The following is a 110,089-nucleotide window of genomic DNA, read 5'->3' on the forward strand; positions in this document are numbered from 1 at the left end:
GCCGACCGTTGTCAGGATGCCTTGACAACCATGGGGCGTGTCAGGCTAACCTGACAACCATGACGGAGCAGAGCACGCCGGCCGAGCTGGCCGGGCAGATCACCAACAAGGACCCGGCCATCGGGCTGAGGGCGGTCGTGGCGCTGCGGCGGCTGTTGGAAGAACTTGAGCGGCTGCACGTGGACAGTGCCCGTGAACAAGGCTGGTCCTGGCAGGACATCGCCACTGCGCTCGCGGTCAGTCGCCAATCCGTGCACGAGAAGCACGCCAACCGCCGCAAGGCGCAGTACAAGGAGGCCTGACGTGTTCGAGAAGTTCACCGACCCCGCCAAGCGCGTGCTGGTGCTGGCCCAAGACGAGGCCATGGCCCAAGGACACGACTACATCGGCACGGAGCACGTGCTGGTCGGACTGGCCGACATGCCGGGCACCATCGCCGGCAGTGTGTTGCGGGACAGCGGGGTAACGGTCAAAGCGTTACGGGCCGAGATTGCTGACGTGCTGGTGGCCAGCGGAGTGCAGCCGGTCGGCGCGCAGGGTGCCACGGAGGCGCTGGCGGCGATCGGGATCGACGTGGAGGAGATCCGCCGCCGTGCCGACGAGACGTTCGGCCCCGGCAAGTTCCACTTCCCGCGGCCGCCGTTCACCCCGCGGGCCAAGAAGGCGTTGGAGCACACGCTCCGGCAGATGGCCGAGCTGCACAGCGACACGATCGGCCCGGAGCACCTGCTGCTCGGCATTCTCGCCGAAGCGGAGCGGCCGGACGAGGACCGTGACGGCGGCAGCGGTGCGGCGGTCGAAGGGGTCGGCGTGAAGGTGCTCCGCAACCTCGGCATTGACGTCGACGCGCTGCGACCGGCCGTGCTGGCGCGCATGACGGGGTGAACCGTTCGCGCCTCCCGTCCGTCGTGGTGGGCGGACAGGGAGGAGTGTTCCGGTGGGCGCAACCAAGACCAGGGACGCTGTGGCGGCGGCACGCGGAGTGGCCGACGGGCGGCGCAACCTGCTGCTCGTCGCGGCCGTGGTGGTGATCGCCGCCGCGATCATCGGCGGCGTGGTCGTCACGCACGCGATGGCCGACGAGCCACAGGCCGGCGGGGCCTATCCGACCGTCGTGCAGGCAGACGGCACGGTCGTGGCCGGCAGCGCCAATGCCAAGGCCACGCTGGACGTGTACGAGGACTTCCTCTGCCCGTACTGCAAGCACAACCTGGAAGACCCGTACGGCAAGGACATGGCCAAGGCCATCACGGCCGGCCAACTCCGGGTCAACTACCACGTGCTCGACCTGCTCGACAACGAGACCACGCCGGCCGGCTACTCGCTCCGGGCCGGCAACGCCGCCCTCGCGGCGGCCAAGGCCGGTCGGTTCGCCGAGTTCCACGCCGCGCTGTACGAGCAGCAGCCGACCGAGGGGCAGTCCGGCTACACCGACGACCAGCTGGTGGACATCGGCCGCAAAGCGGGCATCACCGGCCAGCAGTTCGCCGACGAGGTCAAGGCCGGCACCTTCGACGCCGAGGTGCACGGCCAGACCGACAAGGCCCGCGACTCGGTGAACTTCAAGGGCACGCCCACGGTCCTCAACGGCGACAACCAGGTCGACATCAGCAAGGCCGGCTGGCTGGGCCAGCTCACCGGCGCCTGATCCACTGCACGTGCACCGGCCGCCCCCACCATCCGGCCCGCACCAGCAAGATCAACGCGCCATTCCTCCACTCCGAGTGCTGGAAAGCCCCTTTCCAAACAAAAAAGCTTGACACGGCGAGGCTGCTTGTGGTGGCGGAATATGGCGTAGGGCCGGGCATTGCTGCCCGGCCCTGCGTCCGCTAACCGATCGCGGCGGCGTAGAGGAACCATGTCGAGTGCGGCAGCCACTGCTCCAGCCACCGCCAGTCGGTGTTGGGCCCGGTGAACGCCTCGCCCGGATCCCAGGCCAGGCCACGGCCGTCGTCGGACTTGCCGGTGATGCCGTTGACGATGCCGCCGGCCGAACGCAGCCAACGCCACGAGCCGACCTTCTGCCCGTCCGCGTACTCCAGGTACAGCGGCTGGTCGCGGCCGGTGCCCTCCAGCATGCACACGTCGAACGGGTTCACGCCGACGATCCAGTTGAGCTGGTCCTGCGCGTACGCCCGGAGATTCGCCGCGAACGACCCCGTATAGAAACCGGCGGCCAGCCGAGCGGCCGAGGCCATCGACGCCAGCCGGGCGTTTTCGCCCTGCCACCACGCGTCGTCGGTGCGCGGCGTGACGTTGTGCGGGAAGAAATAGCCGCTGTACCGCGTGCCCTTTCCGTCCTGCACCAGCTGCCGCGCGTAGCCGAACGGATTGGGCACCTCGCCGGTCACGTTCAGCTCGAACTGCATGGCCCGCCGCACCACGTCGAGCACCTTCGCCTTCTGGACATCAGTGGCGATGTCCAGGTACGTCAGCAGACTGACCACCGGCAGGCCGGCGTCGGACGGGTGGAAGAACGGGCGGTCGGCGTCGTCGGCCCGCCAGTAGTCGTGATATCCCTGCCACGACACGAGCCGCGCGCACAAACTCGCCGCACGTGCGTCGGCCACCGTCCGGTACGAGTCCTTCTTGGTGGCCTTGAACAACTCGGTCGCGGCCAGCAGCACGTTGAAGTCGTCGAGGATGTTCTCCTTGCCGTCATTCAGCAACGACACGTTGTTGACGACCAGATAGGCGAAAGCGTCTTCCGCGGCGGCAAGATAGTCGGCTGACGAGTAGTCGCCGGACACCGGATACGTGCTGGACCGCGCCAGCGCGGCGATGGCCAGCCCGCCGCCTTCACGGAAGTCGACCTGCCGGGTGCTCAGGCTGCGCTGGGTCGGGTCGGCGCCGAGGTCGTCGGCCTCGGGCTGGCTGACCGAGCTGTAGAACGAGCCGCCCTTGGGGTGCACGCGGGTCAGGTAGTCGGCCCCGAACAGCGCCTCGTCCTGGATCCAGCCCAGCACCCCGACCAGGTCGGTGTTGTTCCGCCGGGCCAGCTGGTCGTGGGTGGCGGCCAGCGCCCACGCGGTGAGCGGGATGGACAGCGTGTTGAAGTACGACAGGTTGGACAGCTGGGTGAAGTGCTTGCCCCAGTCGGCCGCCGCGTCGTACCAGCCGCCGCTGGCGTCGAAGGTGCCGCCGGACTTCAGCGGCAGCTTGCGGTCGGCCTTGTCGTACTGGCCGGAGCTGCGGGAGTCCTTGAAGTAGTGCACGAGGTGCGACATCGTGCGCCGCTCCAGCACGTTCGGCTCGATCCAGAACGGCTGCGAGCGGCCGCCGTCCACGGTGACCACGTACTGGCCGACGCGGGTGAACGAGGTCAGGTCGGCGACCCAGTAGTAGCCGGGCACGGCCGGCACCTGGTCGGCCAGCCAGTCCTTGACCGGCCCGATGTACTTCGCCAACCCGCCGGACACGGTCTTGCCGGTGGCGTTGTCGATCACCTGGTACGCCTTGGGTGCGGGCGATGCCTTGCCGGCGGCGATCACCACACGCTTGCTGGCCGTCGGCTCGTAGCCGACGTTGTTGGCCAACACCAAGGGTTTAGGGCCGGCGTCGAAGCCTGGCGACGGTAGGGCGGCCGAGCCGGCGACGGCGGCGGTGCCGAGGAGGAAGCGGCGGCGGGTGGGTGACTGCTCCGATGCGGACTCAGACATTATTAGTAAACCTCCTTAACAATTGGTCACCCTAGGTGTCGACCCGGTGACGGTCAAGGAAATGCCCACAGCGCGGGCTCAGCTGGTCCACAGCTCGGCGGCGCAGTGTGGAGCCATGAACGCTCGGGAGCAGGGGATTCGCAGCGCCGCCGTGATCACCGCGGCGCTCGCGCTGGTCGGCGTCGGCGGTGCGGTGGCGGTGGCCGCCGTGGTCAGCCACTCCGACCAGACCAAGACCACGTCGACCTCGGACAGCCAGCTGTCGACCGGCACGGAGCCGATGGCCAGAACGGGGGGATCGTGAAGGCCGAGGAATGGCCGGTCTGGGGCACCACGGCCCGGGTTGTCGTCACGGAGCCGTCGACGCTGCCGGCCGCGCGGGTGCTGATCGAGTCGATGCTGTCCGAAATCGACCTGGCATGCAGCCGTTTCCGCCCGGACTCGGAGCTGATGGCGGCCGGTCGCAGCAGCGGTCCCGTGCAGGTCAGCCCGCTGCTGGCGACGCTGGTGGAGGTGGCGCTGCGGGCGGCCGAGGACAGCGACGGGGCGGTGGATCCGACCGTGGGCAACGCGTTGTGCGCCCTCGGCTACGACCGTGATCTGTCCATAGTGGACGTAGATGGTCTCGCTGTCACCGTGAAGATTGCCGGTTGGCGCAGCGTCACGTTGTCCGGCAATACCTTGACGTTGCCGAAGGACACGGTGCTGGATCTCGGTGCGACGGCCAAGGCGTTCGCCGCCGACTGCTGCGCCCGGCTGGTGGCCGATGCGCTCGACACGGGCGTGCTGGTCAGCCTCGGCGGTGACATCGCCACCGCCGGACCTGCACCCCACGGCTGGCAGGTGCTGGTGCAGGACCGTGACGACGACCCGTCCTGCGTGGTGACGATGCCGGCCGGCAAGGCGATCGCGACGTCCAGCACCCGCAGTCGCCAGTGGCGGCGCGGCGATCGCCTGCTGCACCACATCCTCGACCCCGAACCTGTCAACCAGCGCCACGAATGTGGCGCTGCGTCACGGTTGTCGCCGACAACTGCACCGACGCCAACACGCTCACCACGGCCGCGCTGGTCAACGGCAATCAGGCGCTCACGATGCTCCGCGAGCACAACGTGCCGGCCCGGCTGGTCGCCGCCGACGGATCGGTCCGAACCCTGGGCGGCTGGCCGTGATCTGGTACATCGCCCGCGGCGCCGGCGTGATGGCGCTGGTCCTGCTCACGGTCTCGCTCACGCTGGGAATCGCCACCAGGCAAGGGAAACCCTGGCCGGGCTGCCGCGGTTCGCCATCGCCACCGTGCACCGCAACGCCAGCCTGATCGGGCTCGGCCTGGTCCTGGTGCACGTCCTGACCCTGCTGTTCGACTCCTACGCCGACCTCAACCCGATCGACCTGCTGGTCCCGTTCGTCGGCTCCTACCAGCCGTTCTGGCTCGGTCTCGGCACGCTGGCCTTCGACCTGCTGCTGATCGTGCTGGTCACCAGCCTGAACCGGGCCCGGCTCGGCCTGCGGACCTGGCGGGCCATCCACTGGGCCGCCTACGCGATCTGGCCGATCGCCCTCGCGCACGCCCTCGGCACCGGCACCGACGCCGCGCAGGTGTGGATGGGCGTGCTGGCCGTGGCCTGCACCACCACCGTTGCCACCGCCGTGACCTGGAGGTTCGTCACATGAGGCCCCTGCTCGACGCCGCCGCGCGGGACGAGGACGAGCACATCGCCCGCAACGGCCCGCTGCCCTGGCCGCGAACGCCCGGCGTGCTCATCGGGGCCCTGCAAGAAGCCGGGTTGACCGGTCGTGGCGGCGCGAACTTCCCGACCTGGCGCAAGCTGGCCCGCACCGCGGTCACCGACCGGCCGGTGGTCATCGCCAACGCCGCCGAGGGCGAACCGTTCAGCCGTAAGGACAAAGTGCTGCTCCAACAGTGCCGACACCTTGTGCTGGACGGCCTGCAACTGACCGCGGAAGCCGTCGGCGCGAGCCGGGTCTACCTCTACGGTGCCGTTGTCCCGCAACGGAAATCCGACCGCTACCCGCTCACGTGCCTAGCCGCGCCAGATGCCTTCACCGCCGGCGAATCATCGGCTGTCATGGCCGCCGTCAACGGACGCACACCGTTGCCGACCGGCGAAAGCCGCGACGACATGCTGGTGCAGAACGTCGAGACGCTGGCCCGCATCGCGCAGATCGCCCGCTACGGCCCGAGGTGGTTCCGCCGACACGACACGTTCCTGGCCACCGTTTCCGGTGCGGTGCAACGACCCGGCGTTTACGAGGTCGAGAAGAACGTGGCCGTGCAACGGCTTCTGGACCTGGCCGGTGCGGGCGAGACGAGGGCCGTGCTGGTCGGCGGCTACCACGGCACCTGGCTGACGCCGCGAGACGTGATCACGGATCCGGGCGCCGGTGTGGCGATTGCCTTGTCGGCCAACGAAAGCGGGCTGGCCAAGACCACGGAGATCGTCAACTACCTGGCGTCGCAGAGCACCCGGCGGTGTGGGCCCTGCCGCTTCGGCCTGCCGGCGCTGGCCGAAGCGCTGGCCGCACGCCGTATGGACCAGGTCTACCGGCTCGTCGGGCTGGTCGACGGCCGCGGCGCCTGCCATCACCCGGACGGCACGGCCCGGCTCGTCAGAAGCGCGCTGACCGCATTCGCGGGGGAGTACCGATGAATGAGCTGCACATCAACTGGATCGCCTGCGACGGCCGCGGATTGTGCGCGGAACTGCTGCCGGAATTGATCTCCACCGATCCCTGGGGCTATCCGCTGATCACCGATGCGACCGTCCCGGATCACCTCGAGGAACACGCGAGGCGGGCGGCACGGCTGTGCCCCCGCCTCGCGATCAGCCTGAAAGCCGTCAGTCCACCAGCACCGGCAGCTCGTCCACACCGTACACAATGGACACCTGCCGGTACGCCAGCTCCTCGGGGCTGACCGCCAGCCGCAGCCTCGGGAATCGGCGCACCAGCGCCGGATAGGCGATGCGCAGCTCCATCTTGGCCAGCTCGGCCCCGATGCAGCGGTGGATGCCGTGCCCGAAGGCCAGGTGCGAGGACGAGGTCGGCCGGTCCGGGTCGAAGTCCTCCATGTTCGGGCCGAGCACGGCGTCCCGGTTGGCCCCGGACAGCGAGCAGATCACCACGTCGCCGGCCTTGATCTCCTGGCCGCCCAGCACCATGTCCTTGCGGGCGAAGCGCGGGAACGCCACCTGCACCACGGTCAGCAGCCGCAGCAGCTCCTCGACGAAGGCGTTGATCGACTCGTCGTCGGTGCGCAGCCGCTCGAACGCCGCCGGGTCCTGGAGCAGCACGATGGTGCCCAGGGCCAGCATCGACGTGGTGGTCTCGAAACCGCCGGTCAGCAGGCCGTCGGCGATGCTGGCCAGCTCATCGTCGTCGATGGTGTCGCCGTGCTCCTTGATGATCTGGCCGAGCAGGTCGTCGCCCGGGTTCTTGCGCTGCTTGGCCACCACACCGCGCAGGTACACCAGCGACTCGGAGATCGCGCCGAGCGAGGCGCTGGCCCCGCCGAACAGGTCGAAGCGGGCCGCGCCGAGGCGCTGGAAGTCGTCGCGGTCCTCGTAGTCGACGCCGAGCAGCTCGCAGATGGTCAGGCACGGGATCGGCAGCGCGAAGGCCTGCATGAGGTCGACCGGGCCGTCCTCGGCCTCACGCTCGATGGTGTCCAGCGTGTCGGCCACGATGCGCTCGATGCGCGGCGTGAGCCGGCTCAGCCGGCGGATGGTGAATTCCGGCGTGAGCACCTTGCGCAGCTTTGTGTGCAGCGGCGGGTCGGAGAAACCGAGACCGCCCGGATTCTGCTCGGCGGTGATGCCGAAACTGCCGGTGAGATTGGCGAAGTCGTTGCTGAAGTTGTCGGCCGAGCCGAGCACGGCTCGGGACTCCTCGTAGCCGGTGACCAGCCAGGCCCGGAAGCCAAGGGGCAGCTTGAGCCGGGTGACCGGCTCGGACTCGCGCTGCCGGCGCATGTCGTCGACCGGGTGGACACCCTCGCGCTCGAGCGGCATGAGGGCGGAATCGGGAATGAAGGGGATACGCGACAGATCGAATCCGTCCTGCCCTGTCCTCGCCATCTGCCTGCGCACGATCCACGACGTAATGCGTGAGGTAATGCGCGAGCCGAGCTTCATCATGAATTCAAGATACCAGTCGGCTCCTGAGGGTCGTCCCAGCATTCGGCCAACCGACACGAGGTGGTCACCCGGCCGTCACGGCGGCCGGTGCCCGCGCGCGCTCTCGTGAGCGGTGCCGGGTCACTTGAAATCCGGGTAGTGCACGCTTCGGTTCACGCCTGGACCGTGTCGTTACCTGATCGCGTCCCGGTGGAAATTGTCGAGCACACCTCGGATCCACAGTGGATCTGCCGATCGGGTCAAGGGGCTTGAGCCGATCATGCTTCCCAACTAGCCTCTGCCCACTCGATCGGTCAAGGGGGTCGCATGAGTGGGCAGGAGCCGGGAAATCGGCCGCCCTGGTACGTGTTCGTGTTGGCAGCGCTGGGAATCGTTCTCGTGCTGTCCGCGATCATCGGCTTCGGGCCGCGCACGTCCAGTGCGCCGCTGCGGACCTCGGAACCGGTCCCGCAGCCGTATCGCGGGCCGGATCCGGTCACGTCGACGACGTTGCTGGGCGACGCCACCTCCGTGACGGTCACCACCACGACCAGCGCCGCCCCGGCGCGGGCCGTGGCTCCCGTCACGAAGCCGACGTCGACCACGACCACCGCGACCACCGTCACCACCACGTTTGTCCTTCCCCAACCGGGATATCCGACGTACTGCTGCAACGGCGGCGACTGGGGTGGCCATCATCACCGGTGACCGCGCCGCCGCCGATCCACGGATCGGCCGGGACCAAACGACTGCCGCGGAGAGGGGTCCGTGACGCCGCGGTGACGAGCTGCCGGCACGATCCCTTGCTCATGTCGGGTGTCGGCCGGCGGTGACGCCGAATACCGTCGACACGGATGGCCGGTGGCGTGGCAAGCGCTTGCCGGCGCGGTGCTTCGGCTCATCTGTCCGAGTCGTCGGACCCGTCCCGGCTCGACCTTGCCACTGGAGTGGTGACCGTTTCGCGGCCGCGGTGATCCCCGTGAACGTGGAGCGATGCGTGTCGGTTTTGTGCGGTCGTGGCGCATAGTTCACGCTCCGTCGCGAATCGACTTCATAACGTCTGTCGTCGGAGGTCCGCTGTGGACCGAACGGAAGTACGCTGCGCACGTGTCTTCGGTGGAGGGGCAGCCGGTTCCGGCTGACGAACAGGTGGTCGGCTCCGTGCTGCCCAGGGACCGAGACCTCGTCCGGTGGCTGGCGTCGGTCGGCGGCTGCTACCTCGCGGCCGCGCTGTTGCTGGTGCTGCTGGCCGGCGAGGACGCCTTGCGGGTGCTGGGATATGTCGTCGACGTGCCGATGGCCGTGCTGGCCGCCGCCGTCCTGATCCGGGTGGCCCGGTTACGCCAGTTGCAGCGGCGGACCCGGCTGCGGCCGGCCCTGCTGGCGCCCCAGCTGGCGGCCGGGATAGCGCTTGCCGGGATCCCCGATGTGCGAGTCCGCGTCGGCTCCCGCGCGGTCGGCCGCTCCTACCGCGCCGGCCGGCACGGGGTGGTGCTGCTCAATGACGGCATGCTCGACCGCATCCCGCTGGCCACCACTTTTGTCGTCGCGCACGAGCTCGCGCACCTCGCCCGGCACGACACCCTGCGGCAGACCGTCGTCGCCGTGTACCTGCTCACCATCTCGGCGCTGTCACTGTGGGTGTTGCCCTGGCCGGCGGCCGCCGTGATCGCGTGCATCGCGCTCACACTCGCCGTGACCTACACCTGGACGCGTGAACTCGACTGCGACCGGATCGCCTCCCGCTGCGCCGGGCAGCGCTCCGGCGTCGCCGCGATGGACGCCTTCACCAAGTGGCGTTCGCGCAACCCGCTGACGCGGCTGTGGGGCGCGTTCAGCCATCCGCCGTTGTCCTTGCGGCGCAACGCCGTGCTCGACCCCGAGCGGATGACCGGCTGGTTCGGCCCCAAGGACTGACCGATCTGCCCCATCGAGCCTGGCGGGGCCCGTGCGCCCCGGCGCAGTATCGAGACGCGGGCCGCCGTTGTTGTGGCGGGAGCAGCAACGGCGGCTCCTGATGGTCATACTCGGTGCATGTGGATGGTCTACGGCGCCAACGGCTACACCGGACGGCTCATCGCCCAGCTCGCCGGGCAGCGCGGCGAACGCCCCGTGCTGGCCGGGCGGTCGGCCGAGAAGCTCGAGCCGCTCGCCCGTGAGTTCGGGCTCGAGCACCGGGCCGTGCCCTTGGACGACCAGGACCGGCTGTGCGAGGCCCTCGGCGACGTCGATGCCGTCGTGCACTGCGCCGGGCCGTTCTCCGTGACCTCCGAGCCGATGGTCGACGCCTGCCTGGCCACCGGCACCCACTACGTCGACATCACCGGCGAGATCGACGTTTTCGAGCGGATCTTCGCCCGTGACGGCGAGGCTCAGCGTGCCGGTGTCGTCCTGCTGCCCGGCGCCGGCTTCGACGTCGTGCCCACCGACGGCGTCGCCGCCCTGCTCGCGCGGGAGCTCCCCGACGCCGTCGAGCTCGAGTTGGCCTTCCTGGCCGGTGGCGGCATGAGTCCCGGCACCATGAAGACCACCGTCGAGGGCATCACCACCGGTGGCCGCGCCCGGGTCGACGGCTCCTTGGTCACCGTTCCCGTCGGGCACCGCAGCCGGGTCGCCGAGTTCGCCTCACGTCCCCGTCGCGTCGGCTCCGTGCCGTGGGGCGATCTCAGCACCGCCTTCCGCTCCACCGGCATTCCCACCATCACCACCTACACCACGGTTCCCGAGTTCGCCGCCACCGCCCAGAGCCTGCTGGCCCCGATCCTCCGCAGCCCCGCCGCCCAGCAGTTCGCCCAGCGCCTCGCCGGCTTCATCCCCGGTCCCTCCGAGCGCACCCGCACCTCCAGCCGCTGCGAAGTCTGGGGCGCCGTCCGCAACGCCGCCGGCCGTCAGCTCTCCATGACCCTCACCGGCCCCAACCCGTACCTCCTCACTGCCGACTCCGCCCTCCGCGCCGCGCTGAAGCTCGTCGCCGGTGAAGCCAAGCCCGGCGCCCACACCCCTTCCACCGCCTTCGGCGCGGAGTTCGTGACAGAGTTGGACGGTGTCGAGCTCAGCCCCATCGGATAAGCCCGGAACCGCCATTGCCGTGATCCGCGGTGGGGAGGTCATCCACCAGGAGTGCTCGGGCTTCGCGGACCTCGAGTGGCGGCAACCCGTCGCGGCGGACACCGTGTTCCCGGTGGCGTCGATCACCAAGTCGTTCACGGCATTGGTCGTGCAGCACTTGATCGATCTCGACACCACGATCGGCGAATATCTGCCGGACTATCCGGTGCCGGGCCGGGACGTGACGATCCGGCAGCTGCTCAACCACACCTCGGGCCTTCCCGAACAGATGCTGATCCCCGAGTTCGAAGAGCGGCGCTTCCTGTCCCACACCAGCGACGAGGCCCTGGCCTTCTTCACCGGCCTGCCCCTCAATTTCACGCCCGGCTCGCGATACGCGTACAGCAACACCGGGTATTGGCTGCTGGGCCTGATCATCGAGGCCGTCACCGGCTCGCCCTACGGCGACGTCGTCGCCGAGCACGTGCTGCGGCCGGCGCCCTGCTCAGCACCCTCGACGACATGGTGCGGTACGACCGGTTTCTCAAGGGACACGAGTTCGACCTCGCCTCACGGTCCCCGGGGTCCTGACCTCGGGCCGAGCCACCAGGTACGGCTTTGGCTGGGTGCTCGGCGACTACCGGGGCGCCCGGTACGCGGCGCACTCCGGTGGCCTGGACGGGTTCTCCGACCTCTACGTCCGGTTCCCCGACGAGGACTTCAGCATCATCCTGCTCGGCAACCACAAGGGCCTTGCCATCTACCAGGTGGTGCTGGACCTGGCCGAGAAGTTCCTGGGTCGGCCGGCGCCGGTCGTGCCGCCGGCGGGGCCGATGCCACTCGAACTGGCCGGCGCCTACCGTGTCGACGACAGTGTCGCCGAGCTCACCGCCGAGGGCGACGGCCTCACGTTCACGTTCGGCCGCAAGGTTCGCCACCCGCTGCGTCGCCTGGACGAGACCACCCTCATCTGCGCGGACGACCCCGACGTCCGGCTACTTCTGCACGAGGACGGCGGCCTCACCGTCGACCAGCCGTTCTACACATTCACCGGCTACCGCTGACCCATCACAAGTGCGTGAAGGGGCTTTCCCGCACTCGGAGTGCGGGAAAGCCCCCTTCACGACGTGAGTTCTAGCGGGGTGCCAGCAGGGTGCTGGCTTCCTGGGCGGCGGAGCCGGCCTGGAGCAGGTGCTCCAGGTTGGCCGGCAGCTGCTCGCCGCGCTTGTGCACGGCGGTGGCGTACAGCCGGCCGGCACGGTAGGAGGAGCGGACCAGCGGCCCGGCCATCACGCCGGAGAAGCCGATCTTCTCGGCGTCGGCCGAGTGGGCCACGAACTCCTCGGGCTTGACCCAGCGCTCGATCGGGTGGTGGCGGACGCTGGGCCGCAGGTACTGGGTGATGGTGATGATCTCGCAGCCGGCCTCGTGCAGGTCGTGCAGCGCCTCGGTCACCTCCTCCGGCGTCTCGCCCATGCCCAGGATGAGGTTGGACTTGGTGACCAGCCCGGCCTCACGGGCCTTGGTGATCACCTCGAGGGACCGCTCGTAGCGGAACGCGGGCCGGATGCGCTTGAAGATGCGCGGCACGGTCTCGAGGTTGTGCGCGAGCACCTCGGGCCGGGACGAGAAGACCTCGGCCAGCTGGTCGGGCTCGGCGTTGAAGTCGGGGATCAGCAGCTCGACGCCGGTCCCGGGGTTCATGGCGTGGATCTGCCGCACGGTCTCGGCGTACAGCCAGGCCCCGCCGTCGGGCAGGTCGTCGCGGGCGACACCGGTCACCGTGGAGTAGCGCAGCCCCATCGCCTGCACGGACTCCGCCACCCGGCGCGGCTCCTCGCGGTCGAACTCGGCCGGCTTGCCGGTGTCGATCTGGCAGAAGTCGCAGCGCCGGGTGCACTGGTCGCCACCGATCAGGAAGGTGGCCTCCCGGTCTTCCCAGCACTCGTAGATGTTGGGACAGCCGGCTTCCTCGCACACGGTGTGCAGGCCCTCGCGGCGGACCAGCCCCTTGAGCTCCTGGTACTCGGGACCCATGCGGGCCCGGGTCTTGATCCAGGACGGCTTCTTCTCGATAGGGGTCTGGCTGTTGCGCACTTCGAGTCGCAGCAGCTTGCGGCCCTCGGGGACGACCTCTGTCACACGCTCACCTTACGCTTCGACCCCACGTGGCCGGGGTCACGCAGCGGCGGGCACCCGGCCACGCAGCAGCGCGGCGAAAGCGCCGCCGACCCGCTCGAGAACCTCGTTGGGCTCGGTGAACTCGGCCAGCCCCGCGGCCAGCGCGAGCATCCGGTGCTCACGGGCGACCGCGTCGGCCAGCACGCCGTTCGAGTTCTCGTCGAGCAAACGCCTGAGAGCGGGGTTGTCCGCGACGGCGCGGCGCCACGCGGCGGAGACGGCGTCGACCCGGTCGCGCTCGGTGTCCGACAGCGCCAGCCCGATGCGGGCGGTCAGCGCGCGGGTCCACTTGTGGTCCAGCGCGAGCAGCAGCTCGTCGGTGTCGGCGAACACGGCGGCAGCGTCGGGCACCTGGGTGAAGGCGGCCTCGATCGTGCCGGTGGTGGCCAGTACGGCGTCGATGACGTCCCGGCGACGGTAGTAGTCGTTCCAGCTCATCGTCGTACCTCCGGTCTTCGGCATACTCGCGGTATGTCCGACACGACGACCATACCACGGGTACGTACCGGCGGTATGTGGATACAGTTGTGAGCGTGGCGACAGCGCGGTCGAGACGACTCGAATACTCGGAATCCACCAGGGACGCCCTGGTGGACAGTGCTGTCGAGCTGTTCACCAAACGGGGCTACGCCGGCACCTCGCTCGACGAGGTGGCCAAGCGCGCCCGCGTCACGAAAGGCGCGCTCTACCACCACTTCAGCGGCAAGCAGGCGCTGTTCGAGGCGGCCTTCGACATCGTCGAGACGAAGGCGATGCGCCGCCTCGGCGAGATCGTCAGCGGCCCCGGCCACCCATGGGAGACCGCCATGGCCGGCCTGCGGGCCTACGTGCGGGTCTGCCTCGATCCGGCGTTCCAGCGCATCGTGGTGCACGAGGGTCCGGTGGTGATGGGGTGGGCCCGCTGGCGTGAAGCCGAGGAGCACTACAGCTTCGGTGTGATCCGCGCTTCGGTGCAGGCGCTGGTCGAGTCGGGCGAGATCGAGGAGATGCCGGTCGACGTCATGTCCCGGCTGCTCTACGGCGCGCTGTCGGCGGGCGCCAGCATGATCGCCGGCGCCGCCGACCCGCGCAAGGCCAGTGAGGAAGTGGCCTGGTCGATCACGAGGGTGGTCAGCGGACTGCGCCGACCGGCAGCAGCAGGTGCTGGCGCGCCGTCGGCGGAACCGGCCGATCGACTGTCACGGCGTCGTCGCCACTAGCCAGCAGCGCGGCCAACAGGGCGCCGGCCGCGGCATTGGACCGCTCCGGGTGCGCGAGCATGAGCTCCCACGCCGGCGTCTCGCCCTGCAACTCCACGAACCGCACCCCGGCCCGGCCGCGGGCCGTGGTCCGCGGCAGCACTGCTACCGCGAGCCCGGCCGCGACGACGTCCAGCATGGTCTGCACGTCGTCGGCGTGGAACGTGACCTTGCCACCGAACTCGTTGCCGCCGCCGGGGAACTCCACCAGCGTCTCGGCCCGGAGCTCGGCCAGGCCGACCGTGTTGCGTTGGGCGAACCGGTGGTCGGGCCCGCAGGCCACCACCGGCCGTTCCGGCCGTACCGGCGCGACGGTCACGCCGTCACCGCCGGCCAGGCGGTTCGCCGACGCCAGCACCAGGGCCAGGTCCAGCCGCCCGTCCCGGACCTGGTCGAGCAGCCGAGCCGAGGAATCGTGGCCGAGCACCACCTCCACATCGGGGTGGGCCCGGTGGAAGCGGCCCAGCGCGGCCATCAGGTGACCATGGTCGACAGCCCGGGACAGGCCGACGCTGACCCGGCCGCGCAGACCGCCCTGCACGGCGGCGACGGCCTCGCGGGCGGCGGTCACCGTGCTCAGCGCGCGGCGGGCCTCCACCAGCAGGGCCCGGCCGGCGTCGGTCATGCGGACCTGGCGCTTGTCCCGCACGAACAGCTGGGCGCCGAGCTCGCGCTCGAGCGTCTGGATCGATGCGGAAAGGCTGGACTGCGCGATGTGCAGTCTGCGTGCGGCCCTGGTGAAGTGGCACTCCTCCGCTACGGCGACAAAGTGCGTCAACTGGCGCAACTCCATGCTGATCACCCGGTTCTCGGCGGTATTTGGTTGGCAACAGCACGCGGCGTCACCGATGACCCTATGTCCGTGACGGGGGGCGCGGGCAACGTCTGACGGATTCATTAGTGCCGAACGGCCCAACTGGCGGCCGGTGGTTACGTTGTGCTGGTGGACTTTCGGATCTTCACCGAGCCCCAGCAAGGGGCGACCTATACCGACCTGCTCCGGGTGGCCCGCGCCGCCGAGGACGCCGGCTATGACGCCTTTTTCCGTTCCGACCACTATCTGAAGATGGGTTCGGCCGACGGCCTGCCCGGCCCGACCGACGCCTGGATCACGCTGGCCGGTCTGGCCCGCGAGACCTCCCGGCTGCGACTGGGCACGCTGATGAGCCCGATCACCTTCCGTCACCCGGGCCCGCTGGCCATCTCGGTCGCGCAGGTCGACCAGATGTCCGGCGGCCGGGTCGAGCTGGGCATCGGCAGCGGCTGGTTCGAGGCCGAGCACACCGCGTACGGGATCCCGTTCCCGGGCCTGGCCGAGCGCTTCGACCAGTACGAGGAGCAGGTGGAGATCATCGCCGGCCTCTGGGGCACGCCGGCCGGGCAGACCTACTCGTTCGCCGGCAAGCACTACCAGCTGACCGACTCGCCGGCGCTGCCCAAGCCCGTGCAGAGTCCGCGTCCGCCGATCCTGATCGGCGGCCACGGCGCCAGGCGGACGCCGCGGCTGGCCGCGAAGTTCGCCGACGAGTTCAACATCGGGTTTTCCTCGATCGCCGATTCGGCCGCCCAGTTCGACCGCGTCCGGGCCGCCTGCCAGGTCATCGGCCGTGACCCGGGTTCGATCACCATGTCGGTGGCGCATCCCGTGGTCGTCGGCCGTGACGACGCCGAGGTCGCGCGTCGTGCCGCCGCCATCGGCCGTGACGTCGAGGAGCTGAAGGTCAACGGCTTCTGCGGCACCCCGGCCGAGGTGGTGGACCGCGTCGGCGCCTGGCACGAGGGCACCGGCACCAACCGGATCTACCTCCAGGTGCTGGACCTGTCCGACCTGGCGCACCTCGATCTGTTCGCTGCCGAGGTCGCGGCCAAGTGGCCGAAGTGACCTCAGCCGGCGTGACCGTACTTCTGCTGCACGGGCTCGGCGGCGATCGTCGTGGCCTGCGGGAACTGGCCGATGCGCTCGACGGTGTCGACGTCATCGTGCCGGACCTGCCGGGCTACGGCGCGTCGCCGCCGTTGGCCGTGCCGCACACGTTGGAGAACTACGCCGCCGAGATCGAGCGCCTGCGCCTGTCCCTGGGCTTGGACCGTTTCGTGCTCGCCGGCCACTCCCTGGGCGCGTCCATCTCGCTCGTCTACGCAGCGCGCTACGGGGCCGCCCTCGACGGCTTGTGCCTGTTCAACCCGGTCTCGGAGGCCACGGGCCTGACCGCGTGGCTCGGCAAGCTCTACTACCGCATCGGCGCTTGGCTGCCCGAACGTGCGGCGCGCTTCTGGCTGTGCAGCAAACCTGCTGTCTACCTCGCCGACGCGTTCGTCATCGTCACCAAGGACAAGGCCCGGCGGCGGTGGATTCTCGACATGGATTACGAGAACTATCGCAACGCCAGCGTGCGGGCCATGACGGAAGCGTTCCTGAGCTACTTCGACACCAAGTTCGCCGACCTGGCCGCGCAGGTCACCGTGCCGACCGTGCTCGTGACCGGCACTCGCGACGGCATCGCCCCGGTCGACGCCGTAGCCGAGCTCGCGAACAGGCTCGGAGACGCGTCACTGGTCGTGGAACCAGGTGCTGGTCACCTGTACCCCGCCGAGGAACCGGCTCGCGCGGCGGCTCACCTGAGCCAATTTCTCCGCGAGTCCCGCGCTCCGGCACCCCGAACTACGGATTGATGCAGGTCAGCGAAGCTGTCCGGCGACATCGGACGCGGCGGTGAGCATCACCAGCAGCGGAATGACGGCCGTCGGCGGCACCTGGTAGCTGCCGCGGCTGTCCTGCTCCACGACCTTGGCCGCGACCAGCGACTTGAGGTGGTGGTAGAGCTGGCCGGTGGAGCGCAGCCCGGCGGCCTCCGACAGGGCCGGCGCGGGCTGCGCGCCATTGGCGATGAGGTGCCGGACGATCGCCGCACGCACCGGATGGCCCAGCGCGGCGAGCACGTCCACGCGCGGGCCGTCCGGCAGTTGCAGCGTCCCCGCCGCGCCGAACCGGATCTGCCACGACAACGGACCGCCGAACTCCACCTCGCCCTGATAGCCGACGATGCCGGCGGCCACGGGGTCGGGTACCGCGGCCTTGCCTTCGAGGGCGGCGACGCGGCGTTCGAGATCGGCGATCCGATCGTCGTAGTCAGACACGGTCGTCAAGCATGCACGACGTCACGCGCGACCCGCTGCCAGGTCACCGGGTCGCGCAGCATGCCAAGCACGACCTGGACGAAGTAGTCGACCTGGCCGTCGTGCAGGGTGAGGTAGTCGGCCAATGGCAGCCCCGTCGCCAGCACCGCGGTCGTGGCGATGGTGCCGTCCGCGCGGCGCAGCGAGAGGCCGAAGTTGAGCACGCCCGGCAGCTCTCCACCCTTGAAGCCGATACCCAGCTCGCCGGGCAGCAGTGCCCCGGCCAACAGCTGCTCCAGGTAGCGCCGCCCCGGGATGCGGCCGGTCGCGATGGATCGGTGCAGTGCGGCCACGTCCAGGGCGGTGCCGCGGTGTGTGGTCGGTGTCCAGGCCAACTGTGCTTGCGGGGTCGGCAGCTCGGCCAGCTTCGCCAGCGCCGCCTGCTTGAACGATGCGTCGGACAGGAACCGCGCGGACAGCTCTTCGCTGGTCCCTGGCCACCAGAGTCGGAGCATGTCGCCCAGCTCGGTCGCCATCTCGGCGTTCGGCCACCCACCGCATGCGGCGGTCCGGCGCAGCGCCGGCACACCGAGCAGATCGCGGAGGTAGTCGGCGGCCGCGTTGTCGCTCTCCATGATCGCGGCCTGTACCACCCAGTCCAGCGGCACCAACTGGTCGGGATCGGTGGCTCGGCGGCCGTCGTTCGGGATGTTCAGCCTGGTGAGCGCGGCCGGGTGCGCGCCGCCGTCCAGACCGGGCAGGTAGGGCGCCTCCCAGTCGCGGATCTTGATCTGGCGCTGCGGGCTGATGCCGCTGCCGGCGAACGTCGCCGCGTGGATCGCCTTGTACGCCGAGGCCATCGGCACCTGGTGATTGGGCCGCAGTGCCAACCGTCGTCCCCGGCCGTCGTCGGCGTACAGGCTGACGTGGTCACGGCGCTGCGCCAGCCACTGGACCCAGTCGGTGGTCGGCGCGTCGGCCATGGCCCGGGCCGGCGTGAGCAGCGGCACCGCCGCGACGGCCGCGGCACCGGCTAACAAGCTTCTCCTGGACAGCATGAAGCCCCCTCTTCCGTTTTTCCGTAGTTACGGAATATCAGAGAAGAGGGGGTGGCGTCAGCTGTTGGCTACGAAGACAGGGAGAAGGTCACGCCGGCGGCGGAAGGGGCGCTGCGCTGGATGTCGCGGACGGTCACCGGCAGCGTGCCATCGACGGCGGCCAGCACGGCCGCCTGGACCAGGGGCTGCACCTCGGCGACTGTGACGTCACGGCCCAGTTCGGCGCTCAGCGAGGTGACGCCGGCGTCGCGGATGCCGCACGGGATGATCTTGCCGAAGGCGCCGAGGTCGGCGTTGCAGTTGATCTCCAGGCCGTGCATGGTGACGCCGCGCTGCACCCGGATGCCGATGGCGGCGATCTTGCGCTCGGGGCGGTCGCCGTCGGCGGCCAGCCACACGCCGCTGCGGCCCTCGACCCGGCCGGTGGCCACGCCGAGCTGGTCGCACACGTGGATCAGGGCCTGCTCGATGCGCCGCACGTAGTCGACGACGTCGACCGGGTCGCTGAGCTTGACGATGGGGTAGCCGACCAGCTGGCCCGGGCCGTGCCACGTGATCTTGCCGCCGCGGTCGACGTCGATCACCGGGGTGCCGTCCTGCGGCCGGTCCTCGGGCTCGGTGCGCTTGCCGGCGGTGTAGACCGACGGGTGCTCCAGCAGCAGCAACGTGTCCGGACCGGTGCCGTCTGCGCGGGCGGCCAGCAGCTCCCGCTGGAGCTCCCAGGCCTCCGCGTAGTCGATGGTGCCCAGCGGCCGCACCTGCACGGGATCGGCCGTGGCGCGGCAGGAAATGGTCGTCACACAGCGACTTTACGCCCGCTGGCCCAGCACTTCCGGAAGGGCTGTGGCCAGCGTCTCGTGCTGGAACCGGAAGCCGTGTGTCAGCAGCGCCCTCGGCGTCGCACGCTGGCCGATCAGCACGCCTTCGTCGGCAAACTCGCCCAGCACGGCCCGCAGCGCGAAGCCCGGCACCGTCCACGGCGTCGGCCGGCCCATCGCCTCGCCCAGCGTCCTGGTCAGCTCGGCGTTGGTCAGCTGCTCCGGCGCGCACAGATTGACCGGGCCCGAGATGTCCTCGTGTTCCAGCACGAACCGGATCGCCGCCAGCTCGTCGTCCAGCGAGATCCACGGCCAGTACTGACTGCCGTCGCCCAGCTTGCCGCCCAGCATGAACTGCACCAACGGCTTCAGCTTGCCCAGCAGGCCGCCCGACTCGGCGAACACCAGGCCGGTGCGCAGCAACACCACCCGGGCCCCGGCGTCGGCCGCCGGCCGGGTCGCCGACTCCCACTCGTGCACCAGGTCGGCCAGGAACCCCTGGCCCTTCGGTCCCGACTCGTCGACCTCACGATCACCGGTGTCGCCGTAGTAGCCGACCGCCGATGCGTTCACCAGCACCGGGATCTTGTGCTCAGCCACCGCCGCTGCCAGCACTTCCGTCGGCTCCACCCGGGAGTCCAGCAGGGTCTGCTTGCGGGCCTGGCTCCAGCGCTTGTCGCCGATGCCCGCCCCGCACAGGTTGAGCACCGCGTCCACGCCGTCCAGCGTGCCGTCCTGGATCCGGCCGGCCGGCGGGTCCCAGCTGCGCTCGTCCCGCGCCGCCGCCGGACGGCGCACCAGGCGCAGCACCTCGTGTCCGGCGTGCCGCAGCACCGGGAGCAGGGCGGAACCGATCAAGCCGGACGACCCGGCGACCACGACGCGCATGCCCAGATCGTCCCTCGCGGACCGATCCGCCGCAGCACCGGGGGTATTCCCGAGACGGGGGCACGGGCAACGCGCCCCCCTTGATCAAGGGACCGATCCTGGCCTTGAACGTCAGGAAGGGCCCCTTACTGACGTTGAACGTCAGTAAGGGGCCCTTCCTGACACAAGGGCGGGGTGGATCAGAGGCCGAGGTCGGCCTCGAAGGCACCCTCTTCCAGGCGGTGCTTGATCGTGGTGAGGAAGCGGGCCGCGTCCGCGCCGTCGACGAGGCGGTGGTCGTAGGACAGGGCCAGGTACACCATGGACCGGATGGCGATGGTGTCGCCGCCGGCCTCGTCGGCCACCACGACCGGGCGCTTCACGACCGCGCCGGTGCCGAGCATGCCGACCTGCGGCTGGTTCAGGATCGGCGTGTCGAACAGGGCGCCACGGCTGCCGGTGTTGGTCAGCGTGAAGGTGCCGCCCGACAGCTCGTCCGGCTTGATCTTGTTGTTGCGGGTGCGCTCGGCAAGGTCGGCGATCTTGCGGGCGATGCCGGCGATGTTGAGGTCACCGGCGTTGTGGATCACCGGCACCATCAGGCCGCGCGGTGCGTCCACGGCGATGCCCAGGTGCTCGGCGCCGTGGTAGGTGACCTCCATCGTCTCGTCGTTGATGGAGGCGTTGACCTGCGGGTGCTGCTTGAGCGCCTCGACCGCCGCCTTGGCGAAGAACGGCAGGAACGACAGCTTCACGCCCTCGCGCGCCTCGAAGCCGCGCTTGGCCCGGTCGCGCAGCCGCGCGATACGGGTGATGTCGACCTCGATCACGGTGGTGAGCTGCGCGGAGATCTGCAGCGACTCCACCATGCGCTTGGCGATGGTCTGCCGGATCCGCGGCATCTTCTGCGTGGTGCCACGCAGCGCCTGGGCCTCGGGCGACGGCGCGGCCGACACGGCGGCCGGGGCCGACGGGGCGGCAGCAGCCGGGGCAGCGGCGGCCGGCGCCGGGGCGGGGGCCTTCTTGGCCTCCACGGCGGCGAGCACGTCCTGCTTGCGGATGCGGCCACCGACACCGGTGCCCTGCAACGAGTTCAGGTCGATGCCGTTCTCCGACGCCAGCTTGCGCACCAGCGGCGTCACGTACGGCGAGCCGTTCGCGTCGTCCGAGGAAGAAGCCTGCGCCTGAGGAGCCGGCGCGGCCGGAGCCGCCGGGGCGGGCGCGGGTGCGGCGGGCGCGGGAGCCTGGGCCACGGGGGCCGGTGCGGCCGGAGCCGGAGCCGGAGCCGGGGCCGCCGGAGCGGCAGGCGCGGGAGCGGGGGCGGGGGCAGCAGCCGGGGCCGCCGCGCCGTCACCGATCACGGCCAGCTTGCCGCCGACCTCGACGGTGGCGTCCTCGCCGGCCGAGATCTCCAGCAGCGTGCCGGCGACCGGCGACGGGATCTCGGTGTCGACCTTGTCGGTGGACACCTCCAGCAGCGGCTCGTCCACCTCGACCTTGTCGCCGACCTGCTTGAGCCAGCGGGTGACCGTGCCCTCGGTGACGCTCTCGCCGAGCGCCGGCATGGTGATCTCGGTGCCCTGGGCCGGACCGGCGGCCGGGGCCGGGGCCTCGGCCTGCGGCGCCGGGGCGGCGGCCGGGGCCTGCGCCTGGGCCGGCTCGGGCTCCGGCGCGGCGGCCGGCTGCTCCTGCGCCGGGGCGGGGGTCGACGGGGCCGACGCGCCGTTGCCGTCGCCGATCACGGCGAGCTCGGCGCCGACCTCGACGGTCTCGTCCTCCTTGACGACGATGCGCGTCAGCACACCGGCGGCCGGCGACGGGATCTCGGTGTCGACCTTGTCGGTGGAGACCTCCAGCAAGGGCTCGTCGACCTCGACCCGCTCACCCTCCTGCTTGAGCCAGCGGGTGACGGTGCCCTCCGTGACACTCTCGCCGAGTGCCGGCATCTGGACGGAGAAGGCCATGGGTTAGTGACTCCTCGTGCTCGTTGCTCGCGTGGCTGACTATGTGCCGACGGGTCAGCCGTGCACGTGCAGCGGCTTGCCGGCCAGGGCGAGGAACGCCTCGCCGAGGGCTTCTGTCTGGGTGGGGTGGGCGTGGATCAACGGGGCGATGTCCTCCGGGAACGCCTCCCAGTTGTAGATCAGCTGGGCCTCGCCGATCAGCTCGCCGACGCGCTCGCCGACGAGGGTGACGCCGACGACCGGGCCGTCCGGGGCCTTGACCAGCTTGACGCCGCCGCTGGTCTTGAGGATCTGGCTCTTGCCGTTGCCGGCGAGGCTGTAGACGTAGGTGGTGGCCGAGCCGTACTTCTCCTTGGCCGCGGCCTCGGTCAGGCCGACCGAGGCGACCTCGGGGTTGCAGTACGTCACGCGCGGGATGCCGGCCTCGTCGATGACCCGGGGGTTCTGCCCGGCGATGTCCTCGGCGACGAAGATGCCCTGCTGGAAACCGCGGTGGGCCAGCTGAAGGCCGGGCACGATGTCGCCGACCGCGTAGACGCCGGGCAGGTTGGTGCGCAGCCGCTCGTCGGTGATCACGAAGCCGCGCTCCATGCGGACGCCGGCCTCCTCGTAGCCGTGGCCCGCGGTGTTCGGGCCGCGGCCGACCGCGACCAGCAGCAGGTCGGCGTCCAGCACGTCGCCGTTCTCCAGGCTGACCGAGACGCCCGAGTCGTTCTGGGTGGCGCCGGTGAACTTCACGCCCGTCTTGAACTTGATGCCGCGCTTGCGGAAGGCGCGTTCCAGCTGCTTGGAGGCCCACTCGTCCTCGGCCGGCACCAGGCGCGGCAGGGCCTCGACGATGGTCACGTCGGCGCCGAAGGAGCTCCACACGCTGGCGAACTCGACGCCGATGACGCCGCCGCCGAGCACGACGACCTTCTCCGGGATCCAGTCCAGGTTCAGCGCCTGGTCGCTGGTGATGACCCGGCCGGTGATCTCGAGGCCGGGCAGGCTGCGGGCGTAGGAGCCGGTGGCCAGCACCACGTTCTTGCCGGTGTAGCGGTTGCCGTCGACGACCACCGTGTTCGGGCCCTGGAACGTGCCGGCGCCCTCGACCAGCGTGACCTTGTTGGCCTTGACCAGGCCCTGAAGGCCCTTGTAGAGGCCGCTGATCACGCCGTCCTTGTAGGAGTTCACGCCCGGCATGTCGATGCCCTCGAGCGAGCTCTTCACGCCGAACTTGTCACCCTCGCGGGCCGCGTCGGCGACCTCCGCCGCGTGCAGCAGGGCCTTGGTCGGGATGCAGCCGCGGTGCAGGCAGGTGCCCCCCAGCTTGTCCTTCTCGACCAGGATGACGGACAGGCCGAGCTCGGCCGCGCGGAAGGCGCAGGCGTAGCCGCCCGAGCCGCCGCCCAGGATCACAAGGTCGGCGGAGGTGTCGGTCACGGGATCTCCTCGACTGGCAACAGTGGCAATTCGTGGTCTGCGGGTCACTCGCGCGTGTACGCGCGCGTCAACTGTGGCCATCTTGTCACTTCGCCGTCGCGGCTGCCCTGACCGGGGGAGGGATCGAGCGGGTTTCACACCCTTCGACCACCGGTCCTGGCACGATTGAGGCAGACGTGCGATACGGGAGGAGGCGTCCGTGGGCTTGTTCGATCGTTTTCGCAGGACCAGGCGTCCGGGCGTGACCCGCGGTTCGACCTCGCACGACACCTCCCACCTGGAGTCCTGGACCGCTGGGCACCGGGGTGTGGAGGCGTTCGTGGAGCCGCGGACCACGGTGACGGAAACCACTGTGGTGTTGGTCGCTCATGACGGCGAGTGGACCCGTCGGCGCATCGACGGCGAGCAGGGCGCGTTCCGGCTCGGCCGCAAACTCGGCATCCCGGTGTACGAGGTCAGCAAGGTCGGTTACCCCAAGCGCATGCGCGAGTACACCGCGCGCCAGCGGGCCCGGTCGCGGCGTCAGACCACCGACTGAACCGTCACCGGGAAATTGACCGAGTTGGCGATGAAGCACAGGTGATGGGCTCGCTCGTGCAGCTCGGCCAGCTGGTCGTGACCACTGTGGACGGTCACCTCCGGCCGTAGCGTCACGTCGGTGAAGCGGCCGCCGCCGTCTTCCGCCATCGTGCCGGTCGCGCGGTCGCGGTAGTCCGTGACCACGATGCCCGCCTCCGCCGCCAGGTGCAGGAACCACAGCATGTGGCACTGGGACAGCGAGGCCACCAGCAGTTCCTCGGGGTTGTAGCGATCCCGGTCGCCGCGGAATGCCGGGTCCGCCGAGCCCGGCAGCACCGGCTTGCCTTCGACCGCGACCTCGTGCGCCCGCGAGTAGTCCCGGTAGCCCGTCGTCGCCCCGTGCCAGCTGACTTCCACCTCGTACCCGTGTGTCCGCATACGCCTTGTATACACGCAACCGGGGGTTGGTGGACACGTCTTTCCGGTAGATCAAATCGAGGGGGAGACGTTGAGTCAGTCGTTGTCGGCCGAGCGCGTCGAGGCCGAGCGGATCGTGCTGCGCAAGACGATCGAGGCGGACCGGGAGCGGCTCATCGAGCTGCGCACCGACCCCGAGGTCGGGGCTTACATCGGCGGTCACCAGGACCGTGCCGCCGTCGAGCGGCGCATCGCCGAGGTCGGCATGATCAAGCTGGGTGATGTCCCAGGCCTGTTCATCATCGCCGACCGGGACACGGATCTTTTCCTCGGCACCATGCAGCTCATGCCTCGGGCCGCCGACCGGCCCGGCCACCTCAGCGAGGCCGGGGAAGAGCTGGAGATCGGCTACCTGCTGCACCGCTCCGCTTGGGGCGCCGGCTACGCCTTCGAGGCCGCCACCGCCATCCTCCGCGCCGGCGCCGCCGAGCTTCCCGACCAGCCCGTCATCCTCGTCACCCAGTCCGCCAACACCCGCTCCCGCCGCCTCGCCGACCGCCTCGGCTTCCGGTTCGTGCGGACCTTCCACGCCTACGACGCCGAGCAGACCCTCTCCGCCGCCGACCTCCATTCCTTCAAACCCTGACGCCCCGCCCGGTAAGCCGGGCGGGGCGTCAGCCGAAGAAGCCTCAGTCGTTGGCGGCGATGTCCGCCAACACGGCGGCGATCGTCCGGACCGGAACGCCGGTGCCGCCCTTGGTCGTGTAGCCGAAAGCCCCGCCGGAGTTGTATGCCGGCCCGGCGACGTCGATGTGCGCCCACGGCAGCTCGGACGGCACGAAGTCGCGGAGGAACAGGGCCGCGGCGAGCATGCCGCCGAAGCGGTGGCCGGTGATGTTGGCCAGGTCGGCGAGCCGCGAGTCGAGGTCGGACCGCAGCTCCTCGGGCATGGGCATGGCCCAGCTGGCCTCGCCGACGGCGTTGGCGATCCCGGTGACCCGGTCGCGGAACTCGTCGGTGCCCATGACGCCGGCGGTCCGCTTGCCGAGGGCGACGAGCTGAGCACCGGTCAAGGTGGCGGTGTCGATGAGGTAGTCGGGGTTGTCCTCGCACGCCCGCACGATGGCGTCGGCCAGGATGAGCCGGCCCTCGGCGTCGGTGTTGAGCACCTCGACGGTCTTGCCGCCGTACATGGTCAGCACGTCACCGGGCCGGTAAGCGTCGCCGGACGGCATGTTCTCGGCCATCGGCACGGTGGCGACGACCTCGAGCGGGTACTTGAGCTTGGCGGCGAGCACGACGCTGGCGACGACCGCGGCCGCACCACCCATGTCGGAGCTCATCTCCTCCATGCCGCCGGCCGGCTTGATCGAGATGCCGCCGGTGTCGAAGGTGATGCCCTTGCCGACCAGAGCGATCTTCTTGCGCGCCTTGGGACCCTTGTACGACAGGCGAACCAGCCGCGGCTGCCGGGTGGAGCCGCCGCCGACGCCGAGGATGCCGCCGTAGCCGCCCTTGCGCAGTGCCTTCTCGTCGAGCACCTCGACCTCGATGCCGTTGGCCTCGGCCAGCGCGACGGCCCGCTCGGCGAACGACCCGGGGTACAGCACGTTGGGCGGCGTGTTGACGAGGTCACGGGTGATGGCGACGCACTCGGCGATGGCGGTGTGCGCCTTCAACGCCGCCTTGTGCTCCTTGACGGTGCCGTCGGCCGGCGTGGCGAACTCGATACGGGCCAGGGTGGCCTCGCCGGCCTCCGACTTGTACTCGGTGAAGGTGTACCCGCCGAGCAGCGTGCCCTCGACGGCCGCGCCGAGGTCCACAGCGGACAGCGTGCTCGCGGCCTTCTTGGCCTTGCCGAGCGCACGGGCCGAGGCGCCGGCGGCGCGGCGAACCTGCTCGGTGCCGTAGCCGGGCTTGCCGAGGCCGACGGCGATCAGCAGCGGGGCGGCCAGCTTGCCGCCGGTCGGCACCTTCACGACCTCCTCGGCCTTGCCGGTGGCGCCGAGCACGCCGAGCAGTTCCGGCAGCCCGCCGGAGAAAGCGGCGGCGACGGCGTCCGCACCGGGCGCCAGCTCCAGGCCGTCGGGGCCCTGGACGGTGCCGACGACGACAACGTCCACGGCCAGAGCGACCAGGTCGCTGTCGGTCAGTGCTAGCTTCGGCGCGGTCACTTTTGGCTCCTCGACTCCTGCTGCGGTGATGATGTGAAAACCGATGCTAACCACCCCATCGTGAGCGTCGCTAACTACCTCACCGCGAGCGTCATTCGACAGGTGGCTGCCGATCACGCGGCGCATCTGGGAAGGTGGGCAGCGTGACGAGCACGCTGCGCCGGCAGCTTCCGGCGGCCGACACCATCGCGCTCGGTGTCGGCGGGATGCTCGGCGCCGGCGTGTTCGCGGCTTTCGGCCCCGCGTCGGCCATCGCCGGCACGTACGCACTGATCGGCGTTGTGCTCGCGGCGCTGCTCGCGGCGTGCAGCGCCTTCTCCACGGCCGATCAGGCGCGGGCTTTTCCCGGCGACGGCGCCGGATACCGCTACACCGCGCAGTTGCTCGGGGCGTGGCCCGGTCGGATGGCCGGCAGTGCATCCATCGCCGGCCGGCTGGCCGCCGCGGCCGCGATCGCCGGTACGTTCGGCGCCTACGTCACGCCTCAGCGGCCATTGTTCGGCGCGCTGGGTGTCCTCGCCGTCGCGACCGCGCTGGACGTCGTCGGATTTCGGCTCAACCGCAAGCTGAACTGGGCGGTCGTGGCCATTGTGGCCGTCTCACTGGGACTGGTCGTCGCGACCTGCCTTTCCGTGCCGCCGCCCCCGATCACCAACGCCCCCGACGCCGATCAGCCCCTCGGGCTGCTGACCTCGGCCGGCATCCTGGTGTTCGCGTTCCTCGGCTTCGAGCGGATCACCGCGCCCGGCCCGGACGAGCCCAGCTTCACCGCCCGCCGGCTGCACCTGGCCATCCCGGTGTCCCTGGTGCTCGTGCTCGGCGGCTACCTCGTCGTCGGCTACGCCGCGTTCCGGCAGCTCGGGCCGACCCGCCTGGCCCTGTCGCCCGCGCCGCTGATCGACGCCGTGACCTCGGCCGACGGCCAGTGGATCGTGCCGTTGGTCACGGCCGGCGCCGCCGTCGCGACGGTCGCCGCGCTGCTCGGCGTGCTCTCCGGCGCCCGACGGACCGTGACGACGGTGGCCGGGTCCAACGACCTGCCCCACGCCTTCCGGGACGACCGCGTCGCCGGCTGGACCGGCGGTGCCGTCGCGGCGATCCTGGCCGTCGCGCTGACGCCGTCGGTGGCGATCGGCTTCGCCGCCTGCGCGATGCTGGCCTACTACGCCTTCACCAACGCCTCGGCCCGGATCCTGCTCAAGGAGGACCGGACCTGGCCGATGCGGACGGCCTGTTTCGGCCTGGGACTGTCCGTTCTGTACGGCATGACCATGCCACCCTTCCTCCTGGCGGCGACGATCGCGGTCGTGCTGCTCGGATCTGTCGGCATGTCTCTGTACCGTCGGACGGTGTGACGAACGTATCGGCGACCTGGGCCCCGGGAACGACCGCGCTGCTGCGCTTCCGCCGTCTCGACGGCACTCTCGGCCAGGTGCATCCGCTGAGCGTGCTGTCCGACGACGGGCGGGCGCTGGTCGGCTGGCTGCCCGCGGACACGCCGATCGTCGGCACCAGGGTGGTCGGCGGCCGCAGTCCCCGTGACGTGCCGATGGCCGAGCGGTTCACGCTGGCCCGGGAGCGCTTCCCGCACGTCTGGCACAGCTCGGCCAACCTGCGGCTGGTCGAGGAGGACCGCTGGTCGAGCACCTGGTGGTTCTTCAGCCGGGACTGGGAGTTCCAGGGCTGGTACGTGAACCTGGAGATCCCGATGGGCCGTACCGCGTCCACTGTGGACCGGGTGGACGGCGCGCTGGACGTGGCGATCGCGCCGGACCGCAGCTGGGAGTGGAAGGACGAGGACGAGGCCGACGAGTGCGTGCGGGTCGGCCGGCTGTCGGCCGGGCAGCTGGCCCAGCTGCGGGCCGAAGGGGAGCGGATGATCGCGTTGGCCGAGGCCGGCCGCTTCCCGTTCGACGGCACCTGGACCGACTTCCGCCCCGACCCGTCCTGGCCGCGGCCGACGCTGCCGGCCGGCGACTACTGATCGGCCGCTGGCCTGCGACTACTCTCCGGCACAAGGATCCCCGAAAGTTGGACGTCCGATCTTTGGGACTGCGATTTTCTGACCGGTGAGTAGGCGTTAACCTAAGGTCCATGACGCCAGGCACCCACTTCAGCCATGTCCCGCACCCGGCACCGGCGACCCCGGAGCGGGTAGCGCAGGTACTGGCTTCGCCGGGCTTCGGACAGCACTTCACCGACAACATGGTGACGATTCGCTGGAACTCGGAGCAGGGCTGGCACGACGCGACCGTGCAGCCCTACCAGTCGCTGGAGCTCGATCCGGCGGCGATGGTGCTGCACTACGGGCAGGCGATCTTCGAAGGGCTGAAGGTCTACCGCCAGCCCGACGGCTCGCTGAAGTCCTTCCGGCCGGAGGCCAACGCCGAGCGGTTCCGCTCGTCGGCCCGCCGGCTGGCCATGCCCGAGCTCCCGGACGACCTCTTCCTGGGGTCCATCCAGGAGCTGCTCGCGGTCGACGGCCGCTGGGTGCCCGAGCGGGCCGAGGAGTCGCTGTACCTGCGGCCCTTCATGATCTCCGTGGAGAAGGGCCTTGGCGTGCGCCCGGCCAAGGAGTACCTGTACGTGCTGATCGCCTCGCCGGCCGGCTCGTACTTCAGTGGCGGCCTCAAGCCGGTGAGCGTGTGGCTGTGCACCGAGTTCGTGCGGGCCGCCCCCGGCGGCACCGGCACGGCCAAGTGCGCCGGCAACTACGCGGCCTCCCTTCAGGCCCAGGCCCAGGCGGCCGAGCAGGGCTGCGACCAGGTCGTCTGGCTGGACGCCATGGAGCGGCACTGGGTCGAGGAGATGGGCGGCATGAACCTGTTCTTCGTGTTCGGCTCCGGGGCCGACGCGAAGGTGGTCACGCCGGAGCTGTCCGGCTCGCTGCTGCCCGGCATCACCCGTGACTCCATCCTCCAGGTCGCGGCCGATCTCGGCTACGCGGTCGAGGAGCGGCGGGTGTCCACCGAGGAGTGGGAGAAGAAGGTCGGGACCGGCGAGCTGACCGAGGTGTTCGCCTGCGGCACGGCCGCCGTGATCACGCCGGTCGGTCGGGCCAAGCACGCCCAGGGCGAGTTCCTGGTCAACGGCGGCAATGCCGGCGAGGTCTCGATGCGGCTGCGCGAGACGCTCACCGGCATCCAGCACGGCTCGGCCGCCGACACCCACGGCTGGATGCGCACCTTCGCCTGATCACACAAGGGAAAGCTCTCTAGATGCCCGTGAGATCCACCCGGATCTCACGGGCATTTCTTCCCCATAAGTAGTGACCGACCGGGCTCCCCCGCAGGCGCCCGGCGGTCCCCTCAGCCGTCGGCCACCGCGTGTCGAGCACGCATTGTCACCGTCTTCGACGATAGAGAGGTCGGCCGGGGGATTGCAATACTCTGCACACTATGTGCATTATATTGCACGTCGCGTAGGGTGATCCCGAACTGACTGGGGAGTGACGGATGGCCACTGACCACGGTGCCGCGTCCGGAGCCGACGGTGTGGACGATCGCCTGAACGTCACCCGATCGGCCGTGGGCGAGCGGCTGCGCTACATCCGGGAGCACCACCCGGAGGGCGCCTTGACGCGGGCCGAGCTGGCCGAGCGGTCGGGTGTCTCCATGCGCACCATCGCCGCGCTCGAGTCGGCCGAGGGCGCCAACGTGCAGGTGGACACCCTGGTCAAGCTGACCCACAGCCTGGGCATCCGCCGGGTCGCCTACCTGCTCGACCCCGAGGTGTTCACCCAGGTCAACCAGGAGCTGGCGCTGTCACGACAGCTCCGCGAGGCCCGCGACGCCGGCGTGGAGGCCGTCCTGCTGCGCAACTCCACCGGTGTCTCCGATGACGCCGCCAGCACCCTGAACAACCTGCTCGACGCCATCGTCGGCGCCGCGCGGCAGGCCAAGGGCAAGCTGCGGGGCGACACACCCGGTGATCCGTCGTGATGGTGGCGCGGTGGAGTCGTCGCCAGGTGTCCGGCTCGCTGCGCAAGCGCTGCTCGGCCGAGCTGGCGCAGCTGGACCTCAAGGCCGGTGCGGAGATCCAGGACGTGATCGACCAGGTCGGACGGCAGCGCGGCCGGCCGGTCCGGCTGGTGCCGTTCGACCTGCCGGTGGCCGCGCCCGAGGGTTTCCTGATCGCCACCAGCGACGAGGACTTCATCGTCTTCGAGCGCCGGGCCGTGCCGCTCTACCAGCGGCAGATCGTGCTGCACGAGGTCGCGCACCTGTTGTTCGCGCACGAGACCGAGACCGTGCTGGCCGAGGACGCCATCGCCATGATGATGCCCTCGCTGGACCCGGGGCTGGTCAAGCGCGTGCTCGGCCGTGAGCACACCAACAGCGTGGCCGAACAGGAGGCGGAACTGCTCGCCTCGATGATGGGACAGCGGATCAGCCCGTGGAGCCCGGACCGGTCGTGGGACGTGGTGCCGGAGGACCGTGAGCTGGTCGAACGCCTCGTGCGCGCACTGGGGCGCGCCGATCACCCTGGGACGAGATGAACGCCTACCTGTATCCGGCCTGCGCGATCGTGGTCGGCATCGTCACGCTGCTCAAACTGCCGTCGCTGTGGACCCGCCGGACTCCGACACACGTGGCGCTGTGGCTGGTGTTCGCCGGCACCACCGTGCTGTTCACCATTTCCTCGCCGACGGTGTGGCCTCGCGTGAGCGCGGCGATCGGCATCACCAACATCTCCGGGCTGATCACCCAGGGGCTGGTCATCGTGCTCGCGGCGCTCCAGCAGGTGTTGGTGCTGCTGTGGGTGCACGACAGCCCTACCGCGTGGCGCAAGCTCCGCGTGCGGCTGTCGCTGTTCGCCCTGGTGCTGGTGGCGATGTCCGTGTTGTTCTTCGTGAGCATGGCTCGCGGCGAGAACCCCAACGACTTCGCGCTGGCCAAGGCCGGACAGTTCCCGTACTACCTCACCGTTTACGTCGTGTCGTTCTGTGTCGCGCAGGGCAGCACGCTGCGGATCTGCCTCCAGTGCGCCCGCCGGGTCACCGATACCTGGCTGCGCCGCGGCTTGTTGCTGACCGCCGCGGGTTGTTCGGCCGACTTCGTCTACGCCGCCGGGCGGCTGGGCGACATCGTCGCCGCTGCCTTCGGATCCTCCGGGGTGGCTTGGGAGCCGGTCGTGCAGATCGCCGCCGTGACCAGTGCCGTGTTGCGGCCCATCGCGTGGACGATTCCTTCGTGGGGCCACCATTTGACCGACTTCTGGGCGTGGGTCGGCCGGTTGTTCGCGTTGCGCCTGTTGGCTCCTTTGCACGCTCGGATCGTCGCCGTCGTGCCGGAGGTTCGGCTGCCGCTGGAGCCCGGCACTCCGGCCGACACGCGTCTGTACCGGATGCTCATCGAGATCCGTGACGGTCAGCGGGCGTTACAACCGTGGATGAGTCCCGCCGTCTCCGAGGACGCCTCTTCCCGTTGCCAGGCCGCCGGTTTGAGTCCTGACGCGGCCGCCGCCGTCATCGAGGCCGCCCAACTCCGCGTCGCCGTCTCCGCGGTCGCCGCCGGGGCCGCCAAGCGGGATGCCGTCGTCGCCACCGTCGCCGAGCCGTCCGACCTCGCCGGCGAGTTGGCGCACCAGAAGGCCGTGGCTCGGGCCTTCCGCCGGTCGCCTATAGTCGACGTCGTGGCTCGGGAGGAGCAGAACCGTTCCGCGGAAAGGGAAATCGCGTGAGTGACCAGCCGGCGGCCCCGTTCGACGCCGCCTACTTCGCCGATCCTTACGCCTTCCACTCCCGCCTCCGCGACGCCGCTAGGGTGCACCACTTCATCACCCCCGACGGCTCTCCCGCGTGGGTCGTTCCCCGTGCCTCCGACGTCGCCGAGCTGTTCGGCGACGCCCGTCTTTCCTTGGACAAGGCCAATTCCCGTACCGGCTATGCCGGCTTCTCGCTGCCGCCCGAGCTCGACGCCAACATGATGAACATGGACGGCGCCGACCACCAGCGCCTGCGCCGCATCGTGTCCAAGTCCTTCACCGCGCGGCGCGTGGAGGAGATGGCTGCCGGCATTCGCGCCGTAGCTTCAGACCTCGCCGACCGTCTTTCCGGCGAGGCCGACCTCGTCGCCGACTACGCCGCCCCGCTCCCGCTCGCCGTCATCGGCGACCTGCTCGGCGTTCCCGCCGAGGACCGTGTCGCCTTCGCCGGGTGGACGTCCGCCATGTTCGCCCCGGCCCATCCCCGCGACGCCGCCAACGGCATCGTCGCCATGCAGAAGTTCCTGCTCGACCTCGTCGACTCCCGGCGCTCCGAGCCCGGCGACGACCTGCTGTCCGCGCTCATCCAGGCCCGTGACGAGCAGGACCGGATGAGCGAGAACGAGCTTGTCTCCCTGGCGTTCCTGCTTCTGCTGGCCGGTGTGGAGAACGTCGGGCACGTCATCGCCGCCGGTGTTCTCACGCTGCTCGAGCACCCTTCGGCCGTCGCCGACCCGTCCGACGTCGTCGAGGAGCTGCTGCGCCTCGCCGTCCCCGCCCACTTCGCCATCCGCCGCTTTGCCCTCGAGGACATCCGTATCGGCGACGTCACCATTCCCGCCGGCGACACCGTCCTGCTCGGCATGGCCTCCGCCAACCGCGACCCCTCGCGTTTCCCCGCCCCCGACGTCTTCGATCCCACCCGTGACCGCCAGCACTTCACCTTCGGCCACGGCGTCCACTACTGCCTCGGCGCCCCCTTGGCCCGCCTCGAGATCCGCATCGCCCTGGACGCCCTCTTCACACGCTTCCCCGACCTCCGCCTGGCCGTCCCCGCCGCCGACCTCCCGTGGCGCGCCTCTTTCCGCTCCCACGCCCTCAAGGCACTGCCCGTGGTCCTCACTTGACGCAGGGAACACTCCCGCCCTGCAAGGCATCCATCGGCCCGGCAGTGCTGCTCGACGTCGAAGTGCTGGACGACGAGGTCGGCGGCGCAGCGCTGGTCGAGGTTCCGGTGGTCGACGTCGGGGTGGTCAAGGCGGGCATGGAGAAGTCGGTGCCGACGACCACCCGCACAGCCCCGGCGGGGACGGTGGAGCCGGTCTCGACGTCGTCGATGCCGAGGAGGTCGGCGACGGCGTTGGCGGCGTCGGCGCCGCCGGGACCGTAATAGACGGTGCTGCGCGAGAGGAGGGACGGACCGGTGATGGGGCTGCCCTTGGTCGCGCCCTTGGCGGCGAGGACGGTCAACAGCTGGGCGGCGAGACCGGACTGCGTCCCGGAATTGACCACGTCGACCTTGGCGGCGGGCAGGGTGACGGGCGGCAGGGGAGTGGACTTGTCGCCGATGAGGTCGTGCACCATGGTCCGGATCTGGTTGAGGTCGACGAAGTTGACGTCGTCCTCGCCGACCTTGCCGAAGGACTTGATCGGCAACGTGACATAGGTGACACCGCCGCCGACGAGACCGGCGGACTGCTGGATGAAGCCCATGAGGTCGAAGCCGCTGTCGAAGACCAGGTCCTGTTTCGCGGCGTCGACGAGGGCGGACAAGGTGGTGGGGTCGGCGAGTGTGCCGGCGCTCTTGAGCTGGTGGGAGGCGGAGGCCAAGAAGGCCTGCTGACGGCGTTCGCGGTCGAGGTCGGTGAAGTTCAACTCGGGGTGCACGTAGTCACGGCGCTGCCGGACGAAAGCGAGCGCCTGGGCGGCGTTGAGCTGCTGCTCGCCCTTGACGAAATTGGCCCCGGAGAAGGAATCCTGGGTCGGCCCCTGCAAGCACACGGTGACGGTGCCGAGGGCCTTGGCCAGGTCGTAGAAGCCGATCAGGGTGACCTCGACGAAGTGGTCGATGGGAATCCCGCCGAGGAAAGCTCGCACGTCGTCGACGGTCTGCTTGCGACCGGCCTCACGGCCCTCGTGCTCCAACCGCGACCGGTCGGTCACGCCCTGCTTGACCAACTCCTGCTGCTTGGCGTCCTTGGCCAGCCCGTAACCCTCCTTGATCTTCTCCTTGGCGATGCCGTCGGGCGCGCCGACCAGCGCGGCGTAGTCGTCACGGGGAACGGAGATCAACGTGGCCTTGCTGCCGTCGTTGGGCACGTGCAACACCATCATCACGTTGGTGTTGTAGCCGCCCTTGCTGTCGTCGCCGGCATGCAGCTGGTCGTAGACGTCCTGCGGCAGCGCATTGCCGTTCTGGTCGAGCCTGCTGTCCAGACCCATGATCAGGATGTTGGTCGCGCCGTCCTTGGACTTCGGCTCGTCGCCGCTGAGTACGGACGAGGTGCTCAGGCCGGTGCTGAAGTCGTGGTAGAAGGTCCACACGTAGCCGGTCAGCCCCAGGACCAGCAAGGACACCATGCCCAACGCGGTGCGCCCGACGATCAGGGGCCATCGCTGCTTGCGAGCCATTCACGCACTCCACGCCAGTTCGGGGACAACACCTGTCCCTTGACGCCGAACGGCGGCGTGCGGTTGCAACTGTTAGAAGGCGCACACCACCAGCACGACGGTGGTGGCGAGTTCGCACGCGGCGCCGAGGACGTCGCCGGTGATGCCGCCGAAGCGACGGCGGGTGTGACGGATCAGCAGCAGCACCAGGCCCACGGCCAGCAACACACCGGCGGGACCGAGCCAAGGCCGGGCGGGGACGGCGAAAACGGAGCCGGCCAGCGCGACGACCGTCCACAAGAGAGGGACGGCAAGAACCTGAGTGCCGGCAACCAAAGCGCCGAGGCCCTCGGGCCGAGCCGCCGGTACGGAACGCAGGCAGCACCACGTGAAGGCGACCCGTCCGCAGAACACGGCCACCACCACGGCAACCCACGACTCGACGCCGAAGCACACGGCCTGAAGTCCAAGTCCGACAACAAGAACAACCACGGCGAACGGCCCGGCCCCGCCGGACTTCATGACCTCCAGGGCTCGCTCAGGCGGCCCGTAGCAGCCCAGACCGTCGGCGGTATCGGCCAGACCGTCGAGGTGCATGCCCCGGGTCAGCAAGGCCAACAACCCGACGGTCAACAAACCGGCCACCAGCGGGGAGCGCCCAGAACCACTGCGCCCCAAGACAAAGCGGCGGCCAACGCGCCCAACAGCACGCCGACGAGAGGAGTCAGCGAGATAGCACGGGCGGCGACTCGCCGGTCGACGGCGGACGGCCCGGGAACGGGCAGGACCGTCAGCCACGACACGGCGAGCCGAAGCCCGGACACAGTTACGACGGCGTGCTCGCGGTGTCCTCGGACCGGCCGGAAACACCGGCGTCGCCGAAGGTCGCCATGTCGGTGAGGATCCGCGCGGCCATGGTGATCAACGGCAGCGCGGCGGCCGCCCCGGATCCCTCGCCCAGCCGCATGTTGAGGTCGATGATCGGCGTCAAACCCAAGTGCCCCAACACAAACCCGTGGGCTGGCTCGACCGAGCGGTGGCCGGCGACCCACCAGTGCCGCGCCCCGGGTGCGAGGTCCTCGGCGACCATGGCGGCGGCCCCGACCACCAGACCGTCGAGCACCACCGGCGTGCGGCGAACGGCGGCCTGCGCGAGGAAACCGGCCATGGCGGCCAGGTCCGCACCGCCGACCGTACGGAGCAGGGCCAGCGGATCGCCGGTGACCTTGCGGGCCCGGCGCAGCGCGTCCCGGATCGCGGCGGTCTTGCGCATCCACGCGGCGTCGTCGATACCGGTGCCCCGGCCGACCACGGCCACCGGCTCCTCGCCGGTCAGCGCGGCCACGATCACCGCCGACGGCGTGGTGTTGCCGATGCCCATGTCGCCGGCGATCAGCAGATCCGCGCCGCCGTCGACCTCCTCGTCGGCGATGGCCCGACCGGCCTCGACGGCCCGGCGCGCCTCGTCCTCGGTGAGGGCGTCCTCACGGTCGATGGACCCGGACGACCGCCGGACCTTGTACCGGCTGACCTGCTCGGGCGTGTCGGCGTCGACCGCCATGTCCACCACGCGCACGGTCGCCCCGGCCACCGCGGACAGCACGTTGATCGCCGCGCCGCCGGTCATGAAGTTGGCCACCATCTGCCCGGTCACCTCGGGCGGGAAGGCCGACACGCCGTGACGCGCGACGCCGTGGTCGCCGGCGAACACCACGACCCGGGACCGGGTGAACGGCCGCGGCGGGCACTTGCCCTGGCACGAGGCGATCCACACACCGAGCTCCTCCAGCCGGCCCAGCGAGCCGGCCGGCTTGGTCAGCCGCTCGTGCCGGGCGGCCGCCTCGCGCCGTGCCTCCACGTCCGGCGGTTGGACGGCGGGGAACTCGATGCTCGTCACCAGAAGGTCCTTTCACTTCAGCCGGATAGGCAGCCCGGCGACGAGCAGCAGCACCTCGTCGCACACCTGGGCCAGCCCGGCGTTCAGGGAGCCCAGTTCGTCGCGGAACAGCCTGCCAGAGCGGGTCGCGGGCACGACGCCCAACCCGACCTCGGCCGACACCAGTACCAGCGGGTCCACGCGTCGTGACACCGCGTCGATCACAGCGTCACAGCGGGACCGGGCCAGATCGACGGGACCCTCCCACGCACCGGTGTCGTCCAGCACACCGGTCAGCCACGTGGCGAGGTCGTCGACCAACACCGTGCCCGGGACCGCAAGCGCCGCCGGCAGGTCGGAAGTCTCCAGCGTGGACCACTCCGGCGGCCGCCGGGCCACGTGCGCGGCGATGCGGGCCTGCCAGTCGGTGTCGGACGGATCGCGCCGGCCGGTCGCCACGTAGGTGACCGCCCCGGTCACCAGACCTTCGGCGTGGGCCGACTTGCCCGAGCGGGCGCCGCCGAGCACCAGAGTCCGTGACGTCACGGCCGGGACGTTACCTTCTGCCCATGGCGCTGCGATGGCACTACCAGGACGACGACGGCATCGACGTCACCGGCCCGGACCTGGCCTTTGACGACCAGGCCGCCGCCGAGGACTGGCTCAGCGCCACCTGGACCGATCTCGCCGAGATCGACATCACCCAGGTCACGCTGCTCGACGGCGACGAGGTCGTCTACGGCCCGATGAGCCTGAAGCCCTGAGACTCTTAGCCACTCACGTGGGGCGGCGGCTCACGGAGTCTGCGTCAGCATGGGGTTGGTGCGGACGTGGCCCTCGAGGACCTTGTCGATCTGCTCCATGACCGACGCGTCCAGCTTCACGCCGACGGCCTTGACGTTCTCGCGGACCTGCTCGGGACGGCTGGCGCCGATGATGGCCGAGGCCACGTTGGGGTTCTGCAGCACCCAGGCCACGGCCAGCTGAGCCAGGGAGAGGTCGACCGACTCGGCGATCGGCTTGAGCGCCTGCACCTTCTCCAGCAGCTCGTCGAGCAGGAACCGGGAGATGAAGCCCTTGCCCCGCTCGTCGGTGGCCCGCGAGCCCTCCGGCACCGGCTGGCCCGGCCGGTACTTGCCGGTGAGCACACCCTGCGCGATCGGCGAGAACACGATCTGGGAGATGCCCTCCCGCTCGCTGGTCGGCACGATCTGCGGCTCGATGACCCGGTGCAGCATGTTGTACTGCGGCTGGTTGGAGATGAACGGCACCTTCAGCTCGCGGGCGATGGCCGCGCCGCGGGTGAGCTGGTCGGCGGTCCACTCCGAGACGCCGATGTAGAGGGCCTTGCCCTGGCGCACGATGTCGGCGAAGGCCAGGAAGGTCTCCTCGAGCGGCACCGTCCGGTCGAACCGGTGCGCCTGGTAGACGTCGACGTAGTCGGTGCCGAGCCGGCGCAGCGAGCCGTTGATCGACTCGAGGATGTGCTTGCGGCCGAGGCCGTGGTCGTTGGGGCCGCCGGGGCCGGTCGGCCAGAAGACCTTGGTCAGGATCTCCAGGCTCTCGCGGCGCTGCCCCTTGAGGGCGTCGCCCAGCACCGACTCGGCCTTGGTGTTGGCGTACACGTCGGCGGTGTCGAAGGTGGTGATGCCGGCGTCGAGGGCGGCGTGCACGCACTCGACGGCCTGATCCTGCTCGATCTGGGAGCCGTGGGTGATCCAGTTGCCGTACGAGATCTCACTGACCGACAGGCCGCTGCGGCCGAGGCGACGAAACTCCATGGTCCGCAGCCTAACCCCGGTTAGTTAGAACAGCTAATGACCTGGAGCGGCTTCAGGCCTCGACGGTCTCGCCCGGACGGACCCGCGGCCGCGGCACCCGCAGCTTGCGGACCTGGCTGGCCCGGGTGAACGTGTACCAGATGATGCCGGCGGTGCGGACGTTCTCCTTGGGGAACTTGGTCCGCGCCATGCGGGTGGCCAGCCGGCCCAGCATGATCGCCTCGACCACCATGGCCAGCAGGAACACCAGACAGGCCAGCATGACGTACTCCTGCACCGGCAGCGTCGGCACCGCGATCTGCAGGAAGTACGAGGCCAGCACCAGGATGGCCAGCGGCATGAACAGGCCCATCAGGTTGCGCCGGGAGTCGATCACGTCCCGCACGAACGCCTTGACCGGGCCGCGGTCCTTGGGCATGAGGTAGCGCTCGTCGCCGGACATCATCTTCTCGCGGCGCTCGCGCTGCTCGGCGTTGCGCTCCTCGCGCGTCAGCTTGGGCTGGTTGGCCCGCACCTCGCGGGACCGCTTGTACGCCTCGCGCTGGGTGCGGGGCGGCGGGGGCACCGGACCACGGCGGCGGCCCTCGGCCTCGACCCGCTTCGGCGTCGCGCGGCCCTTGCGCGCGGTCTGGCCCTTGCCCAGCTCCGAGCCCGGATCGATGTCCACCGCCCCGTTCTCGGTTGCGGTGTCGTCGTCGGCTGAGTTGCGGCGCAAGAACCTCACGTCACCAGGGTAAGCCAGGACGCCAGAGGTAGTTTCAGCGCCATGCGCGTACTCGTCGCACCAGACTGCTTCGGCGGCACGCTCACCGCTCTCGAGGCGGCCGAGGCCGTCGCGACCGGCTGGCGCCGCACCGCGCCGGCCGACGAACTGCTGCTGCGTCCGCTGGCCGACGGCGGCCCGGGCTTTGTCGAGGTGCTGCACGGCGCCCTCGGCGGCGATATCCACGAAGTCCGCGTGACGGGACCGCTCGGTCAGACCGTGACGGCGCGATGGCTCGCGCACGACGGCACCGCGTACATCGAGTCGGCGCAGGCGTGCGGTCTGCACCTGACCGATCGCCGCGATCCCGAGCGCTCCACCACGTACGGCGTCGGCGAGCTCATCGCCGACGCCCGCAGGGCCGGGATGGCCAAAGCCGTCGTCGGGCTCGGGGGCTCCGGCACGACCGACGGCGGCGCGGGCATGATCCGGGCCCTCGGCGGGCACGTGACCGATGACACAGGGGCGCCGATCGGGCCCGGCGGGACGGATCTCACACGGGCCGACAAGGTCGTGCTGCCGGACGTCGGCATCGCCCTCGTCGCGGCGTCCGACGTCGAGAATCCGCTGCTCGGCCGGCACGGCGCGGCCCGCACGTTCGGCCCGCAGAAGGGGGCCGACGCCGACGCCGTCGAGCGGCTGGAGGCGGGCCTGACACGGTGGGCCGAGGTGCTCGGACCGGACGTCCGGGACCGGCCGGGAGCCGGTGCGGCCGGCGGTCTCGGGGCCGGTCTGTTGGCCGTCGGCGCCGCGTTCGAGTCGGGATCGGCCCTGGTCAGGACATTGACGCGGCTGGACGAGGCGTTGGACCAGGCCGACCTGGCGATCACCGGCGAAGGCAGCTTCGACTGGCAGTCGCTGCGCGGCAAGCTGATCACCGCGGTGGCCGCCGGCGCGGCCGAGCGAGGCATTGCGTGCCTGGTGCTGGCCGGGCAGGTCAGCGTCGGTCGACGGGAGGCCGGCGCAGTCGGCGTCGAGCAGTCGTACGCGGTGGCCGAGCACGCCGGCTCGGTGGCCGCCGCGATGGCCGACCCGGCCGGCACGCTGGCCGCGCTCGCGGCGGACGTCGCCGGCCAGTGGTCTCGGGCAAATGGGCGCTGACCTGTCCTACCATGGTGGGCAGGAATGAACGCCGACCCGTCTTGCGTTGGACGTTCCAGGACCGACATACGCAGGACGTCGAGGGAGAGCCATGACCGTCCAGGACACCGCCTCGCAGGGCGCGCAGGCCGAGGAGCAGACGACACACGGCGTCGAGCTCACCGCCACGGCCGCCAGCAAGGCCAAGGCGCTGCTCGACCAGGAGGGGCGCGATGACATGCACCTGCGCATCGCCGTCCAGCCCGGTGGCTGTGCGGGTCTGCGCTACCAGCTGTTCTTCGACGAGCGCAGCCTCGACGGCGACCTGCTCCGTGACTTCGGCGGCCTCAAGGTCGCGGTGGACCGGATGAGCGCGCCGTACCTCCAGGGCGCCACGATCGACTTCGTGGACACCATCGAGAAGCAGGGTTTCACCATCGACAACCCGAACGCGGGCGGCTCGTGCGCCTGCGGCGACTCGTTCCACTGAGCGAAGCCCGAACAGCGAGAAGGGCCGCCCCGGCATGCGGGGCGGCCCTTCTCGCTGTCAGTAGTCGTCCAGGCCGCTGACCTGCGCGGCGCACGCCTCGTCGACCCGCCACGGCGCGGCCTGGCGGGGAGTGGGCAGCGGACGGGTCAGCTGCCGCAGCGCGCCCGGGATGTCGGCGCAGTCGTCGATCAGCTGGTCCAGCGAAACGGGCTCAGGAGCGGTCACTTCACGACCGTAGTTCGAGGGACGCATGACCGGTATCCGTTACCAATCGGTAGTCTTTCGAACTCGGAGCATGTCCACCCGACCGGGTGGCCCACCAGTGAAGATCGGGGAGAAACACAGTGCCCGTCGCTGTCATCGGCAGTATCGCCGCCGACCATCTGATGCACTTTCCCGGCCGATTCACCGAGCAGTTGGTCGCCGAGCGGCTTGACCGCGTTTCGCTGAGCTTCCTCGTGGACGACCTGGTGGTCCGCCGGGGCGGGGTCGGCGCCAACATCGCCTTCGGCATGGGCGTGCTCGGTCAGCAGCCGATCCTGGGCGGCGCCGTCGGCAAGGACTTCGACGACTACCGCGCGTGGCTGGAGCGCCATGGCGTGGACTGCCGCTCGGTCTACGTGTCCGAGCTCAAGCACACCGCCCGGTTCATGTGCACCACCGACGACGACATGAACCAGATCGCCTCGTTCTACACCGGCGCGATGGCCGAGACCGGCATGGTCGAGATCGGCGCGCTGGCCGACCGGGTCGGCGGCGTCGACCTGGTGCTGCTCAGCCCGACCGACCCGGACGCGATGATCCAGCACGCCGACGAGTGCCGGCAGCGCGGCCTGGCCTTCGCCGTCGACCCGTCGCAGCAGCTGGCCCGCATGGACGGCGACCAGGTGCGCCGGTTCGTGGCCGGCGCCAAGTACCTGTTCAGCAACGACTACGAGTGGGGCCTCGTCCTGCAGAAGACCGGCTGGTCCGAGGCGGACGTGCTGGAGCAGGTGGAGATGCGCGTCACCACGCTGGGCGAGAAGGGCGTGGAGATCGTCGGCCGCGAGGTCGGCTCGCTCCAGGTGCCGGCCGTGCCCGAGCTGGCCAAGGTCGACCCCACCGGCGTCGGCGACGGCTTCCGCGCCGGCTTCCTCTCGGCCGTGTGCAGCGGCCTCGGCCTCGAGCGCGCCGCCCAGCTCGGCGCCCTGGTCGCCGTGCACGTGCTGGAGGTCAACGGCCCGCAGGAGTGGTCCTTCGACCGCACCACCGCCCTCGGCCGCTTCTCCGACGCCTTCGGCCCCGAGGCCGCCGCCGAGATCGCCGCCATCCTCCCCGCCTGACCCCGGCCCCGGCCCCAACGTTTGGAAAGGACCATTCCTCTACTCCGAGTAGAGGAATGGTCCTTTCCAAACATCTAAGCCTTGACAATTAGAGGCGGACGGGGTACTGGGGCTCGGGGATCTGGGGGCGGATGCGGCCCTCGGTGAAGATGCCGTGCCAGATCATGAACATCAGCAGCGCCCAGATGCGGCGGCTGTGGTCCATGCCGCCGGTCCGGTGCTCCTCGATCATGGCCAGCACCGCCTGCTTGTCGATCAGGTGGTCGGTCTGCGACTGGCGCACGATGTCCAGCGCCCAGGGGTGCATCTCCTCGCGCAGCCAGTGCCGGATCGGCACCGGGAAGCCCAGCTTGCGCCGGTTGATCACGTGCGCCGGGATGATGTCGGCGATGGCCCGCCGCAGCGCGTACTTGGTGGTCTCGCGGGTGATCTTCTGCTCCATCGGCACCTGCGAGGCGATCTTGAACACCTCGTGGTCCAGGAACGGCACCCGCAGCTCCAGCGAGTTGGCCATGGTCATCTTGTCGGCCTTGACCAGGATGTCGCCGCGCAGCCAGGTGAACAGGTCCACGTGCTGCATCCGGCTCACCGGGTCCCAGTCCACCGACTCGCGGTAGGGCTTGGCCGTGGCGTCGGCGTGCGTCACCGACGAGCTGTACGTCCGCAGCACGGACCGCAGCTGGTCGTCACGGAAGATGCGCGCGTTGCCGTAGTAGCGCTGCTCCAGCGTCAGCGCGCCGCGGCGCAGCAGGTCCTTGCCTCGCACACCCTCGGGGATACGGGTGGAGACCCGGCCCATAGCCTTGCGCAGCGCGCCGGGCACCTTCTCGAACGGCGCCAGCGACAGCGGCTCGCGGTAGATCGTGTAGCCGCCGAAAAGCTCGTCCGCGCCCTCACCGGACAGCACCACCTTGACGTGCTGGCGGGCCTCACGGGCGATGAACCACAGCGGCACCAGCGCCGGGTCGGCCACCGGGTCGTCCAGGTACCACGTGATCAGCGGCACGGCTTCCATCATCTCGGCCGCCGACACCGTCCGGACCACGTGCTTCACGCCGATCGCCGCCGCCGACTCGGCGGCCACGTCGACCTCGGAGAAGCCGGCCCGCTCGAAGCCCGTGGTGAACGCGATCAGGTCCGGGTTGTGCTCCTTGGCCAGCGCCGCGATCACCGTGGAGTCGATGCCGCCGGACAGGAACGAGCCGACCGTCACGTCCGCGCGCATGTGCTTGGCCACCGAGTCGCGCAGCGCGTCGGCGATGTCGGCGTAGAGCTTGGTGGTGTCGGCCGGGCCGTGCATCACGCGCGGGCGGAACTTCGGCGTGAAGTAGCGCTCGGTCACGATCTCGCCGCCGGGGACGAAGGTGAACGAGGTGCCGGACTCGATCCGCCGGATGTGCGTGTTCAGCGACTCCGGCTCGGGCACGTACTGCAGGATCAGGTAGTGCTGGAGTGCCCGCCGGTCCAGCTTGGGCTCGATGCCCAGCGTGTCGGCCAGCTGGAGGATGCTCTTCTTCTCGCTGGACATCGCGATGCCGCCGGGGCCGGCCGCGTAGTACAGCGGCTTGATGCCGAACGGGTCGCGGGCGCCGAAGATCTTGCGCTCGCTGCTGTCCCAGATCATGAACGCGAACATGCCGCGCAGCCGGGACACCGCCGCCGGGCCCCAGTAGTGGAACGCGGCGACGATCACCTCGCTGTCGCCGTCGGTGTGGAACTGGGCCCCGAACCGCTCGATCAGCTCGGCCCGCAGCTCGATGTAGTTGTAGATCTCGCCGTTGAAGGCCAGCGCGTAGCGGTTCTCCTGCCCGGGCGGGCCCCACAGCAGCGGCTGGTGGGAGTGCTCGAGGTCGATGATGGCCAGCCGGTTGAAGCCGAAGACGACCTCGCCGCCCTGCCAGGTGTTGACCTCGTCGGGGCCGCGGTGCCGCTGGCAGTGCAGGGCCCCGGCCAGCGCCGGCCGCGCCGCGGCGGCCGCGTTCTCAGTGGGACAGATCAGTCCAAGAAGACCGCACACGTCCTAACCGCACCTCTCATCGAAACAGGGCACTTCCACACCGGGGTCGCAGCCCAGTATGCCCATGACGGCCCATCGACCCGTGCACGGGCATCCGGGGCTCGCTCCGGTAGACGCGGCACCCCCGAGGCCCGTTGCCTGGGCCCGCCCGTCTGGATCACCCCCGAACGGTGACGCCCCGATGACTGGGTTAGGCTCCCGCATGACTGACGGCGGGGTGCCGTCACCGCTGCTGAGCAGCGGATGGCGTGGTCTCCACGTCAAGGCCCGTCACGAGGAGGCAGCGAGCAGTGCGCCTGATGGAGGGCTCCCGGAAAGCACGGGTGGCCAAACTCGCCGGGCTTGCCGGCCTGGTCGCGGTTGCCGCAAGCGGCTGTTCGACCGACGAGGTCCTGCGTTTCGGCTGGCCGGTCGGCATCACGCCGCAGGCCGACGCGATGCGCGACCTGTGGACCTGGTCCGTCGTCGCCGCGCTGGCGGTCGGCCTGGTCGTGGCGATCCTGATCCTGTGGCCGGTGGTGTTCCACCGCAAGCGGTCGGAGGAGCTGCCCAAGCAGTTGCAGTACAACCACCCGCTGGAGATCGTCTACACGGTCATCCCGGTGGTCATCGTCGCGGTGCTCTTCTACTTCACCGCCACGACCGAGAACTACGTCACGGACAAGAGCCACACCCCGGACGTCACGGTCGACGTGATCGGCTTCCAGTGGAACTGGGAGTTCAAGTACGAGAACACCAAGGGCGCGGACGGCAATCCGGTGTCCACGGTCGGCTCCAGCAGCGAGATCCCGATCCTGGTGCTGCCGACCAGCAAGTGGATCGAGTACAAGCTGCTGTCGACCGACGTCATCCACTCGTTCTGGGTGCCGGCCTTCAACTTCAAGCGCGACGTGTTCCCGGACCCGGACAAGAACAACCAGGACTCGTCCTTCCAGAACACCATCGACCAGACGGGCGCGTTCGTCGGCCACTGCGCCGAGCTCTGCGGCGCGTACCACTCGGCGATGAACTTCGAGGTCAGGGCGCTGCCCGACGACCTGTTCCAGCAGTACATCCAGCTGCGGGAAAAGGTGAACCCGAAGACGGGCAAGGGCTACACCACGTCCGAGGCGCTGTCCCAGCTGAACTGCGGTGACCTGTGCGCGCCACTGGCGACGACCACGCACCCGTTCAACACGGACCGCACCTCCCGGACCGGAAGCTGAGGAACCACCGATGAAGATTGAATCCCGGATCTTCGAGGTCGTCGCCGGCTTCTGCTTCATCATGGCCGTGGTCTACGGCCTGTGGGCCAAGGAGCCGGTCGGCATCGTCGCGCTCACCCTGACCGGCGGCCTGTGCCTGATCACCGGCACGTACTTCCGGTTCGTGGCCCGGCGCATCCCGGAGCGTCCCGAGGACGACACCGAGGCCGAGATCAGCGACGGCGCCGGCGAGCTGGGCTTCTTCAGCCCGGGCAGCTACTGGCCGTTCGCCATCGCCATCGCCGCCGCGATCGGCGCCCTGTCGCTGGCCTTCTTCCAGATCTGGATGCTGGTCATCACGGTCGTGCTGGTGCTGATCACCGTGGGCGGCCTGGTCTTCGAGTACCACACGAAGCCCAACCACGAGTGAGCTAGCTGAAGCTTCACTGAGCGAACGGCCCCGGGCATTCTGCCCGGGGCCGTTTTCGCGCACGATCTCCCTGTGCCGCAACTAGACGACAAGGCCGCCACCCGGCGACTGCTGGACCGCTTCGGCTTCGGTCCGCGCCCGGGCGAGCTGGAATCGTTGTCCCAGCAGGGTTTCGCGGCCGCGTGCGCGCAGGTGCTGGCTCAGCGCCCGGACGGCACGCCGCTGCCCGACCTCGGAGCCGAGCCGCCGCAGGCCGGTAAGAAGGCCAGCACGGCCGAGCGCAAGCAGCGACAGAAGACGTTGCGCGGCCAGCAGATCGCCGCCGCGCAGTGGTGGCTGGACCGCATGGCCGGCACCGCGTCGGCGCTGCCCGAGCGGCTGACCTGGTTCTGGCACGGGCATTTCGCCACCAGCGTGCAGAAGGTGCACAGCGCCCGCCTGATGCTGCACCAGAACCAGACGCTGCGCGGCCTGGGTGGCGGCGATTTCGGGGCGCTGGCCAAGGCGATGATCGTGGACCCGGCCATGCTGCTGTGGCTGGACGGCCAGCAGAACAAAGTGGGCGCGGCCAACGAGAACCTCGCTCGCGAGTTCATGGAGCTGTTCACGCTCGGCGTCGGCCATTACAGCGAAACCGATGTGCGGGAGGCGGCCCGCGCACTCACCGGCTGGATGGTGAACCGGGACGCCATGACGGCCGAACAAGTAGCGAAACGGCACGACTCCGGCAGCAAGACCGTGTTGGGAATCACGGGAAATCTCGATGCCGGCGGATTTGTCGACATCGTGCTGAATCGTCCGGACTCGCCGCGTTTCGTGGCGAGCCGGCTGTGGTTCCGGTTGGTGAGCGCGACTCCGCCGTCGGCGGACGCGCTGGGCCGACTGGTCGCCGGTTACGGTCCGCAGCGGTCCATCGGGGGGCTGCTGCGGGCCGTGCTCGCCGAACCGGCGTTCCGCGATCCGGCGACGACCCTGGTCAAACAGCCGGTGGAATGGGCCGTCGGCCTGATGCGGGCGCTGGCCGTGCAACCGTCGAAACTGCCGGTCACGCAGCTGGAAGCGGGCCTGCGGGGCCTGGGGCAGGTGCCGTTCGAGCCGCCCAGCGTCGGCGGCTGGCCGGCCGCCCAGTCCTGGCTGACGACCTCGGCCGGGCTGGCCCGGCTACACCTGGCCCAGCTGATCGCCGCCCACGCCGACGTGTCGCATATCACCTCCGGGGCGGCGGCCGGGCAGACGCTCGGCGTCGACACGTGGAGTCAGCGGAGCACGGCCGCGCTGGCCGACCTCAAGGGAGCGGAGCTGGTCGCGATGGCCGCCTGTACGCCGGAATACGTGGTGAGCCAGTGACAACGACAGGGAACAAGCGGCGGATTAGTCGACGTGGCTTCATCCTGGCCAGCGGTGTCGTCGGGGCGGGCGCACTCGCCGCCGGCGCGACGCAGGTCGACTGGACCGACCTCATCGCCGCCGCCACCCGTGACCCGCGCAGCGCGGACACCGGCGTGCTGGTGGTCTGCACCCTGTACGGCGGCAACGACGGCCTGAACACGGTGATCCCGGCCGCCGACCCGGCGTACCAGAAGGCCCGGCCGGATCTGGCCTACCAGCCGCACGAGGTGCTCGATCTCGGCGACGGCCTCGGCCTCAACCCGGGCATGAAGGGCCTCAAGAAGCTCTGGGACGACAAGCGGCTGGCCGTGGTGCGCGGCGTCGGCTATCCCAAGCCCGACCACAGCCATTTCCGGTCCATGGCCATCTGGCAGACGGCCTCGCCGGACAGCCCGCAGCCGACCGGCTGGCTCGGCCGCTGGCTGGACGTGACCGGCGACGACCCGCTGCGGGCAGTGTCGATCGAGCCCGTGCTGCCGCCGCTGATGGCCGGCCAGCGGGCGGCCGGCGCGACGCTGCCGGTGACCGGCCTGAAGCTGCCCAACGGCACCGTGGGCAAGGCGTTTTCCCTGCTGGGGCAACCGGAAGCGGGGGAGTCGCCGGACCGGGCGCGGGTCGCGCGGTCCATCGCCGACCTGCACACCACCGCCACCAAGCTCGGCCCGGCGGTGAAACCCAGCGGTGCCAACAAAGGCCAGCTCGCGGCCCAACTCGACGTTGTCGCCGGACTGGTCGAGGCAGGCGTGCCTACGCGGGCCTATTCCGTGTCGTTGGGCGGTTTCGACACCCACGCCGACGAGAAGGGCACGCAGCAGCGCCTGCTCACCGAGCTCGACGATGCCCTGTCCGCGTTCGTGGATCGCGTGCGGGGCAAGAAGGTTGTGGTGCTGGTCTACTCGGAGTTCGGCCGTCGTGTCGGCGCGAACGCCAGCGACGGCACCGATCACGGCACCGCCGGCCCGGTTTTCGTCATCGGCGACGGCGTCAACGGCGGCTTCTACGGCGAGCAGCCCAGCCTGACCGACCTCGACAACGGCGATCTCAAGGAGAGCACCGACTTCCGCGACGTCTACGCCACCATGCTGCGCGACGTGCTCGGCGAGGACCCAGGCAAAATCCTCGCCGGCCACGACACCACGGTCCCCGGCCTCCTCTGACCCCCGCGAGTCCCGCCCACAGTCACACCGAACTGCATGAAAACGATTCATGCAGTTCGGTGTGACGCTAAGCGGGACTCGCGGGGGTTAGGCGGGGACTAGCTTTGATGAGAGGGTGATCCAGCGGTCCAGCAGCGCCGCGCCGGCGCCGGAGTCGATGGCCTGGGCGGCAACGTCCTTGGCCGCCAGCATGTCGGCGTGCACGTCGTCGCTCAGGCCGTTGAACACGGCCACCGCGCCGGCGGCGTTGATCAGCACGGCATCCCGCACCGGACCAGGCCGGCCGGCCAGCAGATCCCGCACCACCTGGGCGTTGTACGACGCGTCGCCGCCGACCAGGTCGGCCGGCAGCGCCGGGGCGATGCCCAGCCGCGACGGGTCGATCGTGTCCTGCCGCACCGCCCCGTCCTGGGCGATCCAGGCCGATGTCGTGGTGGTCGTGGTGATCTCGTCCAGACCGTCGTTCCCGCGCACCAGCAGCACATGCGCCCCGCGCGAGGCGAACACGCCGGCCATCACGCCGGCCATCGCCTCCCGCGCGCAGCCGACCAGCCCGTACTTCGGCTGCGCCGGGTTGGACAGCGGCCCGAGGATGTTGAACGCCGTCGGGATGGCCAGCTCACGCCGCGGACCCGAGGTGAAGCGCAGCGCCGGGTGATAGGCCGGCGCGAAGCAGAATCCGATGCCGACCTCGGTCACGCACCGCTGCACGGCGTCCGGCGGCAGCTCGATGGCCACACCGAGCTCTTCGAGCACGTCACCGGTGCCGCACTTGGACGACGACGCCCGCGCCCCGTGCTTGACCACCGGCACCCCGGCGGCGGCCGTGACGATGGCCGTCATGGTCGAGATGTTCACGGTGTGGGCCTGGTCGCCACCGGTGCCGACGATGTCGATCGCCCGCCCGGCCACGTCCACCGTCCGCGCGTGCCGCAGCATGGAGTCGGCCATGCCCAGCACCTCGTCCGGCGTCTCGCCCTTGGCCCGCAGCGCCACCGCGAAACCGGCGATCTGCGCCGACGTGGCCGCACCGGTCATCACCTGGTCCATCGCCCAGCCGGTCTGCTCCGCCGTCAGGTCGTCCCCGGCGATCAGCGCGCCCAGCAGGTCGGGCCAGGTCAACGTGGTCATCTCGGCACGGGCGCGCCGGACCGCAGCACCTCTGCGACGGTCTCGGCCGCGGCCAGCGGGTCGAGCGGATGCACGATGACGGCGTCCGCCTGCGACCAGGTGGCCAGCCAGCGGTCGTCCTTGCGCCGCACGGCGATCACGATCGGCGGGCAGTTGGTGATCTCGTTCTTCAGCTGCCGGGACAGGCCCATGCCGCCGGTCGGCTGCGCCTCGCCGTCCAGGATGGCCAGGTCGATGGCGCCGCTGTCGACGTGGTAGAGCACGTCCGCCACGGTGCCGACCTCGACGTACTCCACGCGGCCCAGGTCCGGCGCCGGCCGACGGCCGACGGCGGTGGTGATCGCCTCGCGGACCTCCGGCCGGTGGCTGAAGACCAGGACCTTCCACGTCTGCGTGCTCATACCGTGATGCTATCTGTGTCACACCTTCAGGTCTGCAAGCAGTCCCACCCCAGGGCGTCGCCGCCCAGCCGCTGGGCCAGGCCGGCCATCCGGGACCGCTCCTGCGCGCAGCTCAAAGCGGTGATGACCTGGGCACGAAGGGCATGCAGCCGTACCGGATCGCCCTCTTCGACCACCCGCAGCTCCCAGCCGTCCTGGGCCAGCAGCTCGCGGGCCCGCTCCACCGAAGCCGCCGGCAGCACGAGGTGATGCCGCAGCACCGCCTTCTCGTCGGCCTTCAGACGGGGCGAACGGGCCAGCACGGCCGAGTCCGCCTCGGCCGGGTCGAACGCCTCGGCAACCACGTTCAAATCAGGGTTGTCCAGGTCGAACGGCAATTCCGGACGCCGTCCGAACAGTGTTCTCAATCGCTCGAACGCGCCCATCGCTGTCGATCTCCCGTTGCACCCCACCCGACCGGGCGGCCTGATCCACCGCAGGCAATAATGCGACCCGTGACAACGGCAGCTCCTCCCATCGCTCAGCGGGTCCACTCGCTGAATCGCCCGAACATGGTCAGCGTGGGCACCATCGTGTGGCTGTCCAGCGAGCTCATGTTCTTCGCCGGCCTCTTCGCGATGTACTTCACCGTGAAGGCTCAGAACACCGGCGTCTGGCCGCCCGAGCCCACGCACCTGGACAAGGCGTACGCGCTGCCGTTCACCATCATCCTGGTGCTCTCCTCGGTCACCTGTCAGTGGGGCGTCTTCGCCGCCGAGCGCGGCGACGTCTTCGGCCTGCGCCGCTGGTACGTGCTGACCTTCGTGATGGGCCTGATCTTCGTGCTGGGCCAGGCCAACGAGTACCGGATGCTGGTCGAGGAGGGGACCACCATCCCCAGCTCGGCCTTCGGCACGGTGTTCTTCCTTGCGACCGGTTTCCACGGGCTGCACGTGATCGGCGGCCTGATCGCCTTCATCTTCCTGCTCATCAGGACGAGGTTGAGCAAGTTCACGCCGGCCCAGGCGACCTCGGCGATCGTCGTGTCGTACTACTGGCACTTCGTCGACATCGTCTGGATCGGCCTGTTCGCCGTCATCTACCTCATTCCCTGACCCAGCCCCGAACTGACAGCAAGGGTTGCCCTCCATGACCACCACGCCACCCGCCGACGCGGCGGGTACGTCCGCCCCCGCGGGGAAGCGGGCCCGCTCGCGGTCCAAGCTCAAGCGGCGGGTCTCCGGCCTGCTGGCGCTCGGGATCGCGCTGCTGGGCGCGGGCGCGCTCTACGCCGTCGCGGTGCCCGCCCCGCAGGTCGCGCAGGCCTCGGACACCAACGCGCTCGTCGAGCAGGGCCGGCAGCTGTTCAACAACAGCTGCATCTCCTGCCACGGCCAGAACCTGCAGGGTGTCAAGGACCGCGGGCCCAGCCTGATCGGCGTCGGCTCGGCGGCGTCCTACTTCCAGCTCTCCACCGGCCGCATGCCGCTGTCCGGCGGGCAGACCGCCGAGGCGGCGCGCAAGCCCCGGCCTTCACGCCGCAGGAGATCGACGCGCTCGACGCGTTCATCCAGGCCAACGGCGGCGGCAAGGAGAAGCCGACGGAGTCCGACGCCCAGCTGATCGGCGGCGACCCTTCGCGCGGCGGTGAGCTGTTCCGGCTCAACTGCGCGGCCTGCCACACCTTCACCGGCCGCGGTGGCGCGCTGTCCTCCGGCAAGTACGCGCCCGAGCTGGACGGCGTGACGCCGAGCCAGATCTACACGGCCATGCTGACCGGCCCGGAGAACATGCCGGTGTACGGCGACCGGCAGCTCACGCCGGACGAGAAGAAGGACATCATCGGCTACATCAAGTCGGTGACCGACGGCAACAACAACCCCGGCGGCAACGCGCTCGGCGGGCTCGGCCCGATCTCTGAGGGCCTCATCGGGTGGATCGTGGGCATCGCCGCGCTGGTCGGCGTGACCCTCTGGATCGGAAGCAAGGCATGAGCGGCGACGAGCAGGAGAAGCTGCCCACCGAGGCAGAGCTGAACAGCATGACCCGCGACGAGCTGGTCACGCTGGGCACCAAGCTGGACGGCGTCGAGCTGATCAGCTACGAGGACCCGTGGCCGGTCAAGGGCACCAGGGCCGAGAAGCGGGCCGAGCGCCAGGTGGCGTACTGGTTCCTGCTGGCCGCGCTGGCCGGCATCGCCTTCATCGTGGCGTTCATTCTGTGGCCGTCCGAGTACAAGGCGCCGGACACCGACGGGTACTTCTGGTACAGCCTGTACACGCCGGTGATCGGCGTCACGCTGGGCCTGACCATCCTCGGCCTCGGCGTCGGCGTGTTGAACTACACCAAGAAGTTCATCCCGCACGAGCTGGCCGTGCAGGACCGCCACGACGGCGGCTCGCCCAAGATCGACCAGGAGACGGTGCTGGCCGAGCTGGCCGACGCCGGCAACCGCAGCACCATCACCCGCCGCTCGCTGGTCAAGCGGTCGGCGGGCGCGGCGGCCGGCGTGATGGGCCTCGGCCTTGTCGTGCTGCCGCTGGGCGGCATGCTGAAGAACCCGTTCGCCGACACCAACTCCAAGGACTCGCTCTGGCACACCGGCTGGCAGCCGAGCTTCAAGGGCGAGAAGGTGTACCTGCGCCGCAACACCGGCGACGCGTCCGAGGTCGTGCTGATCCGTCCCGAGGACCTGGACGCCGGCGGCTTCGAGACCGTGTTCCCGTTCCGCGAGTCGGAGCGCGGCAACGAGGAGGCGCTGTCCGCGGCGCTGCACCGGTCGGACAACCCGGTCATGCTCATCCGGCTGCGGCCGGACCAGAACGTGGTCAAGCGGGCCGGCCAGGAGAACTTCAACTTCGGTGACTTCTACGCGTACTCGAAGATCTGCACCCACCTCGGCTGCCCGACCTCGCTGTACGAGCAGCAGACCGGTCGTCTGCTGTGCCCGTGCCACCAGTCGCAGTTCGACGTGTTCGAGTACGCCAAGCCGGTCTTCGGCCCGGCCGCCCGTGCGCTGCCCCAGCTTCCGCTCGCGGTTGACGAGAGCGGATACTTGATTGCGCGGAGCGACTTCATCGAGCCCATCGGCCCCGCGTTCTGGGAGCGTGACTCATGAGCGGCATCACGACGCCGACCAAGCCGGCCAACACGGCGACACGCGTCGCGGGCGGCGCGGCGAAGTGGGCCGACGACCGGTACCACCTGGCCGCCGGCATGCGTCGCCAGCTGAACAAGGTCTTCCCGTCGCACTGGTCCTTCCTGCTCGGCGAGATCGCCCTGTACAGCTTTATCGTGCTGCTGCTGTCCGGCACGTACCTGGCGCTGTTCTTCGACCCCTCCATGCAGGAGGTCACCTACAACGGCGCGTTCGACAACCTGCGCGGCATCCAGATGTCGCGGGCCTTCGCCTCCACCCTGGACATCTCGTTCGAGGTCCGCGGCGGCCTGTTCGTGCGGCAGATCCACCACTGGGCGGCGCTGCTGTTCATGTCGGCGATCGTCGCCCACATGTTCCGGATCTTCTTCACCGGCGCGTTCCGGCGCCCGCGTGAGGTGAACTGGGTCATCGGCGTCGTGCTGTTCATGATCGGCTCGCTCGAGGGCTTCTTCGGCTACTCGCTGCCCGACGACCTGCTGTCCGGCACCGGCCTGCGCGTCATGTTCGGCCTGATCGAGTCGATCCCGGTGCTGGGCACCTGGGTGGACTGGCTGCTGTTCGGCGGCGAGTTCCCGGGCAACGTGATCCTGCCGCGTATCTACACGCTGCACATACTGCTGCTGCCCGGCGTGATCCTGGCGCTGATCGCCGTGCACCTCGGCCTGGTGTGGTACCAGAAGCACACCCAGTTCCCCGGCCCGCGCCGGACTGAGCGCAACGTTGTCGGCGTGCGCATCATGCCGGTGTTCGCGGCCAAGGGCGGCGGCTTCTTCGCCCTGGTCACCGCGGTCATCGCGCTGATGTCCGGCCTGTTCCAGATCAACCCCATCTGGAACTTCGGCCCGTACAACCCGGCCCAGGTCTCCGCCGGCTCGCAGCCCGACTGGTACATGGGCTGGACCGACGGCCTCGTCCGTCTGTGGCCGGCCTGGGAGGCGTACATCCACCTCGGTGGGTGGGCCAACTTCACCATCCCGGCGCCGTTCCTGCCGTTCATGCTGGGCCTGCCCCTGCTGACCGGCATCGCCGCGGTCTACCCGTTCCTGGAGCGGAAGCTGACCAAGGACACCGCCCACCACAACCTGCTGCAGCGGCCGCGGGACGTGCCGGTGCGGACCAGCCTGGGCATGATGGCCATCACGTTCTTCATGGTGTGCCTGCTGTCCGGTGGCAACGACATCATCGCCGACAAGTTCGACATCTCGTTGAACGCGACCACGTGGATCGGCCGTATCGGTCTGCTGGTGCTGCCGCCGCTGGTGTACTGGATCACGTACCGGATGTGCATCGGCCTGCAGCGGGCCGACCGTGAGGTGCTGGAGCACGGCATCGAGACCGGCATCATCAAGCGGCTGCCGCATGGTGAGTTCATCGAGCTGCACCAGCCGCTCGGCCCGGTCGACGACCACGGCCACCCGCACGAGCTGGCCTACCAGGGCGCTCCGGTGCCCAAGAAGATGAACAAGCTCGGCTCGGCCGGCGCGCCGGTGGCCGGTGGCTTCTGGGGTCCCGACCCCGCCGACGAGGTCACCGCCCTGGAGAGCGCCCGCAAGGAGGCGCACACCCGCTCCAACGTGGTGACCGGCGAGAGCCAGCTCAACCAGGACAAGGAGCTGGCGGGCAAGCCCCAGCAGCCCGACGCCTGATCTGTGTTCTGCCTGACGGCCCCGGTCTCCGACCGGGGGCCGTTTGTCATGCCTGGGCGGCGAGCGCGTCGCCGATGGGCGTGCGGTGGTAGAGCACTGAGCGGCCGGCGCGGACCCGGTCGAGCAGGCCGGCTTTGCGCAGCACCGTGAGGTGGTCGCCGACCGCGCCGACGGCCAGGCCGAGGCTGCGGGCCAGTTGGGTGGTGCTGGCCGGCGTGTCGAGGGCGTTGAGCAGCTGGGCCCGCGTCCGGCCCAGCAGGTCGGCCAGCGCACCGGGGTCGGGAACGGTCGTCTCCCACAGCGCGGCGACGCCCCGCGCCGGATAGACCAGGGCTTTGGGCCAGGGATCCTCGTGGTGCACGGCCACGCCCGGCCAGACGAAGACCGATGGCACGAACAGCAGGCCCTCGCCCCTGAGATCGATCGTGCGGTCGCCGGCCGAGCGCAGCACGTCGATGCCTTGGTCTCGCCAGCGGACCCGGGCGTGCAGGCCGTCCAGCGCGGCCAGCCAGCCGCCGCGACCCAGCAGACCGGCCCGGTGCACGACGTCGCGTTCGCAGATGGCGCGCAGTTGGAGCCAGTCCGCAGCCAGCAGCTCGTGCCAGGCCCGTTCCAGCGTGTCGGCGAGGCGTTGCACGACGTCCGGCCCGTCGAGCACGGCTTGGGCCGCGTCGTCGGTCTGTGGTTTCAGGCCGGCGATCTCGGCGCGGGCCTGGGGGAGCGGCGTGGCCCGGACGGCGGCGAGGTCGTCCTCGACGGTCTGGGCCAGGCCCTGCGGCGGCGGTGCCGTGAACGCCGCGCCTCGCCCCGGGGAGTGCAGGGCCATCGCCGCTCGGAACGCCGGATCTTGTCGCAGCCGTCGGTACGGCGGGGTGACGCGCGTCTGCCAGGGGCCGGGGAGGCGGTGCTGGGACAGGCCGGCGAGGCGGCGGAGCAGGCCGTCCAGTTCGAACAGTGGGGACAGCGCGAACCGGCTGCGCAGCAGGTCCTCGCCGCCGACCTCGAACCGGAGCATGGCCCGACCTTACGTCCCTGCACGTAACTTTGGCCCTGCGATGGTGGTTTTCCGCAGGCTGGCAGCCATGACCTATGCCGGCGTTCTGGCCCACACTCCGTACCGGGTGCTGTTCGCCACCCGCACCCTCGCCATCACCGCCGACACGCTGCGCATCGTCGCGTTGTCGGTGTTGGTGTTCGCCGTGACCGGTTCGACGTTGTTGGCCGCCGTGGCGTACGGGATCTCGTTCTTGCCCCAGTTGATCGGCGGCAGCCTGCTCGGCGCGGTCGCCGACCTTGTGCCGCCACGGCAGCTCATCGCCATCGGCTACGCCGTCGAGTTCCTCAGCGGCTTGTTGTTGGCGTTGGCCGACCTGCCCGTAGGACTCAGTTTGGCCCTCGTCGCCACCGTGTCGATGGTGACGCCCTTGGTCAACGGCGCTGCCGGCCGCGTCGTGGCCGACGTCCTCTCCGGCGAGAGTTACGTGCTCGGCCGGTCGTTGCTCAACCTGGCGTCGTCTTCCGCCCAGCTCGTCGGCATGGCCGGTGCCGGCGCCGCCGTCGCCGTGCTCGGTGCCCGGCACGCCATGCTCGTCAGCGCCGCCCTGCACCTTCTCGCCGCCGCCTGGGTCCGTCTCCGGCTCCCTGACCTGCGCGTTTCCGCCTCCGGCTTGGCGTCCGCCGTGCGCCGCAGCTGGTCCGGCAACCGCCAGCTGCTGCGGGATCGCACGATCCGCACCTTGATCTGGGCCCAGTGGCTGCCGCCCGCTTGCGTCACCGGTGCCGAGAGCCTGCTCGTGCCGTACGTCGCCGTCCGTGGCCTACCCGTCTCCGCCGGCGGCCTCCTGCTCGCCTGCCTCCCCGTCGGCATGATGATCGGCAGCATCCTCATCGGCCGCGTCGTCGGTCCTTCGTCCCGGCGACGTCTGCTCATGCCGTTGATGACCGCCGTCGGCCTACCCCTGATCGGCTTCTCGATCACCGGGCTACCCGTCGTCCTGTGCGGGGCCCTCTTGGCGCTCGCCGGCACCGGCTTCGCCTACGGCCTCGCCCTCCAGCAGCGTTTCCGCGACGTCGTGCCTTCTTCCGTCCGCGGCCAGGCCTTCAGCCTCTTGTCCACCGGCTTGATGACCGCCCAGGGCCTCAGCCCAGCGTTGGCCGGCGCTGTGGCCGGCATCCTCCCCGTCGCCCAGGTCATCGCCTTGTGCGGCGCGGTGTCCGTGGCATCAGCCCTGCTGTTCCGCCTCCGCGCCCCGGAGGTGATGGATGCCCCCGCGACAGCTCAGTCCAGGCCGACCGAGAAGGACTCCTCGGCGTCGCGGCGGGAGTAGGAGCGGAAGGCGATGTGGGTGTCGGTGTTGAGCACGCCGGGCACCTTGCTGATGCGGCCGGGCACGAGCTCGGCCAGGTCCTCGTGCTTGGCCACCTTGACGTGCGCGATCAGGTCGACGTCGCCGGCGCAGGAGTAGACCTCCTGGACCCCGTCGATGTCGGCGATCGCCTGCGCGGCCTCCGGGATCGACTCGGCGGTGGCCTGGATCAACACGATCGCCGTGATCACGGTGGGACCTCCTGTAATGGTTCGACGTCCTGCCGATCGTAGGGCAAGGATGGGCTCGTGAACTGGACCGTCCGCGCCGCTGTCCCGTCCGATGCCGAAGAGCTGGTCCGACTGCGTGTGGTCATGTTCGAGGCCATGGGCCGCGACGTCACGCTCGGCGACTGGCAGCGCCCGGCCGCCGACATGTTCCGACGTGAGCTCGGCGGCACCGGACTGATCGCCACCGTGGTCGACGCACCGGGTGGGGGACTGGCGGCCTGTGCCGCGGCGTTCGTCCGCCCGGACATGCCCCGCCCAGGCGACACCGCCGAGGTGATGGGGCACGTGCACAACGTCTGCACGGACCCGGTCTGGCGGCGGCGAGGGCTGGCCCGGCTGGTCGTCACTGCCCTGGTCGAGCAGCTGGATGCGCTGGGCGTGACCAAATCCGACCTGCACGCCAGCGAGGACGGCCGCTCCCTCTACGAGAGCCTCGGCTACAAGCCGCGTCACGGCGGCGTGGAGATGGTGCGGCGGCTCAGTTGACGCCGGCGTAGACGGCACGGCCGGCGGCGGCGCGGTCCACCCAGGCCCGCCAACCGGCGGCGGACTTGGCGGGCTCGGACCACGGCGTGTCGCAGTAGACCAAGCGCGTGCCGGGGCGGTTGAGCCAGCGCAGCACGACACCGGTCTCCTCGGCGGGCGCGCCGCGAAGCGGGCCGTCGCCAGGGATGACGGTCTCGGCGGCGGCGACGAGGGAATCGACGACCGGCATCGGTCGCACGCCTCGGCGGGCCACGCCGGCCGAAGCGAGACGCCCGTGGCGCACGACCGAGAACTCCCAGCCGCCGTTGCCGTCCGGACGGGCGGCGACGAGCTCGGGCAGCGCGGCCAAGGCGGCCAACCGCTGGCTGCGGTCGACGGCCCGGACCAGGTCGGCCAGGCGGTCGCGGCGGACGGCGGCCTCCTCGAAGCGTTCGGCGAGGGCCAGCTCCTCCAGCTGCGCAGCCAGCCGGTCGAACGGGTCGAGGGCGCGGCCGGCGATGAGGTCCCGGACGGCCGCCGGGGCGTAGGCGTAGTCGGCGACGTCCTGACGGCCGGCGCATGGCGCGCGGCAGCGGCCAAGCTCGGCTAACGCGCACGGCGTGGCCCGTGCGCCTTGCGCCGGGATGCGCAGGCTGCACGTGCGCAGACCGGTGGCGTCACTTAACGCGGTCGCGGCGGTCTCGGCCGACTGCCGTGACCGAAAGGGGCCCAACGCGCCGTCGCGTGTGCGGCGCACGATGGACAGGCGCGGGAACGCCTCGTCGGTGAGCGTGACCCACCAGCCGCCCTGCTGGTTGCGGGACTTCCGGTTGTACTGCGGCTTGTGCGCGGTCAGCAGCCGCAGCTCGCGCACCTCGGCCTCCAACGAATGCGCGCACACCACGGAGTCCACGCGCACCGCCAGCGCCACCATCTCCTTGATGCGGCCCCGGCTCTCGCTGCTCGTGAAGTACTGGCGCACGCGCCGGCGCAGGTCTGACGCCGTGCCGACGTACAGCACCTCCTCCGACGGCCCGCGGAACAGGTACACGCCCGGCTCCGACGGCAGGTGCGCGGCCAGGGTGCGCTTGCGGCGCTGCGCGGGCGTGACATCGGGCAGGTAGTCGAACAGCTCCTCCAGCGACTGCACGCCCATCGGCCCCACGCGCTCCAGTAGGCCGTGCAGCACGTCCACGGTCGCACGGGCGTCGTCCAGCGCACGGTGGTTCGGCGTCGTCGACGTGCTGAACAGCTCGGCCAGCGCCGACAGGCGGCAGCTGGGCGCCTCGTCACGGGTCAGCACGCGGCGGGCCAGGCGCACCGTGCACAGCACCGCCGGCTTCGGCCACGCGTAGCCGTGCTGCGTGCAGGCGGCCTTGAGGAAGCCTGTGTCGAACGGCGCGTTGTGCGCCACCACCACCGCCCCCGCCGCGAACTCGAGGAACGCCGGCAGCACCTCGTCGATCGGCGGCGCGGTGTACACCATGGCCTCGGTGATGCCGGTCAGCCGCACGATCTCCGGCGGGATGCCCCGGCCCGGGTTGACCAGCGTGGCGAACTCGCCCAGCACCACCCCGCCACGCACCTTCACCGCCCCGATCTCGGTGATCGCGTCCTCGCCCGGCCGGCCGCCCGTGGTCTCCAGGTCCACCACCACGAACGTGGTCTCCCGCAACGGCGTGCCCAGCTCGTCGAACGTCAGCTGGCCGAGGTCATCAGCAGTGGTGGTCATGGTGATCGGGATCGTGCCAGCACCCCCTGACAGTTTTGATCGCCATCGAGGATCGGAACGGACCGTTCCTCCACTCCGAGTAGAGGAACGGCGCTTTCCGAAACTTCGGGCCCGCCAGGCCGCCCGAGTGTGGGAAGGGGGCCTTCCTCCACTCCGAGTGCAGGAAGGCCCCCTTCCCACACTCGGCGGGCTGCGCTAACTGGGTGACCTGCGTGATCTTTGCCGTGGCAACCTGGCGATGTGGGTCGGTTCCCCGTCAGCCGTTGGCGGCGGCACGCACTAGCCTGTGGGGGTGTCCGCGTCAGCCGAAGCCGATGAGCCGGGTCAGGGGCCCGAGCTGTCCGCCGTGGACGGTGGCGATGATCAGTCCACTGTGGACTGGTCGGCGCTGCCCGACCCGGTGCGGTCCCGGCTGGCCGAGATCAGCGCGGACGCGGTCGGCGTGCTGGCCCGGGTGGACATCCCGCAGCAGGTCAAGGCGGTGGCCCGGTTCGCGCCGGCCAAGCGGGCCCGGCTGGGCGCATCGGCGCTGATCGCGGGCCTGCGGGACGTGCATGCCTTCCGCACGGCGGTGGTGGAGTGGTGCCGCGAGCACCGGCCCGCGGCCCTGGACAGCACCTCGCCGGATCCGGTGGCGGCGGCGGCCGCGTCGGTGCTGCTGGGCGAGCCGACGGCGGTGCACTTCGTGGAACTCGTCACGCGCCGGGTCGGCGAGGCGCACCTACGGGCCGAGCGGGACGCGGCGGTGCTCAAGGCGCAGCGGGCGGACGCGGAGCTCAAGCGCGTGCGGGAAGAGCTGGACGCGAACCAGGGCGCGGAGGCGAAGGTCCTCCAGGAGCGGGACGCGGAGCTGGAGCGACTGCGTAAACGGCTCAGAGAACAAGGCGTGAAGCTGCGCGAGGCCCGCGACCGCGCGGACAACGCGATGGCCGAGGCGGACAAGGTCCGCAACGAGGCGTTGGCCGAGGTCAAGGCGCTGAGCGCGGAGCGGGACCGCGAGCGCGAGCGGGCCGAGACGGAGCGGTCCAAGGCCCGGCGCGCGGAGAACGACGCGGAGATCGCCCGCCAGTCGGCCCGCGAGGCCCGTCAGGCCGACGAGGTCCGGCTGGCGCTGCTGGTCGACACGCTGGACGGCGCGGTCACCGGCCTGCGCCGCGAGCTGGCCATCGGCGGCGGCCAGGGCCCGCGCCCGGCCGACATGGTGCGCGGCGCGACGGCGGCGCAGGGCACGGTCGGCCGTGTGGAGGACCCGGCGGCGCTGGACCGCCTGCTGGCCCTGCCGGCGGTGCACATGGTCGTGGACGGCTACAACGTGACCAAGACGGGCTATCCGGAGCTGCCGCTGTCCGACCAGCGCGACCGCCTGGTGCACCAGATGGCCGTGCTCGCGGCCCGAACCGGGGCCGAGGTCACGGTGGTCTTCGACGGCGCGGGCGTGGTGGCGGTGCCCTCGGCGGCCCCGCGCGGCGTGCGTGTCCTGTTCTCCGACCCGGGCGTGCTCGCCGACGACGTGATCAGGGCGTTGGTGACCGCGGAGCCCGAAGGTCGTCCTGTGGTTGTTGTCACGTCGGATCGCGCGGTGGCCGACTCCGTGCGCCGCCGCGGCGCGCACCCGGTGCCGTCGGCCGTCCTGCTGGCCCGATTGGTCCGGGTGTGAAGAGTTAACCCCGCTCGACCTGCCGATTCGCTGAACGGTCGGCCGAACGGGCCGAACGGGATTCACGCCTGGTCAACGTGGACGCCCACGGTATCGACTGTGATGCTCCGAACGAGTGAGCACGACCGTTCAACCGCCGCCACGGTCACCGCGGGTGGACGACCCGGCCCCCGTTTCGTAACCTACCCGAGACCTCGCGGCGACCAGCTGGCTGGCGTGGCCGGCGACGCGGGGTCACCGTCTGTTTCGACCTTGTCGGGGGGTCGGGCGCCCGACGGGCTCTACCTCGAAGGAGACACCACCCTCGTGGCGTCGAATCGACTCAAGTACGCAGTGCGCAGTGCCATCGCCGCCTCGGCGGTGATCAGTGTGGTCGCCCTCAACCCGGGCTCCGCCGTCGCCGACCCGCCCAAGAACCGGGACGACGCGAAGGCGCAGCTGGACGCGGCCAGCCAGGTCGCGGAGAAGGCCCAGGAAGCCTGGATGGCGGCCAAGGACGACCTGGCGGCCAAGCAGGCCGAGGTGGCCAAGGCGACCGCCGACATCCAGACGTACACCCAGCAGGCCGCGGACGCGAAGACCAAGGAGTCCCAGTACCAGGGGCAGGTCGACCAGCTGGCCTCCGCCGCGTACAGCGGCGTGCAGTTCACCCAGCTCTCCGCGCTGCTGACCGGCAAGTCCGCGCAGGACTTCCTCGACCAGTCCAGCGAGCTCCAGTTCCTGGCCCAGCAGAACGCCATCGTGATGGACGGTTACGACAACGCCATCAAGACGGCCAACAGCGCCAAGGCCAAGACCGAGGACGCGAAGAAGCGCTCCCAGGCGGCGGCCGACGCGGCCCAGGCGATCCTGGCCGACCTGGACAAGAAGAAGCAGGACGCGGACCAGGCCAAGAACAACGCCCAGGCCGCGTACAACCAGCTGGACGCGGCGGCCAAGGGCCTGCTGGCCGGGGCCGGCGACACCGGCGTGTTCCTCGGCCCGCCCGGCGCGGCCGGCACGGCCATGAACGCGGCGGTCGGCGAGCGCGGCGTGCCCTACGTGTGGGGCGGCACCACGCCGGCCGGCTTCGACTGCTCCGGCCTGACCCAGTGGGCCTACCACCAGGCCGGCGTGAACATCCCGCGCTCGGCGGCCGCGCAGTTCACCGTCGGCCGGGCCGTCTCGCTGGACAGCCTCATCCCCGGCGACCTGATCTTCTACGGCTCCAGCGCCTCCAACATCCACCACGTCTCCATGTACGTGGGCGCGGGCAAGGTGGTGCACGCGCCGACCGAGGGCGAGGTCGTGAAGATCGTGCCGATCGGCAACTCCGGTTCGGACATCTTCGGCGCCAAGCGCATCGTCGGCTGATAAGCGACGAGCTGGGACAACCACCGCGAGGCCGGCACCCCCTAGGGGTGCCGGCCTCGCGCGTTCACCCCATCGGTACCCTGCTTGCCGTGGTGGCCAACAGACTCAAACATGCTGTGCGTGGTGCGGTGGCCCTCTCGGCCGTGACGGTGGCGGTGAGCCTCAACCCGGCCGCGGCCAACGCCGATCCCACGCCGCCGGCGAACGAGCAGGACGCCCAGAAGCAGGTCGAGCAGCAGACGGCGCAGGCCGACCAGATCGGGCAGCAGTACCTCGCGGCCAAGGACGACCTCGCGGCCAAGCAGGCCGACGTGGCCAATGCGACCGCCGACATCGACAAGTACGGCAAGCAGCTGACCGACGCCCAGGCCAAGGAAGAGCAGTTCCGCGGCCAGGTCGACCAGGTTGCGGCGGCCGCCTTCGACGGTGCCCAGTTCACTCAGCTCTCGGCCCTGCTGACCGGCAAGTCCGCGCAGGACTTCCTGGACCAGTCCAGCGCGCTCCAGCTGCTGGCCCAGCAGAACTCCTCCGTGCTCGACACGTACGAGGGCGCGGTCAAGTCGGCGTCCGACGCCAAGACCAAGGCGGCCGCGGCCCAGAAGAAGGCCAAGGACGCGGCCGACGCGGCCCAGAAGATCCTGGACGACCTCCAGAACAAGAAGGACGCCGCGACCAAGGCCCTCAACGACGCCAAGGCCGCCGTGGCCAAGCTGTCCGCCGCCGCCAAGCAGTCGCTGGGCGCGGCCGGCAACATGGGCACCTTCATCGGCCCGGCCGGCGCGGCCGGCACCGCCATGCAGGCGGCGCTGAGCCAGCGCGGCGTGATGTACCAGTGGGGCGGCGAGACGCCGGGTCCGGGTGGCGGCTTTGACTGCTCCGGCCTGATGCAGTGGGCCTGGGGCCAGGCCGGCATCAGCCTCCCGCGTTCGGCGGCCGCCCAGTACGGCCCGGGCAAGTCGGTGGCCAAGGGCGACTTGCAGGCCGGCGACGTGGTGTTCTTCGGGAGCACGGCGTCGAACATCTACCACGTGGGCATGATGGTCAGCTCGACGGAGTTCGTGCACGCCCCGACGCAGGGCCAGCCGGTGAAGGTTCAGCCGCTGTCGGTCATGTCGGACTACTTCGGTGCCAAGCGATACGTGGGCTGAGGTCTAGCATCGGGCTCCATGACCGGAGCGGCCCGGTTCAGGGCTTGGCTGGTCGCGGCGATCGCCGCGACGCTGCTCGGTGGTGTGGTGCTGCTCGTTGGGCAGCCCGCCACTGGGCCGCTGCCCACTGCCCCGCTCAAGGGCGGTCCGGCGGGCCAGGGTGCGCCGCTGGCCCAGACCGGCGACGCCGCCGTGACGGCTCTGCTGCGCAGCCGTGCATCGGCCATCCTGCACCGGGACCGCGACGCCTTCCTGGCCGAGATCGATCCGAGGGCGACGCCGCAGTTCCGTGACGCCCAGGAGGCGATGTTCGACAACCTCGCCGACGTGCCGCTGTCGGTCTGGTCCTACGACCTCGACCCGGCCGACGTGGTGACCGTGCCCAAGGGCTCGTTCCCGGCCGAGGAGCTGTGGGCGCCCGAGGTGCAGCTCAACTACGCGCTGGCCGGCGTGGACCACGATCCGACGAGCAAGCCGATGGGGTACCTGTTCTCGCGGCACGGCACCCAGTGGTTCCTGGCCTCGGACACGCTGACCTCGCGCAACACCTGGCGCGGGCCATGGGATTTCGGCCCCGTGGCGGCGACGAGGGTCAAGTCCGGGCTGGTGCTGGCCCATCCCGACAACGCCGAGCTGGCCAAGCGGATCGCCGGCGAACTGGATGCGGACGTCAAGGCCGTGAGCGCGGTGTGGGACCAGCCGTGGTCGCGCGAAGTCGCGGTGCTGGTGCCGTCTTCCGACGACGAGATGAAGGCGTTCGTCGGCCCCGAATTCGCGGTCGACGCCATCGCCGCGGTGGCCGTCGCCGACCGCGTGGACAACGGCCGCCACACGGCCATCGGGCAGCGGGTCGTGCTCAATCCGGGCAACGCCGAGCAGATGCCGCCGTCGTCGTTGACGGTCGTGTTGCGGCACGAGATGACCCACATCGCCGCCCGCGGCTACACCGTGGACGGTACGGCGATGTGGATGCTGGAGGGCTTCGCCAACTACGTCGGTTACCGCAACAGCGGCATTCCCATGGACGCCGCCGCGGCCGACGTCGCCGACCTGGAGCGCAACGGCAAGCCGCCGACCGACCTGCCGGCCAACGCCGACTTCGCGGCCGGCGGCGACAAGATCAACCTGGCCTACGACGAGGCGTGGACGCTGACCTCGTTCATCGCCGACACCTTCGGCCAGCACGCCCTGGTCACGCTGTACCTGCGGATCGCCGGCGGCAGCCTGACCGCCGACGTCGGCCAGCAGCTGCACGACGTGCTCGGTCTGGACAAGGCGGGCCTGGTCGCCGGCTGGCAGGACTACCTGCGGCGGAAGTTCTGATCTTCCACAGGTCGGCCGGGTAGCGTTGTCGGGTGCGCAGGACGTTGCTGGTGACGAACGACTTCCCGCCGCGCCCCGGCGGTATCCAGTACTACCTGCACGCGCTGGCCACCGCGCTGGGCGGCGACCTGGTGGTCTACGCCCCGGCGTGGCCGGGTGCCGAGGCGTTCGACGCCCGGCAGCCGTTCCCCGTGGTGCGTCACCCCGAGTCGTTGCTACTGCCCACCCCGGATGCCCAGCGCCGTCTGACCGCCGTGGCCCGGGGCGAGCGCTGCGATGCCGTGTGGTTCGGCGCCGCCGCGCCGCTAGCGTTGCTAGGTCCGCATCTGCCGGTCGATCGCATCGTCGCCAGCTCGCACGGCCATGAGGTCGGCTGGGCCATGCTGCCCGCCGCTCGGCAGGCCTTGCGGCGCATCGGCGACACCGCCGACGTCGTCACCTTCGTCAGCCGCTTCACGCGCTCTCGTGTCGCCCCCGCCTTCGGCCCTCGGGCCGCTTTGGAGCATCTGCCGGCGGGCGTCGACATCAACGTCTTCAAGCCCGACACCGCCGCCCGTGAGTTCATCCGCGCCCGGCACGGCCTCTCCGACCGTCCAGTGATCGTGTGCGTCTCGCGGCTCGTCCGCAGGAAGGGCCAGGACGACTTGATCCGGGCCATGCCGCGCATCCGTGAGCGCGTCCCCGACGCCATGCTGCTGCTCGTCGGCGACGGCCCCGACGGCGGCCGCCTCAGCACCCTCGCCGACGCCGTCGGCCGCAGCGTCGTCTTCGTCGGCGAGGTCCACGCCGAGGAATTGCCCGCCTACTACGCCGCCGGCGACGTCTTCGCCATGCCTTGCCGCACCTTGGCCCGCGGCCTCGACGTCGAGGGCCTCGGCCTGGTGTTCTTGGAGGCCGCCGCCGCCGGCCTCCCCGTCATCGCCGGCAACGCCGGCGGCGCACCCGAGACCGTCCGCGAGGGCATCACCGGCCACGCCGTCTCCCGCGGCGACCTGGCCTCGACCTTGTCCGACCTGCTGCTCAACCGGGATTTGGCAATGAAGATGGGCGCTGCCGGGCGCGAATGGATGGCGAGTTCGTGGCGTTGGGACGACCGCGCCACCAAGCTCTCCGCCCTCATCGACGGCCGTCGTCCCCCAACTCCCTGACGCTGGGCCGAATGCCGCGACAGCGATACGTGAGCGGCGTGCTGAAGGCTGGAGCGAGTGCCGGTCTGGGGGAAGGACCGGGACCTACGAAACCCTGGGGGTCGGATGGCCCGCGAGCACGACTCGCGGGCCACCCGTCACATTTCCAGCCCTCTTTTGTCACATGCGCTCCGCACTTGCCGCTGGAAGGCAAGTGCGGAGCGCATGTGACAGTTCGGCGGGCTACTTCGCGTAGATCAGCGCGATGTCCTCGGCGTAGGTCTTGGCGACCACGTTGCGCCGCAGCTTGAGGCTCGGCGTCATCTCGCCGCCGGCCTCGGTGAAGTCCACCGGCAGGATCCGGTACTTGCGGATCGACTCGGCCTTGGACACCGCCTTGTTGGCCTCGTCGACCGCGGCCTGGATCTCGGCGTTGAGCTGCGGGTCGTCGATCATGCTGGCCACCGTGACGCCGGCCGGCTTGTGGTTGTTGGCCAGCCAGGACGGGAAGAACTCAGGGTCGATGGTGATCAGCACGCCGATGAACGGCTGCTTGTCGCCGACCACCATGCACTGGCTGATCAGCGGGTGCACCCGCAGCCGGTCCTCCAGCACCGCCGGCGAGACGTTCTTGCCGCCGGCCGTGACGATGATCTCCTTCTTGCGGCCGGTGATCCGCAGGAAGCCCTCGTCGTCGAGCTGGCCGATGTCGCCGGTGTGGAACCAGCCGTCGGTCAGCGCCTGCCCGGTGGCCTCCGGGTTGTTCCAGTAGCCGCGGAACACGATCGAGCCCTTGATCAGGATCTCGCCGTCGTCGGCGATCCGCACCGCGGTGCCGGCGACCGGCCGCCCGACCGTGCCGACCTTGAACGCCGCCCGCACGTTCACGCAGGCCGCGGCGCTGGTCTCGGTCAGGCCGTAGCCCTCCAGCACCGGCACGCCGATGCCGCGGAAGAAGTGCGCCAGCCGCTCACCCAGCGGCGCGCCACCGGACACCGCCGCGTCGCAGCGGCCGCCCAGCGCCGCCCGCAGGCGGCTGTAGACGAGCCGGTCGAACACCGCGTGCTTGAGCTTCAGACCCAGGCCCACGCTGCCCTTGTCCAGGGCTTCGCTGTAGGCCACCGCGGTCTGCTCGGCGGCGTCGAAGATGCGGCCCTTGCCCTCGGAGTGGGCCTTCTGCTTGGCGGTGTTGTAGACCTTCTCGAACACGCGCGGCACGGCCAGCACGAAGTCCGGGCGGAACGAGGCCAGGTCCGGCACCAGGTTGCGGACGTCCGGGGTGTGGCCCAGCGTGACGCGGGCGTACACCGAGCACAGCGCGATCACCCGGGCCAGCACGTGGGCCAGCGGCAGGAACAGCAGCACCGAGTGACCCGGCTGCATCAGCTCCGGGAACGCCGCCATCGCGCCGCGGACCTCGGACAACAGGTTGTTGTGCGTGAGCTCGCAGCCCTTGGGGCGGCCCGTGGTGCCCGAGGTGTAGATCAGGGTGGCCGTGTCCGACGCCCGCACGCCCTTGCGGGCCGCACGCAGCTGGTCGTCGGTGATGTCGCGGCCCTTCGCGGTCAGTTCCTCCACCGCGTCGTGACCTGAGTCACTGTCGATCTGCCAGACGTTGCCCAGCTGGGGGAGCCGCCCGGCCACGCCGTCCAGCGCCGCGCGGTGGGCCGTGGTCTCCACGATGGCCGCCTTGGCGGCCGAATCGGACAGAATCCACTCCACCTGATCGGCCGAGGACGTCTCGTAGATCGGCACCGAGACCAGGCCGGCCGCCCAGATCGCGAAGTCCAGCAGCGTCCACTCGTAGCGGGTCTTGGACATCAGGCCGACCCGGTCTCCCGGCTGAAGGCCGGCCGCGACCAGGCCTTTCGCCACCGCGGACACCTCGTCGGCGAACTGCCGCGTGGTCACGTCCACCCAGGTGCCGTCGACCCGGCGCCGGAGCCCGATCGCCGTGGCGAAGCGCTCGGCGTTCGCCTGCACCATGTCGGTGAGGTTCTCGTCGTCGGCCACCGCGGCGGTGGCGGGAACGCTGAACTCGCGCACGTCAACCTCCGGAACTTCGTTGTTACTCGCGAGGAACTTAGCGCGCCGTTTGGTCTCGACACCAGGCCGGTGGCACGCTGCCGGCCATGCCCGCGGTTGACGTAGTCGACGAGACCTTCCTCGTCGTGCCCCCGGCGGCGCTCGCCGCCGTCTTCTCCGACCGCTCCAACTGGTCGCGTTTCTGGCCTGACCTGCGGCTTTCAGTTTACGTCGACCGTGGCGACGCCGGCATCCGCTGGACCGTGCAGGGCGCGCTCACCGGCACCATGGAGGTCTGGCTCGAGCCCATGCTCGACGGCACCCTGCTGCACTACTTCCTCCGCGCCGACCCGCCAACCCCGTACAAGCGGCTGAAGGACCGCCTTGCCGCCATCCGCACCAGGCAGGTCGCCGCCAAGGCCATCGCCATTGACCTCAAGCTGGAGCTGGAAGGCGGCCGCCCACCCGGCGTCGCCCCCTGACGCACTCGCCGCACCCACGGCCCGCCACACCCACGGCCCGCCACACCCACGGCCCGCCACACCCAAGGGGGCCACCGCCTCGGGCCAATTCTATCGCCGCATGGCCCTGGTCGATCTTGGTCGATGGTCGCCTGTGGATGGACACCGAGTTGTGCACATTGCGGCACAGGGGCTTGACAGCGGGGCCAGGCCGTAGGGTTGGGGCGTGCGGGTTCACGTGGTGTCGGACGTCCATGGCAATGCCGAGGCCCTGGCCCGGGCCTGCGTCGGCGCGGATGCCCTGATCGTGCTGGGCGACCTGCTGGACTTCGTGGACTACCACGACCACGGCTCGGGGATCATGGGCGCGGTCTTCGGGGCGGAGAAGGTGGCGGAGTTCGCCAAGTATCGGCGCGGGCCGCGTACGCCGGAGTCGATCGCGTTCGTCCGGGGCATGTGGGCGCAGCTGGGCTCGGACGCGGCGGCGGTGGTCCGTGAGGCGATCCGCGACCAGTACAAGAACCTGTTCGCGGCGATGACCGTCCCGACCTACGCGACGCCGGGCAACGTGGACGCGCCTGATCTGTGGCGGGAGTTCGCCAGCGACGGCGTCCACATCCTGGACGGTCAGACGGCGGACATCGGCGGCCTGAAGGCGGCGTTCATCGGCGGGGCGCTGCTGCCGGACGACGCGGTGCTGCGCAACAACGGGGTCTGGCGTCCCTATCTGCGCTACGAGCGGGAGTTCGCGGCGGCGGTGGAGGGCCTGCCGGACGACATCGACCTGCTCTGCACGCACGTCCCACCGGCCCGGCCGGAGCTGACCTACGACGTGGTGGCCCGCCGCCCGGAGCTGGGATCGACGAGTCTGCTGGGCCTGATCCACCGCGTGCGGCCCCGCTGGTCGATGTTCGGTCACGTGCACCAGCCGCTGGCCCGGCGCATGCGGGTGGGTCGCACGGAGTGCGTGAACGTCGGCCACTTCCAGCGGACGGGCACGCCGTACGTGCTGCGGTTCTGAGTGCGGGTAACCTGCGCGCATGGCCGACGAGTCCACCCAGTCCATCGTGATCGACGCCGAGCCGGCGCGGATCATGGATGTGATCGCGGATTTCGCCGCGTACCCGGAATGGGCCAACGCGATGAAGACCACCGAGGTGCTGTCCACCGGCGCCGACGGTCGCGCCGAGCAGGTGCGCTTCCAGCTGGACCAGGGCGTGATCAAGGACGAGTACACGCTCGAGTACAAGTGGGCGGCCAACTCGGTCAGCTGGCACCTGGTCAAGGGGCAGATGCAGAAGTCGCAGCGCGGCAGCTACGTGCTGGAGCCGGGCGGCGGCGGCACCAAGGTGACCTACACGCTGTCGGTCGAGCTGGGCATCCCCATGATCGGCATGCTGCGCCGCAAGGCCGAGAAGGTGGTCATGGACACCGCCCTCAAGGAGCTCAAGCGCCGCGTCGAGGGCCTGAGCTGACCGTGCGGGTCCTGCTGTTCACCGGCAAGGGCGGGGTCGGCAAGACCACCCTTGCCGCGGCCACGGCCGCCGCGACGGTGGCGGCCGGCCGCAAGGCGCTGGTGGTGTCCACCGACCCGGCGCACTCGCTGGCCGACGCCTTCGGGCACGAGCTGGGCCCGCGTCCGTCCGAACTGGACACGGGCCTGTTCGGCGCGCAGATCGACACCCGGCGGCTGGTCGACGGCGCGTGGGAGGAGATGCGTGGCCACCTGCGCACCCTGCTGTCCGGCGCGGGCATCGACGAGCTGGCGGCCGAGGAGCTGACGGCGCTGCCGGGCGTCGAGGAGCTGCTGGCGCTGGCCGAGGTGCACCGCCTGGCCACCACCGGCCCGTGGGACGCGGTGATCGTCGACTGTGGACCGACGGCCGAGACGCTGCGCCTGCTGGCGCTGCCGGAGGCGGTCGGCAACTACCTGGAGCGCCTGTTCCCGACGCACCGCCGCGTGGTGCGCGGCCTGCTCGCGGGGGTCGCGGGCAGCGCGGCGCCGGCCCGTTGGGACGCGGCGGCGGATGCGATCGGACGGCTCGCGGAGCACCTGGAGGCGGTGCGCTCGCTGCTCGTGGACCAGGAGCGGACCAGTGTCCGACTGGTGCTCACGCCGGAACGTGTCGTCGCCGCCGAGACCCGCCGCACGCTGACAGCCCTTGCGCTGCAAGGGATTCGCGTTGACGGCCTGGTGGCCAACCGACTCCTGCCCGACGCCGGCACGAGCAAGGGCGCGGCGGCGAACTGGCTTCGCACGCGCCGGACCGAACAGGAAACCGTGCTGGCGGAGCTGCGTGCGGCCGAGATTCCGGTGCAGACGGTCGGCTACCGGGCGTGCGAGCCGGTGGGCGTGCCGGCGCTGCTCGAACTGGCCGGCGAGCTCTACCCCGACGGCGACCCGCTGGCCGTGTCGACGGCCTCGACGGAGCCGCTGCTGTCGGTCAGTGCTTCGGAGACGGGCTACCGCCTGCGGGTGTCGTTCCCGCTGGACGTCGACGCCGACCTGGACCTGGCCCGCGTCGACGACGAGCTGGCCATCACGGTCGACGGCCGGCGGCGGCTGGTCGCGCTGCCGGCGGCGCTGCGCCGCTGCGAGGTGACCGGGGCCGAGATCGTCACCGGTGGGCTGCTCGTGGACTTCGAGCCCGATCCAAGGCTGTGGATGCGATGAGCCAGGACCGCATCGCCGAGGAGCTCCGCCTGCTGATCGACGCGCTGGCGGAGAAGGCCGAGCCGTGGCTCCAGCGCATCGTCGCCGACAGCGCCGACCACGAGCCGACGACCTGCGACTGGTGCCCGGTGTGCGCCGTCGCGGCCGTGCTCAAGGGCGAACGTTCCGAGCTGGCCGCCCGCGCCGCCGAGCACGCCGCCGGCCTGCTCACCGTGCTGCGCATGGCTGTGCAGCAGGAGCGCAGCGCGCCGCCGCGCGCCGAGGAGCCGGCGGCGGCGCCGCGCGTGCAGAAGATCACCGTCCGACGGCCCGGGCAGGACCCTTGCTGACCGTCGGCATCGACGTCGGCGGGACCAGTGTTCGGGCAGGCGTCGTGGATCCGCAGGGCGCCGTGCTCGACACGACGCGCGCGCCGACGCCCAGCGGCGGCGCGCCGCTCGAGGACGCGATCGCCTGCGCCGTCGAGGAACTGCGCGCACGGCACACCGTCTCCGCCGTAGGCCTGGCCGTCGCCGGCTTCGTCACTGAGGACCGCATGTCCGTGCGGTTCGCGCCGCACCTGGCCTGGCGCGACTCGCCCGTAGCCAAGGCCATGACGCAGCGCCTCGGGCTGCCCGTGGTGCTGGAGCACGACGCCAACGCCGCCGCGCTGGCCGAGCACCGCTTCGGCGCGGCGCGAGGGGCCAAGGTCGCCGTCATGGTCGCCCTCGGCACGGGCATCGGTGGCGCGCTGCTGATCGACGGCGAGGTTTTCCGTGGCGCCTACGGCGTCGCACCGGAACTCGGGCACCTGCGTGTCGTGCCGAACGGGCGGAAGTGCCCGTGTGGCAAGAAGGGCTGCTGGGAGCGCTACTGCAGCGGCACGGCTTTAAGCGCCACCGCCGTCGAGCTGATGGCCAAGCACCCCGGCGCGTCGACCGTGCTGGCCCGTGAGGCCGCCGGCGATCCGCAGCGGGTCACCGGCCGCAAGGTCTCCGGCGCCGCCCGCGACGGCGACCCCATCGCCCAGCGCGCCTTGGCCGAGTTGGCCAAGTGGCTGGGGGAGGGGCTCGCGCTGGTCGCCGACGTCTACGACCCCGAGGTCGTCGTGATCGGCGGCGGCGTGTCCGAGTCGGCCCCGCTGTTCCTGGACGACGCCCGCGAGCACTACGCCGCCATCGTCACCGGCTCCGGCTACCGGCCGCTGGCCCGTATCCGCACCGCCCAGCTCGGCGACGACGCCGGCATCGTCGGCGCCGCCACCCTGGCCCGCGAGCTCCTCAAGAAGCGCTGACTGCCCGAAAGCACCGGAAACCCCGGTGCTTTCAGCTAAACCTCCAGCTCTTTGACGCCAACCCAGATCGCTCGGCCCCGCCCCTGCTTCGCCCTGGGCGAGGCAGGGGTCACGAGGGGCCGAGCCGGCCTGCCGGAGGCAGGGCAATTCAACACAGCGCCGCCGGACTTGCGTTGCCGACGACGGCGGTCGCCGCGAGAGCGCCGACCGCGGCGGCTCCGCCACGGGCGAGCATCGAACGACGATCAATCATGGGGTGCTCCAGAAGTTGCCGGACCTGAATTCACAGCGTGATTCCAGTGTAGGGAGAAAACCTGTCCGGGAAACGAAATCGTGTATCCGGTGAGCGCAATGATTGTCGGCTCGGCGGGTGGTGGCCGACGGGGTGCGGTATCTGTGGCTGGTGAACTTGCCTGAACAATTCAACGGCGGTCGGGGTGTGACCCGTCGAACGGCGCTGGCACTGGCCGCCGGTGCGGGTTTGTCGGCCTGCGGCATTTCGGGAAATTCGGTCACGGCGAACGTGGACACCGATCCGAAGTCGATCGCGGCCGACGCCTATCTGTACGGGTTTCCGCTCGTGTTGATGGACGTCACCCGGGGCGCGGCGCTGGCCAACCAGCTCATCCGCAACACGTCGCCGGCGACCGCGCGGTCACGGGGGATCGTCGCGCCGCAGAACGACACGCTGTTCTCCTTGGCCTGGCTGGATCTGCACGCCGAACCGATGGTGTTCCAGATGCCGGCGGTGGACGGCAGGCGGTTCTGGCTGATCCAGGTGCTGGACGCGTGGATGAACACCGTGCACGACCCGAGCAGCGTGCGCCCGGCGGGACAGGCCACGCCGTTCACCTATGCCCTCACCGGTCCTGGCTGGTCCGGCCGGCTGCCCGACGGGCTCATCCCGCTGGCCATGCCCACCCCGACCGGGCTGATCGCCAATCGGATCCAGCTCGACGGAGCGGCCGACCTCGACGCCGTGCGGGCGCTCCAGGCGCAGGTCATGCTGACACCGCTGAGCTTCTGGACCGCCGGCACCACGGCCCCTGACGTCAAGGCACCACCGCCATCGGCCCCGCCGTTGGACCAGGTCAACGCCATGGACGGCCGCACGTTCTTCCGCCGGATGGCCACCCTGCTCGCCGCCACTCCCACCCCGCCGGCCGATGCCGACGCGCTGAAGCGGTTCGCCTCCATCGGCATTGCCGCCGATGCCGACGTCGACCAGCTCGACGCCGACGTCCTGAACGCGGCGGTCCATGACGGCCAGGCCCGCATCGCCGGCTACACCAATCCGAAGGCCAGGATCGACAACGGCTGGACGGTGGCGACCAACATCGGCGCCTACGGCACCGACTACGTGCTGCGGGCCAACACCGCGAAAATCGTGTTCGGTGCCAATCTGGCCAAGGACAGTCTCTACGCACTGATGACCGGTATTCGCGCCGGGGCGTCACGCCGCTACCGAATCCGATTCGCCGCCGGCCAGCTGCCGCCGGTCGACGCGTTCTGGTCCATCAGCGTTTATGGTCCCGACCAGTACTTCATCGCCAATCCGGCCAACGTGTACGCGGTCGGCCACGAAACGCCGGTCGTGCCCGGATCCGACGGCACGGTCGAGATAACGCTGCAAAGCGCCCACCCCGGTCCGGAAGTACCCGCCGGCAACTGGCTGCCGATTCCCGAGAACGGGACGTTCACCCTCGCGCTGCGCCTCTACGCGCCGAAGGCCGCCGCCCTCGACGGCACCTGGAAACCGCCCGCGCTGACCGTCAACGGGCAGAATTGAGCGTGTGTGACGGCGAGCAGCCGTATTTCTGCCGGTAGAGGGCCGCGAACCGGCCCTGATGGCTGAAGCCCCACGCCGCGGCGATCGTCTGCACCCGGTTGTCGGCGGGATCGGCCGCCAGCAGTGCTTCGTGCACGCGGCGAAGGCGCGTGGTGCGCAGGTAGGACATGGGCGTCAGACCGGTGTGCCGGACGAAACCCAACTGGAGCGCACGCACGCTGACATAGGCCCGGGCGGCCAGGTGGGCCACGGTCAGCGGCGCTTTCGGATCGGCCTCGATGATGTCGATCGCGATCCGGACGGCCTTGGGCAGCGCGGGCGCGGCGACCTGGTGCAGTTCCGCCGAGTGCTGATGGCTGGTCGCGAGCAGGAACCCGGTCAGCAGGCTCTCGACGTACGGCGCGGTGACCACGGGATGGCCGAACAGGCCGCCGTCGTGCGCGTGCTGGTTGGCCGCGGAAAGCAGCGCCGCCCACTGCTTTCCCGGCCCCGTCCCGACATCGAGGCTCGGCCGGAGCCGCAGGCCCGTCGCCACCGGCCGGCCCAGCATCGACTCGAGGGCGTTGTCCACGGCCGTCCGCGCCAGTTTCACGTACACCAGCCGGCAGTTCGCCGTCCATCGGCGCAGCGCGATGTCGCCTTCGGGGTGGTACACGGCGGCCAGCCCCGGCGTCGCCGTCACCTCGGCGTCGCGGTGGCTGGCCACGAAAGAACCGGTCAGCGGCAGATTGACCTGGTAGCCGTCCCGGAGTTCGTCGCAGGCGCCCCGGATGTCGGTGTCGACCACGCCTTCACCGACCACCGCCTGGCCGAGCTCGCTGAGCCGGAACGTGACGGTGGCCTGGTCGCCGCCGGCGATCTGGGCGTACTCGCCGCGCGAGAACGGGCCGGAGCAGTCGGCGGCCGACGCCTCCTCGACCGTGGTGCGGATCCAGCGGTTGGACACCATCGAGGTCAGAGCTGCGCGCCGTTGCCGTCGTCGGATCCCGGCGGCGGGCCGTGGCGCATGCGGAGCAGGAGCCAGCCGACGCCGCTGGTCAGGGCGATGATCGCCAACGGCGTGGCGACCTGCGCCTGGAGACCGATCACGCCGGGAATCGCCAGCAGCACCGCGCCGATCACGATCAGCACCACGGCCAGCACGGTCAGCGGGCGCGGACGGGGGAAGGGCGGCGGCTCGGGCGGGACGTAGTGCTCGGTGTCGGAGGCGGCGGCCCAGTCCCATTCCTTGTCGGGGTCCGCCAGCCGGCGGGCGGCGTGGCGGGAGCCGGCGCGGCCGCCGGGGGCTGCGGGTCCATCGGCCGGGTCTCCTCGGCCGCGCTGGTTTCCTGCCTGGTCGCCGGCTGGTCCTCCGGCCAGCGCACGCCCATGCCGTCCCGCTCAAGGCCCGCGACGATCTCGGCGAACGCCGCGTCGACGTCCTCCGGTCCATCGGTGTTGCCTCGCCCAGTCAAACCCGGCCTCCACCCGCGTGGTCACTCCATCCTCGCACGAGTGCGGGGGAAAGAGCCGTTCCGTCGATCACTATCTGCCCGGGTGGCCGAGCCGGGCGTTGCTCGTTGTGCCGAGCGGCCGCCGCTCCGTAGGCTGATCCGCTCAGGATCGGCATGAGGAGGCGCACGCCGCGGTGCTGTACTGGGTGATGAAGTACGTCCTGCTGGGCCCCATCCTCCGGCTGTTCTTCCGGCCGAGGATCGAGGGCCTTGAGAACGTGCCCGAGACGGGCGGTGCGCTGCTGGCCAGCAATCACCTCGCCGTGTCCGACTCGTTCTTCCTGCCGCTGATGGTGCCGCGCCGGATCACCTTCCCGGCCAAGAGCGACTACTTCACCCAGAAGGGGTTCAAGGGCGCGCTCAAGCGGCTGTTCTTCGAGGGCGTCGGCCAGGTGCCGATCGACCGCTCCGGCGCGGCGGCGGCCCAGGGCGCACTGGACACGCTGGTCCGGCTGCTCAAGGACGGCCAGCTGGTCGGCATCTATCCCGAGGGCACGCGCTCCCCGGACGGCCGCCTGTACAAGGGCAAGACCGGCATGGCCCGGGTGGCGCTGGAAGCGGGCGTGCCGATCATCCCGGTGGCCATGTTCGGCACCGACAAGGCCAATCCGATCGGCTCCAAGATGTGGTACCCGCACCCGATCCGCGTCAAGATCGGCAAGCCGCTGGACTTCTCCCGCTACGCGGGCCTGGACGGCGACCGCTTCATCGAGCGGTCCATCACCGACGAGGTGATGTACGACCTGATGGAGCTGTCCGGCCAGGAGTACGTGGACATCTACGCGGCCAAGCTCAAGGAGGCCAAGCCGGTCACCACGCCCACGCAGCGCGTGCCGGCCGACGCCGCGCCGGCCGACAAGGTGCCCAGCTGAGGCCCCTTCGGGCAAACCGCCTACGCTGCACGGCGTGCGGTTCTTCTACGACTGTGAGTTCATCGAGGACGGCCGGACCATCGACCTGGTGTCGATCGGTGTCGTCGACGAGGAAGGCCGCGAGTTCTACGCCGTGTCCACCGAGTTCGACCCGGACCGGGCCGGCCAGTGGGTCCGCCAGAACGTGCTGCCCAAGCTGCCGCCGCCGGCCAGCCCGGTGTGGATGAGCCGCGGCCGGATGCGCCAGGAGCTGCTGAACTTCGTCAGCCCCAACGGCGAGAGCGCGGAACTGTGGGCCTGGTTCGCGGCGTACGACCACGTGGCGCTGGCGCAGCTGTGGGGCGCGATGCCCGAGCTGCCCCGTGAACTGCCTCGTTTCACTCGCGACCTGCGGCAACGCTGGGACGACCTGGGCCGGCCCAAGCTGCCGCAGCCGCCGTCCGACGCCCACGACGCGCTGGCCGACGCGCGCCACAACCTGGCCCGGTGGAAGGCGATGGAGGCCGAGCGGCTGCGCCGCGGCAACACCGTGCGGTGACGACCCCACTGGAAGAATCGCGGGGGTGCCTTGCTGCACCGATACAGGGCATGACACGCTCTCGTAACACGCGGTCGCCAGTGACGCCGGCCACACCCACCCGAACTGTGAAAGAGGAAAGCAGATGCGCATCGGTGTGCTGACCGGCGGTGGTGACTGCCCGGGCCTGAACGCGGTGATCAGGGCCGTTGTCCGCAAGGGCATCGAGGCTCACGGCTGGGAGGTCATCGGCTTCCGCAACGGCTGGCGCGGCCCGATCGAGGGACTGACCAAGCAGTTGGGCCTCGACGAGGTCGAGGAGATCCTGACCCGCGGCGGCACCATTCTCGGTTCCTCGCGCACCAACCCCTACAAGGAGGAAGGTGGCGTCGAGAAGATCCGCGAGGTGCTGGCCCAGCACAAGGTCGACGCGCTGGTCGCGATCGGCGGCGAGGACACGCTGGGCGTGGCCAAGCGGCTGACCGACGACGGCATCCCGGTGGTCGGCGTGCCCAAGACGATCGACAACGACCTGGGCTCCACCGACTACACCTTCGGCTTCGACACCGCGGTGCACATCGCCACCGAGGCGCTGGACCGCCTGCGCACGACCGCCGAGTCGCACCACCGCGCGCTGGTCGTCGAGGTCATGGGCCGCCACGCCGGCTGGATCGCCCTGCACTCGGGCATCGCCGGCGGCGCCAACGTGATCCTGGTGCCGGAGCGGCAGTTCAACGTCGAGAAGGTCGTCGAGTGGACGCAGCGGCGCTTCGAGCGCCAGTACGCGCCGATCATCGTGGTGGCCGAGGGCGCGATGCCCGAGGGCGGCGCCGAGTCGCTGCACAACGGTGAGAAGGACGCCTTCGGTCACGTCCGTCTCGGCGGCATCGGCCAGTGGCTGGCCGAGGAGATTGCCGAGCGCACCGGCAAGGAGTCCCGCGCGGTCGTGCTCGGCCACGTGCAGCGCGGCGGCACCCCGACCGCCTACGACCGCGTCCTGGCCACCCGGTTCGGCCTGCACGCGGTGGACGCCATCCACGACGGCGACTTCGGCGTGATGGTGGCGCTCAAGGGCACCGACATCGTGCGGGTCAAGCTGTCCGAGGCGACGGCCGAGCTCAAGACGGTTCCGGAGGAGCGTTTGACCGAGGCAGAGGTCTTCTTCGGCTGAGGGCTTAATCCTCCTACAACTTAATTCGATTGCCCGGGTCGCGAGACCCGGGCATTCTTATACCCATGGCGAGCAACGGATTCTCCCGGGTGCTCGGCCGATGGGAGGCCTGCGCACCGTCCCGGTGACGCGGCCCTGGGTCGGTCGGGTCACGTGACGTGCATGGCAGGGCCGGCAACGAGGCCGGCCGCAGCGGTGACGGCCGCCGCCTCGGTGCTACTACGGTCCTGTCCCACGCGATCCGACCGATTCCCTTTTCCCACTATTCCCGCCTGTGGTCCAACGGACACGACACCGGTCTACGAAGCCGGTAATGCAGGTTCGATTCCTGCCGGGCGGACATGTGTCCATCTACAACGGAGGGAGGAACGACGATGATGATTCACACCCTGGGCATGCTGTTCCTTCCGGGAGAGCCCACTCCCAAGCCGTGGCCGGTCGGCAGGTGAACCTATAGGCGGTCCCGGAGTCTCGACTCCGGGACCGCGTTCGGGCACTCCTGCTCTAATGGAGGGGTGTCCACCCCCGCGGCCCAGCACCGCATCCTGGTCGTCGACGACGAGCACAACATCGTCAACCTGCTGACCACGGCGCTGAAGTTCGTCGGCTTCGACGTGGTCTCGGCGACCAACGGCCGGCAGGCGCTGGAGCAGGCCGTGGCCACCAGACCGGACGTCATCGTGCTCGACGTGATGCTGCCCGACCTGGACGGCTTCGGCGTGTGCACGCGGCTGCGGGAGGCCGGCATCGACGCGCCGGTGCTGTTCCTGACCGCGCGGGACGCCAGCGAGGACAAGGTGCACGGCCTGACCCTGGGCGGCGACGACTACGTGACCAAGCCGTTCGACCTGGACGAGCTGGTGGCGCGGGTGAACGTGCTGCTCAAGCGGGGCCGCACGGAGAAGGCGCCGAGCAACCGGCTGCGGGTCGGGCACGTCGAGCTGGACCAGGACACGCACGAGGTGTGGCGGGGCGGCGAGCTGGTGCGGCTGTCGGCCACCGAGTTCCAGCTGCTGCGCTATCTGATGACCAACGCCGGCCGGGTGCTGTCCCGGGCCCAGATCCTCGACCAGGTGTGGAACTACGACTTCCAGGGCGATTCCAGCATCGTCGAGACCTACGTCTACTACCTGCGGCGCAAGCTCGACGACCAGGACAACCCGCTGATCCACACCGTTCGCGGCGTCGGCTACCTGCTGCGGGCCTCCACCGTGCCGGCCGGGGGTCGGTGACCATGGTGCGCTGGCTGCGTCTGCGCTCGCTGCGCTCCCGACTGCTGGTCGGGGTGCTGGCGGTGACGGCGGCCGGCCTGCTCACGGCCGACGTGGTCGGCGTCTTCGCGTTGAGCAACTACCTCTACAAGCGCACCGACACGCAGGTGATGGACGCGCTGGCCACGTTCACGCCCAAGGTTCGGCCCAACGGCACGGTGCCGATCGGCCAGTCCAACGACGACCTGTGCGCGATCACCGTGCTCGATCCGCAGGGGCACGTGCTGCACCAGTACGGCGCGGGCAAGGGCCTGCCGATCCCGCCGCTGGACAGCGTGAAGTCCTTTGCCGGCCAGCGGTCCGTGGTCACGGTCAGCGGCGGCGAGGACTTCCGGATCATGGTCGGGACGCTGCCCGAGGGCCGCTACCTGATGGTGTCGCAGTCGCTGCGGCTGTCCGCCGCCACCATCTACCAGCTGGTGGCCATCGAGGCCGTGGTGACGGCGTTGGCGCTGGCCCTGGCGGCCGTGCTGGCCCTGCGGGTCAGCCGGTTCGTGATGCGGCCGCTCGACCGGATGACCGACACCGCCGAGCTGATCGCCGACGGCGAGATGTCGCACCGGGTCGACGTGGCCGACTCGCCGACCGAGGTGGCCCGGCTGGGCAACTCGCTCAACCAGATGCTGGGCCGGCTGGAGCACTCGTTCACGCAGCGGCAGTCGGCCGAGGACGGGCTGCGCCAGTTCGTCGCCGACGCCAGCCACGAACTGCGGACCCCGCTCACCTCGATCACCGGCTACGCCCAGCTGGTCCGGCACGGGGCGTTGAACGACCCGGACGCGCTGGCCGACGCGATGCGGCGGGTCGAGGACGAGGCGAGGCGGATGGCCGCCCTGGTCGACGAGCTGCTGCTGCTGGCCCGGCTGGACCAGGGCCGTCCGCTGGAGTCCAGCCCGGTGGACCTGGTCGCGCTGGCCGAGGCCGCCGTCGGCGACGCGCGGGCGGCCGACTGCGCGCGGACCGTGCGGCTGGTCGCCGACGACGGCTCGCACGTGGTCCGGGGCGACCGGGCCCGGCTGCACCAGGTGCTGGCCAACCTGCTGGCCAACGTGCGGACGCACACCCCGGCCGGCACGGCGTCCGAGGTGCGGATCAGCCGGCACGGCGAGCACGAGGTGATCGACGTGGTCGACGAGGGCCCGGGCATTTCGGCCGAGCAGCGGGACAAGGTGTTCGAGCGGTTCTACCGCGGCGACGCCTCCCGCAGCCGGTCGGCCGGGGCGCTGGCCGACGGCAGCGGGCTGGGGCTGAGCATCGTCGCCGCGATCGCCGCCGCGCACGGCGGTCACGCCGGCGTGCAGGCAAGTGACCACGGTGCGTGGTTGCGAGTCACGCTGCCGGCCACCGTGGCCGTCGATGCCCCCGATCCGGCTCTGACCAGGCAGGAAGTTCCCAGCGTCCTCTGAGCCGGCTTCAACATCTTTCCGATCCTGATGGGTTTCCCTTGTAGGTAGCGTGACTTGCGCCAGCCGCCGCAGGGGGAGCACCGCCATGTCCACCGAGTTGCCGACCAGCACCACCGGACGGGTCCGCCCGCTCCGGTTGCTGGCGGCGCTCACCCTCTCGCTGGCCGTGATCACGCTCAGCAACGCCGGGCTGTCGGTGATCGGCACCGCGGTGTTCTCCGCGCCCGACGACTTCTGCGCGTTCCTGCCGCACAACTCGGTGCCGATGACGCTGGAGTCGGTCACGCTGGCGACCATCGCGTGGGGGGCGCTCAGCCACTACGCCACGCGTCCCAAATGGTGGTTCTACCAGGGCACCCGGGTGTTCGTGCTGGTGTCCTGGGCGGCCGGCCTGCTGGCCCTGGCCACCTGGCGGTCAGTGCTGGGCGTGGTGACCCTTGACCTGATGGTGGTGGTCGGCGCGACCGTGACCTACCTGGCGTTGACCAGGATCGCGCCGACCGACTCGCCAGCGTGAGCTTCGGAGTCACTGCCTGAGCATTGCTGTCACTGCCGGAGCATTTCCGCGACGAGGAAGGCCAGCTCCAGCGACTGCTGCGTGTTCAGCCGCGGGTCGCAGGCCGTCTCGTAGCGGCCGGCCAGGTCGTCGTCGGAGATCTCCTGCGCGCCGCCGAGGCACTCGGTGACGTCCTCGCCGGTCAGCTCGATGTGGATGCCGCCCGGGTGCGTGCCCAGCTGGCGGTGCACCTCGAAGAAGCCCTGCACCTCGTCGACGATCCGGTCGAAGTGCCGGGTCTTGTAGCCGGTGGTGGACTCGTGGGTGTTGCCGTGCATCGGGTCGCACTGCCAGACCACCAGGTGGCCCGAGGCGGTGACCTTCTCCACGATGGCCGGCAGCACGTCGCGGACCTTGTGGTTGCCCATCCGGGAGATCAGCGTCAGCCGGCCCGGCACGTTGTGCGGGTCCAGCCGCTCCACGTACTCGACGGCCATCTCCGGCGTGGTGGTCGGGCCGATCTTCAGGCCGATCGGGTTGGCGATCAGCTCGGCGAAGGCCACGTGCGCGCCGTCCAGCTGACGGGTCCGCTCGCCGACCCACAGGAAGTGCGAGGACAGGTCGTACAGCTTGGTGTGCTCGCCCCGGTGGTCCAGGTCCAGCCGCAGCATCGCGCGCTCGTAGTCCATCAGCAGCGCCTCGTGGCTGGCGAAGATCTCCACCGTGTGCAGCGAGCTGTCCTGCACGCCGCAGGCCGCCATGAAGCGCAGGCCGCGGTCGATCTCGGCGGCCAGCGCCTCGTAGCGCTCGCCGGCGCGGGAGGTGCGGACGAAGTCCTTGTTCCAGTCGTGCACCTTGGTCAGGTCGGCCATGCCGGTCGCCGTGGACGCGCGCAGCAGGTTCATCGCCGCGCTGGCGTTGGCGTACGCGCGGATCATGCGGGACGGGTCCGGCACGCGGGCCTCGGGCGTCGCGACCAGCGAGTTCACGATGTCGCCGCGGTAGACCGGCAGGCCGAGCGAGTCCAGCCCCTGCGAGCGCGGCTTGGCGTACTGGCCGGCGATGCGCGCGACCTTCACCACCGGCAGGCTCGCGCCGTAGGTGAGCACCACGGCCATCTGGAGCAGGGTGCGGACGTTGGCGCGGATGTGCGGCTCGGTGTTGGAGGCGAAGGTCTCCGCGCAGTCACCGCCCTGGAGCAGGAAGGCCTCGCCGCGGGCCACCTCGGCCAGGCGGTCGCGCAGCAGGTCGACCTCGGCCGGCACGGTGATGGGGGGCACGCTCTCCAGCACGGTGCGGGCCATCTTGGTCTGTTCGGCATTCGGCCACTCGGGCTGCTGGGCGGCCGGCCGGGCCAGCGCCTCGTCGAGCTTGCGGCGCAGCGTCGGGGGCAGCGGGGGCAGCTCGGGCAGCGTGTCCACCGGGACGTCCACGGTCCAGTTCACGGCCTCCAGCGTAAGGGGTGACCCTCGGCGATCGGTCAGGATCCGCTGTTCTCGGTGGTGACCACGATGGGGTGTCGTCGGGAAGGATGTGGCGATGACCTCCGCACCTGTGACGGGCTTGAGCTCCCACGACGCGCTCGCCCTGCTCCGGACCGCCGTCGACAACGTGCGGCGCGACTATCCGGTGCACTGGACCCACGTGATCTCCGAGGAGTCGGAGCTCGTGCCCCAGCGCGTGCGGCATCCCGCGTTCGCCGGGTCGTTCGACTGGCACTCGTGCGTGCACCAGACCTGGCTCATCGTGCGGCTGCGGCGCTTACTGCCGTCACTGGGCATCGACGCCGGGCCCGTGTTGGATGATCTCCTCACCCCGGAGAACTGCCAGGTCGAGGCCGATTTCTTCGCGTCCTCCGCCGGGTCGCACTGGGAGCGTCCGTACGGCTGGGCGTGGCTGCTCACCCTCGACGCCGAGCTGCGGTCGGCGGCTCTGCCGTGGGCTTCCGCCCTGCGCCCGCTGGCTTCGGTGCTGCGGCGTCGTTGGCTGGAGTGGATCACCACTACGCGGCTGCCGCTGCGCGTCGGCACCCACCTGAACACGGCCTACGCCTGCGCCATGGTCCTCGACGCCGCTCGGGCCCTTGACGACACCGAGTTGGCTACTGCCTGTGTCGAAGCCGCCCGTCGGTGGTATTCGCGTGACGTTGCTTACGGGGCGTACGAGCCCGACGCCTACGACTTCCTGTCGCCGGCTCTGGTCGAGGCCGACCTCATGCGTCGGGTCTTGCCGGCCGACGAGTTCGTGGCGTGGTTCTCGGCCTTCCTGCCCGACATCGAGTCGCCCCGTTGGGCCACGCTCCGTGAGCCCATCGTGGTCGACGACCCGACCGATCCGTTCCAGTCCCACCTGGCCGGGTTGTCGTTGAGCCGCGCCTGGTGTTGGCGCTCCTTGGCCTCCGCGTTGCCCGCGCCCCTCTCGTCGCTCGCCTCCGCCGCCGCCGTCTCGCACCGGGAGGCCGGCTGGAGCTACGTCTTCGGCAACGGCTACGGCGCCGACCACTGGCTCGGGACGTTCGCTGCCTACCTGGACCTCGGGGCGTTGGACGCCGGTCCCGACCTTGCGGGCCGTTCGTGATCGTGGCCAAGGCCTTGTTGGCCAGCGGTCATGCCGCGCGGGCCGTCGACTGACATGAAGGAGGCTTTCGTTGCGCACAGTGGTAGTAGGTGACCATTTCATTCCCGCCGAGTACTACGTGGACGCGCTGCGGCGGGTGTGCGGACCGGACTTCGGCCCGGTGACGACGGTGCAGTGGGCCGGCGACAAGGCGGGGCAGCACGAGGCCCAGCAGCGGATGGAGTGGGAAGGCCCGGAGGCGGTGCCGGTGCCGGCGGAGATCGTGACGGCGGTGGCGGACGCGGAGGTGCTGGCGGTGCACTACGCGCCGGTGCCCAAGGCGGTGCTGCTGGCGGCGCCGAACCTGAAGGCGGTTGTGGTGGCCCGCGCCGGTCTGGAGAACGTGGACCGCTCGGCGGCCGCGGAACTCGGCGTCGAGGTGTTCGGCGTGGCCGGGCGCAACGCGAGCGCGGTGGCGGAGCTGACGATCGGCCTGATGCTGTCGGAGGCCCGGGACATTGCCCGCGCGGACGCGTCGGTGAAGGCGGGCGGCTGGCGGAAGGAATTTCCGTCGCCGGGCCGGGAAATCGGGTCGTCGACGGTCGGGCTGGTCGGCTTCGGGCACGTGGGCCGGCAGCTGGCGGGCAAGCTCAAGGGCTTCGGCCCGCGACTGCTCGTGCACGATCCCTTTGTCTACGACGAAGAACTGGAGGAGTTCGACGCGCAGCGGGCCGAGCTGCCGGAACTGTTCGCGGAGTCGGACTTCCTGAGCCTGCAAGCCCGTGTGACGCCGGAGAACGAGCGGTTCATCGGCGCGGAGCTGCTGGCGTTGATGAAGCCCACCGCGTATTTCGTGAACGTGGGACGCAGTCGGCTGGTCAACTACGACGACCTGTATCGGGTGTTGGCCGAGGGCCGTATTGCCGGCGCGGCGCTCGATGTCTACGACGAGGAGCCGCTGCCGGTGGATTCGCCGTGGCGCAAGCTGGACAACGTCACCTTGACCCCGCACTACGCCGGCGACACGCTCGACGCCAACCGAACCTCGGTCCGGCTCGTCGCCGAACGGATCGCGTCCCTGTGACGGGATTTCTGCTCGCCGTCGGCTCAACCCGTTGTCCCGCAGTGACTCCGCGGAAAGCTAGTGCGGCGGAGGCGTGTGGGCGAGGCTGAACGCTACGTCGGGACCGCAGCCGTATTCGCCGGGCTGGGTCTGCACGCGAGGCGGATACCACGCTTTTGCCTTGCCGTTCTCCCGAAGCCCGAGCAGGCAGTCGTGGTCGCCGCCGAGCACGGACACGCCGACATCGGTGCCGTGGATGGAGGAGCGCACGGTGGGCGGGATGCCGGCGAGCCCGGTCTTGGGGTCGACGACGGGCTTGGGCAGGCCGGCGAGGGCGGCGGTGACCTGGGCCTCGGTAGGGGAAGCGGGCAGCGCGGCGAGGATGGACTGCAAGGAGTCGACAGTGCCGGCTGGGATGTCGGTACGGGGTAGCGGTGGCGGGATGACCGGGGCATTCGACGGACAGTCGACGACCCACGGGCTGCTGAGCGGCTGGTAGTAGTTGAGGTCGACGCCGTAGCACACGGTGGCGGGGACCTGCTCGCACATCAGCAGATCGCCCTTGCGACAAGCCTGGTAGTTGATCCGCATGACCAGGTGCACCATGGGCTTCTGCAGGTCGGTGTGCTGGATGTCGGTGGCCTCCATCACCTGGGCGCCGATGTGGTTGACGGCGATCAAGGCCCGCGCGTAGCCCATGGCGTCGGCCTGGCGCGGGTAGGAGATGGCCTCGGCGATGGTCCGGGCCTGACGGTCGGTCTCCTTGGTGCCGGCCCCGCGAGGCCACAACAGCCACGTGACACCGCCGGCCACGGCTGCTAGCACCACTAGAACCACGATGAGCCCCCGCATGTCGCCGACGGTAGCGGCGCGTGGACGCGGGGCGCATGAGTAGTTCCACGCACAGCTCACCGACAGCTTCTCCGGATAGAGCTTTGACCTGACGCGGCAAGACTCGGATCCGTGACAGCGATGACGACCACCGCCCGCACCCGCGGCCTGACGACGGCCCAATGGCTGCTGGCCCTGCTGGGCGTCAACGCGATGTGGGTGACCGACCTGCTGGTGATGGACGGCGGCCTGAACGACAACCTGCTGACGGTCCTGGGCCGGGCGACGGGCCTGTACGGGGCGCTGCTGCTGGTGTTCCAACTGGTCCTGATCGCCCGGCTGCCCTGGCTGGACCGCGGCCTCGGCATGGACGGGCTGACCCGCTGGCACCGCTGGACCGGCTTCTGGGTGCTGTGGCTGCTGCTGGCCCACGTCGTGTTCATCACGCTGGGCTACGCGGCGAGCGACGGCAGTCCGCTCCTGAGCGAGCTGGGCACGCTGGTGTTCGACACCGACGACGTGCTCAAGGCGACGGTGGCGATGATCCTGCTGGTGGTCGTCGCGGTGACCTCGGCCCGGGCGGCCCGGCGCAGGATGCGGTACGAGACCTGGCACTTCGTCCACCTCTACGCCTACCTTGCGGTGATTCTCGGGTTCCTGCACCAGGTCACGACCGGCCGGGACTTCGTCGGCTCGCCGATCGCGACGGCCTACTGGTGGACGATCTACGGGGCCGCGCTGGCCGCGGTGCTGCTGGCCCGGGTGCTGCTTCCGTTGTGGCGCAACGCCCGTCACCAGCTGCGGGTGTACCGGGTGGTGGCGGAGTCGCCGAGTGTCGTGTCGGTGTACATCACCGGGCGGCGGCTGGCGGAGTTGCCGGCGCGGGCCGGGCAGTTCTTCCTGTGGCGGTTCCTGACCAAGGACCGGTGGTGGGAGGCCCACCCGTACTCGCTGTCGGCCATGCCGGACGGGCGTGGCCTGCGCATAACGGTCAAGGCGTTAGGTGACGGCAGCGCTTGGCTGCGCACACTTCGGCCCGGTACCAGGGTTTTCGCCGAGGGACCGTATGGCTCGTTCACGTCGAACAGGCGCGGCCGGCGCGGCACGCTGCTGATCGGCGGCGGTGTCGGCATCACGCCGATCCGCGCGCTGATGGAGGAACTGCGCGGGGACGTGACCGTGGTCTATCGCGCAAACCAGTGGGAGGACACGGTTCTCGCCACCGAGCTCCGGCACCTGGCCCAACGCACCGGGGCACGGCTGCACATGGTTGTCGGCCCGATCGACGACAAGCTGCTCAGCGCCGCCCACCTCGCCGAGCTCGTGCCGGACGTGCGGGCGCGGGACGTGTTCGTCTGCGGGCCGCCCGGCATGACCGATGCCGTTTTGACCACCTTGCGGGCGCTGGACGTGCCCGCCGACCAATGCCACGCCGAGCGCTTCGCGTTCGCCGCCTGAACCGGAAAGGGATCCTCTCCATGCGACGAGCCGCCATAGCGCTGGTGCTCACCGCCGCCGGCCTGGTTCCGCTGCTCCGCTACCACCCGAGCGTCGCTACGGTTTCCAGCGCCGCTAGCACCCCGACTGGCGCCGGCAACACGAACACCGCCAGCCCTCCTAGCAGCGCTAGTAGCCCTAGCAGTGCTAGCGGCACCCGGACCGTCACCGGCTCCGAGGTCGAGACCGAGTTCGGCCCGTACCGCGTGCAGGCCACATTCAACGGCAGCACCATCACCGACGTGCAGATCATCGAGACGCCGCAGGACCGCCGCAGCCAGCGCATCGCCGAGTCCGCCGCCCCCACGCTGCGCCAGGAAGCCCTCCAGACCCAGAGTGCCAAGATCGACACCGTCTCCGGCGCCACCGCCACCAGCGAGGCCTACGCCCAGTCCCTCCAGGCCGCCATCGACGCCAGCAGCTAGCCCCCGCGTCTCACAACGGATCGAGCACGCGCCGCTCCGACGAGGCCAGTGGGGGCTCCAGCAGCGGCGGATCGACGGGGCCGAGCAAGGTCCCGAGCACGGCCCGCGGCGAGAAGACGCGGCTGGCCGGGGAAGTGAGCGTGTAGACGTCCAGCTGCAACGCGAACAGCTCCTGCCGGCCACGGGCGACGGCGGCCATCCGGTCGGCGTAGGCGTAGAGGAGCCGGGTCTTGAGGTCGGGCGTCTCGTCGGCCAACCGCTGCTCGCTGCGGGTGTCCTGACCGACGGCCAGTTGCCACGCATCGAGCCCGCCGGCGGTCACCGAAGCCTGGATGATCCGCGCGGTGCCGGCCGCATCGCCGTGCCGCCGAAGCCCGTTGCGGATGGACAAAGCGTTGCGTGCGGCCACGGACATGCCGTGCCCGTACACTGGATTGAAGGCGCTGGCGGCGTCGCCGACCACGACAAAGCCCTCGGGCCACGGCTGAACGGTGTCATAGCGCCGCCGCCGGTTGTCGGCGGTCCGGTGCCCGGCGACGGGTCCCAGCGGCGTCGCGCCGGCCATCAGGTCGGCCAGTAGAGGATGACTCAGGTTCCGCGCGAAGGCCATGAACCCGTCCTCGTCGGTCGGCGGCTCACCGCCGGGCAGCCCGGCGCACGTGACGATCCACTTGCCGTCCTCGACGGGCATCAGCACACCGCCCCGCGAGTACCGGTCGAACCGCGGATCGGGCGCGATGTTGACTACGGGGAACTCTGGATCGGCGCCGGGCGGCGCCTCGAAAGTCCGGCTGGCGTAAGCGATCCCGACCCCGAAGCGCTCCTCGGGCACGGCCGGCACCCCGAGCTCGGTCAGCCAGCCCGGCGTCGCCGACGACCGGCCGGTGGCGTCCACCACGAAGTCGGCGGCCAGCTCCGACGACCGACGCGATTCCCGGTCCCGCACCACCGCGCCGGTGATCCTGTCGGCCCCGCCGGTCAACCCGATCACGTCGGTGCCCTGGACGAACTCGAGCCGGCCGCCGGCCAAAGCCCGTTGCCGCACCAGGAAGTCCAGCAGCGGCCGCGAGGCCGAGACGAACGTCTGATTGCTGGCATAGGGCCGGTTCCACGTGCCGAGCGCGTGCGAGACGAGCCGCCGTGGCACGTCGATGCGCTGCCCGCCGGCCGCCACCAGGTCGTCGATGGTCCCCGGCAGCAGGTCGTCGATGGCGCGAGCACCGCTCGACATCAGGTTGTGCACGTGCCGGCTCTGCGGCACCCCACGTGGAACGGGACCGGAGGGCATCCGGTCCCGTTCCACGATCATGACGTTGTCGCAGTGCTCAGCCAGGGCGGCGGCCGCCAGCGTGCCGGCCAGACCGCCGCCCAGTACCAGTCCCCTCATGGGAACCGACGGTACCGGCTATTCCGGCTTCGGCAGGGCCAGTCCGAAGTCGTCGTCCACTGAACCGTTGGTGGCGGCCTTGTCGGCAACAGGCTTGGCCAGCTGCATGGAGTCCATCAGCTGACGGGCCATGCCGAAGCCCGCCCCGCCCAGCGACAGGGCCTTGGTGAACAGCTCGGTGACGCCCTCGGCGCCGTTGAGCACCACCATGTTGTCGACGTTGGAGAACGCGCTCGCGCCGGCGGCCACGATGGCCGGCCAGTTCTCGGCGAGTTCCTGCGCGACAACGGCTTCCTGGTTCTCGGCCAGCGCGGCGGCGCGGGCCTGGATGGCCTCGGCCTCGGCCAGACCCTTGGCCCGGGCGGCTTCGGCCTCGGCCAGACCCTGCGCACGGGCGGCGGCGGCCTCGGCCTCACCGGTGGCCCTGGTCGCGGCCGCCTCGGCGTCACCGCGGGCCTTGGTCGCCTCGGCCTCGGCCAACGCCGCCTGCTTCACGCGCGTGGCGTCGGCCGCGGCCCGCAGCTCGGTCTCCTTGGCCTGCGCCTGGGCCCGGGCGATCTGGGCGTCGCGGTCGGCGTCGGCCAGGGTCCGGGTCTCGTACGCCTTGGCGTCGGCCGGCTTGCGGACCTGCGACTGCAGCCGCTGCTCGGACAGGTCGGCCTCCAGCTGGGCGGCCTTCGTCTCCTGCACGACGACCTCCTGGCGGGCGGTCGCCTCGGCCAGCGGGCCGGCCTGCTTGGTGCGGGCCGACACCTGGTCGATCTCGGCCTGGAACGAGGACTGCTTGATCTGGCTGTCCCGCCACGCCGACGCCTTGTTGGCCGCGGCGATCTGCTCGGCCTCGGTGGCCTCCTGGTCCCGCTGCGCCTCGGCGATACGGGCCTGCGCGGCGACCGCGGCGGCGTGCGGCTTGCCCAGGTTGGCGATGTAGCCGGACGCGTCGTCGATCTCCTGGATCTGCAACGAGTCCACGACAAGGCCCAGCTTGCTCATCTCGTTGGCCGACGAGCTGCGCACCTCGGCGGTGAGCCGCTCGCGGTCGCGGATGAGCTCCTCGACGGTCAGCGCGCCGATGATCGAGCGCAGGTGGCCGGCGAAGACGCTGTGGATCCGGGTGTCCATGGCGTTCTGCTGGTCGAGGAAGCGCCGGGCGGCGTTGGCGATGGACACGAAGTCGTCGCCCACCTTGTAGATCACCGCGCCCTGCACCCGGACCGGGATGCCCTGCTTGGTCACGCAGGACACCACGATCTCCGAGGACCGCGTGTCCAGCGACAGCCGGCGCGCGGTCTGGAAGCCCGGCAGCACCAGCGTGCCCTTGCCGGTGACGATCTTGAACCCGAGGCTGTCCTCGCCGACCTGGATGCGCTTGGCCCCCAGGCCGGAGATGATCATCGCCTCGTTGGGCTCCGCCACCCGCCAGAGCACCCGAAGGATGATGAACAGCAGGATCAGGACGACAACGCCCGCCCCGACGATGGCCAACACGTTCGCGTTCATCTCTCTGTGACGCCCCCTCTGCGCATGGGGCGTGCCGGTGCGCCCCACGCCCTCTGTCGTGGATGCCGACCAGACTTCCCGGCGCACCTTGGAGTGATGACGCTATTCCTCGGTTCCCCTCCCGTACATGTCACTTGACACACATTTAGGGGCAGAAACGGAAACAGAGCTTCTTGTTGCACCCCAAGGGCAACAACGGCCTGGGCCCCTTCACCCGATCAGGGAGAAGGGGCCGCCACCGTTCCACGTAGACAGTGCGCGGCGGCTCGAAGTCGACGACCAACACCTGCACGCCGGGCTCGATCGTGTCGTCCGGTTCGATCGGGTGCGCGTAGAAGGCCTCGGCCCCGCCGCGGACGGCGATCATCACCTCACCGACCAGCCCCGGGCCGATCCGCCCCGTGACGCGTCCCCGAGTCCCGATCATCAGCCGAGTCTAGGTCACGGGAACACGTGCACGGTGATCTTCGTCCCGGTCTTGACCCGGGTGCCGGGCGCCGGATCCTGGTCGAAGACCTTGCCGTTCTTGCCGCCGAAGAAGCCCTGCACGTCGATGTCCAGGTTGAGCCCCTTGAGCGTGTCGCGGGCGTCGTCGGCGTTCATGCCCCGCAGGTCCGGCACCACAACGGCGTTGGACACGATCACGGTCACCTGGGTGTTGCCGCCGGTCACGGTCTGCCCGGCGGCCGGGTCGGTGCGGATGACCTTGCCGGTGTCGACCGACTCGCTGAACTCGGCCGGCCCGTCCACCGGGTCGAAACCGGCCTGCTGGAGCTTCTGGAACGCCTGGTCGTGCGGCAGGCCGAGGACCGAGGGCACCGGCTTCGGGGCCGGCCCCTTGCTCAGCACGACCACGACCCCGCTGCCCACGTTGACCTGGGAGCCGGCGGCCGGCAGCAGCTTGACCACCTTGCCGGCCGGGATGTTGTCGCTGAACTCGTCCTTGCTCGCGTCGCGCAGCGACTGGAGCTCCTGGTCGGTCAGCAGCTTGTTGGCCACGGCCTGGTCGGCGCCGGCCGGCACGGCCGGCACCACCGGCTTGCCCTGCGAGATGCTCAGCTCGACCGACGTGCCCCGGCGCACCTGCTGCTGCTCGCCCGGGTCGACGTTGGCCACGAGGCCCTTGGCCACGTCGTTGCTGTGCACGTTCTTCTCGGTGTACTTCAGGCCGGCGTCGCTCAGCTTCTGCTCGGCGACCGACGTCTGGAGGCCCTTCACCGTCGGCACCTGTGCCCACTGGCCCGAACCCAGCCACCACGCCGTGGTGGCGACGGCGGCCGCGAGCACGACGATCACGGCCATCCAGATGTAGAAGGCCCGGCGGCTCTTGGTGCGCTGCTGCTGGTAGCGGTCGACCGGCGACTGGGCCCGGATCGGGGCGTGCCTCGCGGTGACGGCGTTGGCCTCCATGTCGGCCCGCGACATCGCGCGGGTGCCCATGGGGCCACCCATCGGCGGGTTCAACGGGGGCGCCATCGGCGCGGGCATCGTCGGCGCAAGGAGAGGCGCCGGCGTGGCCGCCGTGATGGGGCTGAACTTCTCCGTCGGCGGACCGTCGTCACGGACGCGGATCGTGGCGTCGGGCTGCGGGCTCGACTTCACCATCGGCACCGGCACCGTCTGAAGGCCCAGCGACAGGGCAGTCATCTGCACCTCGGCCAGCAGGGCGTCGGCATCCAGCGGTCGCAGCGCCGGGTCCCTACGGGTCGCGCGCAGCACCAGGTCGTCCAGGGCCGGCGGGATGCTGCCGGTGGCCGCCTCGCTCGGCGGCGGCACGTCGTCGTTCACGTGCCGGTACGCCACCGAGATCGGGTTGTCGCCGGCGTACGGCGGCACGCCCGTGAGCATCTCGTACAGCAGGATGCCGGCCGAGTAGACGTCGCTGCGCGGATCGGAGGCCCCGGTGGCCACCTGCTCCGGCGACAGGTACGCCACTGTGCCGAGGATCATGTCGTCGCTGGTCGTGTTGGCGCTGGCCATGGCCCGGACCAGGCCGAAGTCGGCGACCTTGACCGCGCCGCCGCGGCCGATCAGCACGTTCTCCGGCTTGACGTCCCGGTGCACGAGGCCGGCCCGGTGCGCCGCGCCCAGCGCCGACAGCACCTGCTCCAGCACGCTCAGGGCCAGCGCGGGCTCCAGTGCCCCGCGCTCTCTGAGCAGGTCACGCAGGGTTCCGCCGTCGACCAGCTCCATCACCAGGAAGACGTTGTCGCCGGTCGGCGACCGGTCGACGCCCTGGTCGTAGACGCCGACGACGCCCGGGTGGTGCAGCTGCGCAGCAGTGCGGGCCTCACGGACGAACCGGTCGATGAACGACTGGTCGTCGGAGAACCTCGGATCCATCACCTTGATGGCCACCGGCCGTTCCAGTCGGGTGTCGACACCCCGGTAGACCGTGGACATCCCGCCGCGCGCCAGCAGGGTGTTGACCCGGTACCGCTGCTCAAGCAGCCCCCCGATCAGGTTCGCGCTCTGGGTTCCCACGGCACACGATGGTAGGCGAGTCCCCCGACGGTAGCTGTGAAGGAGGCGAATCGGACTCGGCAACCGGGCCCGGCCTGTGGCATCGTGACCGCGTGAGTGCCATTCCTGTCGCTGCCGATGTGCTCAGCGCTGACCTGGAAGTCCTGCCCCTGCCCGACGTCGCCGAGCGGCTCGGCGTGCCGATCACGCGCGTGCACCAGATGCTGCGGGACGGCCAGCTGCTGGCCTGCCGGCGCAACGGCATCCTGATCATCCCGGCCCTGTTCCTTTCCGACGAGGGCGAGGTGGTGAAGGGCCTGTCCGGCACCATCACCGTGCTCAAGGACTCGGGCTATTCCGAGGACGAGATCCTGACCTGGCTGTTCACCGCCGACGACTCCCTGCCCGGCACGCCCGTCGAGGCGCTGCGCGGCGACCGGGGCCGCGAGGTGAAGCGAAGGGCCCAGGCTTCGGCGTTCTGACGCCGCCTTTCGTCAGGAAGGGCCCCTTACTGACGTTGAACGCCAGTATCGGTCCCTTGATCTTGCCGGCGATGTCAGGAAGGGGTCCTTCCTGACGTTCAACGCGAGGATCGGTCCCTTGATCTTGCCTGACCCCCTTCGGGTGACCGGGGTCGCTCGAAGGGGTGGGCGGGCTTGAAGCGGGGCGGGGGGCGGCGGTGGGGTGGCACATCCCCACTGAGAGGACCCACCCCATGTCACGGATGGCCCGTACGGCCGGCATCGCGGTCGCTCTGCTCGCCGGGACGGCGGCGCCGCTGCTGACCGCGGCCCCGGCCCAGGCGGCGGCCCAGGACTGCATCCAGTACCTGGCCAACCACTACGAGAAGCCGACCCAGCAGGCCCTCACCGGCTGCGCCTTCGGCGCGGTGCTGGCCAAGGCGACGTGCGTGAACTACATGACCACGAACGGCGTCACCCCCGCTGACGCGAAGGAAGCGTGCAGGCTGGCCGGCGAGCACGACCAGAACTAGCGGGACAGCAGGGCGCGGACCAGCCCCGGCAACGCGACGGCGAGCCGGCGGCTGGTCGGCACCACGGCCCGCGGGCCGAACACGTCGTAGTCCGAAGCGGCGAGCTCGTCGAGGATGCCCTGGTACAGGGTGAAGGCCACGGAGACGCACGGCCGCGACTCGGGGCCCAGTAACGCGATGCCCGGCGCGGCGTGCCGGTACACGGCCCGCGTACGGGCGGCCAGGTGGGCCATGGCGGCCCGTACGCGCGCGTCCCGGCGTCCCGACGCCCGGCACCACTCCAGCAGCGCCCGGTCGACGCCGAAGGCGGCCAGCTCGTCGGCCGGCAGGTAGACGCGGCCGCGGTCGAGGTCCTCGGCCACGTCACGCAGGAAATTGGTCAGCTGGAACGCCTCGCCCAACGCGGCGGCGTACGGCTCCGCGCCGTCCTCGGCCCCGAGCACGGGCAGCATCTGCAACCCGATCACCTCGGCCGAGCCGCGCATGTAGGTCCGCAGCTCGGCGTACGAGGCGTACTCGCACTGGTGCAGGTCCATCCGCATCGAGGCCAGGAACTCCTCGAACAGCCTGTGCTCGATGCCGTACCGCCGCACGGTGTCGGCCAGCGCGGCCAGCACGGGATGGTCCACGACGCCGGTCAGCGCCGCCTTGAGCTGCTGCTCCAGCGTGTCGAGCTCGACGGCGGGGGAGGAGCCGGGGTTGTCCACGACCTCGTCGGCCAGCCGGGCGAAGCCGTACAGGGCGTGCACCGCCGGCCGCCGGTCGGCCGGCAGCAGCAGGGTGGCCAGGTAGAACGTCTTGCCGTGATGAGCGTTGAGCCGTCGGCACTGGGCGTAGGCGCCCGGCAGATCCGACACCGTCAGACTCACGGGTGGTGCCTCAGCGCCTTCTCGGGGGCGTCCCTGATGAACCGCAGCGACAGGTTGAGCGGATCGGGCTTGAGCAGCGACACGGCGGCCAGCACGGACACGCCGACGATCACGACCATGTAGCCCCAGTCGTACAGCGCGGTCCCGCCGGACGGATACGTGATCAGCAGCAGCCACACCGAGCCGCAGGCGGCCAGCGTGAGCGAGGCGGTGCCCCAGGCGAAGCCGGCGGCCAGCACCAGCGCCCAGCTGAAGTACCAGGGCAGCGTGACCGGGGCGAGCAGGGCGAAGGCGGCCATGCAGATCGCGGCCCGGCGGATGGCGTCGTGGCCGCCCTCGCGGGCCAGCCACCACTGCCGGACGAGGATGTAGACCAGCAGCAGCGAGCCGAGCGTCCTGGTCACCGTGACGAACGGCTGCACCTCGCCGACGCCGACGAACCAGTCGAGCACGGTGTAGACGGCCTGTCCGACGCCGGACGGCAGGGACAGCCAGTTGATCACGATGGACGAGCCGCTCAGCGCCGGGATCCAGCCCAGGTCGACGCCGGCGGCCAGGGTGCACAGCACGAAGATGCCGCCGAACAGGCCGACCGCCGGGAACGCGGCCCGCACGAAGCGGTAGCTGCGGGTGCCCAACGGGATGTGCGCCATCCAGATCCAGATCAGGAACGGCAACGCGATCGCCGCCGTGGCCTTGACCGAGAAGGCCAGCGCGACCAGGGCGATGCCGGCCAGGTGTCGCCGGTCCAGCACCAGCACCACGCCGACCGCCATCAGGCCGATCATCAGCATGTCGTTGTGCGCGCCGCCGATCAGGTGCACGACCAGCAGCGGGTTGGCCCCGACCAGCCACAGCGCGATCGAGGAGTTGCCGCCGAGCCGGTCGCACAGCCGCGGCAGCGCCCACCACAGCATGGCGAAGCCGACGGCCAGCACCAGGCGCATCAGCAGCACGCCGCTGATCAGCGAGGTCAGGCCGTCGCCGGTGATGGCGACGATGCCCTTGGTCAGCAGCACGAACAGCGGTCCGTAGGGCGACGGCGTGTTCTGCCAGACGATGCTGACGTTGTCGGACAGGGCGCTGGGCAGCGCCGAGGGGCCGACGCCGTACGGGTCGAGGCCGTGCAGCGCCAGGTCGCCCTGGGCCAGGTAGCTGTAGACGTCCCGGGTGAACAGCGGCGGGGCGATCATCAGCGGCGCGATCCAGATGACGATCACCCGGATCATGTACGCGTGGTTGACCCGCCCGGCGCGGGCGTGCCGGCCGAGCCGGATCCAGGCCCAGATGGCCAGGCCGAGGCCGAGGTAGAGCAGCCAGGTGGCCAGCATCATGCCGTGGCCGTAGCGGATCCAGTTGAAGGCACCGTTGGCCAGCACCGGGTCGTGGATCAGGGTGGCGCCGGCGCCCATGCCGCCGCCGGCGATCAGCACCATGCCGGCCAGGCCGAGCAGCGCGGTTCTGATCGGGAACGGCCAGACGCGCTCCGGCTCGGGGCTCGGGGCGGCGGTGACCCCAGGAGTTTGAGCGGTCAGGCGCGTAGGGCCGAGCGGCACCGGAGCAGGGTCGGCGCTGGAGCGGGGAAGGGAAGGCGTCGCGGGCATCGCGCCGTCCATCGTCCCACAACCTCCGACCGGGTGAGCGCGCAGCGGCACGGACGTCACGGGGAGTTCACCGGCGGAGCCTTCTCGAATATCAGGTAACCTGATATTGTCACGGTCGTGAAGTCGTTGATGCAGGACGTCCCGCTCACGCTCGACGTGGTGCTGCGCCGCTGCCTCGAGACCGGGGTCGGCGTGGAGGTGGTGTCGGCGACACCGGCTGGAACGGTGCGCACGACCTGGGGTGAGATCGGCCGCCGGGCTACCGCTCTGACCGGTGTGCTGGACGGGCTCGGCGTGCCGGCCGGCGGCCGGGTCGCGACCTTCGCGTGGAACACGCATCGGCACGTCGAGCTGTTCCTCGGCGTGCCCTGCGCCGGTCGCGTCGTGCACGGCGTGAACGTCCGGCTGACCGATGACGAGATCCTCTACCAGCTCCGCAACGCCGGGGACGAGGTGCTGTTCGTCGACGCCTCGCTGACCGACCGGCTGGCCGAACTGGCCGACCGGCTACCGGTCAGAGCGGTTGTCGTGCTCGACGACGGCGCACCGGTCAATCCGGTGTTCGCCGACGCGCCGCGCTACGACGCACTGGTTGAAGCGGTGCGTGAGACCGAGCTCGTGCCGCGGGCGAAGCCCGACGACGCGGCCTGGATCTGTTACACGAGTGGTACAACTGGCATGCCCAAGGGCGTGGTCTCGTCGCACCTGGCCTGTGTCGTCCACTCCTTGTCTTCCATGACCGTCGACTCGCACGCGGTGTCCCGCGAGGACGTCCTGCTCACGGTCACGCCGCTGTTCCATGTCAATGCCTGGGGCCTGGCCTATACGAGCGCCCTGGCCAACGCCAAGCTCGTGCTGCCCGGCCGCGACGCCAGCGGCGCACATCTGGCCGAGTTGATCGAGGCCGAGCACGTGACGGTCGGCGCGGCCGTGCCGACGGTGTGGGTCGACCTGGTCGGCCAGCCGCACCGGATGGATTCGATGCGCCGCGTGCTGTGCGGCGGCGCGCCCGCGACCCGATCCCTACTGGACGCCATCGCCCGCCGCGGCTGGGCCTTCCACAAGGGCTGGGGCATGACCGAGATGCTGCCCAGCGGCACCATGCAGGTGCAGCCGCCCGACCTCGACCTGGACAGCCCGGCCGGCGCGATCACCCGCGTCGGCAAGCCGTCGGCCGGCGTGCGGGTGCGGCTGGTCGGTCCCGACGGCCAGGTGCTGCCGTGGGACGGCAGGACCACGGGCGAGCTGGAGACCAGCGGACCGTGGGTGATCCGGGCCTATCTCGACCCGGACGACGACAGCAACGACACCCGCTTCCACGACGGCTGGCTGCGCACCGGCGACCTGGCGGTGATCCACCCGGACGCCACCGTGGAGATCGTCGACCGGGTCAAGGACGTGATCAAGTCCGGTGGCGAGTGGATCAGCTCGCTGGCCCTCGAGCAGGCCCTGGCCGCCCATCCCGGCGTCGCCGAGGTCGCCGTGGTGGCGATCCCGGACGACAAGTGGGGCGAGCGACCGGCCGCGGCCGTGGTGGCGGCCGACGGGCTCGCGCCGTGTGCCGAGGAGCTGGTGAAGTTCCTGGCCGAGCGGGTGCCGCGGTGGTGGCTGCCGGAGCGGATCGTGCAGGTCGACGCGCTGCCGCTGACCACCATCGGCAAGCCGGACAAGAAGGCGCTGCGGGCCCGGCTCAGCTCTCCGAGCCGGAGCTGAGCATGCGTACGCAGCTCCGCAGCAGCTGCGGCAGCCGGTCGCGGTCGCCGGCGGCCAGCTCGGCCAGCATGCGCGCCTCGATCTCGTTGATCAGCGGCTCGCACTTGTCCAGCACGGCCTGGCCGGCCGGGGTGAGCTCGGTGCGCATGATCCGGCCGTGCGCCGGGTCGGCCTCGCGGCGGATCAGCCCGGCCTTGGTCAGCGCCGCGATCACCTCGCTCATCGACTGCGGCGTGGTCATCGCGCGCCGGGCCAGCTGGGCGTTGGACAGGCCGGTCTGCCGTTGCAGCACGGACAGCGTCGTGTACTGCGGCACGGTCAGGCCGTGCGGGCGCACCGCGTCCTCGATGAGCAGTCGCAGGGCGCGGTCCAGCCGGCCCACCAGATAGCTCAGCCGCGGCTCCGGCGCTTGCTGGGAAAACACGACAGAACACGTTACCCGGGAGGTACGAATGACTGAATGGAAGACCGTGCGGGTCGACGTGGTCGACGGCATCGGCTGGGTCGAGCTGAACCGGCCCGACAAGCGCAACGCGATGAGCCCGACGCTGAACGCCGAGATGATCGACGTGCTGCACACGCTGGAGGCCGACCGCTCGTGCGGCGTTGTGGTGATCACCGGCGCCGGCGACGCGTGGTCGGCCGGCATGGACCTCAAGGAGTACTTCCGCGAGGTTGACGAGTCCGGCGACGAGGCGTTGCAGATCCGGGTCCGGCGTGACTCGTTCGAGTGGCACTGGCGGCTGCTGCGCAACTACGCCAAGCCCACCATCGCCATGGTCAACGGCTGGTGCTTCGGCGGCGCGTTCGTGCCGCTGATCGGCTGCGACCTGGCCATCGCCGCCGACGAGGCCCAGTTCGGCCTGTCCGAGATCAACTGGGGCATCCCGCCCGGCGGCCTGGTGTCCAAGGCCCTGGCCGACACCGTCGGCTCGCGGGAGGCGCTGTTCTACATCATGACCGGGCGCCTGTTCGACGGTCGGCAGGCCGCGCGGATGGGCCTGGTCAACCAGAGCGTGCCGCTGGCCGAGCTGCGTTCCGAGGTCGAGAAGCTGGCCCGCGAGCTGCTCGACAAGAACCCGGTCGTGCTGCGGGCGGCCAAGATCGGCTTCCGCAACGCGCGGACCATGGACACCGACGGGGCGCTGGACTACCTGTACGCCAAGCTGGAGCAGTCCCAGTTCCTGGACAAGACCCAGGGCCGGCAGCAGGGCCTGCACCAGTTCCTCGACGACAAGTCCATCCGGCCGGGACTCCAGTCCTACACCCGCTCCTGAACCGGCGAGATCCAGTTGCGCAGCAACTGGATCCGCTCCGCCGTCGGCGATCCCGGCTCGACGTTGTAGACGCACAGCGTCTGATCGGGATCGCCGGGCAGGGTCAGTGCCTCGTAGTGGAACTCAAGGTCGCCGACGAGCGCGTTGCGGTACGTCTTGCGGCCGTGGGTGCGTTGCAGCACCTTGTGGTCGTGCCACCAGCCGGAGAACTCGGGGCAGCGCACGGTCAGCTCGCCGATCAGGTCGGCCAGCTGCTTGTCGTTGGGGTGCCGGCTGGCGTCCAGGCGCAGCATCGCCACGGTCTCGGAGGCGTAGCGCTCCCATTCGTCGCTACCTGAGCGTGCCTCGGGATCGAGCATGAGGTAGCGGGCGAGGTTGCGCTGCCCCGCCGGCATCGCGTCGAAGTCGGTCAACACCGCACGGCCCAATGCGTTGGACGCCAACACGTCCGTGCGCCGGCCGAGCACGAACGCCGGCACGTGGTCGAGCGTCTGCAACATCAGGTACAGGCCCGGCCGCACGCGTTGAGGGCCGTTGCTGGTGTTGCGACGGGCCGCCCCGCCGGGCTTGGTGAGCAGGTTGGTCAGGTGCTCGTGCTCGGTGCCGTCCAGCCGCAGCGCCTGGCTCACGGCCGCGATGATCTCCGGCGACGGATTGCCGGCGCGGCCCTGCTCCAGCCGCGTGTAGTACTCGATGCTGATACCGGCCAGCCGCGCCACCTCGTCCCGACGCAGCCCCGGCACGCGGCGCGCACGGCCGTCCGCCGGCACCCCGGCGGCGTCCGGGCTGATCCGGGCCCGGCGGGTGCGCAGGAAGTCGGCGATCTCGGCGCTGCGGTCCATGCGTCCCAGTGTGGCTGCTTCCGCCGCGGCGTGGGTGGCCCTGTCCGTACCAGTCAGCAGCGGGAGTGGTTGTCGACCTCGTCCGGTGGTGGTGTTGAGGCATCCCACTTCAGACGTAAGGAAAACCGAGATGTCCAAGGTTCTTGAAGGTCGCGTCGCCGTCATCACCGGTGCGTCCAGCGGTATCGGCGAGGCCGCCGCCGAGCACCTGGCCGAGCTGGGTGCTCAGGTGGTCGTGCTGGCCCGGCGGGCCGACCGGCTGGCCGAGCTGGTCGCCCGGATCGAGAAGAACGGCGGCCAGGCGCTGGCCCTGTCGGTCGACGTGGCCGACGCCGCCTCCGTACAGGCCGCCGCCGACCGGGTCGCCGCCGACTTCGGCGGGGCCGACCTGCTGTTCAACAACGCCGGCGTGATGCTGCCGGCGCCGGTCGAGCAGCAGCGGTCTGACCAGTGGCAGCGGGAGATCGACACCAACATCACCGGGCTGATGAACGCCGTCGGGGCGTTCGTGCCGCAGCTGGTGGCGTCGGCTCAGGCCCGCGGCGTCGCCGACCTGATCAACACGTCCTCCATCGGCGCGAAGAACATCTACCCCAACTTCGCCGTCTACGCCGGCACCAAGGCCTTCGTCACGCACACGTCCCGCACCCTGCGGGCCGAGCTCGGGGCCAAGGGCGTGCGGGTCTCGGCGGTCGAGCCGGGGCTGGTGCGCACCGAGCTCCAGGACCACGTCACCGACGCTGCGTCGAACGAGTGGCTCGACGGCGTGAAGGACAGCCTCGAATGGCTGACCGCCGAGGACGTCGCCCGCCTGGTCGGCTTCCTCGCCTCACAGCCGCCCCACGTCAACCTGGAGCAGGTCACCATCATGCCCACCGCCCAGGGCAGCTGAACGCTTGGAAGGGGCCTTCCTGCACTCCGGGTGGAGGAACGACGCCTTGATCTTGACCCCGATACTGTGAAGGGGCTTTCCCGCACTCCGAGTGCGGGAAAGCCCCTTCACGCACTCAAAACTGGCCGTGGCGGCCGGCGCCGGTGGCGAAGCGGGCGGCGCCGGCGAGGGTGTCGGCGGTAAGGGATTGCTTGCCGTAGGCCAATTCCTGGGCAATGGCGTCCACTTCGGACAGGCCGTGCTGTTCTCGGGCCGACAATCGGTCGTTGCGCATGCAGGTCTGCGGGAACCTGGCCAGCTGCTCGGCCAGCTCCACGGCGGCGGTCAGCGCCTGGCCGGCCGGTACGACTCGGTTGGCCAGGCCGATGGCCAGCGCCTCGGCGGCGTCGACGGGACGGCCGGTGAGGATGAGGTCCATGGCCCGGCTCTCGCCGATGAGCCGGGGGAGTCGCACGGTGCCGCCGTCGATCAGCGGCACGCCCCAGCGCCGGCAGAAGACGCCGAACACGGCGGTCTCGTCGGCCACCCGGAGATCGCACCACGCGGCGAGCTCAAGGCCGCCGGCGACGGCGTGCCCGCTGACGGCGGCGATGACCGGCTTGCCCAGGCGCAGGCGCGTGGGCCCCATCGGGCCGTCGCCGTCGTCAGTAACGGCATTGCCGTTACTGGTGCCGACGGCCTTGAGGTCGGCGCCGGCGCAGAAGTAGCCGCCGGTCCCGGTCAGCACGGCCACGGCGGCGGCCGGGTCGGCGTCGAAGGCGCGGAACGCGGCGGCCAGCGCGGCGGCGGTCGGCCCGTCCACCGCGTTGCGGGCGGCCGGTCGGTTGATTGACACAATCGTGACCGGTCCGCGAGTTTCCACGAGAACGTCGTCAGCCATGCCGGCCAGGTTCCCATGAAATTGCATGGCGACAAGAAATGATCTCGGCATGCGCTCGAGCCGATGGTTGCTGACCCTTGCCGGAGTTGTCGTTCTCGTGATAGCGGCGTTCGTCATCAAGGACGTCTCCGGGCCGACTACGGCCAGTGGTTCCTCGCCCGCCCAGGTGCAGTTGGCCGAGCTGCCGATCGCCGCCCAACACTCGATGGCCGGCTATTCCCGCGACCGGTTCAAGCACTGGGTCACGCAGGGTAACGGCTGCGACACCCGGGAGGTGGTCATCGAGCGCGACGGCAAGGACGTGCGCAAGGACGCGTCCTGCCGCGCGACCAGCGGCCACTGGACCAGCCCGTACGACAACAAGCAGATCGACAAGGCCTCCGACCTGGACATCGACCACATGGTGCCGCTGGCCGACGCCTGGCGGACCGGGGCCGACAAGTGGACCGACGAGCGGCGTTCGCAGTTCGCGAACGACCTGACCGCGCCCCAGCTGCTGGCCGTCTCGGCGGCCAGCAACCGTGGCAAGGGCGACCAGGACCCGGCCGCCTGGAAGCCGTCCAACCAGGCCTACTGGTGCACGTATGCCACCAACTGGGTGATCGTCAAGCACACCTACCAGCTGTTCGTGACCCAGGCCGAGCACGACGCCCTGGCCACCATGCTGACCTCGTGCCCGAGTTGACACCTTTGCGCACTCTGACCTGCGATCACCGCTGCGTACGCTACCGTTCACAACGATCCCGACGGAGTTAACCCGAACCGGGAACCGGCGACACACCGCTCGCGCTGGGCGACGTCGGCCGCGGCATGGTCGATCATGGACCGCGAGTGCGGGTCCGCGAACGAAGAAGGTGCACGAGGGATGAAAAGGGTACTCATCATCGCCGGTGCGGCGCTGGTCCTGTTCGCGCTCATCGCCCAACCGGCGGCTTCCGCGGGCTGGGTGAAGGAGATCCTGGGCGGCCTTGGTAACGCTGCGCAGGCGATCATCACGTTCGTGCGCGAACTCGTCCCCTCATGACACCTGCTCGGCCGATTGCGCAAAGTAGTCGGCCCGGGCACAGTTCCACCGACCGGGTGCATTAACCCCGATCACGCCCTGGTAACGGGAATCGGGTCTAGCGGTGCTCCGGCGGAACGCAATACGGTTCGCAGGCGTTGGGTGATCATCAGCCATGAGGAGGCACGGATGGTCGAAGACTCCGGGGTCGACGAGCTCGTCAGGCAGTGGACTGCCGAGCGGTCGCAGGACGCCGAGCTTCAAGAGGTGAATCGGATCAAGTCCCAGTGGCTTGCCGAGACGCCGTCCGTGCCGCGGCAGCGGCCCGGAATTCCCGCCCAGCGGGGCGGTCGGGGCAGCGCGCGTGGCCTGTTCGAGGTGGACGCGGTCGACCCGGCCTACCTGGCCGCCATGCGCAAGCGGCTGCCCGGGGTGCCCGACGAGCTGCTCACCGAGGTGGCGACGTGCTGGCAGCTGGCCGGCGCCGTCGAAGAGGCCGAGGCCTGGTGGGACGCCGGCATCAGCCCGCTCGACCAGCGTGCGCTCGACTACCGCGCGGCCGGCCTGGCGCCGTCCGACCTGGCGCGCCGACTCGGCCCGCTCACCGTGCTGGAGCATCTGCGTCGGGGCAGTGCGGCAGCGTGGTGCGTGGCCCGGCTCAACCGGCAGCAGCGTCCCTGAATCAGGCGAACCGGCGGTGAGTCGCCGCCGGTAACCAGTGGTTTTGAGGCTACTTATGAGTAGCCTGTGGTGATGGCGATCCAGCAGTCCGAGTCGACGGCGCCACCGTCCGCTCGCCCACCGAAGGTGGTGTTCCGGCTGCTGGTTGTCCTTCTCGTGCTCGCGGTGGCGGGCGCGGCGCTGTGGCTGGTCGATCGGGCCAGCACGCCCACGCCTCATCCCGTCGCGGTCGACTTCCCCGCACTGCACGTCGCACCGGCACCGGTGTCCGTGGGTGCGGCGGCGCCGGCCACCGACGCCGCGCAGCCGTCGGCCCAGGCCAGCGCGGCCGGCCGGCAGGAGACCGCCGACGCCTGGCTGGCCCGCGTGGCCGGCGCCACCGGCATCCCGGCCCGTGCCCTGCGCGCGTACGCCAATGCCGACCTGACCATGGCCAAGGTGCAGCCCGGCTGCCACCTGCCGTGGACCTTCCTGGCCGGCGTCGGGCGCATCGAGTCCGACCACGGCCGTTTCGGCGGGGCAACGCTGGCCGCCAATGGTGACGAGACCCGGCCCATCATCGGCGTGCCGCTCAACGGCTCCGGCGTGGCCGACATCTCCGACACCGACGGCGGCCGCCTCGACGGCGACGCCGTGCACGACCGGGCCGTCGGCCCCATGCAGTTCATCCCGTCCACCTGGCGGAACTGGGCCTCGGACGGCAACGGCGACGGGGTCGCCAACCCGCAGAACATCGACGACGCCGCCGTGGCCGCGGCCCGCTACCTGTGCGCAGGCGGCCGCGACCTGGCCACCGCCTCGGGGTGGTGGGCGGCCGTGCTGTCGTACAACAACTCGGTGGAATACGGACAGAAGGTCTTCGCGGTGGCCGATGCCGCCGCCAAGGCCAGTGCGAGTCGCTGACCCGTCGGTGTTACCGTCGACAGCGTGGTTCGAGGTCTGCTCGCCCCCCGCTGGCTGCTGGTCCATCTGCTGGCCATCGCGGCCGTGGTCGTGTGCTTCCGGCTCGGCTGGTGGCAGTGGGACCGGTCGCAGGAGTCGTCCGGCACCCTGCAGAACCTCGGCTACGCCTTGCAGTGGCCCCTGTTCGGCCTGTTCGTCCCGTTCATGTACTGGCGGATGTGGAAGCTGGACAAGGAACGCCGCGCCGCGGAGGCGTCTCGGATCGTGGACGCCCCGGTCGTCGACGATGCCCCCAAGCCTCGCCGTTCGCCGACCGAGTGGCGGACCGCCGCGCCGGCCGACCAGGTCGACGACGCGATGGCGGAGTACAACAGCTACCTCGCGGCGCTGAGCGCGAGAGACGGAGAGTAAGTCGATGAAGGGGTCCCTCGCCCGCTTCCGGTTCATGGCCTACCTGACCGGTGTCGGCCTGCTCGTGCTGACCGTCGGCGTGATCCTGAAGTACGCGGCCGACGCGCCGACCCTGGTCGCGGTGGTCGGCCCGATCCACGGCTTCCTGTACATGATCTACCTGGTGTGCGCGTTCGACCTGTCGCTGAAGAGCAAGTGGCCGCCGCTGTACACGCTGGGCGTGCTGCTGGCCGGCACCATCCCGTTCCTGTCCTTCGTGGCCGAGCGCAAGGTGACCCATCGGGTCACGGCTCAGCTGGAGCAAACCGCCGCAGCGTGACGCGGCGGTAACGCGGCGGACCTAGACTCCGCCGATGACCGTGCACCCTGTGGATCAGCGGCTCCCTGCTGGCCAGCTGCTCACGTTCGGCCTCCAGCACGTGCTCGCCATGTACGCGGGAGCGGTGGCCGTGCCGCTCATCGTCGGCGGCGCGATGCATCTGTCCACTGCGGACATCGGCTATCTGGTCAACGCCGACCTGCTGGTGTCCGGCGTGGCGACCCTGTTGCAGTGCCTCGGCGTCTGGGTCTTCGGGGCCCGGCTGCCGATCATGCAGGGCTGCACCTTCGCCGCCGTGACGCCGATGGTGATGATCGGCACCACCGGCGGCGGGCTGCCCGCCGGCTACGGCGCGATCATCGTGTCGGGGCTGATGGTGGTGCTGATCGCGCCCTACTTCGCCAAGTTGACGCGGTTCTTCCCGCCGGTGGTCACTGGCACGATCATCCTGGTGATCGGCGTGTCCCTGCTGCCGGTCGCGGTCGGCTGGGCCGCCGGCGGCGTCGGGTCGCCCGGCTTCGGCAAGCCGATCAACCTGGCGGTGGCCTTCGGTGTGCTGGTGCTCGTGGTGTTGGTGCACCGGTTCGTGCCCGGGCTGATCGGCCGGATCGCCGTGCTGGTCGGCATCGTGGTCGGCACGGTCGCGGCGATTCCGTTGGGGCTGGCCGACTTCTCCGGCATCGGCGGGGCGCCGGCGATCGAGGTGACCACGCCGTTCCACTTCGGACTGCCGACCTTCGAACCGGGCGCGATCATCGCATTCGTGATCGTCATGTTGGTGACGATGACCGAGACCAGCGGCAGCGTGCTGGCCATCGGCGACATCGTGGACCGGCCGGTGGACAGCCGCACGCTGACCAGGGCGCTGCGGGCCGACGGCCTGTCGAGCTTGTTGGGCGGCGTGTTCAACACCTTCCCGTACACCGCGTTCGGGCAGAACGTGGGTCTGGTCGCGCTGACCCGGGTGCGCAGCCGGTACGTGGTCGCCACCGCCGGCGGGATTCTGGTGCTGCTGGGGCTGTTCCCGATCCTGGGGCAGATCGTCGCCTCGGTGCCGTCGCCCGTGCTCGGCGGGGCCGGCATCGTCATGTTCGGCTCGGTCGCGGCCGGCGGCGTCCGCATGCTTCGGCAGGTGAACTTCGACGGCAATTCCAACCTGATGATCGTCGCCGTTGCCTTGGGGATCGGCCTGGTGCCGGTGGCCGCGCCGACCGTCTACGCCCAGTTCCCCGGTTGGTTCCAGACCATCATGAACTCGGGCATCAGCGCCGGCAGCATCGCCGCCGTCGTCCTCAACCTGCTCTTCAACGGTGTGAAGTCAAGCACTCAACCATCAGAGATGAAATAGTTGAGCGCTTGACTAAGTTGTGCGGAGCATGACTTCGACGCTGACCGACGTCCTCGAGCTCGAGCGCTCCGCCCAGGAACTGCTGTTCCACGAGGCCCGCACCGCCAACACGTTCACCGACGAGCCCGTCTCCGACGAGCAGCTGCGGGCCATCTACGACCTGGTCAAGTGGGCCCCGACCAGCATGAACATCCAGCCCCTCCGGGTGACGTTCGTTCGGTCGGTGCAGGCTCGGGCCCGGTTGCTGCCGCACATGGCCGAGGGCAACCGGGCCAAGACCGGCGCGGCCCCGGTCGTGGCCATCCTGTCCGCCGACAGCGACTTCCACGAGCACCTGCACCGGACGTTGCCGCACGTGCCCAACGCCAAGGACCGCTTCCCCGAGGTGTCCCGGCGCGAGGACATGGCCCGCTTCAACGCCCTGCTCCAGGTCGGCTACTTCATCCTCGGCGTCCGCGCCGCCGGTCTCGCCGCCGGCCCCATGACCGGCTTCGACGCCGCCGCCGTGCGCCAGGAGTTCTTCGCCGACGGCACCCAGGAGCCGCTGGTGATCGTCAACATCGGCAAGCCCGGCCCCGACGCCTGGTACCCGCGCCTGCCCCGCCTCGACTACGACGACGCCGTCCAGGTGCTCTGAGCGCTCAGAGTCGGACCGGCACCGGCACGATCCAGCGGTCGATATTGGTGTCGGCCAAGGACTTCGCCACGAGTGTGTCCTGGACCCGGGCGTCGGGCCCGGCGGCCCGGGCGTCGGGCCCGGCGGCCCGGGCGGCGATGGCCTCCTTGGCCGCGATGTCCGCACGGATCGCCTCCTCGGCTTCCCCGCGGGTCAGATACACCGCCACCGGCGACGTGATCTCGCGACCGCCGCCGGTCTTGGTCCGCACCACGACCGCGTGCACGTGTCGAAAACCCTGCACCGGCTCGGGATCGTCGGTCAGCGCGTCGACGAGGTCGCCCAGCGGGATCGCCGGGCCGGTCGGCCGCCACTCCGGGAAAGCGCTGGGCACGTGGTACGTCGGCTCGAAGGGCATCGGCAGCATCTTCGCCGCCGTCGCCTCCGGGCCGAGGTCGCTCTGCTCGTCCTCCTGCCACGCGAAGCTGTTGGCGCACACGTAATCCCGGATGTTGCCCGACTCCAGCACGAACGCGTCCGGCGGGAATTCCTCGTCCTCACGGGGAAAACGCACGACCAGACCGTCGTAAGTGGACCGGATGCACTGCTGATCCACGTTCTTGAACAACAGGTCCAGCCGCGTCGGTTCACCGGTCTCCACCGCGGACAGCAGCAACTGTCGGTGGGACACGAATTGCCGCCAGATCCGGACGCGCCGGTCGGTGCGGAAGAGGACCTCGCCCGGGACTCGGTCGTCGTGTGCGTGCATGCGGCCATGCTGGCAGAGAGATCGACACCGGCGACACGGGATAATTCGGAGGCAACGCCCGACTGGCGGGACTGGTTCCAGGTGTTCGACGGCGGGGTGTTCGACGGCGGCCACGACCCGTGGGCGCGGGCCGAGCAGCGCGGTGATGTCGTCCGGCTGACACTCGATGTCGGCGAGACTCTCGATGCCGACAAGGCCGACAGCCCGTTCTTCGACGTGCCGGTCGACCGGCTCCGAGAGCTGCTCACGCAGGCCGAGCAGCACCTGGTCGAATTCCACGCCCTGGCCACGGAGTGGCTCCGCCGGCAACTGCCCGAGCACGCCGAGGCCGTGAGCGCCGCCCTGCGCCACGCGCTGGACCTGCGGTAGAGGGCGGTTTTGTCGGGCGTGACCCGGTGTGGTTAGACTGGTGACGGTCGTTGATTTTGTGTCCGTGTTTCACCACGCGTTCGCGAGTCAGTGTCGTCGGGCGTATGGATTTTCCTCCAGGAAGAGCTCTCCCGCCGCAAGCGGCTCGGTCCGCCGCAGCCGCGGTGGGCCGCAAGCAACACCTGTTGAGGAGACACCATGGCTGAGGGCACCGTGAAGTGGTTCAACTCGGAGAAGGGCTTCGGCTTCATCTCCCCGGACGGCGGCGGCGCCGACCTGTTCGTGCACTACTCGGAGATCCAGGGCAACGGCTTCAAGTCGCTCGAGGAGAACCAGCGCGTGCGCTTCGAGGTCGGCCAGGGCCAGAAGGGCCCGCAGGCCCAGGGCGTCAGCGCCCTCTGAGCCTCGCCTCGTGACATCCGCGCCCGGTGGCAGCTGCCGCCGGGCGCGGATTTCTGTCTAGAAGTCGGCGGCGATCGCGTAGGTGGCGAGCCGGTCGGCCAGATGCCGGCGGTCCTGCTGATGGTGGCAACGGGCCTGAGGATGGCTCGGCGCGTCGGCCATGGTGTCGGAGACGAACCGCGACACGACCCACGGCGGCGGGGCGGGATCGTCACCGCCGAGCCGGGAGACCACGATCGGCGACTCGGTGGGATCGGTCTCGACCTGCACGGCCCAGCCGTCCCGCTCGCTCCACACCAGCATCAGGTCACGAGGCCCCGGCGCGGTCAGTCCGATGTACGCGGTCGCGGTGTCGCTGACCTCGCACGACGTGCCGGCGGCGGACTCGCCGACCGCGCTGGCCACGGCCCGCAGATAGCCGTTGAGCCCGAGCGTCAGGGCCCGCGTGACGTCGCCCCGGACGTCGTCATCGGCCAGACCTAGCATTGCTAGCAACGTGCCCCGGTCCTCGGCGTCGAGGGCGTGCCCGGCGACGGTCCGGGCGGCCATTTCCTGCTGTGTTCGCACGCGGTTCGACGTCATATCGCCGTTCCCGTCTCCGGCCGGATCGCGGCCGGGTCGGATCGCCGGGGGCCGACGGCCGCTCCAGCGGCGGACGTGCGAGGTGCCCCCGCGACACCCCGACCGTACCCCAGGCCGCGGCTCACCGACCCTGGCCGGCGACCGGGAACGGCCACGGATTCGGCTGGCAGACCTTGCCGTCACGGGGAATCACGATGCCCTGCGGGTTCTGTGTGGTGAGGTCGGCAAGGTCGTTGTTGGCCGTAGAAAGGGTTTGCTGCATCATCACCGGCGCCAGCCCGCCGTTCTCGGCGCACGGCTG

The 110,089-nt window shown here is 70.4% G+C and carries 118 protein-coding genes, 1 tRNA gene and 2 pseudogenes (1 of these 121 only partly in view); 76 read left to right on the forward strand and 45 right to left on the reverse strand.

The annotated features are described in order from the left end of the window. Window positions 1-59 precede the first annotated feature (59 nt). Genes M3Q35_RS45100 through M3Q35_RS45115 form a run of 3 tightly spaced genes read left to right on the forward strand, consistent with a single transcriptional unit; the run spans window position 60 to window position 1,648 of the window. Window positions 60-302 (forward strand): helix-turn-helix domain-containing protein, encoded by a 243-nt coding sequence (locus tag M3Q35_RS45100; RefSeq protein WP_273938746.1) that lies wholly within the window; start codon window positions 60-62, stop codon window positions 300-302. Window position 303: 1 nt separating this feature from the next. Beyond that, window positions 304-885: a Clp protease N-terminal domain-containing protein gene (locus tag M3Q35_RS49110; protein ID WP_379793712.1), complete on the forward strand. Its 582-nt coding sequence runs from the start codon at window positions 304-306 to the stop codon at window positions 883-885. Between the two features lie 52 nt (window positions 886-937). Beyond that, window positions 938-1,648 (forward strand): DsbA family protein, encoded by a 711-nt coding sequence (locus M3Q35_RS45115; protein WP_273938747.1) that lies wholly within the window; start codon window positions 938-940, stop codon window positions 1,646-1,648. A 181-nt stretch (window positions 1,649-1,829) separates the two neighbouring features. On the opposite strand, the gene M3Q35_RS45120 is transcribed toward M3Q35_RS45115, so the two are convergent. Beyond that, window positions 1,830-3,659 carry a glycoside hydrolase family 9 protein gene (locus tag M3Q35_RS45120; protein WP_273938748.1) on the reverse strand — a complete coding sequence of 610 codons (1,830 nt, stop codon included), beginning with the start codon at window positions 3,657-3,659 and terminating at the stop codon, window positions 1,830-1,832. Between the two features lie 115 nt (window positions 3,660-3,774). On the opposite strand from M3Q35_RS45120, the gene M3Q35_RS45125 reads away from it, so the two are divergent. The 4 genes from M3Q35_RS45125 to M3Q35_RS45140 are packed head-to-tail and all read left to right on the forward strand — an operon-like array spanning window position 3,775 to window position 6,597. Continuing rightward, a complete protein-coding gene (locus M3Q35_RS45125; RefSeq protein WP_273938749.1) occupies window positions 3,775-3,963 on the forward strand; it encodes a hypothetical protein in 189 nt (62 codons plus the stop codon). Then, the gene (locus M3Q35_RS49165) at window positions 3,960-5,333 is read left to right on the forward strand and encodes an FAD:protein FMN transferase (protein ID WP_273938750.1); all 1,374 of its coding nucleotides are present in this window, start codon (window positions 3,960-3,962) and stop codon (window positions 5,331-5,333) included. The genes M3Q35_RS45125 and M3Q35_RS49165 overlap by 4 nt, the downstream gene beginning before the upstream one ends. Beyond that, entirely contained in the window at window positions 5,330-6,331 is a 1,002-nt protein-coding gene (locus M3Q35_RS45135) for an NADH-ubiquinone oxidoreductase-F iron-sulfur binding region domain-containing protein (protein WP_273938751.1), read from the forward strand. The genes M3Q35_RS49165 and M3Q35_RS45135 overlap by 4 nt, the downstream gene beginning before the upstream one ends. Continuing rightward, a complete protein-coding gene (locus M3Q35_RS45140; RefSeq protein ID WP_273938752.1) occupies window positions 6,328-6,597 on the forward strand; it encodes a ferredoxin in 270 nt (89 codons plus the stop codon). The genes M3Q35_RS45135 and M3Q35_RS45140 overlap by 4 nt, the downstream gene beginning before the upstream one ends. On the opposite strand, the gene M3Q35_RS45145 is transcribed toward M3Q35_RS45140, so the two are convergent. Beyond that, window positions 6,521-7,813: a cytochrome P450 gene (locus M3Q35_RS45145; RefSeq protein WP_446685267.1), complete on the reverse strand. Its 1,293-nt coding sequence runs from the start codon at window positions 7,811-7,813 to the stop codon at window positions 6,521-6,523. The two genes, M3Q35_RS45140 and M3Q35_RS45145, sit on opposite strands and share 77 nt — an antisense overlap. A 309-nt stretch (window positions 7,814-8,122) precedes the next feature. Between M3Q35_RS45145 and M3Q35_RS45150 the strand changes: the two genes are divergently transcribed. From M3Q35_RS45150 to M3Q35_RS45170, 5 genes and pseudogenes are all read left to right on the forward strand, one after another. Continuing rightward, entirely contained in the window at window positions 8,123-8,503 is a 381-nt protein-coding gene (locus tag M3Q35_RS45150; RefSeq protein WP_273938754.1) for a hypothetical protein, read from the forward strand. A gap of 399 nt (window positions 8,504-8,902) precedes the next feature. Further along, window positions 8,903-9,712, forward strand: coding sequence for a M48 family metalloprotease (locus tag M3Q35_RS45155; protein ID WP_273938755.1), 810 nt, complete (start codon window positions 8,903-8,905; stop codon window positions 9,710-9,712). A 117-nt stretch (window positions 9,713-9,829) separates the two neighbouring features. After that, window positions 9,830-10,864 (forward strand): saccharopine dehydrogenase family protein, encoded by a 1,035-nt coding sequence (locus tag M3Q35_RS45160; RefSeq protein WP_273938756.1) that lies wholly within the window; start codon window positions 9,830-9,832, stop codon window positions 10,862-10,864. Between the two features lie 19 nt (window positions 10,865-10,883). Next, window positions 10,884-11,303: pseudogene (locus M3Q35_RS49125) on the forward strand (serine hydrolase domain-containing protein); the annotation flags it as partial. 166 nt (window positions 11,304-11,469) lie between these two features. Continuing rightward, on the forward strand, window positions 11,470-11,907 hold the full coding sequence (locus tag M3Q35_RS45170; RefSeq protein WP_273938758.1) for a hypothetical protein: 438 nt from the start codon (window positions 11,470-11,472) through the stop codon (window positions 11,905-11,907). Window positions 11,908-11,977: 70 nt separating this feature from the next. Here M3Q35_RS45170 and lipA read toward each other — a convergent pair whose 3' ends face one another. Continuing rightward, a complete protein-coding gene (gene lipA, locus M3Q35_RS45175) occupies window positions 11,978-12,985 on the reverse strand; it encodes a lipoyl synthase (protein ID WP_273938759.1) in 1,008 nt (335 codons plus the stop codon). Window positions 12,986-13,021: 36 nt separating this feature from the next. After that, complete coding sequence (locus M3Q35_RS45180) at window positions 13,022-13,462, reverse strand: hypothetical protein (RefSeq protein ID WP_273938760.1); 441 nt, start codon at window positions 13,460-13,462, stop codon at window positions 13,022-13,024. A gap of 95 nt (window positions 13,463-13,557) precedes the next feature. On the opposite strand from M3Q35_RS45180, the gene M3Q35_RS45185 reads away from it, so the two are divergent. Further along, a complete protein-coding gene (locus M3Q35_RS45185; protein WP_273938761.1) occupies window positions 13,558-14,223 on the forward strand; it encodes a TetR/AcrR family transcriptional regulator in 666 nt (221 codons plus the stop codon). Here M3Q35_RS45185 and M3Q35_RS45190 read toward each other — a convergent pair. Continuing rightward, window positions 14,135-15,055, reverse strand: coding sequence for a LysR family transcriptional regulator (locus tag M3Q35_RS45190; protein ID WP_273938763.1), 921 nt, complete (start codon window positions 15,053-15,055; stop codon window positions 14,135-14,137). The genes M3Q35_RS45185 and M3Q35_RS45190 overlap by 89 nt on opposite strands. Before the next feature lie 150 nt (window positions 15,056-15,205). On the opposite strand from M3Q35_RS45190, the gene M3Q35_RS45195 reads away from it, so the two are divergent. Together M3Q35_RS45195 and M3Q35_RS45200 are read left to right on the forward strand one after the other, a co-directional pair. Continuing rightward, window positions 15,206-16,144 (forward strand): LLM class F420-dependent oxidoreductase, encoded by a 939-nt coding sequence (locus M3Q35_RS45195; RefSeq protein WP_273938764.1) that lies wholly within the window; start codon window positions 15,206-15,208, stop codon window positions 16,142-16,144. Between the two features lie 11 nt (window positions 16,145-16,155). Further along, complete coding sequence (locus tag M3Q35_RS45200) at window positions 16,156-16,935, forward strand: alpha/beta fold hydrolase (RefSeq protein WP_273938765.1); 780 nt, start codon at window positions 16,156-16,158, stop codon at window positions 16,933-16,935. 6 nt (window positions 16,936-16,941) lie between these two features. Here M3Q35_RS45200 and M3Q35_RS45205 read toward each other — a convergent pair whose 3' ends face one another. The 6 genes from M3Q35_RS45205 to lpdA all read right to left on the reverse strand — a co-directional run bounded on the left by M3Q35_RS45205 (window position 16,942) and on the right by lpdA (window position 23,511). Further along, window positions 16,942-17,400, reverse strand: a complete 459-nt coding sequence (locus M3Q35_RS45205; protein WP_337960534.1) for a winged helix-turn-helix domain-containing protein — start codon at window positions 17,398-17,400, stop codon at window positions 16,942-16,944. A 5-nt stretch (window positions 17,401-17,405) separates the two neighbouring features. Further along, on the reverse strand, window positions 17,406-18,437 hold the full coding sequence (locus M3Q35_RS45210; RefSeq protein WP_273938767.1) for a serine hydrolase: 1,032 nt from the start codon (window positions 18,435-18,437) through the stop codon (window positions 17,406-17,408). Window positions 18,438-18,505: 68 nt separating this feature from the next. After that, entirely contained in the window at window positions 18,506-19,237 is a 732-nt protein-coding gene (gene lipB / locus M3Q35_RS45215; RefSeq protein WP_273938768.1) for a lipoyl(octanoyl) transferase LipB, read from the reverse strand. 9 nt (window positions 19,238-19,246) lie between these two features. Further along, the gene (locus M3Q35_RS45220; RefSeq protein WP_273938769.1) at window positions 19,247-20,143 is read right to left on the reverse strand and encodes a TIGR01777 family oxidoreductase; all 897 of its coding nucleotides are present in this window, start codon (window positions 20,141-20,143) and stop codon (window positions 19,247-19,249) included. Window positions 20,144-20,322: 179 nt separating this feature from the next. Then, entirely contained in the window at window positions 20,323-22,086 is a 1,764-nt protein-coding gene (gene sucB, locus M3Q35_RS45225; protein ID WP_273938770.1) for a 2-oxoglutarate dehydrogenase, E2 component, dihydrolipoamide succinyltransferase, read from the reverse strand. Between the two features lie 54 nt (window positions 22,087-22,140). Continuing rightward, the gene (gene lpdA / locus M3Q35_RS45230) at window positions 22,141-23,511 is read right to left on the reverse strand and encodes a dihydrolipoyl dehydrogenase (RefSeq protein ID WP_273938771.1); all 1,371 of its coding nucleotides are present in this window, start codon (window positions 23,509-23,511) and stop codon (window positions 22,141-22,143) included. A 199-nt stretch (window positions 23,512-23,710) separates the two neighbouring features. Between lpdA and M3Q35_RS45235 the strand changes: the two genes are divergently transcribed. Beyond that, window positions 23,711-24,049, forward strand: coding sequence for an oxidoreductase (locus M3Q35_RS45235; protein WP_273938773.1), 339 nt, complete (start codon window positions 23,711-23,713; stop codon window positions 24,047-24,049). On the opposite strand, the gene M3Q35_RS45240 is transcribed toward M3Q35_RS45235, so the two are convergent. Beyond that, window positions 24,034-24,468: an OsmC family protein gene (locus M3Q35_RS45240; protein WP_273938774.1), complete on the reverse strand. Its 435-nt coding sequence runs from the start codon at window positions 24,466-24,468 to the stop codon at window positions 24,034-24,036. The genes M3Q35_RS45235 and M3Q35_RS45240 overlap by 16 nt on opposite strands. Before the next feature lie 70 nt (window positions 24,469-24,538). Here M3Q35_RS45240 and M3Q35_RS45245 point away from each other — a divergent pair, with 70 nt between their 5' ends. Next, window positions 24,539-25,093, forward strand: a complete 555-nt coding sequence (locus M3Q35_RS45245) for a GNAT family N-acetyltransferase (protein ID WP_273938775.1) — start codon at window positions 24,539-24,541, stop codon at window positions 25,091-25,093. Between the two features lie 43 nt (window positions 25,094-25,136). Here the strand turns inward: M3Q35_RS45245 and M3Q35_RS45250 are convergent, their stop codons facing one another. Continuing rightward, window positions 25,137-26,621 (reverse strand): leucyl aminopeptidase, encoded by a 1,485-nt coding sequence (locus M3Q35_RS45250; RefSeq protein ID WP_273938776.1) that lies wholly within the window; start codon window positions 26,619-26,621, stop codon window positions 25,137-25,139. A 143-nt stretch (window positions 26,622-26,764) separates the two neighbouring features. On the opposite strand from M3Q35_RS45250, the gene M3Q35_RS45255 reads away from it, so the two are divergent. The 7 genes from M3Q35_RS45255 (at window position 26,765) to M3Q35_RS45285 (ending at window position 33,454) form a co-directional block, all read left to right on the forward strand. Next, entirely contained in the window at window positions 26,765-27,976 is a 1,212-nt protein-coding gene (locus tag M3Q35_RS45255; RefSeq protein ID WP_273938777.1) for an APC family permease, read from the forward strand. Then, a complete protein-coding gene (locus M3Q35_RS45260; protein WP_273938778.1) occupies window positions 27,973-28,605 on the forward strand; it encodes a ribonuclease FAU-1 family protein in 633 nt (210 codons plus the stop codon). Before M3Q35_RS45255 ends, M3Q35_RS45260 begins: the two co-directional genes overlap by 4 nt. 110 nt (window positions 28,606-28,715) lie before the next feature. Beyond that, entirely contained in the window at window positions 28,716-29,816 is a 1,101-nt protein-coding gene (locus M3Q35_RS45265; RefSeq protein WP_273938779.1) for a branched-chain amino acid aminotransferase, read from the forward strand. A gap of 260 nt (window positions 29,817-30,076) precedes the next feature. After that, window positions 30,077-30,562, forward strand: coding sequence for a helix-turn-helix domain-containing protein (locus M3Q35_RS45270; RefSeq protein WP_273938780.1), 486 nt, complete (start codon window positions 30,077-30,079; stop codon window positions 30,560-30,562). Beyond that, on the forward strand, window positions 30,559-31,119 hold the full coding sequence (locus M3Q35_RS45275; RefSeq protein WP_273938781.1) for a hypothetical protein: 561 nt from the start codon (window positions 30,559-30,561) through the stop codon (window positions 31,117-31,119). Before M3Q35_RS45270 ends, M3Q35_RS45275 begins: the two co-directional genes overlap by 4 nt. Next, window positions 31,116-32,303: an MAB_1171c family putative transporter gene (locus tag M3Q35_RS45280; RefSeq protein WP_273938782.1), complete on the forward strand. Its 1,188-nt coding sequence runs from the start codon at window positions 31,116-31,118 to the stop codon at window positions 32,301-32,303. Before M3Q35_RS45275 ends, M3Q35_RS45280 begins: the two co-directional genes overlap by 4 nt. Further along, a complete protein-coding gene (locus M3Q35_RS45285; RefSeq protein WP_273938783.1) occupies window positions 32,300-33,454 on the forward strand; it encodes a cytochrome P450 family protein in 1,155 nt (384 codons plus the stop codon). The genes M3Q35_RS45280 and M3Q35_RS45285 overlap by 4 nt, the downstream gene beginning before the upstream one ends. Here M3Q35_RS45285 and M3Q35_RS45290 read toward each other — a convergent pair. From M3Q35_RS45290 to M3Q35_RS45305, 4 genes are all read right to left on the reverse strand, one after another. Beyond that, entirely contained in the window at window positions 33,447-34,958 is a 1,512-nt protein-coding gene (locus M3Q35_RS45290) for an LCP family protein (protein ID WP_273938784.1), read from the reverse strand. The genes M3Q35_RS45285 and M3Q35_RS45290 overlap by 8 nt on opposite strands. A 72-nt stretch (window positions 34,959-35,030) precedes the next feature. After that, window positions 35,031-35,582 carry an adenosylcobinamide-GDP ribazoletransferase gene (locus M3Q35_RS45295; RefSeq protein WP_337960535.1) on the reverse strand — a complete coding sequence of 184 codons (552 nt, stop codon included), beginning with the start codon at window positions 35,580-35,582 and terminating at the stop codon, window positions 35,031-35,033. Window positions 35,583-35,763: 181 nt separating this feature from the next. After that, a complete protein-coding gene (gene cobT, locus M3Q35_RS45300; RefSeq protein ID WP_273938785.1) occupies window positions 35,764-36,834 on the reverse strand; it encodes a nicotinate-nucleotide--dimethylbenzimidazole phosphoribosyltransferase in 1,071 nt (356 codons plus the stop codon). Window positions 36,835-36,846: 12 nt separating this feature from the next. Beyond that, entirely contained in the window at window positions 36,847-37,359 is a 513-nt protein-coding gene (locus M3Q35_RS45305) for a bifunctional adenosylcobinamide kinase/adenosylcobinamide-phosphate guanylyltransferase (protein ID WP_273938786.1), read from the reverse strand. 23 nt (window positions 37,360-37,382) lie between these two features. Here M3Q35_RS45305 and M3Q35_RS45310 point away from each other — a divergent pair, with 23 nt between their 5' ends. Then, complete coding sequence (locus tag M3Q35_RS45310; RefSeq protein WP_273938787.1) at window positions 37,383-37,577, forward strand: hypothetical protein; 195 nt, start codon at window positions 37,383-37,385, stop codon at window positions 37,575-37,577. A 30-nt stretch (window positions 37,578-37,607) separates the two neighbouring features. On the opposite strand, the gene M3Q35_RS45315 is transcribed toward M3Q35_RS45310, so the two are convergent. Beyond that, window positions 37,608-38,594, reverse strand: a complete 987-nt coding sequence (locus tag M3Q35_RS45315; protein WP_273938788.1) for an aldo/keto reductase family protein — start codon at window positions 38,592-38,594, stop codon at window positions 37,608-37,610. A gap of 52 nt (window positions 38,595-38,646) precedes the next feature. Beyond that, on the reverse strand, window positions 38,647-39,318 hold the full coding sequence (locus M3Q35_RS45320; protein ID WP_273938789.1) for a DUF3043 domain-containing protein: 672 nt from the start codon (window positions 39,316-39,318) through the stop codon (window positions 38,647-38,649). A gap of 42 nt (window positions 39,319-39,360) precedes the next feature. Between M3Q35_RS45320 and M3Q35_RS45325 the strand changes: the two genes are divergently transcribed. After that, window positions 39,361-40,458 (forward strand): glycerate kinase family protein, encoded by a 1,098-nt coding sequence (locus M3Q35_RS45325; protein ID WP_273938790.1) that lies wholly within the window; start codon window positions 39,361-39,363, stop codon window positions 40,456-40,458. A 91-nt stretch (window positions 40,459-40,549) separates the two neighbouring features. Then, window positions 40,550-40,927, forward strand: a complete 378-nt coding sequence (locus M3Q35_RS45330) for a HesB/IscA family protein (RefSeq protein ID WP_273938791.1) — start codon at window positions 40,550-40,552, stop codon at window positions 40,925-40,927. A gap of 57 nt (window positions 40,928-40,984) precedes the next feature. On the opposite strand, the gene M3Q35_RS45335 is transcribed toward M3Q35_RS45330, so the two are convergent. Further along, complete coding sequence (locus tag M3Q35_RS45335; protein WP_379793717.1) at window positions 40,985-41,152, reverse strand: hypothetical protein; 168 nt, start codon at window positions 41,150-41,152, stop codon at window positions 40,985-40,987. 161 nt (window positions 41,153-41,313) lie between these two features. Between M3Q35_RS45335 and M3Q35_RS45340 the strand changes: the two genes are divergently transcribed. Further along, window positions 41,314-42,249 (forward strand): carbohydrate kinase family protein, encoded by a 936-nt coding sequence (locus tag M3Q35_RS45340; RefSeq protein WP_273944715.1) that lies wholly within the window; start codon window positions 41,314-41,316, stop codon window positions 42,247-42,249. An 88-nt stretch (window positions 42,250-42,337) separates the two neighbouring features. Here M3Q35_RS45340 and asnB read toward each other — a convergent pair whose 3' ends face one another. Beyond that, complete coding sequence (gene asnB, locus M3Q35_RS45345; protein WP_273938793.1) at window positions 42,338-44,266, reverse strand: asparagine synthase (glutamine-hydrolyzing); 1,929 nt, start codon at window positions 44,264-44,266, stop codon at window positions 42,338-42,340. 299 nt (window positions 44,267-44,565) lie between these two features. Between asnB and ctaC the strand changes: the two genes are divergently transcribed. The 4 genes from ctaC to M3Q35_RS45365 all read left to right on the forward strand — a co-directional run bounded on the left by ctaC (window position 44,566) and on the right by M3Q35_RS45365 (window position 48,426). Next, on the forward strand, window positions 44,566-45,471 hold the full coding sequence (gene ctaC, locus M3Q35_RS45350; RefSeq protein WP_273944716.1) for an aa3-type cytochrome oxidase subunit II: 906 nt from the start codon (window positions 44,566-44,568) through the stop codon (window positions 45,469-45,471). Between the two features lie 10 nt (window positions 45,472-45,481). Continuing rightward, window positions 45,482-45,880 carry a cytochrome c oxidase subunit 4 gene (locus M3Q35_RS45355; RefSeq protein WP_273938794.1) on the forward strand — a complete coding sequence of 133 codons (399 nt, stop codon included), beginning with the start codon at window positions 45,482-45,484 and terminating at the stop codon, window positions 45,878-45,880. Window positions 45,881-45,952: 72 nt separating this feature from the next. Then, a complete protein-coding gene (locus tag M3Q35_RS45360) occupies window positions 45,953-47,227 on the forward strand; it encodes a DUF1800 domain-containing protein (RefSeq protein ID WP_273938795.1) in 1,275 nt (424 codons plus the stop codon). Continuing rightward, window positions 47,224-48,426 carry a DUF1501 domain-containing protein gene (locus M3Q35_RS45365; RefSeq protein WP_273938796.1) on the forward strand — a complete coding sequence of 401 codons (1,203 nt, stop codon included), beginning with the start codon at window positions 47,224-47,226 and terminating at the stop codon, window positions 48,424-48,426. Before M3Q35_RS45360 ends, M3Q35_RS45365 begins: the two co-directional genes overlap by 4 nt. A gap of 87 nt (window positions 48,427-48,513) precedes the next feature. Here M3Q35_RS45365 and trpD read toward each other — a convergent pair whose 3' ends face one another. Genes trpD through M3Q35_RS45380 form a run of 3 tightly spaced genes read right to left on the reverse strand, consistent with a single transcriptional unit; the run spans window position 48,514 to window position 50,383 of the window. Continuing rightward, window positions 48,514-49,557 carry an anthranilate phosphoribosyltransferase gene (gene trpD / locus M3Q35_RS45370; protein ID WP_273938797.1) on the reverse strand — a complete coding sequence of 348 codons (1,044 nt, stop codon included), beginning with the start codon at window positions 49,555-49,557 and terminating at the stop codon, window positions 48,514-48,516. Further along, entirely contained in the window at window positions 49,554-49,958 is a 405-nt protein-coding gene (locus M3Q35_RS45375; RefSeq protein ID WP_273938798.1) for a hypothetical protein, read from the reverse strand. Before M3Q35_RS45375 ends, trpD begins: the two co-directional genes overlap by 4 nt. 26 nt (window positions 49,959-49,984) lie before the next feature. Beyond that, window positions 49,985-50,383 carry a hypothetical protein gene (locus M3Q35_RS45380; protein WP_273938799.1) on the reverse strand — a complete coding sequence of 133 codons (399 nt, stop codon included), beginning with the start codon at window positions 50,381-50,383 and terminating at the stop codon, window positions 49,985-49,987. A 60-nt stretch (window positions 50,384-50,443) separates the two neighbouring features. On the opposite strand from M3Q35_RS45380, the gene ctaE reads away from it, so the two are divergent. The 4 genes and pseudogenes from ctaE to qcrB all read left to right on the forward strand — a co-directional run bounded on the left by ctaE (window position 50,444) and on the right by qcrB (window position 54,743). Further along, window positions 50,444-51,052 (forward strand): aa3-type cytochrome oxidase subunit III, encoded by a 609-nt coding sequence (gene ctaE / locus M3Q35_RS45385; RefSeq protein ID WP_184859942.1) that lies wholly within the window; start codon window positions 50,444-50,446, stop codon window positions 51,050-51,052. A gap of 34 nt (window positions 51,053-51,086) precedes the next feature. Continuing rightward, window positions 51,087-51,931 (forward strand): annotated as a pseudogene (gene qcrC, locus M3Q35_RS45390) (cytochrome bc1 complex diheme cytochrome c subunit). Continuing rightward, the gene (gene qcrA / locus M3Q35_RS45395) at window positions 51,928-53,055 is read left to right on the forward strand and encodes a cytochrome bc1 complex Rieske iron-sulfur subunit (RefSeq protein ID WP_273938800.1); all 1,128 of its coding nucleotides are present in this window, start codon (window positions 51,928-51,930) and stop codon (window positions 53,053-53,055) included. Before qcrC ends, qcrA begins: the two are co-directional and overlap by 4 nt. Next, window positions 53,052-54,743, forward strand: coding sequence for a cytochrome bc1 complex cytochrome b subunit (qcrB, locus tag M3Q35_RS45400; RefSeq protein WP_273938801.1), 1,692 nt, complete (start codon window positions 53,052-53,054; stop codon window positions 54,741-54,743). The genes qcrA and qcrB overlap by 4 nt, the downstream gene beginning before the upstream one ends. A 46-nt stretch (window positions 54,744-54,789) precedes the next feature. Here qcrB and M3Q35_RS45405 read toward each other — a convergent pair whose 3' ends face one another. Continuing rightward, entirely contained in the window at window positions 54,790-55,758 is a 969-nt protein-coding gene (locus M3Q35_RS45405) for a DUF5937 family protein (RefSeq protein WP_273938802.1), read from the reverse strand. Window positions 55,759-55,825: 67 nt separating this feature from the next. Here M3Q35_RS45405 and M3Q35_RS45410 point away from each other — a divergent pair, with 67 nt between their 5' ends. Next, a complete protein-coding gene (locus M3Q35_RS45410) occupies window positions 55,826-57,070 on the forward strand; it encodes an MFS transporter (RefSeq protein WP_273938803.1) in 1,245 nt (414 codons plus the stop codon). On the opposite strand, the gene M3Q35_RS45415 is transcribed toward M3Q35_RS45410, so the two are convergent. Beyond that, window positions 57,022-57,300, reverse strand: coding sequence for an Lrp/AsnC family transcriptional regulator (locus tag M3Q35_RS45415; protein ID WP_273938804.1), 279 nt, complete (start codon window positions 57,298-57,300; stop codon window positions 57,022-57,024). The two genes, M3Q35_RS45410 and M3Q35_RS45415, sit on opposite strands and share 49 nt — an antisense overlap. A gap of 57 nt (window positions 57,301-57,357) precedes the next feature. On the opposite strand from M3Q35_RS45415, the gene M3Q35_RS45420 reads away from it, so the two are divergent. Then, window positions 57,358-57,825 (forward strand): GNAT family N-acetyltransferase, encoded by a 468-nt coding sequence (locus M3Q35_RS45420; protein ID WP_273938805.1) that lies wholly within the window; start codon window positions 57,358-57,360, stop codon window positions 57,823-57,825. Here the strand turns inward: M3Q35_RS45420 and M3Q35_RS45425 are convergent. Further along, the gene (locus tag M3Q35_RS45425; RefSeq protein ID WP_273938806.1) at window positions 57,818-59,536 is read right to left on the reverse strand and encodes a DEDD exonuclease domain-containing protein; all 1,719 of its coding nucleotides are present in this window, start codon (window positions 59,534-59,536) and stop codon (window positions 57,818-57,820) included. The genes M3Q35_RS45420 and M3Q35_RS45425 overlap by 8 nt on opposite strands. A 292-nt stretch (window positions 59,537-59,828) precedes the next feature. Here M3Q35_RS45425 and M3Q35_RS45430 point away from each other — a divergent pair, with 292 nt between their 5' ends. The 5 genes from M3Q35_RS45430 (at window position 59,829) to M3Q35_RS45450 (ending at window position 66,165) form a co-directional block, all read left to right on the forward strand. Beyond that, complete coding sequence (locus tag M3Q35_RS45430; protein ID WP_379793720.1) at window positions 59,829-61,193, forward strand: NYN domain-containing protein; 1,365 nt, start codon at window positions 59,829-59,831, stop codon at window positions 61,191-61,193. 306 nt (window positions 61,194-61,499) lie between these two features. Beyond that, window positions 61,500-62,546 carry a C40 family peptidase gene (locus M3Q35_RS45435; protein ID WP_273938807.1) on the forward strand — a complete coding sequence of 349 codons (1,047 nt, stop codon included), beginning with the start codon at window positions 61,500-61,502 and terminating at the stop codon, window positions 62,544-62,546. A gap of 89 nt (window positions 62,547-62,635) precedes the next feature. Then, a complete protein-coding gene (locus M3Q35_RS45440) occupies window positions 62,636-63,694 on the forward strand; it encodes an NlpC/P60 family protein (protein WP_273938808.1) in 1,059 nt (352 codons plus the stop codon). A gap of 18 nt (window positions 63,695-63,712) precedes the next feature. After that, window positions 63,713-65,017, forward strand: a complete 1,305-nt coding sequence (locus tag M3Q35_RS45445; RefSeq protein ID WP_273938809.1) for a peptidase MA family metallohydrolase — start codon at window positions 63,713-63,715, stop codon at window positions 65,015-65,017. Between the two features lie 32 nt (window positions 65,018-65,049). Then, window positions 65,050-66,165 carry a glycosyltransferase family 4 protein gene (locus M3Q35_RS45450; RefSeq protein ID WP_273938810.1) on the forward strand — a complete coding sequence of 372 codons (1,116 nt, stop codon included), beginning with the start codon at window positions 65,050-65,052 and terminating at the stop codon, window positions 66,163-66,165. Window positions 66,166-66,387: 222 nt separating this feature from the next. Here the strand turns inward: M3Q35_RS45450 and M3Q35_RS45455 are convergent, their stop codons facing one another. Then, a complete protein-coding gene (locus M3Q35_RS45455; protein WP_273938811.1) occupies window positions 66,388-68,190 on the reverse strand; it encodes an AMP-dependent synthetase/ligase in 1,803 nt (600 codons plus the stop codon). 86 nt (window positions 68,191-68,276) lie between these two features. Here M3Q35_RS45455 and M3Q35_RS45460 point away from each other — a divergent pair, with 86 nt between their 5' ends. The 7 genes from M3Q35_RS45460 to M3Q35_RS45490 all read left to right on the forward strand — a co-directional run bounded on the left by M3Q35_RS45460 (window position 68,277) and on the right by M3Q35_RS45490 (window position 74,366). After that, on the forward strand, window positions 68,277-68,651 hold the full coding sequence (locus M3Q35_RS45460; RefSeq protein WP_273938812.1) for a polyketide cyclase / dehydrase and lipid transport: 375 nt from the start codon (window positions 68,277-68,279) through the stop codon (window positions 68,649-68,651). 205 nt (window positions 68,652-68,856) lie between these two features. Then, window positions 68,857-69,651, forward strand: a complete 795-nt coding sequence (locus M3Q35_RS45465) for a metallophosphoesterase family protein (protein ID WP_273938813.1) — start codon at window positions 68,857-68,859, stop codon at window positions 69,649-69,651. A gap of 19 nt (window positions 69,652-69,670) precedes the next feature. Next, the gene (locus M3Q35_RS45470; RefSeq protein ID WP_273938814.1) at window positions 69,671-70,105 is read left to right on the forward strand and encodes an SRPBCC family protein; all 435 of its coding nucleotides are present in this window, start codon (window positions 69,671-69,673) and stop codon (window positions 70,103-70,105) included. A gap of 2 nt (window positions 70,106-70,107) precedes the next feature. Beyond that, entirely contained in the window at window positions 70,108-71,304 is a 1,197-nt protein-coding gene (locus M3Q35_RS45475) for an ArsA family ATPase (RefSeq protein ID WP_273938815.1), read from the forward strand. After that, entirely contained in the window at window positions 71,301-71,633 is a 333-nt protein-coding gene (locus M3Q35_RS45480) for a hypothetical protein (RefSeq protein WP_273938816.1), read from the forward strand. Before M3Q35_RS45475 ends, M3Q35_RS45480 begins: the two co-directional genes overlap by 4 nt. A gap of 8 nt (window positions 71,634-71,641) precedes the next feature. After that, a complete protein-coding gene (locus tag M3Q35_RS45485) occupies window positions 71,642-72,577 on the forward strand; it encodes an ROK family glucokinase (protein ID WP_379793823.1) in 936 nt (311 codons plus the stop codon). Between the two features lie 439 nt (window positions 72,578-73,016). Further along, on the forward strand, window positions 73,017-74,366 hold the full coding sequence (locus M3Q35_RS45490; RefSeq protein WP_273938818.1) for a DUF1254 domain-containing protein: 1,350 nt from the start codon (window positions 73,017-73,019) through the stop codon (window positions 74,364-74,366). Here the strand turns inward: M3Q35_RS45490 and M3Q35_RS45495 are convergent. From M3Q35_RS45495 to M3Q35_RS48695, 3 genes are read right to left on the reverse strand one after another with little or no spacing between them, the layout of a single operon-like run. Then, the gene (locus M3Q35_RS45495) at window positions 74,350-75,315 is read right to left on the reverse strand and encodes a helix-turn-helix transcriptional regulator (RefSeq protein WP_273938819.1); all 966 of its coding nucleotides are present in this window, start codon (window positions 75,313-75,315) and stop codon (window positions 74,350-74,352) included. The genes M3Q35_RS45490 and M3Q35_RS45495 overlap by 17 nt on opposite strands. Before the next feature lie 5 nt (window positions 75,316-75,320). Further along, window positions 75,321-75,500 carry a hypothetical protein gene (locus M3Q35_RS48690; RefSeq protein ID WP_337960536.1) on the reverse strand — a complete coding sequence of 60 codons (180 nt, stop codon included), beginning with the start codon at window positions 75,498-75,500 and terminating at the stop codon, window positions 75,321-75,323. An 11-nt stretch (window positions 75,501-75,511) separates the two neighbouring features. Beyond that, on the reverse strand, window positions 75,512-75,820 hold the full coding sequence (locus M3Q35_RS48695) for a hypothetical protein (protein WP_337960537.1): 309 nt from the start codon (window positions 75,818-75,820) through the stop codon (window positions 75,512-75,514). A 173-nt stretch (window positions 75,821-75,993) separates the two neighbouring features. Between M3Q35_RS48695 and M3Q35_RS45505 the strand changes: the two genes are divergently transcribed. The 7 genes from M3Q35_RS45505 to M3Q35_RS45535 all read left to right on the forward strand — a co-directional run bounded on the left by M3Q35_RS45505 (window position 75,994) and on the right by M3Q35_RS45535 (window position 81,613). Then, window positions 75,994-76,731 (forward strand): lysophospholipid acyltransferase family protein, encoded by a 738-nt coding sequence (locus tag M3Q35_RS45505; protein ID WP_273938820.1) that lies wholly within the window; start codon window positions 75,994-75,996, stop codon window positions 76,729-76,731. Window positions 76,732-76,765: 34 nt separating this feature from the next. Next, the gene (locus M3Q35_RS45510) at window positions 76,766-77,269 is read left to right on the forward strand and encodes a polyadenylate-specific 3'-exoribonuclease AS (protein ID WP_273938822.1); all 504 of its coding nucleotides are present in this window, start codon (window positions 76,766-76,768) and stop codon (window positions 77,267-77,269) included. Between the two features lie 124 nt (window positions 77,270-77,393). Continuing rightward, on the forward strand, window positions 77,394-78,419 hold the full coding sequence (locus tag M3Q35_RS45515; RefSeq protein WP_273938823.1) for a 6-phosphofructokinase: 1,026 nt from the start codon (window positions 77,394-77,396) through the stop codon (window positions 78,417-78,419). Window positions 78,420-78,687: 268 nt separating this feature from the next. Then, window positions 78,688-78,759, forward strand: a tRNA-Arg gene (locus tag M3Q35_RS45520). A gap of 175 nt (window positions 78,760-78,934) precedes the next feature. Beyond that, window positions 78,935-79,651, forward strand: a complete 717-nt coding sequence (locus M3Q35_RS45525; protein WP_273938824.1) for a response regulator transcription factor — start codon at window positions 78,935-78,937, stop codon at window positions 79,649-79,651. Window positions 79,652-79,653: 2 nt separating this feature from the next. Continuing rightward, window positions 79,654-81,096 (forward strand): sensor histidine kinase, encoded by a 1,443-nt coding sequence (locus M3Q35_RS45530; RefSeq protein WP_273938825.1) that lies wholly within the window; start codon window positions 79,654-79,656, stop codon window positions 81,094-81,096. 85 nt (window positions 81,097-81,181) lie between these two features. Continuing rightward, window positions 81,182-81,613 carry a hypothetical protein gene (locus M3Q35_RS45535; RefSeq protein ID WP_273938826.1) on the forward strand — a complete coding sequence of 144 codons (432 nt, stop codon included), beginning with the start codon at window positions 81,182-81,184 and terminating at the stop codon, window positions 81,611-81,613. 29 nt (window positions 81,614-81,642) lie between these two features. On the opposite strand, the gene M3Q35_RS45540 is transcribed toward M3Q35_RS45535, so the two are convergent. After that, window positions 81,643-83,037: a class II 3-deoxy-7-phosphoheptulonate synthase gene (locus tag M3Q35_RS45540; protein ID WP_273938827.1), complete on the reverse strand. Its 1,395-nt coding sequence runs from the start codon at window positions 83,035-83,037 to the stop codon at window positions 81,643-81,645. A gap of 94 nt (window positions 83,038-83,131) precedes the next feature. Here M3Q35_RS45540 and M3Q35_RS45545 point away from each other — a divergent pair, with 94 nt between their 5' ends. Next, complete coding sequence (locus tag M3Q35_RS45545; protein ID WP_273938828.1) at window positions 83,132-84,169, forward strand: DUF2891 domain-containing protein; 1,038 nt, start codon at window positions 83,132-83,134, stop codon at window positions 84,167-84,169. 79 nt (window positions 84,170-84,248) lie between these two features. After that, window positions 84,249-85,232 (forward strand): 2-hydroxyacid dehydrogenase, encoded by a 984-nt coding sequence (locus M3Q35_RS45550; protein WP_273944718.1) that lies wholly within the window; start codon window positions 84,249-84,251, stop codon window positions 85,230-85,232. Between the two features lie 57 nt (window positions 85,233-85,289). Here the strand turns inward: M3Q35_RS45550 and M3Q35_RS45555 are convergent, their stop codons facing one another. After that, window positions 85,290-86,063 carry a hypothetical protein gene (locus tag M3Q35_RS45555; protein ID WP_273938829.1) on the reverse strand — a complete coding sequence of 258 codons (774 nt, stop codon included), beginning with the start codon at window positions 86,061-86,063 and terminating at the stop codon, window positions 85,290-85,292. 120 nt (window positions 86,064-86,183) lie between these two features. On the opposite strand from M3Q35_RS45555, the gene M3Q35_RS45560 reads away from it, so the two are divergent. Both M3Q35_RS45560 and M3Q35_RS45565 read left to right on the forward strand, forming a co-directional pair. Next, the gene (locus M3Q35_RS45560) at window positions 86,184-87,500 is read left to right on the forward strand and encodes a ferredoxin reductase family protein (protein WP_273944719.1); all 1,317 of its coding nucleotides are present in this window, start codon (window positions 86,184-86,186) and stop codon (window positions 87,498-87,500) included. A 20-nt stretch (window positions 87,501-87,520) separates the two neighbouring features. Further along, entirely contained in the window at window positions 87,521-87,964 is a 444-nt protein-coding gene (locus M3Q35_RS45565; RefSeq protein WP_273938830.1) for an FMN-binding protein, read from the forward strand. 10 nt (window positions 87,965-87,974) lie between these two features. On the opposite strand, the gene M3Q35_RS45570 is transcribed toward M3Q35_RS45565, so the two are convergent. The 4 genes from M3Q35_RS45570 to pknB all read right to left on the reverse strand — a co-directional run bounded on the left by M3Q35_RS45570 (window position 87,975) and on the right by pknB (window position 93,335). Next, window positions 87,975-89,351: an NAD(P)/FAD-dependent oxidoreductase gene (locus M3Q35_RS45570; protein ID WP_273938831.1), complete on the reverse strand. Its 1,377-nt coding sequence runs from the start codon at window positions 89,349-89,351 to the stop codon at window positions 87,975-87,977. 18 nt (window positions 89,352-89,369) lie between these two features. Then, on the reverse strand, window positions 89,370-90,851 hold the full coding sequence (locus tag M3Q35_RS45575; RefSeq protein ID WP_273938832.1) for a flotillin family protein: 1,482 nt from the start codon (window positions 90,849-90,851) through the stop codon (window positions 89,370-89,372). A 145-nt stretch (window positions 90,852-90,996) separates the two neighbouring features. Beyond that, on the reverse strand, window positions 90,997-91,278 hold the full coding sequence (locus tag M3Q35_RS45580) for a hypothetical protein (protein ID WP_273938833.1): 282 nt from the start codon (window positions 91,276-91,278) through the stop codon (window positions 90,997-90,999). A gap of 14 nt (window positions 91,279-91,292) precedes the next feature. Beyond that, window positions 91,293-93,335: a Stk1 family PASTA domain-containing Ser/Thr kinase gene (gene pknB, locus M3Q35_RS45585; protein ID WP_273938834.1), complete on the reverse strand. Its 2,043-nt coding sequence runs from the start codon at window positions 93,333-93,335 to the stop codon at window positions 91,293-91,295. A 92-nt stretch (window positions 93,336-93,427) separates the two neighbouring features. Between pknB and M3Q35_RS45590 the strand changes: the two genes are divergently transcribed. Both M3Q35_RS45590 and M3Q35_RS45595 read left to right on the forward strand, forming a co-directional pair. Then, a complete protein-coding gene (locus M3Q35_RS45590) occupies window positions 93,428-93,796 on the forward strand; it encodes an Rv2175c family DNA-binding protein (RefSeq protein WP_273938835.1) in 369 nt (122 codons plus the stop codon). Between the two features lie 233 nt (window positions 93,797-94,029). Next, window positions 94,030-94,308, forward strand: a complete 279-nt coding sequence (locus tag M3Q35_RS45595) for a hypothetical protein (RefSeq protein WP_273938836.1) — start codon at window positions 94,030-94,032, stop codon at window positions 94,306-94,308. On the opposite strand, the gene M3Q35_RS45600 is transcribed toward M3Q35_RS45595, so the two are convergent. Both M3Q35_RS45600 and mptB read right to left on the reverse strand, forming a co-directional pair. After that, a complete protein-coding gene (locus M3Q35_RS45600) occupies window positions 94,305-95,177 on the reverse strand; it encodes a phytoene/squalene synthase family protein (protein ID WP_273938837.1) in 873 nt (290 codons plus the stop codon). The genes M3Q35_RS45595 and M3Q35_RS45600 overlap by 4 nt on opposite strands. Beyond that, window positions 95,174-96,793, reverse strand: coding sequence for a polyprenol phosphomannose-dependent alpha 1,6 mannosyltransferase MptB (gene mptB, locus M3Q35_RS45605; protein WP_273938838.1), 1,620 nt, complete (start codon window positions 96,791-96,793; stop codon window positions 95,174-95,176). The genes M3Q35_RS45600 and mptB overlap by 4 nt, the downstream gene beginning before the upstream one ends. Before the next feature lie 105 nt (window positions 96,794-96,898). Here mptB and M3Q35_RS45610 point away from each other — a divergent pair, with 105 nt between their 5' ends. Next, on the forward strand, window positions 96,899-98,494 hold the full coding sequence (locus M3Q35_RS45610) for a long-chain-fatty-acid--CoA ligase (protein ID WP_273938839.1): 1,596 nt from the start codon (window positions 96,899-96,901) through the stop codon (window positions 98,492-98,494). Here the strand turns inward: M3Q35_RS45610 and M3Q35_RS45615 are convergent. Next, complete coding sequence (locus M3Q35_RS45615) at window positions 98,472-98,918, reverse strand: MarR family winged helix-turn-helix transcriptional regulator (protein ID WP_273938840.1); 447 nt, start codon at window positions 98,916-98,918, stop codon at window positions 98,472-98,474. The genes M3Q35_RS45610 and M3Q35_RS45615 overlap by 23 nt on opposite strands. Before the next feature lie 28 nt (window positions 98,919-98,946). Between M3Q35_RS45615 and M3Q35_RS45620 the strand changes: the two genes are divergently transcribed. Continuing rightward, the gene (locus M3Q35_RS45620; RefSeq protein WP_273938841.1) at window positions 98,947-99,771 is read left to right on the forward strand and encodes a p-hydroxycinnamoyl CoA hydratase/lyase; all 825 of its coding nucleotides are present in this window, start codon (window positions 98,947-98,949) and stop codon (window positions 99,769-99,771) included. Here M3Q35_RS45620 and M3Q35_RS45625 read toward each other — a convergent pair. Beyond that, window positions 99,756-100,613, reverse strand: coding sequence for a helix-turn-helix transcriptional regulator (locus M3Q35_RS45625; protein WP_273938842.1), 858 nt, complete (start codon window positions 100,611-100,613; stop codon window positions 99,756-99,758). The genes M3Q35_RS45620 and M3Q35_RS45625 overlap by 16 nt on opposite strands. 130 nt (window positions 100,614-100,743) lie before the next feature. On the opposite strand from M3Q35_RS45625, the gene M3Q35_RS45630 reads away from it, so the two are divergent. Next, complete coding sequence (locus M3Q35_RS45630) at window positions 100,744-101,505, forward strand: SDR family oxidoreductase (protein ID WP_273938843.1); 762 nt, start codon at window positions 100,744-100,746, stop codon at window positions 101,503-101,505. Between the two features lie 115 nt (window positions 101,506-101,620). Here M3Q35_RS45630 and M3Q35_RS45635 read toward each other — a convergent pair whose 3' ends face one another. Further along, window positions 101,621-102,385 carry a crotonase/enoyl-CoA hydratase family protein gene (locus M3Q35_RS45635; RefSeq protein ID WP_273938844.1) on the reverse strand — a complete coding sequence of 255 codons (765 nt, stop codon included), beginning with the start codon at window positions 102,383-102,385 and terminating at the stop codon, window positions 101,621-101,623. Window positions 102,386-102,434: 49 nt separating this feature from the next. Here M3Q35_RS45635 and M3Q35_RS45640 point away from each other — a divergent pair, with 49 nt between their 5' ends. The 8 genes from M3Q35_RS45640 to M3Q35_RS45675 all read left to right on the forward strand — a co-directional run bounded on the left by M3Q35_RS45640 (window position 102,435) and on the right by M3Q35_RS45675 (window position 107,687). Continuing rightward, window positions 102,435-103,070: an HNH endonuclease family protein gene (locus tag M3Q35_RS45640; RefSeq protein WP_273938845.1), complete on the forward strand. Its 636-nt coding sequence runs from the start codon at window positions 102,435-102,437 to the stop codon at window positions 103,068-103,070. A gap of 180 nt (window positions 103,071-103,250) precedes the next feature. After that, window positions 103,251-103,409 carry a hypothetical protein gene (locus M3Q35_RS45645; protein ID WP_273938846.1) on the forward strand — a complete coding sequence of 53 codons (159 nt, stop codon included), beginning with the start codon at window positions 103,251-103,253 and terminating at the stop codon, window positions 103,407-103,409. Window positions 103,410-103,577: 168 nt separating this feature from the next. Continuing rightward, the gene (locus M3Q35_RS45650; protein ID WP_273938847.1) at window positions 103,578-104,069 is read left to right on the forward strand and encodes a helix-turn-helix transcriptional regulator; all 492 of its coding nucleotides are present in this window, start codon (window positions 103,578-103,580) and stop codon (window positions 104,067-104,069) included. A gap of 72 nt (window positions 104,070-104,141) precedes the next feature. After that, window positions 104,142-104,972 carry a lytic transglycosylase domain-containing protein gene (locus M3Q35_RS45655; RefSeq protein ID WP_273938848.1) on the forward strand — a complete coding sequence of 277 codons (831 nt, stop codon included), beginning with the start codon at window positions 104,142-104,144 and terminating at the stop codon, window positions 104,970-104,972. 24 nt (window positions 104,973-104,996) lie between these two features. Then, window positions 104,997-105,383: a hypothetical protein gene (locus M3Q35_RS45660; protein WP_273938849.1), complete on the forward strand. Its 387-nt coding sequence runs from the start codon at window positions 104,997-104,999 to the stop codon at window positions 105,381-105,383. Window positions 105,384-105,387: 4 nt separating this feature from the next. Then, window positions 105,388-105,702, forward strand: coding sequence for a DUF3817 domain-containing protein (locus M3Q35_RS45665; RefSeq protein ID WP_273938851.1), 315 nt, complete (start codon window positions 105,388-105,390; stop codon window positions 105,700-105,702). A gap of 34 nt (window positions 105,703-105,736) precedes the next feature. Continuing rightward, window positions 105,737-107,050 carry a nucleobase:cation symporter-2 family protein gene (locus tag M3Q35_RS45670; protein ID WP_273938852.1) on the forward strand — a complete coding sequence of 438 codons (1,314 nt, stop codon included), beginning with the start codon at window positions 105,737-105,739 and terminating at the stop codon, window positions 107,048-107,050. Window positions 107,051-107,078: 28 nt separating this feature from the next. After that, entirely contained in the window at window positions 107,079-107,687 is a 609-nt protein-coding gene (locus tag M3Q35_RS45675) for a malonic semialdehyde reductase (RefSeq protein ID WP_273938853.1), read from the forward strand. A gap of 4 nt (window positions 107,688-107,691) precedes the next feature. Here the strand turns inward: M3Q35_RS45675 and M3Q35_RS45680 are convergent, their stop codons facing one another. Beyond that, entirely contained in the window at window positions 107,692-108,435 is a 744-nt protein-coding gene (locus M3Q35_RS45680; protein WP_273938854.1) for a hypothetical protein, read from the reverse strand. A 6-nt stretch (window positions 108,436-108,441) separates the two neighbouring features. Here M3Q35_RS45680 and M3Q35_RS45685 point away from each other — a divergent pair, with 6 nt between their 5' ends. Together M3Q35_RS45685 and M3Q35_RS45690 are read left to right on the forward strand one after the other, a co-directional pair. Then, window positions 108,442-108,804 carry a hypothetical protein gene (locus tag M3Q35_RS45685; protein WP_273938855.1) on the forward strand — a complete coding sequence of 121 codons (363 nt, stop codon included), beginning with the start codon at window positions 108,442-108,444 and terminating at the stop codon, window positions 108,802-108,804. A gap of 198 nt (window positions 108,805-109,002) precedes the next feature. Then, window positions 109,003-109,206 (forward strand): cold-shock protein, encoded by a 204-nt coding sequence (locus M3Q35_RS45690; protein ID WP_273938856.1) that lies wholly within the window; start codon window positions 109,003-109,005, stop codon window positions 109,204-109,206. 57 nt (window positions 109,207-109,263) lie between these two features. On the opposite strand, the gene M3Q35_RS45695 is transcribed toward M3Q35_RS45690, so the two are convergent. Both M3Q35_RS45695 and M3Q35_RS45700 read right to left on the reverse strand, forming a co-directional pair. Then, a complete protein-coding gene (locus M3Q35_RS45695; protein ID WP_273938857.1) occupies window positions 109,264-109,773 on the reverse strand; it encodes a DUF6292 family protein in 510 nt (169 codons plus the stop codon). 136 nt (window positions 109,774-109,909) lie between these two features. Next, window positions 109,910-110,089: the final stretch of a DUF3152 domain-containing protein gene (locus M3Q35_RS45700; protein ID WP_273938858.1), read on the reverse strand. Its footprint extends 633 nt past the window's final position; the window shows 180 of its 813 coding nt (coding positions 634-813); the start codon falls outside the window, past its right edge; it ends in the stop codon at window positions 109,910-109,912.

This window comes from Kutzneria chonburiensis (assembly GCF_028622115.1).
Taxonomy (GTDB): Bacteria; Actinomycetota; Actinomycetes; order Mycobacteriales; family Pseudonocardiaceae; genus Kutzneria; species Kutzneria chonburiensis.

What these genes read in the sequence shown, in the direction of transcription:
- M3Q35_RS45100 (WP_273938746.1), top strand. Translation starts at nt 60, where the DNA reads ATGACGGAGCAGAGCACGCCGGCCGAGCTGGCCGGGCAGATCACCAAC.
- M3Q35_RS45120 (WP_273938748.1), bottom strand. Translation starts at nt 3,659, where the DNA reads ATGTCTGAGTCCGCATCGGAGCAGTCACCCACCCGCCGCCGCTTCCTC.
- M3Q35_RS45125 (WP_273938749.1), top strand. Translation starts at nt 3,775, where the DNA reads ATGAACGCTCGGGAGCAGGGGATTCGCAGCGCCGCCGTGATCACCGCG.
- M3Q35_RS45135 (WP_273938751.1), top strand. Translation starts at nt 5,330, where the DNA reads ATGAGGCCCCTGCTCGACGCCGCCGCGCGGGACGAGGACGAGCACATC.
- M3Q35_RS45140 (WP_273938752.1), top strand. Translation starts at nt 6,328, where the DNA reads ATGAATGAGCTGCACATCAACTGGATCGCCTGCGACGGCCGCGGATTG.
- M3Q35_RS45145 (WP_446685267.1), bottom strand. Translation starts at nt 7,813, where the DNA reads ATGAAGCTCGGCTCGCGCATTACCTCACGCATTACGTCGTGGATCGTG.
- M3Q35_RS45150 (WP_273938754.1), top strand. Translation starts at nt 8,123, where the DNA reads ATGAGTGGGCAGGAGCCGGGAAATCGGCCGCCCTGGTACGTGTTCGTG.
- M3Q35_RS45160 (WP_273938756.1), top strand. Translation starts at nt 9,830, where the DNA reads ATGTGGATGGTCTACGGCGCCAACGGCTACACCGGACGGCTCATCGCC.
- M3Q35_RS45180 (WP_273938760.1), bottom strand. Translation starts at nt 13,462, where the DNA reads ATGAGCTGGAACGACTACTACCGTCGCCGGGACGTCATCGACGCCGTA.
- M3Q35_RS45190 (WP_273938763.1), bottom strand. Translation starts at nt 15,055, where the DNA reads ATGGAGTTGCGCCAGTTGACGCACTTTGTCGCCGTAGCGGAGGAGTGC.
- M3Q35_RS45210 (WP_273938767.1), bottom strand. Translation starts at nt 18,437, where the DNA reads ATGCTGTCCAGGAGAAGCTTGTTAGCCGGTGCCGCGGCCGTCGCGGCG.
- M3Q35_RS45220 (WP_273938769.1), bottom strand. Translation starts at nt 20,143, where the DNA reads ATGCGCGTCGTGGTCGCCGGGTCGTCCGGCTTGATCGGTTCCGCCCTG.
- sucB (WP_273938770.1), bottom strand. Translation starts at nt 22,086, where the DNA reads ATGGCCTTCTCCGTCCAGATGCCGGCACTCGGCGAGAGTGTCACGGAG.
- M3Q35_RS45240 (WP_273938774.1), bottom strand. Translation starts at nt 24,468, where the DNA reads ATGCGGACACACGGGTACGAGGTGGAAGTCAGCTGGCACGGGGCGACG.
- M3Q35_RS45265 (WP_273938779.1), top strand. Translation starts at nt 28,716, where the DNA reads ATGACGCCAGGCACCCACTTCAGCCATGTCCCGCACCCGGCACCGGCG.
- M3Q35_RS45270 (WP_273938780.1), top strand. Translation starts at nt 30,077, where the DNA reads ATGGCCACTGACCACGGTGCCGCGTCCGGAGCCGACGGTGTGGACGAT.
- M3Q35_RS45280 (WP_273938782.1), top strand. Translation starts at nt 31,116, where the DNA reads ATGAACGCCTACCTGTATCCGGCCTGCGCGATCGTGGTCGGCATCGTC.
- M3Q35_RS45290 (WP_273938784.1), bottom strand. Translation starts at nt 34,958, where the DNA reads ATGGCTCGCAAGCAGCGATGGCCCCTGATCGTCGGGCGCACCGCGTTG.
- M3Q35_RS45310 (WP_273938787.1), top strand. Translation starts at nt 37,383, where the DNA reads ATGGCGCTGCGATGGCACTACCAGGACGACGACGGCATCGACGTCACC.
- M3Q35_RS45315 (WP_273938788.1), bottom strand. Translation starts at nt 38,594, where the DNA reads ATGGAGTTTCGTCGCCTCGGCCGCAGCGGCCTGTCGGTCAGTGAGATC.
- M3Q35_RS45325 (WP_273938790.1), top strand. Translation starts at nt 39,361, where the DNA reads ATGCGCGTACTCGTCGCACCAGACTGCTTCGGCGGCACGCTCACCGCT.
- M3Q35_RS45330 (WP_273938791.1), top strand. Translation starts at nt 40,550, where the DNA reads ATGACCGTCCAGGACACCGCCTCGCAGGGCGCGCAGGCCGAGGAGCAG.
- M3Q35_RS45340 (WP_273944715.1), top strand. Translation starts at nt 41,314, where the DNA reads ATGCACTTTCCCGGCCGATTCACCGAGCAGTTGGTCGCCGAGCGGCTT.
- ctaC (WP_273944716.1), top strand. Translation starts at nt 44,566, where the DNA reads ATGGAGGGCTCCCGGAAAGCACGGGTGGCCAAACTCGCCGGGCTTGCC.
- M3Q35_RS45355 (WP_273938794.1), top strand. Translation starts at nt 45,482, where the DNA reads ATGAAGATTGAATCCCGGATCTTCGAGGTCGTCGCCGGCTTCTGCTTC.
- trpD (WP_273938797.1), bottom strand. Translation starts at nt 49,557, where the DNA reads ATGACCACGTTGACCTGGCCCGACCTGCTGGGCGCGCTGATCGCCGGG.
- M3Q35_RS45375 (WP_273938798.1), bottom strand. Translation starts at nt 49,958, where the DNA reads ATGAGCACGCAGACGTGGAAGGTCCTGGTCTTCAGCCACCGGCCGGAG.
- M3Q35_RS45380 (WP_273938799.1), bottom strand. Translation starts at nt 50,383, where the DNA reads ATGGGCGCGTTCGAGCGATTGAGAACACTGTTCGGACGGCGTCCGGAA.
- ctaE (WP_184859942.1), top strand. Translation starts at nt 50,444, where the DNA reads ATGCGACCCGTGACAACGGCAGCTCCTCCCATCGCTCAGCGGGTCCAC.
- qcrA (WP_273938800.1), top strand. Translation starts at nt 51,928, where the DNA reads ATGAGCGGCGACGAGCAGGAGAAGCTGCCCACCGAGGCAGAGCTGAAC.
- qcrB (WP_273938801.1), top strand. Translation starts at nt 53,052, where the DNA reads ATGAGCGGCATCACGACGCCGACCAAGCCGGCCAACACGGCGACACGC.
- M3Q35_RS45405 (WP_273938802.1), bottom strand. Translation starts at nt 55,758, where the DNA reads ATGCTCCGGTTCGAGGTCGGCGGCGAGGACCTGCTGCGCAGCCGGTTC.
- M3Q35_RS45410 (WP_273938803.1), top strand. Translation starts at nt 55,826, where the DNA reads ATGACCTATGCCGGCGTTCTGGCCCACACTCCGTACCGGGTGCTGTTC.
- M3Q35_RS45425 (WP_273938806.1), bottom strand. Translation starts at nt 59,536, where the DNA reads ATGACCACCACTGCTGATGACCTCGGCCAGCTGACGTTCGACGAGCTG.
- M3Q35_RS45445 (WP_273938809.1), top strand. Translation starts at nt 63,713, where the DNA reads ATGACCGGAGCGGCCCGGTTCAGGGCTTGGCTGGTCGCGGCGATCGCC.
- M3Q35_RS45460 (WP_273938812.1), top strand. Translation starts at nt 68,277, where the DNA reads ATGCCCGCGGTTGACGTAGTCGACGAGACCTTCCTCGTCGTGCCCCCG.
- M3Q35_RS45470 (WP_273938814.1), top strand. Translation starts at nt 69,671, where the DNA reads ATGGCCGACGAGTCCACCCAGTCCATCGTGATCGACGCCGAGCCGGCG.
- M3Q35_RS45480 (WP_273938816.1), top strand. Translation starts at nt 71,301, where the DNA reads ATGAGCCAGGACCGCATCGCCGAGGAGCTCCGCCTGCTGATCGACGCG.
- M3Q35_RS45495 (WP_273938819.1), bottom strand. Translation starts at nt 75,315, where the DNA reads ATGGTGTCCAACCGCTGGATCCGCACCACGGTCGAGGAGGCGTCGGCC.
- M3Q35_RS45515 (WP_273938823.1), top strand. Translation starts at nt 77,394, where the DNA reads ATGCGCATCGGTGTGCTGACCGGCGGTGGTGACTGCCCGGGCCTGAAC.
- M3Q35_RS45530 (WP_273938825.1), top strand. Translation starts at nt 79,654, where the DNA reads ATGGTGCGCTGGCTGCGTCTGCGCTCGCTGCGCTCCCGACTGCTGGTC.
- M3Q35_RS45535 (WP_273938826.1), top strand. Translation starts at nt 81,182, where the DNA reads ATGTCCACCGAGTTGCCGACCAGCACCACCGGACGGGTCCGCCCGCTC.
- M3Q35_RS45545 (WP_273938828.1), top strand. Translation starts at nt 83,132, where the DNA reads ATGACCTCCGCACCTGTGACGGGCTTGAGCTCCCACGACGCGCTCGCC.
- M3Q35_RS45555 (WP_273938829.1), bottom strand. Translation starts at nt 86,063, where the DNA reads ATGCGGGGGCTCATCGTGGTTCTAGTGGTGCTAGCAGCCGTGGCCGGC.
- M3Q35_RS45560 (WP_273944719.1), top strand. Translation starts at nt 86,184, where the DNA reads ATGACGACCACCGCCCGCACCCGCGGCCTGACGACGGCCCAATGGCTG.
- M3Q35_RS45565 (WP_273938830.1), top strand. Translation starts at nt 87,521, where the DNA reads ATGCGACGAGCCGCCATAGCGCTGGTGCTCACCGCCGCCGGCCTGGTT.
- M3Q35_RS45570 (WP_273938831.1), bottom strand. Translation starts at nt 89,351, where the DNA reads ATGAGGGGACTGGTACTGGGCGGCGGTCTGGCCGGCACGCTGGCGGCC.
- M3Q35_RS45575 (WP_273938832.1), bottom strand. Translation starts at nt 90,851, where the DNA reads ATGAACGCGAACGTGTTGGCCATCGTCGGGGCGGGCGTTGTCGTCCTG.
- M3Q35_RS45580 (WP_273938833.1), bottom strand. Translation starts at nt 91,278, where the DNA reads ATGATCGGGACTCGGGGACGCGTCACGGGGCGGATCGGCCCGGGGCTG.
- M3Q35_RS45595 (WP_273938836.1), top strand. Translation starts at nt 94,030, where the DNA reads ATGTCACGGATGGCCCGTACGGCCGGCATCGCGGTCGCTCTGCTCGCC.
- mptB (WP_273938838.1), bottom strand. Translation starts at nt 96,793, where the DNA reads ATGGACGGCGCGATGCCCGCGACGCCTTCCCTTCCCCGCTCCAGCGCC.
- M3Q35_RS45620 (WP_273938841.1), top strand. Translation starts at nt 98,947, where the DNA reads ATGACTGAATGGAAGACCGTGCGGGTCGACGTGGTCGACGGCATCGGC.
- M3Q35_RS45625 (WP_273938842.1), bottom strand. Translation starts at nt 100,613, where the DNA reads ATGGACCGCAGCGCCGAGATCGCCGACTTCCTGCGCACCCGCCGGGCC.
- M3Q35_RS45630 (WP_273938843.1), top strand. Translation starts at nt 100,744, where the DNA reads ATGTCCAAGGTTCTTGAAGGTCGCGTCGCCGTCATCACCGGTGCGTCC.
- M3Q35_RS45635 (WP_273938844.1), bottom strand. Translation starts at nt 102,385, where the DNA reads ATGGCTGACGACGTTCTCGTGGAAACTCGCGGACCGGTCACGATTGTG.
- M3Q35_RS45640 (WP_273938845.1), top strand. Translation starts at nt 102,435, where the DNA reads ATGCGCTCGAGCCGATGGTTGCTGACCCTTGCCGGAGTTGTCGTTCTC.
- M3Q35_RS45645 (WP_273938846.1), top strand. Translation starts at nt 103,251, where the DNA reads ATGAAAAGGGTACTCATCATCGCCGGTGCGGCGCTGGTCCTGTTCGCG.
- M3Q35_RS45650 (WP_273938847.1), top strand. Translation starts at nt 103,578, where the DNA reads ATGGTCGAAGACTCCGGGGTCGACGAGCTCGTCAGGCAGTGGACTGCC.
- M3Q35_RS45655 (WP_273938848.1), top strand. Translation starts at nt 104,142, where the DNA reads ATGGCGATCCAGCAGTCCGAGTCGACGGCGCCACCGTCCGCTCGCCCA.
- M3Q35_RS45665 (WP_273938851.1), top strand. Translation starts at nt 105,388, where the DNA reads ATGAAGGGGTCCCTCGCCCGCTTCCGGTTCATGGCCTACCTGACCGGT.
- M3Q35_RS45670 (WP_273938852.1), top strand. Translation starts at nt 105,737, where the DNA reads ATGACCGTGCACCCTGTGGATCAGCGGCTCCCTGCTGGCCAGCTGCTC.
- M3Q35_RS45675 (WP_273938853.1), top strand. Translation starts at nt 107,079, where the DNA reads ATGACTTCGACGCTGACCGACGTCCTCGAGCTCGAGCGCTCCGCCCAG.
- M3Q35_RS45680 (WP_273938854.1), bottom strand. Translation starts at nt 108,435, where the DNA reads ATGCACGCACACGACGACCGAGTCCCGGGCGAGGTCCTCTTCCGCACC.
- M3Q35_RS45685 (WP_273938855.1), top strand. Translation starts at nt 108,442, where the DNA reads ATGCTGGCAGAGAGATCGACACCGGCGACACGGGATAATTCGGAGGCA.
- M3Q35_RS45690 (WP_273938856.1), top strand. Translation starts at nt 109,003, where the DNA reads ATGGCTGAGGGCACCGTGAAGTGGTTCAACTCGGAGAAGGGCTTCGGC.